At 72.4% G+C, this 115,343-nt stretch carries 102 protein-coding genes, 1 tRNA gene, 1 pseudogene and 1 riboswitch (1 of these 105 running past the window's edge); of the genes and pseudogenes, 74 read left to right on the forward strand and 30 right to left on the reverse strand.

Annotated elements, in window-relative coordinates:
• Positions 1–328: hypothetical protein (locus ACIBQZ_RS18120; protein ID WP_396089827.1), on the forward strand; the 328-nt coding region annotated here is incomplete at its 5' end.
• Positions 329–1,353: 1,025 nt separating this feature from the next.
• On the opposite strand, the gene ACIBQZ_RS18125 is transcribed toward ACIBQZ_RS18120, so the two are convergent.
• The 3 genes from ACIBQZ_RS18125 to ACIBQZ_RS18135 all read right to left on the reverse strand — a co-directional run bounded on the left by ACIBQZ_RS18125 (position 1,354) and on the right by ACIBQZ_RS18135 (position 4,080).
• Positions 1,354–2,013, reverse strand: coding sequence for a TVP38/TMEM64 family protein (locus ACIBQZ_RS18125; protein ID WP_396089828.1), 660 nt, complete (start codon positions 2,011–2,013; stop codon positions 1,354–1,356).
• Positions 2,014–2,153: 140 nt separating this feature from the next.
• A complete protein-coding gene (locus ACIBQZ_RS18130) occupies positions 2,154–2,870 on the reverse strand; it encodes a type 1 glutamine amidotransferase (RefSeq protein WP_396089830.1) in 717 nt (238 codons plus the stop codon).
• Positions 2,860–4,080 carry a MurT ligase domain-containing protein gene (locus ACIBQZ_RS18135; protein ID WP_396090087.1) on the reverse strand — a complete coding sequence of 407 codons (1,221 nt, stop codon included), beginning with the start codon at positions 4,078–4,080 and terminating at the stop codon, positions 2,860–2,862. The genes ACIBQZ_RS18130 and ACIBQZ_RS18135 overlap by 11 nt, the downstream gene beginning before the upstream one ends.
• Before the next feature lie 462 nt (positions 4,081–4,542).
• A riboswitch (cyclic di-AMP (ydaO/yuaA leader) is annotated at positions 4,543–4,720 on the forward strand.
• Between the two features lie 150 nt (positions 4,721–4,870).
• Here ACIBQZ_RS18135 and ACIBQZ_RS18140 point away from each other — a divergent pair.
• From ACIBQZ_RS18140 to ACIBQZ_RS18270, 27 genes and pseudogenes are all read left to right on the forward strand, one after another.
• Positions 4,871–5,539: a C40 family peptidase gene (locus ACIBQZ_RS18140; protein ID WP_396089831.1), complete on the forward strand. Its 669-nt coding sequence runs from the start codon at positions 4,871–4,873 to the stop codon at positions 5,537–5,539.
• Positions 5,540–6,000: 461 nt separating this feature from the next.
• The gene (gene mraZ / locus ACIBQZ_RS18145) at positions 6,001–6,432 is read left to right on the forward strand and encodes a division/cell wall cluster transcriptional repressor MraZ (RefSeq protein WP_396089833.1); all 432 of its coding nucleotides are present in this window, start codon (positions 6,001–6,003) and stop codon (positions 6,430–6,432) included.
• Between the two features lie 240 nt (positions 6,433–6,672).
• Positions 6,673–7,743: a 16S rRNA (cytosine(1402)-N(4))-methyltransferase RsmH gene (rsmH, locus tag ACIBQZ_RS18150; protein WP_396089834.1), complete on the forward strand. Its 1,071-nt coding sequence runs from the start codon at positions 6,673–6,675 to the stop codon at positions 7,741–7,743.
• 8 nt (positions 7,744–7,751) lie between these two features.
• Positions 7,752–8,333, forward strand: coding sequence for a hypothetical protein (locus tag ACIBQZ_RS18155; RefSeq protein ID WP_396089835.1), 582 nt, complete (start codon positions 7,752–7,754; stop codon positions 8,331–8,333).
• Positions 8,334–8,336: 3 nt separating this feature from the next.
• Entirely contained in the window at positions 8,337–10,802 is a 2,466-nt protein-coding gene (locus tag ACIBQZ_RS18160) for a penicillin-binding transpeptidase domain-containing protein (protein ID WP_396089836.1), read from the forward strand.
• A 55-nt stretch (positions 10,803–10,857) separates the two neighbouring features.
• Entirely contained in the window at positions 10,858–12,372 is a 1,515-nt protein-coding gene (locus ACIBQZ_RS18165; protein WP_396089838.1) for a UDP-N-acetylmuramoyl-L-alanyl-D-glutamate--2,6-diaminopimelate ligase, read from the forward strand.
• Positions 12,369–13,766: a UDP-N-acetylmuramoyl-tripeptide--D-alanyl-D-alanine ligase gene (murF, locus tag ACIBQZ_RS18170; RefSeq protein ID WP_396089839.1), complete on the forward strand. Its 1,398-nt coding sequence runs from the start codon at positions 12,369–12,371 to the stop codon at positions 13,764–13,766. Before ACIBQZ_RS18165 ends, murF begins: the two co-directional genes overlap by 4 nt.
• Positions 13,763–14,869 (forward strand): phospho-N-acetylmuramoyl-pentapeptide-transferase, encoded by a 1,107-nt coding sequence (gene mraY / locus ACIBQZ_RS18175; protein WP_396089841.1) that lies wholly within the window; start codon positions 13,763–13,765, stop codon positions 14,867–14,869. The genes murF and mraY overlap by 4 nt, the downstream gene beginning before the upstream one ends.
• A gap of 52 nt (positions 14,870–14,921) precedes the next feature.
• Positions 14,922–16,488: pseudogene (locus tag ACIBQZ_RS18180) on the forward strand (FtsW/RodA/SpoVE family cell cycle protein); the annotation flags it as partial.
• Positions 16,409–17,518, forward strand: coding sequence for an undecaprenyldiphospho-muramoylpentapeptide beta-N-acetylglucosaminyltransferase (gene murG, locus ACIBQZ_RS18185; RefSeq protein WP_396089842.1), 1,110 nt, complete (start codon positions 16,409–16,411; stop codon positions 17,516–17,518). The pseudogene ACIBQZ_RS18180 and the gene murG, both read left to right, overlap by 80 nt.
• A gap of 28 nt (positions 17,519–17,546) precedes the next feature.
• On the forward strand, positions 17,547–18,965 hold the full coding sequence (murC, locus tag ACIBQZ_RS18190) for a UDP-N-acetylmuramate--L-alanine ligase (RefSeq protein ID WP_396089844.1): 1,419 nt from the start codon (positions 17,547–17,549) through the stop codon (positions 18,963–18,965).
• Between the two features lie 18 nt (positions 18,966–18,983).
• On the forward strand, positions 18,984–19,751 hold the full coding sequence (locus ACIBQZ_RS18195) for a cell division protein FtsQ/DivIB (protein ID WP_396089846.1): 768 nt from the start codon (positions 18,984–18,986) through the stop codon (positions 19,749–19,751).
• Between the two features lie 281 nt (positions 19,752–20,032).
• The gene (gene ftsZ, locus ACIBQZ_RS18200) at positions 20,033–21,166 is read left to right on the forward strand and encodes a cell division protein FtsZ (RefSeq protein WP_396089848.1); all 1,134 of its coding nucleotides are present in this window, start codon (positions 20,033–20,035) and stop codon (positions 21,164–21,166) included.
• Between the two features lie 5 nt (positions 21,167–21,171).
• The gene (locus ACIBQZ_RS18205; RefSeq protein WP_396089850.1) at positions 21,172–21,891 is read left to right on the forward strand and encodes a YggS family pyridoxal phosphate-dependent enzyme; all 720 of its coding nucleotides are present in this window, start codon (positions 21,172–21,174) and stop codon (positions 21,889–21,891) included.
• 220 nt (positions 21,892–22,111) lie between these two features.
• Positions 22,112–22,813, forward strand: coding sequence for a cell division protein SepF (locus ACIBQZ_RS18210; RefSeq protein WP_396089851.1), 702 nt, complete (start codon positions 22,112–22,114; stop codon positions 22,811–22,813).
• A gap of 23 nt (positions 22,814–22,836) precedes the next feature.
• Positions 22,837–23,142: a YggT family protein gene (locus tag ACIBQZ_RS18215; protein ID WP_396089853.1), complete on the forward strand. Its 306-nt coding sequence runs from the start codon at positions 22,837–22,839 to the stop codon at positions 23,140–23,142.
• 57 nt (positions 23,143–23,199) lie between these two features.
• Complete coding sequence (locus tag ACIBQZ_RS18220) at positions 23,200–24,021, forward strand: DivIVA domain-containing protein (RefSeq protein WP_396089854.1); 822 nt, start codon at positions 23,200–23,202, stop codon at positions 24,019–24,021.
• Between the two features lie 42 nt (positions 24,022–24,063).
• Positions 24,064–24,927 (forward strand): hypothetical protein, encoded by an 864-nt coding sequence (locus ACIBQZ_RS18225; RefSeq protein WP_396089856.1) that lies wholly within the window; start codon positions 24,064–24,066, stop codon positions 24,925–24,927.
• 464 nt (positions 24,928–25,391) lie between these two features.
• A complete protein-coding gene (locus ACIBQZ_RS18230; protein ID WP_396089858.1) occupies positions 25,392–25,751 on the forward strand; it encodes a DUF167 domain-containing protein in 360 nt (119 codons plus the stop codon).
• A gap of 109 nt (positions 25,752–25,860) precedes the next feature.
• Positions 25,861–27,372: a potassium/proton antiporter gene (locus ACIBQZ_RS18235; RefSeq protein ID WP_396089860.1), complete on the forward strand. Its 1,512-nt coding sequence runs from the start codon at positions 25,861–25,863 to the stop codon at positions 27,370–27,372.
• A 287-nt stretch (positions 27,373–27,659) separates the two neighbouring features.
• The gene (locus ACIBQZ_RS18240; protein ID WP_396090088.1) at positions 27,660–28,082 is read left to right on the forward strand and encodes a TraR/DksA family transcriptional regulator; all 423 of its coding nucleotides are present in this window, start codon (positions 27,660–27,662) and stop codon (positions 28,080–28,082) included.
• Positions 28,079–28,669: a signal peptidase II gene (gene lspA / locus ACIBQZ_RS18245; RefSeq protein ID WP_396090089.1), complete on the forward strand. Its 591-nt coding sequence runs from the start codon at positions 28,079–28,081 to the stop codon at positions 28,667–28,669. Before ACIBQZ_RS18240 ends, lspA begins: the two co-directional genes overlap by 4 nt.
• Positions 28,666–29,592 (forward strand): RluA family pseudouridine synthase, encoded by a 927-nt coding sequence (locus tag ACIBQZ_RS18250; RefSeq protein ID WP_396089862.1) that lies wholly within the window; start codon positions 28,666–28,668, stop codon positions 29,590–29,592. The genes lspA and ACIBQZ_RS18250 overlap by 4 nt, the downstream gene beginning before the upstream one ends.
• A 27-nt stretch (positions 29,593–29,619) precedes the next feature.
• A complete protein-coding gene (locus tag ACIBQZ_RS18255) occupies positions 29,620–30,651 on the forward strand; it encodes a hypothetical protein (RefSeq protein ID WP_396089864.1) in 1,032 nt (343 codons plus the stop codon).
• A 201-nt stretch (positions 30,652–30,852) separates the two neighbouring features.
• Positions 30,853–32,376, forward strand: a complete 1,524-nt coding sequence (locus ACIBQZ_RS18260; RefSeq protein WP_396089866.1) for a MinD/ParA family protein — start codon at positions 30,853–30,855, stop codon at positions 32,374–32,376.
• Positions 32,377–32,459: 83 nt separating this feature from the next.
• Positions 32,460–35,996, forward strand: a complete 3,537-nt coding sequence (gene dnaE / locus ACIBQZ_RS18265; protein WP_396089868.1) for a DNA polymerase III subunit alpha — start codon at positions 32,460–32,462, stop codon at positions 35,994–35,996.
• A 43-nt stretch (positions 35,997–36,039) separates the two neighbouring features.
• Entirely contained in the window at positions 36,040–36,786 is a 747-nt protein-coding gene (locus ACIBQZ_RS18270; RefSeq protein WP_396089870.1) for a DUF2567 domain-containing protein, read from the forward strand.
• Here the strand turns inward: ACIBQZ_RS18270 and ACIBQZ_RS18275 are convergent.
• Complete coding sequence (locus ACIBQZ_RS18275; protein WP_396089872.1) at positions 36,701–37,411, reverse strand: LON peptidase substrate-binding domain-containing protein; 711 nt, start codon at positions 37,409–37,411, stop codon at positions 36,701–36,703. The two genes, ACIBQZ_RS18270 and ACIBQZ_RS18275, sit on opposite strands and share 86 nt — an antisense overlap.
• Before the next feature lie 148 nt (positions 37,412–37,559).
• Here ACIBQZ_RS18275 and hisD point away from each other — a divergent pair, with 148 nt between their 5' ends.
• The 8 genes from hisD to ACIBQZ_RS18315 all read left to right on the forward strand — a co-directional run bounded on the left by hisD (position 37,560) and on the right by ACIBQZ_RS18315 (position 42,993).
• Positions 37,560–38,870: a histidinol dehydrogenase gene (gene hisD / locus ACIBQZ_RS18280; protein WP_396089874.1), complete on the forward strand. Its 1,311-nt coding sequence runs from the start codon at positions 37,560–37,562 to the stop codon at positions 38,868–38,870.
• Between the two features lie 174 nt (positions 38,871–39,044).
• Positions 39,045–40,109 carry a histidinol-phosphate transaminase gene (locus ACIBQZ_RS18285; RefSeq protein ID WP_396089876.1) on the forward strand — a complete coding sequence of 355 codons (1,065 nt, stop codon included), beginning with the start codon at positions 39,045–39,047 and terminating at the stop codon, positions 40,107–40,109.
• Complete coding sequence (hisB, locus tag ACIBQZ_RS18290) at positions 40,106–40,717, forward strand: imidazoleglycerol-phosphate dehydratase HisB (protein ID WP_396089877.1); 612 nt, start codon at positions 40,106–40,108, stop codon at positions 40,715–40,717. Before ACIBQZ_RS18285 ends, hisB begins: the two co-directional genes overlap by 4 nt.
• Positions 40,714–40,884: a hypothetical protein gene (locus tag ACIBQZ_RS18295; protein WP_396089879.1), complete on the forward strand. Its 171-nt coding sequence runs from the start codon at positions 40,714–40,716 to the stop codon at positions 40,882–40,884. Before hisB ends, ACIBQZ_RS18295 begins: the two co-directional genes overlap by 4 nt.
• The gene (gene hisH, locus ACIBQZ_RS18300; RefSeq protein WP_396089881.1) at positions 40,884–41,507 is read left to right on the forward strand and encodes an imidazole glycerol phosphate synthase subunit HisH; all 624 of its coding nucleotides are present in this window, start codon (positions 40,884–40,886) and stop codon (positions 41,505–41,507) included. Before ACIBQZ_RS18295 ends, hisH begins: the two co-directional genes overlap by 1 nt.
• Positions 41,504–41,824: a hypothetical protein gene (locus ACIBQZ_RS18305; RefSeq protein WP_396089883.1), complete on the forward strand. Its 321-nt coding sequence runs from the start codon at positions 41,504–41,506 to the stop codon at positions 41,822–41,824. Before hisH ends, ACIBQZ_RS18305 begins: the two co-directional genes overlap by 4 nt.
• A 30-nt stretch (positions 41,825–41,854) precedes the next feature.
• Positions 41,855–42,580 (forward strand): bifunctional 1-(5-phosphoribosyl)-5-((5-phosphoribosylamino)methylideneamino)imidazole-4-carboxamide isomerase/phosphoribosylanthranilate isomerase PriA, encoded by a 726-nt coding sequence (gene priA / locus ACIBQZ_RS18310; protein ID WP_396089884.1) that lies wholly within the window; start codon positions 41,855–41,857, stop codon positions 42,578–42,580.
• Positions 42,577–42,993, forward strand: coding sequence for a Rid family hydrolase (locus ACIBQZ_RS18315; RefSeq protein WP_396089885.1), 417 nt, complete (start codon positions 42,577–42,579; stop codon positions 42,991–42,993). The genes priA and ACIBQZ_RS18315 overlap by 4 nt, the downstream gene beginning before the upstream one ends.
• Positions 42,994–43,111: 118 nt before the next feature.
• On the opposite strand, the gene ACIBQZ_RS18320 is transcribed toward ACIBQZ_RS18315, so the two are convergent.
• Complete coding sequence (locus tag ACIBQZ_RS18320; RefSeq protein WP_396089886.1) at positions 43,112–44,017, reverse strand: LysR substrate-binding domain-containing protein; 906 nt, start codon at positions 44,015–44,017, stop codon at positions 43,112–43,114.
• Positions 44,018–44,089: 72 nt separating this feature from the next.
• Between ACIBQZ_RS18320 and ACIBQZ_RS18325 the strand changes: the two genes are divergently transcribed.
• Both ACIBQZ_RS18325 and hisF read left to right on the forward strand, forming a co-directional pair.
• Entirely contained in the window at positions 44,090–45,001 is a 912-nt protein-coding gene (locus ACIBQZ_RS18325; RefSeq protein WP_396089887.1) for an EamA family transporter, read from the forward strand.
• Entirely contained in the window at positions 44,998–45,774 is a 777-nt protein-coding gene (hisF, locus tag ACIBQZ_RS18330) for an imidazole glycerol phosphate synthase subunit HisF (protein WP_396089888.1), read from the forward strand. The genes ACIBQZ_RS18325 and hisF overlap by 4 nt, the downstream gene beginning before the upstream one ends.
• 63 nt (positions 45,775–45,837) lie before the next feature.
• Here hisF and ACIBQZ_RS18335 read toward each other — a convergent pair whose 3' ends face one another.
• A complete protein-coding gene (locus ACIBQZ_RS18335; protein WP_396089889.1) occupies positions 45,838–46,266 on the reverse strand; it encodes a hypothetical protein in 429 nt (142 codons plus the stop codon).
• Between the two features lie 270 nt (positions 46,267–46,536).
• Complete coding sequence (locus ACIBQZ_RS18340) at positions 46,537–47,226, reverse strand: YitT family protein (RefSeq protein WP_396089890.1); 690 nt, start codon at positions 47,224–47,226, stop codon at positions 46,537–46,539.
• A 59-nt stretch (positions 47,227–47,285) separates the two neighbouring features.
• Here ACIBQZ_RS18340 and ACIBQZ_RS18345 point away from each other — a divergent pair, with 59 nt between their 5' ends.
• The 3 genes from ACIBQZ_RS18345 (at position 47,286) to ACIBQZ_RS18355 (ending at position 52,495) form a co-directional block, all read left to right on the forward strand.
• A complete protein-coding gene (locus ACIBQZ_RS18345; protein ID WP_396089891.1) occupies positions 47,286–48,740 on the forward strand; it encodes a PLP-dependent aminotransferase family protein in 1,455 nt (484 codons plus the stop codon).
• A 105-nt stretch (positions 48,741–48,845) separates the two neighbouring features.
• A complete protein-coding gene (locus ACIBQZ_RS18350) occupies positions 48,846–49,310 on the forward strand; it encodes a pyridoxamine 5'-phosphate oxidase family protein (RefSeq protein WP_396089892.1) in 465 nt (154 codons plus the stop codon).
• 44 nt (positions 49,311–49,354) lie between these two features.
• Positions 49,355–52,495, forward strand: coding sequence for a BTAD domain-containing putative transcriptional regulator (locus ACIBQZ_RS18355; protein WP_396089893.1), 3,141 nt, complete (start codon positions 49,355–49,357; stop codon positions 52,493–52,495).
• Here the strand turns inward: ACIBQZ_RS18355 and ACIBQZ_RS18360 are convergent.
• The 3 genes from ACIBQZ_RS18360 to ACIBQZ_RS18370 all read right to left on the reverse strand — a co-directional run bounded on the left by ACIBQZ_RS18360 (position 52,479) and on the right by ACIBQZ_RS18370 (position 56,109).
• The gene (locus tag ACIBQZ_RS18360) at positions 52,479–53,240 is read right to left on the reverse strand and encodes an ABC transporter permease (protein ID WP_396089894.1); all 762 of its coding nucleotides are present in this window, start codon (positions 53,238–53,240) and stop codon (positions 52,479–52,481) included. The two genes, ACIBQZ_RS18355 and ACIBQZ_RS18360, sit on opposite strands and share 17 nt — an antisense overlap.
• Complete coding sequence (locus ACIBQZ_RS18365; RefSeq protein WP_396089895.1) at positions 53,237–54,169, reverse strand: ATP-binding cassette domain-containing protein; 933 nt, start codon at positions 54,167–54,169, stop codon at positions 53,237–53,239. The genes ACIBQZ_RS18360 and ACIBQZ_RS18365 overlap by 4 nt, the downstream gene beginning before the upstream one ends.
• Before the next feature lie 116 nt (positions 54,170–54,285).
• Entirely contained in the window at positions 54,286–56,109 is a 1,824-nt protein-coding gene (locus ACIBQZ_RS18370; protein ID WP_396089896.1) for an AMP-dependent synthetase/ligase, read from the reverse strand.
• A gap of 344 nt (positions 56,110–56,453) precedes the next feature.
• Here ACIBQZ_RS18370 and ACIBQZ_RS18375 point away from each other — a divergent pair, with 344 nt between their 5' ends.
• Positions 56,454–57,662, forward strand: a complete 1,209-nt coding sequence (locus ACIBQZ_RS18375) for a S8 family peptidase (RefSeq protein ID WP_396089897.1) — start codon at positions 56,454–56,456, stop codon at positions 57,660–57,662.
• A gap of 67 nt (positions 57,663–57,729) precedes the next feature.
• On the opposite strand, the gene ACIBQZ_RS18380 is transcribed toward ACIBQZ_RS18375, so the two are convergent.
• The 4 genes from ACIBQZ_RS18380 to ACIBQZ_RS18395 all read right to left on the reverse strand — a co-directional run bounded on the left by ACIBQZ_RS18380 (position 57,730) and on the right by ACIBQZ_RS18395 (position 60,970).
• Positions 57,730–58,128 carry a PepSY domain-containing protein gene (locus ACIBQZ_RS18380; protein ID WP_396089898.1) on the reverse strand — a complete coding sequence of 133 codons (399 nt, stop codon included), beginning with the start codon at positions 58,126–58,128 and terminating at the stop codon, positions 57,730–57,732.
• A gap of 75 nt (positions 58,129–58,203) precedes the next feature.
• Positions 58,204–58,956 carry a class I SAM-dependent methyltransferase gene (locus ACIBQZ_RS18385; RefSeq protein ID WP_396089899.1) on the reverse strand — a complete coding sequence of 251 codons (753 nt, stop codon included), beginning with the start codon at positions 58,954–58,956 and terminating at the stop codon, positions 58,204–58,206.
• Between the two features lie 59 nt (positions 58,957–59,015).
• Positions 59,016–60,290 carry a sensor histidine kinase gene (locus ACIBQZ_RS18390; protein WP_396089900.1) on the reverse strand — a complete coding sequence of 425 codons (1,275 nt, stop codon included), beginning with the start codon at positions 60,288–60,290 and terminating at the stop codon, positions 59,016–59,018.
• Positions 60,287–60,970, reverse strand: coding sequence for a response regulator transcription factor (locus ACIBQZ_RS18395; RefSeq protein ID WP_396089901.1), 684 nt, complete (start codon positions 60,968–60,970; stop codon positions 60,287–60,289). The genes ACIBQZ_RS18390 and ACIBQZ_RS18395 overlap by 4 nt, the downstream gene beginning before the upstream one ends.
• Before the next feature lie 101 nt (positions 60,971–61,071).
• Between ACIBQZ_RS18395 and ACIBQZ_RS18400 the strand changes: the two genes are divergently transcribed.
• Positions 61,072–61,536, forward strand: coding sequence for a hypothetical protein (locus tag ACIBQZ_RS18400; protein WP_396089902.1), 465 nt, complete (start codon positions 61,072–61,074; stop codon positions 61,534–61,536).
• A 4-nt stretch (positions 61,537–61,540) separates the two neighbouring features.
• Here the strand turns inward: ACIBQZ_RS18400 and ACIBQZ_RS18405 are convergent, their stop codons facing one another.
• Positions 61,541–62,170, reverse strand: a complete 630-nt coding sequence (locus tag ACIBQZ_RS18405; RefSeq protein WP_396089903.1) for a TIGR03085 family metal-binding protein — start codon at positions 62,168–62,170, stop codon at positions 61,541–61,543.
• 169 nt (positions 62,171–62,339) lie between these two features.
• Here ACIBQZ_RS18405 and ACIBQZ_RS18410 point away from each other — a divergent pair, with 169 nt between their 5' ends.
• On the forward strand, positions 62,340–64,142 hold the full coding sequence (locus tag ACIBQZ_RS18410; RefSeq protein ID WP_396089904.1) for an ABC transporter ATP-binding protein: 1,803 nt from the start codon (positions 62,340–62,342) through the stop codon (positions 64,140–64,142).
• Positions 64,139–65,920, forward strand: a complete 1,782-nt coding sequence (locus ACIBQZ_RS18415; RefSeq protein ID WP_396089905.1) for an ABC transporter ATP-binding protein — start codon at positions 64,139–64,141, stop codon at positions 65,918–65,920. The genes ACIBQZ_RS18410 and ACIBQZ_RS18415 overlap by 4 nt, the downstream gene beginning before the upstream one ends.
• Here the strand turns inward: ACIBQZ_RS18415 and rpsD are convergent.
• Positions 65,917–66,525 (reverse strand): 30S ribosomal protein S4, encoded by a 609-nt coding sequence (rpsD, locus tag ACIBQZ_RS18420; RefSeq protein WP_396089906.1) that lies wholly within the window; start codon positions 66,523–66,525, stop codon positions 65,917–65,919. The two genes, ACIBQZ_RS18415 and rpsD, sit on opposite strands and share 4 nt — an antisense overlap.
• Positions 66,526–66,612: 87 nt before the next feature.
• Here rpsD and ACIBQZ_RS18425 point away from each other — a divergent pair, with 87 nt between their 5' ends.
• A complete protein-coding gene (locus tag ACIBQZ_RS18425; RefSeq protein WP_396089907.1) occupies positions 66,613–67,350 on the forward strand; it encodes a DUF2470 domain-containing protein in 738 nt (245 codons plus the stop codon).
• On the opposite strand, the gene ACIBQZ_RS18430 is transcribed toward ACIBQZ_RS18425, so the two are convergent.
• From ACIBQZ_RS18430 to ACIBQZ_RS18450, 5 genes are all read right to left on the reverse strand, one after another.
• Positions 67,347–67,955, reverse strand: coding sequence for a TetR family transcriptional regulator (locus ACIBQZ_RS18430; RefSeq protein ID WP_396089908.1), 609 nt, complete (start codon positions 67,953–67,955; stop codon positions 67,347–67,349). The two genes, ACIBQZ_RS18425 and ACIBQZ_RS18430, sit on opposite strands and share 4 nt — an antisense overlap.
• Positions 67,956–67,968: 13 nt before the next feature.
• A complete protein-coding gene (locus ACIBQZ_RS18435; protein WP_396089909.1) occupies positions 67,969–68,706 on the reverse strand; it encodes an ABC transporter permease in 738 nt (245 codons plus the stop codon).
• Entirely contained in the window at positions 68,703–69,425 is a 723-nt protein-coding gene (locus tag ACIBQZ_RS18440) for an ABC transporter ATP-binding protein (protein ID WP_396090090.1), read from the reverse strand. Before ACIBQZ_RS18440 ends, ACIBQZ_RS18435 begins: the two co-directional genes overlap by 4 nt.
• A gap of 153 nt (positions 69,426–69,578) precedes the next feature.
• The gene (locus tag ACIBQZ_RS18445) at positions 69,579–70,640 is read right to left on the reverse strand and encodes a hypothetical protein (protein ID WP_396089910.1); all 1,062 of its coding nucleotides are present in this window, start codon (positions 70,638–70,640) and stop codon (positions 69,579–69,581) included.
• On the reverse strand, positions 70,555–71,151 hold the full coding sequence (locus tag ACIBQZ_RS18450; protein WP_396089911.1) for a hypothetical protein: 597 nt from the start codon (positions 71,149–71,151) through the stop codon (positions 70,555–70,557). The genes ACIBQZ_RS18445 and ACIBQZ_RS18450 overlap by 86 nt, the downstream gene beginning before the upstream one ends.
• 221 nt (positions 71,152–71,372) lie before the next feature.
• Here ACIBQZ_RS18450 and hisI point away from each other — a divergent pair, with 221 nt between their 5' ends.
• The 3 genes from hisI to ACIBQZ_RS18465 all read left to right on the forward strand — a co-directional run bounded on the left by hisI (position 71,373) and on the right by ACIBQZ_RS18465 (position 74,032).
• Positions 71,373–71,741: a phosphoribosyl-AMP cyclohydrolase gene (gene hisI, locus ACIBQZ_RS18455; RefSeq protein WP_396089912.1), complete on the forward strand. Its 369-nt coding sequence runs from the start codon at positions 71,373–71,375 to the stop codon at positions 71,739–71,741.
• 198 nt (positions 71,742–71,939) lie between these two features.
• Positions 71,940–73,481, forward strand: coding sequence for an anthranilate synthase component I (locus tag ACIBQZ_RS18460; RefSeq protein WP_396089913.1), 1,542 nt, complete (start codon positions 71,940–71,942; stop codon positions 73,479–73,481).
• Complete coding sequence (locus ACIBQZ_RS18465) at positions 73,481–74,032, forward strand: Trp biosynthesis-associated membrane protein (protein WP_396089914.1); 552 nt, start codon at positions 73,481–73,483, stop codon at positions 74,030–74,032. Before ACIBQZ_RS18460 ends, ACIBQZ_RS18465 begins: the two co-directional genes overlap by 1 nt.
• On the opposite strand, the gene ACIBQZ_RS18470 is transcribed toward ACIBQZ_RS18465, so the two are convergent.
• Positions 73,966–74,268, reverse strand: coding sequence for a hypothetical protein (locus tag ACIBQZ_RS18470; protein WP_396089915.1), 303 nt, complete (start codon positions 74,266–74,268; stop codon positions 73,966–73,968). The two genes, ACIBQZ_RS18465 and ACIBQZ_RS18470, sit on opposite strands and share 67 nt — an antisense overlap.
• 383 nt (positions 74,269–74,651) lie before the next feature.
• Here ACIBQZ_RS18470 and trpC point away from each other — a divergent pair, with 383 nt between their 5' ends.
• The 5 genes from trpC (at position 74,652) to ACIBQZ_RS18495 (ending at position 80,073) form a co-directional block, all read left to right on the forward strand.
• Positions 74,652–75,455 (forward strand): indole-3-glycerol phosphate synthase TrpC, encoded by an 804-nt coding sequence (gene trpC, locus ACIBQZ_RS18475; protein ID WP_396090091.1) that lies wholly within the window; start codon positions 74,652–74,654, stop codon positions 75,453–75,455.
• A gap of 144 nt (positions 75,456–75,599) precedes the next feature.
• Complete coding sequence (gene trpB / locus ACIBQZ_RS18480; protein ID WP_396089916.1) at positions 75,600–76,841, forward strand: tryptophan synthase subunit beta; 1,242 nt, start codon at positions 75,600–75,602, stop codon at positions 76,839–76,841.
• Positions 76,838–77,644 (forward strand): tryptophan synthase subunit alpha, encoded by an 807-nt coding sequence (gene trpA / locus ACIBQZ_RS18485; RefSeq protein ID WP_396089917.1) that lies wholly within the window; start codon positions 76,838–76,840, stop codon positions 77,642–77,644. Before trpB ends, trpA begins: the two co-directional genes overlap by 4 nt.
• Before the next feature lie 34 nt (positions 77,645–77,678).
• Complete coding sequence (gene lgt, locus ACIBQZ_RS18490; protein ID WP_396089918.1) at positions 77,679–78,854, forward strand: prolipoprotein diacylglyceryl transferase; 1,176 nt, start codon at positions 77,679–77,681, stop codon at positions 78,852–78,854.
• Positions 78,855–78,882: 28 nt separating this feature from the next.
• Positions 78,883–80,073, forward strand: coding sequence for an FAD-dependent oxidoreductase (locus ACIBQZ_RS18495; RefSeq protein ID WP_396089919.1), 1,191 nt, complete (start codon positions 78,883–78,885; stop codon positions 80,071–80,073).
• A 14-nt stretch (positions 80,074–80,087) separates the two neighbouring features.
• On the opposite strand, the gene ACIBQZ_RS18500 is transcribed toward ACIBQZ_RS18495, so the two are convergent.
• Entirely contained in the window at positions 80,088–80,957 is an 870-nt protein-coding gene (locus ACIBQZ_RS18500; RefSeq protein ID WP_396089920.1) for a GNAT family N-acetyltransferase, read from the reverse strand.
• Positions 80,958–81,170: 213 nt separating this feature from the next.
• Here ACIBQZ_RS18500 and gltB point away from each other — a divergent pair, with 213 nt between their 5' ends.
• Entirely contained in the window at positions 81,171–85,751 is a 4,581-nt protein-coding gene (gene gltB, locus ACIBQZ_RS18505; RefSeq protein WP_396089921.1) for a glutamate synthase large subunit, read from the forward strand.
• Positions 85,744–87,219 carry a glutamate synthase subunit beta gene (locus ACIBQZ_RS18510; RefSeq protein WP_396089922.1) on the forward strand — a complete coding sequence of 492 codons (1,476 nt, stop codon included), beginning with the start codon at positions 85,744–85,746 and terminating at the stop codon, positions 87,217–87,219. Before gltB ends, ACIBQZ_RS18510 begins: the two co-directional genes overlap by 8 nt.
• A gap of 55 nt (positions 87,220–87,274) precedes the next feature.
• On the opposite strand, the gene ACIBQZ_RS18515 is transcribed toward ACIBQZ_RS18510, so the two are convergent.
• On the reverse strand, positions 87,275–87,418 hold the full coding sequence (locus ACIBQZ_RS18515) for a hypothetical protein (RefSeq protein WP_396089923.1): 144 nt from the start codon (positions 87,416–87,418) through the stop codon (positions 87,275–87,277).
• A gap of 266 nt (positions 87,419–87,684) precedes the next feature.
• Between ACIBQZ_RS18515 and pyk the strand changes: the two genes are divergently transcribed.
• Positions 87,685–89,133 carry a pyruvate kinase gene (gene pyk, locus ACIBQZ_RS18520; RefSeq protein WP_396089924.1) on the forward strand — a complete coding sequence of 483 codons (1,449 nt, stop codon included), beginning with the start codon at positions 87,685–87,687 and terminating at the stop codon, positions 89,131–89,133.
• On the forward strand, positions 89,130–90,008 hold the full coding sequence (locus ACIBQZ_RS18525; protein ID WP_396089925.1) for an acyl-CoA thioesterase: 879 nt from the start codon (positions 89,130–89,132) through the stop codon (positions 90,006–90,008). Before pyk ends, ACIBQZ_RS18525 begins: the two co-directional genes overlap by 4 nt.
• Before the next feature lie 799 nt (positions 90,009–90,807).
• Here ACIBQZ_RS18525 and ACIBQZ_RS18530 read toward each other — a convergent pair.
• The 3 genes from ACIBQZ_RS18530 to ACIBQZ_RS18540 all read right to left on the reverse strand — a co-directional run bounded on the left by ACIBQZ_RS18530 (position 90,808) and on the right by ACIBQZ_RS18540 (position 92,927).
• Positions 90,808–91,938 carry a hypothetical protein gene (locus ACIBQZ_RS18530; RefSeq protein WP_396089926.1) on the reverse strand — a complete coding sequence of 377 codons (1,131 nt, stop codon included), beginning with the start codon at positions 91,936–91,938 and terminating at the stop codon, positions 90,808–90,810.
• A gap of 131 nt (positions 91,939–92,069) precedes the next feature.
• Positions 92,070–92,819 (reverse strand): transcriptional regulator, encoded by a 750-nt coding sequence (locus tag ACIBQZ_RS18535; protein ID WP_396089927.1) that lies wholly within the window; start codon positions 92,817–92,819, stop codon positions 92,070–92,072.
• A 35-nt stretch (positions 92,820–92,854) separates the two neighbouring features.
• Positions 92,855–92,927 (reverse strand) — tRNA-Leu (locus ACIBQZ_RS18540).
• Positions 92,928–93,046: 119 nt separating this feature from the next.
• Here ACIBQZ_RS18540 and ACIBQZ_RS18545 point away from each other — a divergent pair.
• The 11 genes from ACIBQZ_RS18545 to ACIBQZ_RS18595 all read left to right on the forward strand — a co-directional run bounded on the left by ACIBQZ_RS18545 (position 93,047) and on the right by ACIBQZ_RS18595 (position 106,165).
• Positions 93,047–93,664: an ANTAR domain-containing response regulator gene (locus ACIBQZ_RS18545; RefSeq protein WP_396089928.1), complete on the forward strand. Its 618-nt coding sequence runs from the start codon at positions 93,047–93,049 to the stop codon at positions 93,662–93,664.
• 217 nt (positions 93,665–93,881) lie between these two features.
• A complete protein-coding gene (locus ACIBQZ_RS18550; protein WP_396089929.1) occupies positions 93,882–95,045 on the forward strand; it encodes a branched-chain amino acid ABC transporter substrate-binding protein in 1,164 nt (387 codons plus the stop codon).
• 80 nt (positions 95,046–95,125) lie between these two features.
• Positions 95,126–96,076: a branched-chain amino acid ABC transporter permease gene (locus ACIBQZ_RS18555; RefSeq protein ID WP_396089930.1), complete on the forward strand. Its 951-nt coding sequence runs from the start codon at positions 95,126–95,128 to the stop codon at positions 96,074–96,076.
• On the forward strand, positions 96,073–97,215 hold the full coding sequence (locus ACIBQZ_RS18560) for a branched-chain amino acid ABC transporter permease (protein ID WP_396089931.1): 1,143 nt from the start codon (positions 96,073–96,075) through the stop codon (positions 97,213–97,215). Before ACIBQZ_RS18555 ends, ACIBQZ_RS18560 begins: the two co-directional genes overlap by 4 nt.
• 103 nt (positions 97,216–97,318) lie before the next feature.
• A complete protein-coding gene (locus ACIBQZ_RS18565; protein ID WP_396090092.1) occupies positions 97,319–98,083 on the forward strand; it encodes an ABC transporter ATP-binding protein in 765 nt (254 codons plus the stop codon).
• Positions 98,073–98,783 (forward strand): ABC transporter ATP-binding protein, encoded by a 711-nt coding sequence (locus ACIBQZ_RS18570; RefSeq protein ID WP_396089932.1) that lies wholly within the window; start codon positions 98,073–98,075, stop codon positions 98,781–98,783. Before ACIBQZ_RS18565 ends, ACIBQZ_RS18570 begins: the two co-directional genes overlap by 11 nt.
• Before the next feature lie 33 nt (positions 98,784–98,816).
• On the forward strand, positions 98,817–99,728 hold the full coding sequence (locus ACIBQZ_RS18575) for an ABC transporter substrate-binding protein (protein WP_396089933.1): 912 nt from the start codon (positions 98,817–98,819) through the stop codon (positions 99,726–99,728).
• 8 nt (positions 99,729–99,736) lie between these two features.
• Positions 99,737–100,744, forward strand: a complete 1,008-nt coding sequence (locus ACIBQZ_RS18580; RefSeq protein WP_396089934.1) for an amino acid ABC transporter permease — start codon at positions 99,737–99,739, stop codon at positions 100,742–100,744.
• A gap of 299 nt (positions 100,745–101,043) precedes the next feature.
• A complete protein-coding gene (locus ACIBQZ_RS18585) occupies positions 101,044–101,796 on the forward strand; it encodes an amino acid ABC transporter ATP-binding protein (protein ID WP_396090093.1) in 753 nt (250 codons plus the stop codon).
• A gap of 54 nt (positions 101,797–101,850) precedes the next feature.
• Positions 101,851–104,544, forward strand: coding sequence for a DNA polymerase I (gene polA / locus ACIBQZ_RS18590; protein ID WP_396089935.1), 2,694 nt, complete (start codon positions 101,851–101,853; stop codon positions 104,542–104,544).
• 1,255 nt (positions 104,545–105,799) lie between these two features.
• Positions 105,800–106,165: an ArsR/SmtB family transcription factor gene (locus tag ACIBQZ_RS18595; RefSeq protein WP_396089936.1), complete on the forward strand. Its 366-nt coding sequence runs from the start codon at positions 105,800–105,802 to the stop codon at positions 106,163–106,165.
• Between the two features lie 1,172 nt (positions 106,166–107,337).
• Here the strand turns inward: ACIBQZ_RS18595 and ACIBQZ_RS18600 are convergent.
• The 3 genes from ACIBQZ_RS18600 to ACIBQZ_RS18610 are packed head-to-tail and all read right to left on the reverse strand — an operon-like array spanning position 107,338 to position 108,705.
• Positions 107,338–107,652, reverse strand: coding sequence for a DUF3140 domain-containing protein (locus ACIBQZ_RS18600; RefSeq protein ID WP_396090094.1), 315 nt, complete (start codon positions 107,650–107,652; stop codon positions 107,338–107,340).
• 1 nt (position 107,653) lies between these two features.
• The gene (locus tag ACIBQZ_RS18605; protein ID WP_396089937.1) at positions 107,654–107,869 is read right to left on the reverse strand and encodes a DUF2945 domain-containing protein; all 216 of its coding nucleotides are present in this window, start codon (positions 107,867–107,869) and stop codon (positions 107,654–107,656) included.
• Positions 107,870–107,886: 17 nt separating this feature from the next.
• Complete coding sequence (locus tag ACIBQZ_RS18610; protein WP_396089938.1) at positions 107,887–108,705, reverse strand: class I SAM-dependent methyltransferase; 819 nt, start codon at positions 108,703–108,705, stop codon at positions 107,887–107,889.
• Positions 108,706–109,061: 356 nt separating this feature from the next.
• On the opposite strand from ACIBQZ_RS18610, the gene rpsA reads away from it, so the two are divergent.
• The 5 genes from rpsA to ACIBQZ_RS18635 form a co-directional block, all read left to right on the forward strand.
• Complete coding sequence (gene rpsA / locus ACIBQZ_RS18615) at positions 109,062–110,588, forward strand: 30S ribosomal protein S1 (protein ID WP_396089939.1); 1,527 nt, start codon at positions 109,062–109,064, stop codon at positions 110,586–110,588.
• Between the two features lie 81 nt (positions 110,589–110,669).
• Positions 110,670–111,869, forward strand: a complete 1,200-nt coding sequence (gene coaE / locus ACIBQZ_RS18620) for a dephospho-CoA kinase (protein ID WP_396089940.1) — start codon at positions 110,670–110,672, stop codon at positions 111,867–111,869.
• A 377-nt stretch (positions 111,870–112,246) separates the two neighbouring features.
• Positions 112,247–114,370, forward strand: coding sequence for an excinuclease ABC subunit UvrB (uvrB, locus tag ACIBQZ_RS18625; protein ID WP_396089941.1), 2,124 nt, complete (start codon positions 112,247–112,249; stop codon positions 114,368–114,370).
• Positions 114,371–114,374: 4 nt separating this feature from the next.
• A complete protein-coding gene (locus ACIBQZ_RS18630; protein ID WP_396089942.1) occupies positions 114,375–114,767 on the forward strand; it encodes an ester cyclase in 393 nt (130 codons plus the stop codon).
• 206 nt (positions 114,768–114,973) lie between these two features.
• On the forward strand, positions 114,974–115,343 hold the beginning of the coding sequence (locus ACIBQZ_RS18635) for a GNAT family N-acetyltransferase (protein WP_396089943.1). It continues 524 nt past the right edge of the window; only the first 370 of its 894 coding nucleotides appear in the window; the start codon lies at positions 114,974–114,976; its stop codon lies off the right edge, out of view.

The raw sequence follows: 115,343 nt of genomic DNA on the forward strand, positions 1-115,343 counted from the left end.
CCGCCCGCTCGCTGCACGCCTGCCGCCCGCCCGCCCGCTCGCTGCACGCCTGCCGCCCGCCCGCCCGCTCGCTGCACGCCTGCCGCCCGCCCGCCCGCTCGCTGCACGCCTGCCGCCCGCCCGCCCGCTCGCTGCACGCCTGCCGCCCGCCCGCCCGCTCGCTGCACGCCTGCCGCCCGCCCGCCCGCTCGCTGCACGCCTGCCGCCCGCCCGCCCGCTCGCTGCACGCCTGCCGCCCGCCCGCCGTCGGCTGCCGGTGTTGCCGTTGCCGTGGCTGCTGGCCGACTGGCGCCTTGGCGCGCGCCGGTCGCGGTGGACCGGTCACTGACGGGCGACGAATGGCCCATAACGTGCCTTGTTGCGTTCCCGATCGGGCTGCTGCGCTCGATCGCCGCAATCTTGGAGCGGGCGGGTGAGGAGCTGACCAGAAGTCATCAACATCCACACCTGGTGGGCAAGAAATCGCCTATATAGGCATCAAAGTCGCGGTCAGGTTGTGAACAGTCGGAGTGGCGGATGTCGAGCATCCCGGTGTCCACAAGATTCGCCCGCGAGGCGGCTAGCGGATATCCCGCACGACTTGCGCTGACCGGACATATGGCGCGCGCCGAGTAGACCTTGGTAAACGGTGGCCCCTGGAAGGGCCATCCAGTACCAAGATCCCCCTCCCGGGGGAGTTGATGTGCCTGGGTGGTGCGGAGTCGCCGGTCGAGGCGGGGCGCTGAGTGGGCTGTTGGCCGTGAGAGTTGGTAGGCGTACTGAGGTGGCTACCGGAGTGGAGAGTCCGGGGCCGAATGCGTCGACCGGGATGCCAGAGAAGGATCCGGGCTGCCGAAGAAGGGAGAGTCGTCCGGGTGGCCTGGGTGGTCATAGGCCCGAGGGGTCCGGGCGGCCGAGTGCCTCAGCCCCTGAGTCGCCCGCGTGGACTGAGTTGTGCGTGTGGTGGTTCGAGTGATCCGAGTGATCCGAGTGGCCCGAGTGGCCCGAGTGGCCCGAGTGGCCCGAGTGGCCCGAGCGGCCCGAGCGGCCCGAGCGGCCCGAGCGGCCCGAGCGGCCCGAGCGGCCCGAGCGGCCCGAGCGGCCCGAGTGGGTTGAGTGGGTTGAGCGGGTCGAGTGGGTCGAGTGGGTCGAGTGGGTCGAGTGGGTCGAGTGGGTCCAGCGGGTCGAGGGGGTCGAGCGGGCCTGAGTGGACAGTGCCGGTTGGGTCGCTTGGGCGGGCCGAGGGAGCTGAGGGGTTGAGTGGGTCGACGGGGCGAGTGGTCGGGCGGGTCGAGTGGCTGAGGGGGTTGGTGGGGACGCAGAACGGCCCGTCGCAGGTGCGGCGGGCCGTTCGTCGTTTGTCGCTGGGGGGGGTCAGGCCGCGGCCAGTGCCGCCGCAGCGTCGCGGCGGGCGGCCAGGCGCCAGCGCAGCACGATCGTTGTCGTCAGCGCGAACCCGATCGCGGCCGGGGCCAGTGTCAGTGGGTTCATCGAGCCGGGGGAGGCCACCGCGGCGCCGATCACCGCGTACGAGACCGCCGACGGGACCGCGGCCAGCGTGGTGCCCAGCAGGTAGCGCTTGCGGCAGACCGAGGTTGTGCCGTAGGCGTACCCGACCAGGCCGAACGGGGCCAGGGGCAGGAAACGGACCAGGAGCACCGCCGCCAGGCCGCGGCGGTTCAGCCAGCCGTCGAGGCGTTCGAGCTTGCCGGCCCGGGAGCCCAGGGCGCCTCGGCCGGCCCAGCGGCCCGCGTAGTAGGTCGCCACGGCGGCGATCATGGCTGCGGCCAGGGCGGTGGCCGCGCCGGTGGCCGGGCCGAGCAGGGCGCCGCAGGCCAGGGTGATCGCCGTGCGGGGGACCAGCACCGACAGGAGCAGGCCGCCGACCACCGCGATCGCGACCGCGGCGGCCGGGCCGAGGGCGACGACGGAGTCGGCGATGGCCTGCAGCGGCAGGACCGCGGCGGCGACGCCGAGGCCGGCTACCACTGCGCCCAGGATGCCGAAGCGGACGAGGCGGTGGCGCCAACCCATCGGGGGCGCCTGGTGCTGCGTGCTGGCCTGAGGGTCCGTGGCGGGGTTTACGATGCCCCGCGGGGCGATCAGGGTGTCAGTCATGCAGGCGTACCCCTAAATCTCGTCGTTCCAGGTCGGCTGGTCGGGCGCCGGATGGCTCAGGCGGTGCCGGCGGCGGCGAGCCGCTCGCTGCGGAGCCGGTCGGCCCAGGTGTCGTCGAGCGCTGTAAGGCTATCCGCGCCGATCGCCCAACGCAGTAGCAGATCGGCTATAGCTGGGTTGCGAGCGAGTGCCGGGCCGTGCGCGTAGGTGCCGAGGATCTTGCCGTGCCAGGCGCCCTCGGTCTGCCCGTCGTTGCCGATGCCGGCGGTCACCCGGGCCAGTGGGGCCACCCCGGGACCCAGGTGGGTCCGGCCGCCGTGGTTCTCGAAGCCGGTCAACGGGGGCAACCCTAGCCGCGGATCGATGTCGCCGCGAACTTCGCCCACCGCGCGGGTCTCCCCCCGGTCGGAGCTGAGGTCGAGCAGGTCCAGCCCGGCGCACTTGGCTCCCTTGGCGAAGAACGAGCTGCCGAAGAGCTGGTAACCGGCGCACACGGCCAGCACGGCCGCGCCCTGCTGCACGGCGCGGTGCAGGCCGCCGTCGGCGATCAGGCGCTGGGCCGCCAGCGCCTGCGGGCCGTCCTCGCCGCCGCCGATCAGGTAGATGTCGGCCGTGGTCGGCATGGCCTGGTCGGAGCGGACCTCGTAGGTCTCCACCGGGATGCCGCGCAGCGCGGCCCGGCGGCCCAGGATCAGCATGTTGCCCCGGTCGCCGTACGTCGACAGCAGGTCCGGGTAGATCCACACGATCCGGAGGGTGCTCTCAGTTGACACGGTCCAACTCCGCTCGGATGTCCTGGAACGCCGTGTAGTTCGCGATCACTTCGAGGCGTCCCGGTGGGCTGGCTCGTACCGCCTCGTCGAAGGTATGCACGTGCCGGAAGGCCACATCGTTCACTTCGAGCCGGACCGCCAGGTCGAAGGCCCGGTCGCCGGTGATCAGCACCTGCCGTCCGCGCAGCGGGGAGAAGTCGACGTCGTAGAGCCAGGAGGTGTCGAAGCCGTCGGGGTCGCGGGCGTTGATGGACAGCAGCGTGGGTGCCACCTCCGCCATGTCGAACGCCTCGAGCCAGCTCGCCGGGTTCTTCGCCAGCAGCAGCCGGATGTTGCGGCCGTCGCGCTCGACCTGGGCGTAGCGGCCGGCCACCGAGGCGACCCCGGCCAGGCGGGGGACGGCCTCTATCGGCCGTACGCCGAACTCGGCGGCGACGGCCAGCGCGGTCGCCGCGTTGCCGAGGTTGACGTGACCGGGGAGCTGGAGCTTGACCAGGTGCCAGTCGCCGCGGGGGTCGACCACGCCGTCGTCCTCGACGGTCCACTGGGCCTGCGGGCGGCGCAGCGGGCAGCCGGTGCACCGCCAGTCGCCGTTGGCCCGTTCGATCGGCGAGCCGCACTCCGGGCACACGAACGAGTCGTCGTGCCAGCGCTGGCCGGCGCTGAACCAGACCACGTGCGCGGTGTTGATCGCCGCCCAGACCACCATGGGGTCGTCGGCGTTGGCCACCACGTGCACGTCCGGGTGGGCGGCCAGGGCGGTGCGCCACATCTGCGCCATCATGGCGACTTCCTTGGCGCGGTCGAGCTGGTCGCGGGACAGGTTGAGCAGCGCCACCACCCGCGGTGTGGTCTCGTCGATCACCCGGGCCAGGTAGTGCTCGTCGACCTCGAGCACCGCGAACGGGGTGGCGCCGGCCTTGGCCAGGGCCGAGGTGTGCCCGGTGGGCATGTTGGCGCCGAAGGAGTTGGTGGCGACCGGGCCCAGCACGCCGAGGGCGGCCGCGGTGAACCGGGTCGTGGTCGTCTTGCCGTTGGTCCCCGAGACCAGCGCGATCGCGCGGCCGGCGGCCAGGTTCTTCAGCAGGTCAGGATCGATCTTGAGACCGATCCACCCGCCGATCACCGAGCCGTCGCCGCGGCCCGCCGCCCGTGAGAGCGCCGCAGCGGTTCGCGACACGGAGGTCGCGACCTTGGCCCGTAGGGGCATCTTCCCGTCCGTCACGGCGACGAGGGTACCGGAAACGGACACTACGTCGAGTGGTCCCGGGTCCCGCTCACCGGTCCGGGCGGTGGGGCGGGCACCTCCACCGAACGGATGATCTCCCCGGCGCCGTCCGTCGCCGAGTTTGCGCCGCTGGGGGCGTTTACGGCCGCAATCTCCCGACCCGGCCGCCGCCCATGATCACCCCGCCTGGGCTTTTTATGTGTTGTGTTTCACCCGTAACCTTCGACGCACTGTAATTGATCTGCTACCCGTGGTGCTGGCATTTGTCACGGCCCGGTTACAAACCGGACAGTCGTCCATGTGCCAAACACGTTGAGTAGTCGAGCACGGGCCAGCGGCCGACGCCGATTTCGGGTAGCAAGGGTGGTGCCGGCAAGCGTCCGCTCGCCGCTCGCACCACCACGGACCACGCCGAGCCCTGCCCCGGTCCGGGTGGCGCGACCATGATTGCGAACGACAACACAGGCATACGGGGGCAGGGACGGGGGACCCAGATCCGGTCCCGTGGCACGCCGCTCGCGGCGTACCGATGCGGACCTTGGGGTGAAGCCACCAGCGGTGGCCGGGCAACCTTCCCGCCCGAACCCGACAGCTAACCTCGCAGGCGTGCCGGAGGGATATCTCTACCGTGCACGAAAGCACCTCGCACCGGCGCCGTCGCACCATCGGCACCGGTCCCGTCGCTCTGTCACTGGGTCTCTGCCTCTGCGCCGGCCAGCTGGTCGCCACCGCACCGGCATCCGCCGCTCCGGCCCCCGTCACCGCTGCTGCGGTGACGGTAAAGCCCAGCGTGAAGACCTCGTACAACAAGAAGTCGATCGCCTGGGGCACGAAGGTCAAGGTGACCACCAAGCTGATCAACCCGAAGACCGGCAAGGCGGTCACCAGCGGCAAGGTCCGGCTGCAGATCAGGTCCAAGGCCGGCAAGGCCTGGAAGACCTACCAGACCAAGTCGAGCAACTCCAAGGGCACTGTCACCTTCTGGAGCAAGCCCGCGAACTCGGCGTACTACCGCACCGTGTTCGCCGGCACCAAGGGCTTCAAGTCCGTCGCCACCCCGTCGACCCGGATCAAGGTCGGGGTCAGCGGTGCCAAGGTGATCGCCGAGGCGAAGAAGCACAAGGGCGCGCCGTACCGGTTCGGTGCCTCCGGGCCCAAGCGGTTCGACTGCTCCGGCTACACCATGTACGTCTACCGCAAGGCCGCCGGCAAGAAGCTGCCGCACAAGGCCAACTCGCAGCAGAAGTACGGCAAGGCTGTCAGCAAGGGCAACAAGAAGGCCGGCGACCTTCTGGTCTTCCGGTCCGGCTCGTACGGCACGCACGTCGGCATCTACGCCGGCGGCGGCTACATGTGGGCCGCGCCGCACTCGGGCGACAAGGTCAAGAAGCAGAAGGTGTACGGCAAGAACTACGTCGTGCGCCGCCTCGTCTCCGCGTGAGACAGCACTGAGTAGCACAGCGTGAGACAGCACTAAGTAGAGCAGTACGACAGTTCAGTGGGGCGCGACCCGGACGGGGTCGCGCCCCGCTGTCGTGTCCGCACCACTTTTCCCTCCACTTCACTCCCCGGCACGGTGCCGAAGGGCAGCCGGCCCTTCCCCAACGCCCGATTTCGGGGGACTTTCGTGCCCGGGTGGGCGGCATGTCGGAAAGTGGACCATGGTCGCGAGCGCTCCGCCCTCCACTTCCGCCCCACCTGCTCTGACGTGCGGATACATCCGCGAATCCGGTTCGCAGAAGCCGTCATTCTGGTTGCGGGTGGAGGGAAGTGGAGTAGAGTGGAGCGCAGTGGCAGGGTCTTGCGGAGGAACGCCTCCGAGAGGATTTGCCGGCCCAGACGACAGGCGGTCCGCGCAGAGCTGGCTCTGCATCGGTGCCGGGGGGCAGGGGGGTTGGGCCGATGTTTCTCGGCACGCACACCCCGCGCCTGGACGACAAGGGCCGACTGATCCTCCCGGCGAAGTTCCGCGACGAGTTGGCGGGAGGTGTCGTGATCACCAAGGGGCAGGAGCGTTGCCTTTACGTCTTCCCGATGCCGGAGTTCCAGCGGATCGCGGGCCAGCTGCGCGAACAGCCGGTCACCCACAAGGCCGCCCGGGCCTACAGCCGGGTGTTCTTCGCCAGCGCGCACGACGAGATCCCCGACAAGCAGGGCCGGGTCACCATCCCGGCGCACCTGCGGGAGTACGCGGCGCTGGATCGCGAGCTCGTGGTGATCGGGGCGAGCACGCGGGTGGAGATCTGGGACAAGCAGTCCTGGGAGCAGTACCTCTCGGCGAGCGAGGACGACTTCGCCGACATCGAGGAGGGGGTGCTGCCCGGCGGATTGTGAGGCGTGGCACCTGTGGGCTGTGCAACGGCCCGGACGTCGCTGCTGCCGTACTGCGAGATCTCCAGCCGCTCCCGCTCCTGGCGCCTCTTCCCCGGTGCCAGGCGTGTGTCCGGTCGGGCGCGCCCGATGGCAACGGGCACGAGCGGATGGGGATCTGGCGGTACGGACGGACGACCGGGCGGGCCGGCATCGAGGAGTCGATGTGCGGGCCGGACCGGGTGAGCGCGGAAAGAGCTGGCTATGGGGGTCGACATGGGGGAGCTGCGCGGCACGCACGTGCCGGTGCTGCTCGAGCGCTGTCTCGAGCTGCTCGCCCCCGCCCTCGCGCTGCCGGGTGCGGTGCACGTCGACTTCACGCTGGGCCTGGGCGGGCACGCCGAGGCGGTGCTGGAGCGGCACCCGGAGGTGGTCCTGATCGGACTCGACCGGGACACCGAGGCGCTCGCGCACTCCCGGCGGCGGCTGGCCCGGTTCGCGGACCGCACGCACCTGGTGCACGCGGTCTACGACGAGCTGCCCGCGGTGCTCACCGAGCTCGGCCACCGGAGCTTCCACAGTGGCCTGTTCGATCTCGGCGTCTCGTCGTTGCAGCTCGACGAGCCCGACCGCGGGTTCGCCTACGCCCGGGACGCGCCGCTGGACATGCGGATGGACCAGTCGCAGGGGATCACCGCGGAGGACGTCGTCAACGGCTACGAGCCCGGCGAGCTGGTCCGCATCCTGCGGGTGTACGGCGAGGAGAAGTTCGCCACCCGGGTGGTCTCGGCGATCGTCAAGGCCCGCGCGAAGGCCCGGATCGTCTCCACGTCGCTGCTCGCGGACCTGGTCAGGGACGCGATCCCGGCCGCCGCGCGGCGAACGGGTGGAAATCCAGCGAAAAGAACGTTTCAGGCGCTACGTATTGAGGTAAATGCGGAACTCGCCGCGGTTGAGGCCGCGGTTCCGGCGGCGTTGGACCACTTGGCACCGAAGGGGCGCCTTGTGGTGATGTCGTACCAATCGTTGGAGGACCGGATCGTCAAGCGTGCCTTCGCCGCGAGGGCACGCAGCACCGGGCCGATCGACCTGCCGGTCGAGCTGCCCGGGACGGGTCCTTCGGTGCGGCTGCTGACCCGCGGGTCGGAGCTGCCCAGCGCGGCGGAGGTGGCGGAGAACCCGCGGGCGGCTTCGGTGAAGCTGCGCGCGGTGGAACGGATCGACCAGCAGGACCAGACGACCGGGGCCGCCCGCGAACGGCCTCGACTGTCTACAACGCACGGGGGACAAGGGCGGTTACGCCCGGGGGAACACCAGGAGGGGGAGGGACATTGAGCGAGCGCATGACCACTGCGCCGCGGTCGGGGGGCCGGACCACGGAGCAGGTTGGCAAGGGCCGGCGCACGCCGGCCGGGACGACGACCGGTGCCGCGACGGGCGGTGGCGCCCGGGGGGCGCGTCGCTACCCGACCGTCGGTGCCACCCAGGGCAGTGCCGCCCTGAAGCTGACCGCCGAGCAGCAGCGTGACCCGATCACGTCGCCGCGCCTGCGGGTGGCGCCGCCCGCGCCGATCAACGCACCCCGCGCGCCGTTCATCGCGCTCGTGGTGGCGATCGTCGTAGCCGGGGTGCTCGGCATCCTGCTGATCAACACCAAGACGGCGGAGAACTCGTTCCGGATCGACTCGCTGCAGAAGCGGCAGGCCAAGCTGGACTCCCAGCAGCAGGACCTGGAGAACCAGATCGCCGCCAACAACAGCCCGGGCAGCCTGGACGCCGCCGCCCGCCGGCTGGGCCTGGTCAAGGCCGAGAACCCGGCGTACATCCGGCTGCCCGACGGCAAGATCTTCGGGGTGCCGACGCCGGGCCGCGGCGAGGTGGCGGTCACCGCGCAGGACCCCGCCACCTCGGCGACCGGGCGGTAACGCGTGCCGCCCCGCGTCAACGGGACACCGCGCCGGGGCCAGGAGCCCCGGCGCGGCGCTTCTGGCGACCAGCCACCCGCCGAGGCCTCCGGGCGTGAGGACGACCGGACGCGTGGCTTCGGTGGCATCGGCGACGCGCGGGCGTACACACCGCGCGGCCGGACCGTGCGCGAGGGCGACCAGCGCACCCGGTCGCCGCGCACCGGCCGCAACACCGACCCGTTCCGTCCCGCGCTGCAGGTCCTGGACGGCGGCCGGCCGGTCCGCGACCGGGGCCGGGAGACCGACGAGGAGCCGCCCCCGCGCCGCGACCGCGACGGGCGGGGCAAGCCGGACGAGCGCCGCGACCGCGACGGGCGGGGCAAGCCGGACGAGCGCCGCGACCAGGCCCGCGAGCCGCGGCGGGACAAGCGCGACCAGCCGGCCGAGAAGCCGGCGCGGGCGGCGCGGGCGCGCACCCGGGCCGACGAGGACGAGTGGGACGAGACGCCGCGCCGGGGTGGCCGGGCGACCGCCGGCGCCGGGCGTAACCGGGCCACGGCCAACCCGCGGCGGGGCGCGGCTGCCACCCGTACCGATGCAAGCGCCCGGATGGCCCGCGAGCGCAAGGTAGCGGCCCCACCCGGACCCCGGCGTGCCCCGGCGGGCCGGCCGGCCCGGGCGGCGGCACCCGCGCGCCCCGGCACCCGGCGGCCCGCGCCGCTGATCCCGGCCGCGCCGCCCCGGCTCGCCAACGGCACCCGCCGGCTGCGGCTGGGCACCGTGCTCGCGCTGACCCTGTTCGTGGCGATCGGCGTGCGGCTGGTCGTGCTCCAGGTCGGCGGCTCCGCCGCGTCCGCGGAGAGCCTGCTCAAGCAGCGGCAGAACCGGCTCACCGAGGTGGTGCTCCCGGCGCCGCGCGGCAGCATCCTGGACAGCTCCGGTGAGGCCCTGGCGCACAGCGTCGAGGCGCGGTACATCTACGCCGACCCGGAGATGATCAAGGATCCGGTCGCCGCGGCCGCCCAGCTCTCCCCGGAGCTGGGCATCCCGCCGTCGAAGCTGATCCAGCTCATGGCCAAGAAGAAGCGGCCCGGCGGCGGCGCCTCCCGCTTCGAATATCTGGCCCGCGGCGTCGACATCGCGATCGCGGACAAGATCGCCGCGATGAAGATCCGCGGCATCGGCTCCGACCGGGACGAGCGGCGCGACATCCCGGGCGCCGACCTCGCGGCCAACCTGATCGGCTTCACCGGCGACGACCACACCGGCCTGGAGGGCCTGGAGGCCCGCTACGACACGCTGCTGCGCGGCACCGACGGCAAGAAGGTCTTCGAGATCGGCCGGGGCGACCTGGCCAAGGAGATCCCGGGCGGCTACCACCGCGAGACCGGCGCCTCGCCCGGCTCGTCGATCCAGCTGACCATCAACCGCGACCTGCAGTTCGAGGTGCAGCGGGTGCTGAGCCAGCAGGGCGAGAAGAGCAACGCGACGGTGGCCGCGGCCGTGGTGCTCAACGCCCGGACCGGCGAGGTGCTGGCCCAGGCCAGCTACCCGGCGTACAACGCGGCCAAGCCGGCGGACTTTGCGCCCAAGGACCGCGAGGACGTCGCGACCAGCGTCATCGCCGACCCCGGCTCGACGCACAAGGCGTTCACCATCGGCGCGGCCCTGGAGGAGGGGCTGATCAACCGGGACTCGCTGATCACCGTGGGCCCGGGCCTCGAACGGGGCGGCTACGACTTCGTGGACACCCACCGGCTGCCGGCCGGCACCCGGCTCACCATCCCGGGTGTGCTGGCGTACTCGTCGAACGTCGGGACCATCCGCATCGCCGACAAGCTCGGCAAGGAGAAGCTGTACGAGTACCAGCAGAAGTTCGGCCTCGGCCGGGCGACCAACGTCGGCATGCCCGGCGAGGCCACCGGCCGGCTGCTGGCGCCCGACGAGTGGAGCGGCTCCGCCTCCGGCTCGGTGCCGATCGGCATGAGCGTCGACGCCACGCTGATCCAGATGACCGCCGGGTACGGCGCCATCGCCAACGACGGCACGTACATCCAGCCGCACCTGATCAAGGCGACCATCTCCGGCAAGGACGGCTCGGTCCAGCCCGCGCCGGAGCCGGAGACCCACCGGGTGCTGAAGGCGACGACGGCCCGGGAGCTGCGCGAGATGATGGAGTCGGTGGTCGACGCCGAGGGCGGCACGGGCGGCCGGGCCGCGGTGCCCGGTTACCGGGTGGCGGGCAAGACCGGCACCGGCAAGATGCTGGTCGAGGGGCAGTACACCAAGCACAACGCGGGCTCGTTCATCGGCATGGCGCCCGCCGAGGACCCGCAGTTCGTCATCGGGGTCTTCGCGGACGTGCCGGACGGCACCGGCGGCGACGTGGCCGCCCCGGCGTTCAGCAAGATGATGTCCTCCGCTCTCCGCCACTACCGGGTGCCGCCGTCGGGTAACCCGGAGCCGACCTTCAAACTGAGGGGCTAGGGCGTGTGGATGGCGTCCGCAGCCGGACGCCGGGCACCGGGTAGGGTCTGACGCCGTGTCCGGCATTCCCCGTCCCCATACAGTCCGGCCGTCCCGGCTGGCCGACCTCGCGACGCTCGTCGGCGCCCGGTTGACCGGCCCGGATGCCGAGGTCAGCGGCGTCACGCACGCCAGCGGCGAGGTGCACCCCGGTGACCTGTACGCCGCGCTTCCGGGCTCCCGCCGGCACGGCGTGGAGTTCGTCGCGGGCGCCGTCGCGGCGGGCGCGGTCGCCGTGCTGACCGACCCGGCCGGGCTCGACGCCGCGGTCGCCGCCGGGCTGCCGGTGCTGGTCGCCGACGACCCGCGCGCGGTGCTCGGCACGGTCGCGTCCCGGATCTACGGCGACCCCACCGAGCGGCTCACCGTCATCGGGCTCACCGGCACCGCGGGCAAGACCTCCACGGCGTACCTGGTGGAGAGCGGGCTGCAGGCCGCCGGGCTGACCACCGGGCTGCTCGGCACCGTGGAGACCCGCCTCGGTGACCTGGTCGTGCGGAGCGTGCGGACCACTCCCGAGGCCACCGACCTGCACGCGATCCTGGCCGCCGCGGTCGAGCGCGGGGTCACCGCCGTGGTGATGGAGGTGTCCAGCCACGCGCTGGCCATGGGCCGGGTCGGCGGGGTGCGCTTCACCGTCGGCGGCTACACCAACTTCGGCCTCGACCACCTGGACTTCCACGCCGACGCCGACGACTACTTCGCGGCGAAGGCGAAGCTGTTCGACGGCCGGTGCCGCTTCGAGGTGCTCAACGCCGACGAGCCGGCCCTGCGGCCGCTGGCCAAGCCGGCCACCATCAGCTACTCCGCCGCCGGTGACCGCGCGGCCACCTGGTCGGCGAGCGACATCGCCGGCGACGCGTTCGGCCAGCGCTTCACCGCGCACGGGCCGTCCGGCGCGGTCCGCGCGGGCGTGGCGCTGCCCGGGCGGCACAACGTCGCCAACGCGCTGCTCGCCCTCTCCTGCCTGGTGGCGGCCGGGGTGGACGCCCAGGTCGCGGCCGACGGCATCGCCGCCTGCCCGGGCGTGCCGGGCCGGCTGGAACGGGTCGACTCGCCCGGTGATGTGTTCGGGGTGGTCGACTACGCGCACAAGCCGGACGCGATCGTCGCCGCGCTGGCCGCGCTGCGCGAGCTGGCGACGGCCCGCGGCGGGCACCTGGTCTGCGTGATCGGCGCCGGCGGCGACCGGGACCGCGGCAAGCGGCCGCTGATGGGCGCGGCGGCGGCGCGGGGTGCGGACCTGGTGGTCGTCACCGACGACAACCCCCGCAGCGAGGACCCGGCCGGGATCCGGGCGGCGGTGCGGCAGGGCGCCGAGCAGGCCGCCGCGGCTGCGAAGATCATCGAGGTGGCCGGCCGCCGGGCCGCGATCGACGAGGCGGTCCGGCTGGCCGGCCCCGGCGACGTGGTGGCGGTGCTGGGCAAGGGACACGAGCGAGGCCAGGAGGTGGACGGCCAGGTGCTGCCGTTCGACGACCGGATCGAGCTGGCCGCGGCGCTGGCCGCACGCGCGGGCGGTGCCGCTTGATCCGGATGACCCTGGACGAGATCGCCGCGATCACCACCGGCCGGCTCGTCAACGCCGATCCGGCCGCCACCGTCACCGCGGGGGTCGAGTACGACACCCGGGCGCTGCGCCCCGGCGGCCTTTTCGTCGCGTTCGTGGGCGAACGGGTCGACGGCCACGACTTCGCGGCCGCCGCCGTGCGGGCGGGAGCCGTCGGCGTGCTGGGCACCCGGGACACCGGGCAGCCCGGGATCGTGGTGGACGACCCGCTGCGGGCGCTGGCCGCGCTGGCCACCGTCGTCGCGCGGCGGCTGCCGGAGCTGACGATCGTCGGGCTCACCGGCTCGTCCGGCAAGACCACGACCAAGGACTACATCGGCCAGCTGCTGGCCCGCCTGGGCGCGACCGTGGCGCCGGCCGGGTCGCTCAACAACGAGCTGGGCTTCCCGTACACGGTGCTCAAGGCGGACCCGCAGACCCGGTTCCTGGTGCTCGAGATGGGCGCCCGCGGGCCGGGGCACATCCGCTACCTGACCGAGCTGGCCGGGCCGCGGATCGGCGTGGTGCTCAACGTCGGCGCGGCGCACCTGGGTGAGTTCGGCTCCGTCGAGGGCACCGCGCGGGCCAAGGGCGAGCTGGTCGAGGCGCTGGGCGCGGACGGGGTCGCGGTGCTCAACGCCGACGACCCGCTGGTCGCGGCCATGGCGTCGCGGACCGCCGCGCGGGTGGTGCTGGTGGGCGAGTCGGCACAAGCCACCGTACGGGCCGTCGACGTGACCCTGGACGAGCGCGGGCGGGCGGCGTACACGCTGGTCACCCCCGCCGGGCAGGCGCCGGTGCGGCTCGCCGTGACCGGCCGCCACCAGGTCGGCAACACGCTCGCCGCCGCCGCGGTCGCGCTGGAGGCCGGGATGACGCCGGCCGCCGTCGCCGCCGCGCTGGGTGAGGTCGGCATCGTCTCCGGCCGGCGGATGGACGTCTTCGACACGGCGGGGGGCGTGACGGTCATCGACGACTCGTACAACGCCAACCCGTCGTCGACCGCCGCGGCGCTGCGCTCGCTCGCCGCGCTGGGGCAGGGCCGGCGCACCACGGCCGTGCTCGGCTACATGGCCGAGCTGGGCACCTTCGAGACTTCGGGACACGAGGAGGTCGGCCGGCTCGCCGCCGAGCTGGGAGTCGACAGGTTGATAGCGGTCGCGGACAACGCCGCCCCGATCCTCGACGGCGCGGCAACGGTGCCCGCCTGGCAGGGCGCGGCGGTCCTCGCGGCCGATCAGGCGGCGGCCGTCGCGGTGCTGCGGGGCGACCTGCGGCCGGGCGACGTCGTGCTGGTCAAGGGTTCCCGGTACCGGACGTGGGAGGTGGCCGACGCGCTCCGCGCGGATGCGGCCAAGCAGGAGGTAAGCCCGTGAGGGCAGTCATCGTCGCGGCCGCGGTCGCGTTCATCATCTCGCTGTTCGGCACACCGCTGGCGATCCGCGTCTTCACCGCGCTGAAGGCCGGCCAGCCGATCCGAGCCGTCGGTCCGGCCACCCACCAGGGCAAGAAGGGCACGCCGACGATGGGCGGCGTGGCGTTCATCTTCGCCACGGTGCTGGCGTACGTGGCCGGGCACATCGCGCTGACCACGCTGCCGTCGGAGCAGATCGCCCAGGTCCAGCCCACGATGACGGCGCTGGTGCTGCTCGGGCTCTTCGTCTTCTGCGGCGCCGTCGGCTTCCTCGACGACTTCATCAAGGTCCGCCGGCGTCACTCCGGCGGCCTGAGCGCGAAGGGCAAGCTGCTCGGCCAGCTGCTGGTCGGCGGCGGCCTCGGGGTCGCCGCCCTCTACGTGCCGAGCACCAACGGCCAGACCGTGGCGAGCGAGCACATCTCGTTCATCCGCGACATCAGCTTCCTCGACGTCGGCAAGGTCGGCTCGGTGCTGGTCTTCGTCTTCGTCATCATGTCGATGTCCAACGGCGTCAACCTCACCGACGGCCTGGACGGGCTGGCCACCGGCGCGTCGATCCTGGTGCTGGGGGCGTACGCGCTGATCGGCTTCTGGCAGTACCGGCACTGGTGCGGCGACACGACGTACGCGTCGAACCCGAGCAACTACTGCTACGAGGTACGCGACCCGCTGGAGGTGGCGCTGATCGCCGCGGCGGCGGCCGGCGCCTGCGTCGGCTTCCTGTGGTGGAACACCTCGCCGGCGCGGATCTTCATGGGCGACACCGGCGCGCTCGGCCTGGGCGGCCTGATCGGCGGTCTCGCCATGGCGACCCGCACGACGCTGCTGTCGATCATCATCGGCGGCCTGTTCGTCATCATCACGATGTCCGTGGTGATCCAGATCATCTCGTTCAAGACCACCGGCCGGCGGGTCTTCCGGATGTCGCCGCTGCAGCACCACTTCGAGCTGGCCGGCTGGAGCGAGGTCAACATCGTGGTCCGGTTCTGGATCGTGGCCGGCATCTGCGTGGCCATCGGCCTGGGCCTGTTCTACAGCGACTTCCTCGCGGTCATGGGATAGATCTCTCGCGACACGCCCGCTCCGCGTCCCGGGGCTGGCGTGTCGCGCCACCATGATGGTCACCATGGGCGAGGACAAGGTAGACACCCGGCCCGCGGTCACCGTGTCGCCGGCCGCGACCGTGCAGCCCGCCGTCGCCGCCGCCCGGCCCAAGTCGCTGAGCCAGCAGCTGCTGCCCGCGGTGCACGGCCTGCTGGCCCGGCCGCTGTCCTCGTACTACCTGCTGCTCGCCAGCTCGGGTCTGCTGTTGCTGATCGGCCTGACCATGGTGTTCTCGGCGACCAGCGTCAAGGCGTACGCCGAGGACGGCAACGCCTTCTCCGCCATCCGCAACCAGCTGATCTTCGCCGTGCTCGGCCTGATCGGCTTCTGGGTCTGCCAGCGGCTGCCCGCCGGCACCCTGCGTTTCCTCGGCAAGTACGTGCTCGGCTCGGCGATCGTGCTGCTCACGCTGCTGGCCCTGCTGCGGGGCATGCGCGCGGTCGGGCTGGTCGACGTGACGCCCGGCACGGAGAGCGTCAGCCTCGGCCCGCTGCGCGCCGACCTGCTGTGGCTCTACCTCGGCCCGATCGGGCTCCAGCCGTCCGAGATCGCCAAGGTCGGCCTGGTGCTCTGGGGCGCGGACATCATCGCCCGCAAGGGCGCGGCCCTGGGCCACTGGCGCGAGCTGTCCATGCCGCTGTTCCCGATGGTCGGCCTGCTCTTCGTGCTGGTCGGCTACAACGACGTGGGCACCATGCTGGTGCTGCTCTCGCTGGTGGTGGGCCTGCTGTGGGCGGCCGGGGTGCGGATGCGGGTGTTCACCGCGCTCGGCGTGCTCGGGCTCTCCGGCGTCGGCCTGCTGATCGCCGCGGCGTCGCGCGGCGCGGGCTCCGGCGCCGTCGGCGAGGACAACTACCGCCTCGCCCGGATCACCGTGCTGTTCCAGCCGCTGGAGAAGTGCCACTCCGACTTCTGCTACCAGATGCTCCAGGGCCGCTCGGCGATCTACGAGGGCGGCTGGTTCGGCGTCGGCCTGGGCAAGGGCGCGCTGAAGTGGAACTGGCTGCCCGCCGCCGACAACGACTTCATCTTCGCCGTGGTCGCCGAGGAGCTCGGGGTGGTCGGCTGCGCGGTCATCCTGGCGCTGTTCGCGGTGCTGGCATACACCGGTTTCCGGATCGCCCGCCGGGTCGACGACCCGTTCCGCCGGCTGGCCGCGACCGGCATCACCACCTGGCTGGTGGCCCAGGCCGTGATCAACATCGGTGGCGTGGTCGGGCTGCTGCCGATCACCGGGCTGCCCCTGCCGTTCATCTCCACCGGTGGCAGCGCCCTGGTCGTGACGCTGGCCGCGATCGGCATCCTCGCCTCGTTCGCTCGCGCCGAGCCGGACGCCGCCAGGGCCCTGCACGCCCGTCCGCCCGCGCGGTGGGTACGGCTACTCTGGGCCCCGCTGCCGCCGCTCCCCCCGCCGCGGCGGCCGGTCAAGTCGCGCCCGCCCGCCCGGTGACCGGGCACCCGGGAACCCCAACCGGCGGGGGAGAAGAGGAGACGGTGATGGGTCTGCTGCGGTCCGTCGTGCTCGCCGGAGGAGGCACCGGCGGTCACATCTACCCGCTGCTCGCCTTCGCCGACGCCCTGCGCCGCCACTTCCCCGAGGTGCGCATCACCACGCTGGGCAGCCCGAAGGGCATGGAGAACGAGCTGATCCCGCCGGCCGGCTACGACCTGCGGGTCATCCCGGCCTTCCAGCTGCCCCGGGCGATCAACCTGAACCTGCTGCGCACCCCGGACCGGATGTACAAGTCGGCGCACGCGGCCGGCCAGATCCTCGACGAGGTGCAGGCGGACGTCGTGGTCGGGTTCGGCGGTTACGTGTCGGTGCCGGCCTACCTGGCGGCCTGGCGGCGCGAGCTGCCGATCGTGATCCACGAGGTCAACGTGCCGCCGGGCGTGGCGAACCGGATGGGCATGAAGTTCACCAAGAACATCGCGGTGGGATTCCCGACCCAGCCGCAGCAGGCCGAGTCGCTGCGCGACGCCCGGGTGGTCGGCGTGCCGCTGCGCACGGCCATCACCCGGATGGACCGGCCCGCGTTGCGCCCGCAGGCGCTGGCCCACTTCGGGCTGCGGCCGGACCTGCCGGTGCTGTTCGTCTCCGGCGGCTCGTCCGGCGCCCGCACGATCAACCTGGCGGTGGCCGGCGCCGCCAAGAAGCTGGCCCACGCCGGCATCCAGGTGCTGCACGTGCAGGGCGGGCGCAACGACCCGTTCGAGGTGCCCAGCGACCTGCCGGTGCCGTACGTGGTGGTGCCGTACCTGTCGGACATGCAGCTCGGTTACGCCGCGGCCGACCTGATGCTGTGCCGGGGCGGGGCGATCACGGTCGCCGAGACCACCGCGATCGGGATGCCGGCGGTCTACGTGCCGTACCCGTTCAGCAACCAGGAGCAGAAGCGCAACGCGCTGCCGGTGGTCGAGGCGGGCGGCGGCCTGCTGGTCGACAACGCCGAGCTGACCCCGGAGTGGATCGAGCGTACGGTCATCCCGCTGGCCCGGGACCCGCGGCGGCTCGCCACAATGGGTGCCGCGGCTGGCGGTTACGGCCGCCGGGACGGCGACGAGGCGCTGCTGGACTTCGTGTGCGAGGCGGTGGCCGGCCGATGAGCAAGACGACGACTAGGGGAGTGGTCCTGTGAACACCGCGGAGCTGACGCCGGCCGGCGAGCTGACCGCCGAGGAGCTGGGCACCGTCCACCTCATCGGCATCGGCGGCGTGGGCATGGGCGGCCTGGCCCGGCTGCTGCTGACCCGGGGTGTCCCGGTCTCCGGCAGCGAGCTGCGGGACTGGCCCGCCCTGGCCGCGCTGCGCGCGCTCGGCGGCACGGTGCACATGGCGCACGAGGCGGCCAACCTCGACGGGGTCGACACCGTCGTCTACTCGACGGCGATCCCGCAGGACCACGTGGAGATCGTCGAGGCGCGCCGGCGCGGGCTGCGGGTGCTGCACCGCTCCGAGGCGCTGGCGGCCGCGATGACCGGGCGCCGCACCATCACGGTGGCCGGCACCCACGGCAAGACCACCACCACCTCGATCATGACGGTGATCCTGCAGCACGCCGGCGAGGACCCGTCGTTCGTGATCGGCGGCGAGATCTCCGCGGCCGGCTCGAACGGCCACCACGGCTCCGGCAGCTACTTCGTGGCCGAGGCGGACGAGAGCGACAAGTCGTTCCTGATCTACCGCCCGCACGTCGCGATCATCACCAACATCGAGGGCGACCACCTCAACAACTGGGGTGACCTGGCCGGGCTCAAGGCCGGCTTCCTGGAGTTCGCCGAGCTGACCGACGCCGACGGCTTCGTGGTCACCTGCGCCGACGACCCGGGCGTGCGGGACCTGATCGCCGCGCTGCGCGCCGCCGGCCGGACGGTCTACACCTACGGCGAGTCCGAAGGCGCCGACCTGCGGATCACCGATGTCGTCTCGTCCGTGCAGGGGGTGCGTTACCAGGCCACCCTGGACGGCCGGTCGCTCGGCGAGATCACGCTGGCGCTGCCCGGCCGGCACATGGGGCTCAACGCGGCCGCGGCGGTGCTGACCGCGATGCGGCTGGGCATCCCGCTGCAGAAGATCACCGAGGCGCTCGCCTCCTTCCCGGGCGTCCGGCGGCGTTTCGAGCGCAAGGGCACGGTCGCCGGGGTACGGGTCTACGACGAGTACGCGTACCACCCGACCGCGGTGAAGGCGGCCCTGCGCACGCTGCGCGAGGTGGCCGGGGACGGGCGGCTGATCGTCGTGTTCCAGCCGTACCGGGTCTACCGCACCCGGGACCTGCAGGCCGAGCTGGCCGAGGGGCTGGCCCTCGCCGACGAGGTGATCGTCATGGAGGTCTTCGGCCCGGGCGAGCAGCGCGGGCCCGGCGAGGGCGGGGTGGCGCTCACCGCGGCGATCGACCTGCCCGCGTCGCGCAAGATCTTCCTGCCGTCCTGGGAGGACGTGCCCGCCGAGGTGCTGCGGCGCTGCCGGCCCGGCGACGTCGTGGTCACGATGGGCGCGCCGCCGATCTCGATGATGGGCGACGAGCTGCTGTCCGCGCTGGCCGAGGCCTGACGACCGGGGGACGAGCTGATGAGCGGCGGGGGCGGGCGGAGCTGGCGGCTGGTGCGGGCGGACACGGATGCCGTGCCCACCTCGGTCCGGCGGTTCATGGCCCGTGCCCGCCGGCGCCGGCTGCGTGCGGCGCTGCCCTGGGCGGTGACCGCCGGCGCGCTGGTCGTGGTGGGTGCGCTGGTCTGGCTGGTCTACGGCACCTCGGTGCTGGGGGTGCGTCAGGTCCGGGTGGTCGGCACCGATTCGCTCACCCCGCTGCAGGTGGAGCAGGCCGCGGCCGTACGGATGGAGCAGCCGCTGGCCGGCGTCGACCTGGACCGGATCCGCGGCCGGATCGAGGGCCTGCCCGCGGTCGACCGCGCGGTGGTGTCCCGGAGCTGGCCCTCGACGGTGCTGATCGAGGTGGTGGAGCGGACGCCCGTGGCCGCGGTGCCGGCCGGCGAGCAGTTCGCCCTGATCGACGCCGAGGGTGTCGTGTTCCGCACGGTCTCGCGGCGGCCGGCCGGCCTGCCGGTGGCCCATATTCCCGCGCCCGGCCCGGACGACATCAACACCCGGTCGGCCCTGACCGTGCTCTCGTCGCTCACCGCCGAGCTGCGCGAGCAGCTCGTGTCGATCTCGGTGCCGGCACCCGCGCAGGTCTCCCTGGGGCTGCGCCGGGACCGCACGGTGTTCTGGGGTGACGAGTCGCAGAGCGAGACGAAGGCTCAGGTGGCCACCGTGTTGCTGGAGCGCAAGGGCAACACGATCGACGTGAGCGCGCCCAAGGTCGTGACGATCCGCTAACCGGACAAAAATGTCCGAACGGCGCATTCTGTCCGAGGTTACGGCTCAGTCGGATACTCGCCACGTAAGCGGACGCCGACACGCCGCGTCGGTCCTTGGTTGTCGCCTGTCGTCCGCTTACGTTGCCCCGAGAGGTTTGAGTAGTTGACATAACACTAAGCCTCTAGTAGAGGGTGAGGGTTTCCTCGCCCTCCCTTGTACGGCGCGGGTATCGATGGCGGTTCTTGGCCGGACCGCTGGGGCCCTCGACACCCACAACCCTGAAGGGAAGGCTGAGCCCGATGACACCTCCGCACAACTACCTCGCGGTCATCAAGGTCGTCGGCATCGGCGGCGGCGGCGTCAACGCCGTGAACCGCATGATCGAGGTAGGGCTCAAGGGAGTCGAATTCATCGCGATCAACACCGATGCCCAGGCGCTGCTGATGAGCGACGCCGACGTCAAGCTCGACGTCGGCCGTGAGCTCACCCGGGGCCTCGGCGCCGGCGCGCAGCCGGACGTCGGCAAGAACGCCGCCGAGGACCACCGCGACGAGATCGAGGAAGTCCTCAAGGGCGCCGACATGGTCTTCGTGACCTGTGGCGAGGGCGGCGGCACCGGCACCGGTGGCGCGCCCGTGGTCGCCAACATCGCCCGCAAGCTGGGCGCCCTGACCATCGGCGTGGTCACCCGGCCGTTCTCGTTCGAGGGCAAGCGCCGGCAGGTGCAGGCCGAGGCGGGCATCGACGAGCTGCGCAACCAGTGCGACACGCTCATCGTGATCCCGAACGACCGGCTGCTCGCGCTCGGCGACCGCGGCATCAGCATGATGGACGCGTTCCGCCAGGCCGACCAGGTGCTGCTCTCCGGCGTGCAGGGCATCACCGACCTGATCACCACGCCGGGTCTGATCAACCTGGATTTCGCCGACGTGAAGAGCGTGATGAGCGGCGCGGGCAGCGCGCTCATGGGCATCGGCAGCGCGCGCGGCGACAACCGCGCCGTCGAGGCGGCCGAGAAGGCCATCTCCAGCCCGCTGCTGGAGCAGAGCATGGACGGCGCGCGCGGCGTGCTGCTCTCCATCGCCGGCGGTTCCGACCTGGGCCTGTTCGAGATCAACGACGCGGCCCAGCTGGTCACCGACGCGGCTCACCCGGACGCCAACATCATCTTCGGCGCGGTCATCGACGACGCGCTGGGCGACGAGGTGCGGGTCACGGTCATCGCCGCGGGCTTCGACGGGGGCACGCCCTCGTACAAGCCGGCTGAGCCCGCCCGCAAGGTGGTCCAGCAGGCGACGGCGCCGGCCGCGGTGGCGCCGACCTCGCCCGTGCCGGTGACCCCGGCGGCGACCCCCGCCACGACCACCCCGCCGCCGCGCCGGGTGCTCTTCGACGACGTGGACGTGCCGGACTTCCTGAAGAACGGCTCCTGAGCGAGTTGGAGCCAGAGGCGCGCCGTGACGAGCTGGCGGCCTCGCTGGACGAGGTGCGCCGGCGGATCGCGCGCGCCTGCACGGCGGCCGGCCGCGATCCCGGGTCGGTGACCCTGGTCGCGATCACCAAGACGTACCCGGCGAGCGATGTGGAGCTGCTCGCCGGGCTCGGCGTCACCGACGTCGGGGAGAACAAGGACCAGGAGGCCGCCGCCAAGGCTGCGGCCGTGACCGCTGCGCTGCGCTGGCATTTTGTCGGCCAGCTGCAGCGCAACAAGGCCAAGTCGGTCGTGACGTACGCCGACGTGGTGGAGTCGGTGGACTCGACGCGGCTGGCCGGGGCGCTCTCCTCGGCCGCGACCCGGCTCCGGGACCGCCCGCTCGACGTGCTGGTGCAGGTCAGCATCGACGGTGACCCGGACCGGGGCGGCGCGGTGGCGCACGGCGCCGAGCCCGACCGGGACCTGTGGCGGGTGGCGGCGGCGGTGGAACAGGCCGAGGGCCTGCGGCTGGCCGGGGTGATGGCGGTCGCGCCACTTCAGTGGGAACCGGAGCGGGCGTTCGCGACGCTGGCCGAGCTGGCGGGGCGGCTGCGGGCCGATCATCCGCACGCGACAGTGGTCTCGGCGGGCATGAGCGGCGACCTTGAGCAGGCCGTGGGGCACGGCGCGACACACGTACGAATCGGTACTTCTTTGCTCGGGATGCGCAACACGCTGCGGTAGCCTTGCGGCGGGCAGCAAACTACATACGTGTTGTTTACGCGCGACGTGCCTCGGCCGACGCGCCCGACGACGCAGCGTCGCAGCGGGCCGTGGTCATGTTTCAAGATCGCGGAATCCGTGCAAGGGGGGACGCGGCACGCCGAGGGGGCGCGGGCCGCACACTGGACGGAGGTGGGGGCATGGACGAGCGGTTCGGCGCCGAGCAGGGTCGGGTGGGATCATGAGCGCACTGCGTAAGGCCGGCGTGTGGCTCGGCCTGGTGGAAGAGGACGACCAGTACGACGACCGCTACCGCGACGGTGGTGGGTACCGGGAGCGTGACCGGGACCGCGATCGTGACCGGGACCGCGATTCCGGTTACCGCTATGCCGACGAGTTCGCCGACGAGGAGGACGACGTCGAGGAGGCGCCCGCGCTGCCACGGGCCCGTCAGGAACGCAGCGGCCGCCTGGAGCGCGCCGCCGCCCGCCTCGACCTCGAGCGGGACGACCACGACCGGCCGGAGCGCCAGGAGCGGGCGAGCGTCCGCTCGATCACCCGGCCGCCGGCGCCGGTCGCCGAGTCGTCGGGCTACTCCACCCGCGACAACCTCGCCCTGGCGCCGCAGACGCAGGTGCACCAGCGGGTCGTCGAGGAGGACCAGCGGTACCAGATCACCACCCTGCACCCGACCACCTACCGCGAGGCGCGCACGATCGGTGAGCATTTCCGCGACGGCGTACCGGTCATCATCAATCTCACCGAGATGGATGAGGGGGACGCCCGCCGACTGGTTGACTTCGCCGCCGGACTGGCGTTCGGGCTGCGCGGTACGATCGAGCGCGTGACCAACCGGGTATTCCTGCTCTCACCGGCCAACGTCCAGGTCACGGCAGAGGACAAGGCCAAGATCGCTGAGGGCGGTTTCTTCAACCAGAGTTGACCCTAACGAGGGACCCGCCTGACGTGCTGTCGATCGTGTTTCAGATCATCTATCTGCTGCTCTATGTGTTCTTTCTGACCCTGCTGGCCCGGTTCGTCCTGGGTGCGGTGCTGCAGTACGGGCGTCGGTGGCAGCCTGGCCGAGGGGCGTCCGCGGCATTGGAATCGGTGTGGAGCGTCACTGATCCACCCCTCAAGGCGTTGAGGCGTGTGATCCCACCGCTTCGAATTGGTACCGTGAGTTTGGACCTGGCGTCCCTGGTCCTGCTGGTTATCCTGTTCGTGCTTTTGAACTTCGTGTTAGCGCGTCTGATCATGGCGTCGGCGTGAGAGCGCCCGCCTGATCGATTGCGCCCCACGCGGCCGCAACTGACCCGAGGAGTTTCGATGCCGCTGACCCCGGCGGACGTGCACAACGTCGCCTTCAAGAAACCCCCTATCGGCAAGCGGGGGTATGACGAGGAGGAGGTCGACGCCTTCCTGGACGAGGTCGAGCGCGAACTCGCCCGTCTGATCGAGGAGAACAACGAGCTGCGCGCCCAGGTGGAGCGCGGCGGTCGGGGTGGCGCACCAGCCGGCCCGGGCGCCGACCCGCGGATGGCGGCGGAGCTCAACGACATGAAGGCCCAGCTCGACCGGGTGCAGCGCGACAAGTCTGCCGCTGAGCAGGCTGCCCGGCAGATGCAGGCCGAGCTGGAGCAGGTCCGGGCCCAGGGCCCGGTCGGCGCCGGCGCCGGCGCGCCCACGGGCGCCGACGGCGAGCAGCAGGCCCTGCGCGTGCTGATGATGGCCCAGCGCACCGCCGACGACCACGTGTCGGACGCCCGGCGCGAGGCCGACAAGCTTCTCTCCGACGCCCGGTCCAAGGCGGAGGAGGTCACCCGCGAGGCCCGCGCCAAGGCGGACGCCCTGGAGCGCGACGCGCGTCAGCGGCACCAGGAGGCCATGGGCGGCCTGGACGCCAAGCGGTCCGCGCTGCAGAAGCACATCGAGGAGCTGAAGCAGTTCGAGCGGGAGTACCGCACCCGGCTCAAGGCGTACCTCGAGAGCCAGCTGCGTGACCTCGACGGTCGTGGCCAGGGCCTGGAGGCCGAGATGACCCGCGCCGACGCCAACCGTTCGGTCGGCGGCTCGGGTGGCCTCGCGGCCGCGGGCCTCGCCGGCTCGTACGGCGGCAGCCGCGCCAACTCCATCGAGACCGGCCGCTGAGCCTCGGCTTGCGGCGCGGTCCCACTGCGGCGGGGATGAGCCATGATCGTTTTTAGTCTGCTGCTCATCCTCGTCGCGGTCACGCTGCTCGTGCTCGGCCTCGTGGGCGGGTCGAGCTTCCTGTTGATCAGCTCCATCGTCACCAGCCTGCTGGCCGCGGTGGCCCTGGTCATCGGCGCCCGCCAGGCCTCGGCCGCCCGGCGCGCCGCGACGCTCCCGGGCGCCGCGGACGCGGGCCCCGGCCCGATGCGCCGCCCGGCCAACGCGGACGACTCCTACCCGGAGCGGGAGCCCGCCCTGCGCGACGCCCCCCTGGCCGGCGAGGAGGAGTACGCCGAGCCCGACGGTTACGCCGCGGGCCGCCGGGACACGGAGGAATACCTGACGGGTCCGGACGCGACCCAGCGGGTGCAACCCGACGCTGATCTCTACGACGACGCTGCGGCCGGCCGGACTTCCTCGGGTCAGGCGGCCGGCCCAGCCAGCCCGGAATCAGCGGCGGAGGCCGACTACGACCAGGCGGCGACGGTGATCGGCGAGGCCCGTGCGGACGACCAGTCCTGGCGCCGCGAGCCGGTCCCCGCCGAGTCCGCGCCGGTCACCGGCCCGGCCGACGCTGCCGCGGCCGGCGCCGGCGAGGAGTTCGACGAGCCGGACCCGGACGACCCCGACGACGAGCCGCTCCCACAGTCGGTCCGCCCGGCGGACGCGGTCCGGGTGGCCCGCCTCGACGCGGAGGTCCTGGTCGTGGACGGCCGGCCCCGCTACCACCTGGCCGACTGCTCGCACCTGATGGGACGCGTGACCGAGGGACTGCCGGTGGCGGAGGCGGTCGAGCTGGGCTTCAGCCCGTGCGGCCTGTGCCGCCCGGTGGACCGGCTGGTCGCCGCCGCCGCCCGGCACTGACCGACGGCAAAACCCGCGCCGACCTGGGTTGGCCCTGCGCCGACCCGGGGTCGCCTGCGCCGACCCGGGGTCGCCCCGCGCTGACCGTTCTTGGCCCCGCGCTGACCCGCTTTGGCCCCGCGCCGATCCGGTTGCGGGCCGCGTTTACCGCTTCGCCCGGCGCGGCCCGGGGCGCGCGCGGCCGGCTGTCCTCCTCCTCATGGTCCGGTGTGTTGATGCTGGATTGTCCGCGGTGGCGGCGTTCGGCGGTGATAGTCGCTTTGCCTCATCTGGGTATCGGGGATGACCATCCGGCGCCGCTGACGCGGTGTTGCGGCCGGGAGCGCCGGCCGGCGGCCGTCCTGGGCGATGATCGGGGTTCTGAGCTGCGACGACGGCTCGTGACCGGGCGGATCCTCCGATCACTCAGCGTCATTGACAGAACACCCGATTCGATGGCCCGTTGATGATCGGCACAATGAGGCATGGCCAAGCGGCGTGTCCCCTCTCCCGATCCGGCCACCCGACCCGGCGGTTCCGCCGCGCCGGCCGGCGCCGATGACACGGCGCGGTCCGTGGCGGTGCGGGTCCGGCCGGGGGCCGGGCGCACCCGGGTGGGCGGCTGCTACGAGGGGCCGCACGGGCCCGCGCTGATCGTCGCCGTCGGTGCGCCCGCGGTCGACGGCAAGGCCACCGAGGCGGTCCGGCAGGCGCTCGCCGCCGCGCTCGGGGTCAAGGCTCGCGAGGTGGTGCTCAAGGTCGGCGCCACCAGCCGCGACAAGGTCTTCACCGTGCCCGGTGACGTCGAGGAGCGGCTCGCCGCCCTGCGTGACGGCAGGCCATGACCGAGAGCACCGGACCACGCCCGCCGGGCGATGCCGGCGGCCGCGCCGGCAACCCCCACAAGGGCGGGGCGCCGATGGCCGCCGATGGCCGCGAGAGGGTGGCGGGGTCGTGACCGGGGGGCTTGATCTCGGGCTGCTCATCGGCGCCGCCGTGCTGCTGGTCGCCGTGGGTGCGGTTCGGCTCTCCACCAGGCTCGGGCTGCCCAGCCTGCTCGTCTACCTGCTCATCGGCGTGATCATCGGCGAGGGCGGGTTCGGCATCCGCTTCGATGACGCCGAGCTCACCCGTACCCTCGGGTTCTGCGCCCTGATCATGATCATCGCCGAGGGTGGGCTGACCGCCCGCTGGAGCACGTTGCGGCCGGTGCTGGGGTTGTCCGCCACCCTGGCCACCCTCGGGGTGGCGGTGAGCATCGCGGTGGTCGGGGTGGTCGTGCACTACGTGCTCAACGTCGAATGGCGGCTGGCCCTGCTCTACGGCGCGGTGCTCTCCTCCACCGACGCCGCCGCCGTCTTCGCCACCCTGCGGGTGCTGCGGCTGCCACCCCGGCTGGTCGCCACGCTCGAGGCCGAGTCCGGCATGAACGACGCCCCGGTGGTGCTGCTGGTCGTGCTGCTCTCGGCCGCGGGCGGGATGATCCACCCCTGGTGGTACGAGCTGCTGATGGTCGGCTACGAGCTGGCCGCGGGCGCCGCCATCGGGTACGCCGTCGGGGCGATCGGGCGCTGGCTGCTGCGCAACGCCGCGCTGCCGTCGGCCGGTCTGTACCCGATCGCGGCCGTCGGGCTGACCTTCCTGGCGTACGCGGCCGGCGCGGTCACCCACGCGTCCGGCTTCCTCGCGGTCTACGTCGCCGGTGTGGTGATCGGCAACGCCCGGCTGCCGCACCGCCAGGCGATCCTCGGGTTTGCCGACGCGCTCGCCTGGGTCGCGCAGATCGGGCTGTTCGTGCTGCTCGGGCTGCTGGCGTCGCCGGGGCGGCTGGGCGACGCGCTGGTGCCGGCGCTGGTCGTCGGGTTCGCGCTGGTGCTGCTGGCCCGGCCGCTGTCGGTCTGGTTCTCCGCGCTGGCCAGCCGCAGCGCCCGCGAGCTGGGCTGGCCCGGCCGGGCGTTCCTGTCCTGGGCGGGGCTGCGCGGGGCCGTGCCGATCGTGCTGGCCACCATCCCGCTGTCGGCCGGCACGCCCGGCGCCGAGCGGCTCTTCGACGCGGTCTTCGTGCTGGTGATCATCTTCACCCTGGTGCAGGCCGGCACGCTCGCGCCGGTCGCCCGGCTGCTGCGGATCACCGCGCCGGCCGAGGCGGTGGAGATCCACGTGGAGACCGCGCCGCTCGAGCAGATGCACGCCGACCTGCTGCAGCTGGACGTTGCGCCGGGGTCGCGGCTGGCCGGGGTACACATCGACGAGTTGCGGCTGCCGGTCGGCGCGGTGGTCACGCTGGTGGTGCGGGACGGCGCGGGGTTCGTGCCGGGGCCGGACACCCGGCTGCGTACCGGGGACGGGTTGTTGATCGTGACCACCGCGTCCGCCCGGGACGAGGCCGAGCGCCGGCTGCGCGCGGTCAGCCGGCGGGGCCGGCTGGCCCGCTGGTTCGGCGAGGACGGCCGCGACCGGCGCTGAGCCGTCGGAGGTCGGGAATCCGACCGTACGTTCGGGTGGTTCGTCCCGGTTGTGGAGTGACCGGGCCGGTGCGCCGTGTTGTCGCCGCCGTTCACGTTCCGTATCCTTGCCAACCTCCGGAGTGCGCGGCGATCCATGGCCGCGCCGTTTGTGCACGTGGGGGACGGTGCACGAGTCGCGTGGGGGCGCGGCCGGAAGTGCCGACACCGGACGGGTGGCCGACCTTGTTCCGGATGACCGCAGAGACCGCCGATTCGCCGCGTGCAGCGCGGCTCAGGGGAGCGACGATGGCCAAGGCAACCGAGACCAGGTCCACGTCGACCGCGAAGGCCGCGCCCGCCAAGGCGCGCAGCGCGGCGGAGACCGAGAAGATCCGCGTCGCGCTGGTCGAGCGCCGCGACGAACTGCAGGCCGAGTACGACCGGACCCTCAGCGAGATCACCGAGCTGCAGCGGGACCGGCTCACCGACTCCGCCGGCGACGACGAGGGTGACCGCGGCACCAAGACCGGCGAGCGTGAGCAGGAGATCACTCTGGCGAACAATCTGCTCGACCGGATCACACAGGTGGAACGCGCCATCGACCGGCTCGGGACGGGCAACTACGGTTGGTGCGAGCGATGCGGCAACGCCATCCCCGTCGAGCGGCTGGCGGCGTTCCCCGTCGCGACTCTCTGTGTGTCCTGTAAGCAGTTGGAGGAACGACGCTGAACGCCGACGAGGCTCCGGGCGGCAGCACGGCGACAACCGCGTCCGGCCCGGGGCTGTCCCCTGGGTTCGCGCGTCGTGCCGTGGCGGTGCTCGCCGGCACCGCCCTGCTCGCCGTCGTGCTCGACCAGGTCGTCAAGGAGCTCAGCACGAAGGGCCTGACCGAGGGCGAGCCGGTCCGCATCCTGGGCGGCCTGATCTATTTGTCGCTGATGCGCAACAGCGGGGCGGCGTTCAGCCTGGGCAGCGGCTACACCTGGGTCTTCCCGCTGGTCACCCTCGTGGTGATCTGCTGGATCGGGTACCTGGCCCGCAAGCTGCGCTCGGTGCCGTGGGCGATCGCCCTCGGGCTGGTGCTCGGCGGCGCGCTCGGCAACCTGGGTGACCGGTTGTTCCGGGCGCCCGGGCCGCTGCAGGGTCATGTCGTCGACATGATCAGTCTGTTCGGGCCGTACGCCGAGTACTTCGCGGTCTTCAACATCGCCGACAGCTGCCTGTCCGTCGGCGTGGTCCTGGCCGTGCTGCTGGAGCTCACCGGGCGCCAGCGGGACGGCAGCCGGGCCTCGAGGAAAGCTGAGAAGACCGCATGACGACCCGCTCCCTGCCCGTACCGGACGGTCTGGACGGCATGCGTCTGGACCAGGCCGTGTCGCGCATCTTCGGCCTGTCCCGCACCGCGGCCGCGACCCTGGTCGAGTCCGGCGACGCGCTGGTCGACGGCATCCCGCGGCCCAAGTCCGACAAGGTGACCGCCGGCTCCTGGCTGGAGGTCACGCTGCCGCCGCCGGTGTCCGTGCCGACGCTGGAGGCGACCCCGGTGCACGGCATGAAGATCGTCTACAGCGACGACGACATCGTGGTGGTGGACAAGCCGGTCGGGGTGGCCGCCCACCCGAGCCCGGGCTGGACCGGCCCGACGGTGATCGGCGGCCTGGCCGCGATGGGCCAGAACGTGGCGACCAGCGGCGCCGCCGAGCGCCAGGGCGTCGTGCACCGCCTGGACGTGGGCACCACCGGGCTGATGGTGGTGGCCAAGAGCGAGGCGGCCTACAGCGCGCTGAAGCGGGCGTTCAAGGAGCGCGAGGTCGACAAGCGCTACCACGCGGTCGTGCAGGGCCACCTGGACCCGCTGCGCGGCACCATCGACGCGCCGATCGACCGGCACCCGACCGCCGACTACCGGTATGCGGTGATGAACGGCGGCAAGCCGAGTGTCACCCACTACGACACGCTCGAGGCGTTCCGCTCGGCCAGCCTGGTCGACGTGAAGCTGGAGACCGGCCGCACCCACCAGATCCGGGTGCACTTCTCGGCGATGCGGCACCCGTGCGTCGGCGACGTCACCTACGGCGCCGACCCGACCCTGTCCGCCCGGCTCAAGCTGGGCCGGCAGTGGCTGCATGCCCGGGAACTCGGCTTCATCCACCCCCGTACGCAGGACGAGGTCCGGTTCGTCAGCGACTACCCTGACGATCTGGGGCACGCGCTGGACGTGCTCCGCGACGCGAGCTGATGACCGCCGTCTGAGGGGGCGACCTCGATGAGGCCCGGGGACCGGATGATGCCGCCGCTGACCCATGGCGTGTCGCGCATCGGCACGGCCCCGTCCCGTCTGAAGATCATGAGCGGGCTGGTCCTGGCGGCGGCCACCGCGCTGCTGGTCACCGTCGTCTGGTCGGCCGATCACGGCCCCGAGGCGGTGCACCCGGCCGGCGACCTGGTCCGGGTCGGCGTGGTCGAGGGCCAGTCCGTCTCCGGCTACCTGCGGTCCAGCCGCGGCGAGCTCGCCGCGCTGCTGCCCGCCACCGGCTCGCCGACGGCGGGGGAGACCTGGGCGCTGGTCAGCCTCGCCGCCTATCTCGCGCCGGACAGACTCCAGGCCGCGCTCGACGGCGTCGCGGTGGCCGAGGTCTACGCCCGGGCCCCGCTGCCGGGGGTACGCACCCAGGTGGTCAAGTTCCCGATCTACCGGATGCCGCAGGACGTGGTCGCCGGGATGCTCAACGCCGCGCTGGCCCGTGACCAGGAGCAGGCCGACTATCGCAAGCTCGGTAACGAGCTGCGGGGTGACGGCGTCAACGAGATCAGGCTGCGCCGGGCGTACGACAGCGCCGCGCAGATCGCCGCCCAGGAGGCCGCCGCCTACCGGGCGCACTGCGCCTGCGTCTTCGGTGCCGTGGTGCGGGCCGCGCCGGCCGTGCTGGACCAGCTGGCCGACCGGGCCGAGGTCCGGGTGGTCGACCCCGCGCCCGAGGTCCGCAGCCTGGAGCGCACGGAGTTCCGGCCGGTGCTGCCCGAGCAGATCACCACGGTCCCCGAGGACCAGGAGCGCGATGTGCCCGCTGTGCCTTCGCAGTCGCGCAGTGTTGCCCCGGCACGGCTCGCGCCACTACCCTCATCGACCGGGGCGGCTGTGACTTCTGCCTCACCCGACGGTCCCGCAGGGGGACCCGGTCCTTCTGCGCCGGCAGTCCAGGAGAGCGCTGCCGTACCCAGTACCGCACCCGGAAGCCCGGGCTCCGACCTGCCGTCGGCGGCTCCGGGAGCATCTCGCGACGCTCCCGGGCGTTGACTTCACCGGTGGCCGGAATCGGGCATGCGTACGGGTAGGTGCACGTGCACGAGGTTTGTGCCGATGAGTGATCAAGACCGCCGGGCATTTGCGGGCTCCGGGTGTGGCCTGAATAGGGTTGGCGTCCGTAGCCTGTCCAGGACGACGAGGCCCGTGGGGCCCCGGGTCCGGCACATCGAGTAGTCGCTGGGAGGACGAGCCGTGGATGGGACCGAGACCGGCTGGGGCCGGCCTGCGGAACCAGCCCCGCGTTGGCGGGCGCTGCTCGACCGTGCCCGGCACGGCACCCGGGCGGCCGACGAGTCCGCCGACAGCGAGCGCGAGGATCCGGAGGTCGAGGCCCGCCGCACGGCGGGCGGCCCACCGCTGCCCGCCCGTCCCGGCCGGCCGTTCAACCCGCTCGACCCCCGGCAGAGCGACCCCGCCCGGGGCTACGACCGGCCGCCGGAGCGCCGACCGGCCGCCCCGCCGCTGAACCCGCTCGACCGGCGCCCCGGCCGGGCCAGCCTGGGCGAGCGGCTGGGCCAGTCCGAGCCGGCGCCGCCGGAGCCGCGCCCGGCGGACCCGCGGCAGGAGCAGCGCCTGCACGAGCCGCGCCCGCTCGACCCGCGTCCGGTCAACCCGCTCGCCGAGGCCCGCCGGCAGTCCCGGATCGGCGAGGGCTTCCAGGCCCGGCCCGCCGTCGAGGAGCCGCACAGCTTCTTCAACCCGGCCACCCGTTCCGTGCCGTCGTCGATCGGCCGGGTCCCGTCCGACCTGGCGCCGCCGCAGAACCGGGGCGCCGCGTCGGTCGGCTCGGCGTCGGTGCTGCCGCCGCCGGTGGCCCCCGCGCCGCCACCCACCCGGCCCGCGACCAGCGCGCCCGCGCCGACCTCGCCGGCCGCGGCCCGGATCGAATGGCGCCAGGCCCGGCCCGAGCAGGAGGACCGCGCGGTCTCGGTGCTGCGCCGCAAGCTCGGCAAGCCGCGGGTGCTGGCGTTCGCCAACCCCAAGGGCGGCGTGCACAAGACCACCGCGACCGTGCTGGCCGCGGCCACCATCGGCAGCGTGCGCGGCCGGGGCGTGCTGGCCTGGGACGACAACGAGCTGCGCGGCACGCTGGGCCTGCGGGCCGGCAGCGCGCGGCACGCCCGGACGATCCGGCACCTGGTCAGCGAGCTGCTCGAGATCGAGAACATGCACGGCGAGCAGATGCTGTCGCACCTGGACGACTTCCTGCGGCACGCCTCCGACGGCTCGTACGACGTGCTGGCCGGCGAGGAGAACCCGCGCTTCGCCCAGCGGCTCGACCAGGGCACCGTGCGCCGGGTGATGGACCTGCTGCGCCGCACCCACGACGTGATCTGCGTGGACACCGGCAACAACGTCGAGAGCGTCAACTGGCAGACCGTGATGCGCAGCGCCGACCAGCTGGTGATCACCACGGTGCCGCGCGAGGACGCCGCCTTCACCGCGGACTGGATGCTGGACGTGCTCAACGAGACCGGCATGGAGGATCTGGTCGCCAACGCGGTCACGCTGATCTCCTGCCCGTCGCCCGGCAAGCTGCCGTTGCTCGACGACCTCGCCAAGCATTTCGCCACCCGCACCCGGGCCGTCGCGGTGGTGCCGTACGACCCGGCGCTCGAGGTCGGGTCATCGATCGAGTACAGCGTGTTGCAGCCGGAGACGCGGCAGGCGTGGCTGCGCGCCGCGGCTGTGATGATCGAGCCATTCGCCGAATAGGACGGGTGTCAGCGGTGCCGCCGGAGGCCCCTCCGGACTAGGCTCGGCGAGTCCGTAATCGCCGCGGCAAAAGGGGGCCCTGGGTGTCTGACTCGTTCGTGCACCTCCACGTGCACACCGAGTATTCGATGCTCGACGGCGCCGCCCGGGTCAAGGATCTGCTGGCCGAGGCCAACCGGCTCGGCATGCCGGCCGCGGCGATCACCGACCACGGCAACATGCACGGGGCGTACGACTTCTACAAGCAGGCCACGGCCGCCGGCGTCACCCCGGTGATCGGCGTCGAGGCGTACGTGGCACCCGAGTCGCGGCTGACCAAGACCCGGATCAAGTGGGGCCGCCCGGAGCAGAAGAGCGACGACATCGCCGGCAACGGCTCGTACACCCACATGACCCTGTGGGCGGCCAACGCCGTCGGGCTGAAGAACCTCTTCCGGCTCAACTCGCGGGCCTCCATCGAGGGCCAGATGGGCAAGTACCCGCGGATGGACTTCGACATCATCGCGGAGCACGCCGAGGGCATCATGGGCACCACCGGCTGCCCGTCCGGCGCCGTGCAGACCCGGCTGCGGCTGGGCCAGTTCGACGAGGCGCTGAAGTCCGCGGCGGCATACCAGGAGGCGCTCGGCCGGGAGAACTACTTCCTCGAGATCATGGACCACGGCCTGTCGATCGAGAAGCGGGTCCGCGACGGCCTGCTCGAGATCGGCCGCAAGCTCAACATCCCGCCGCTGGTCACCAACGACTCGCACTACACCCACGAGTCGCAGGCCGAGGCGCACGACGTGCTGCTGTGCGTGCAGACCGGCAGCAACGTCGCCGACCCCAACCGGTTCCGCTTCGACGGCGCCGGCTACTTCGTCAAGTCCGCCGACCAGATGCGCGCCGTGGACTCCTCCGAGGCCTGGCTGGAGGGCTGCCGCAACACCCTGCTGGTGGCCGAGCGGGTGGACACCGACGGCATGTTCACCTTCAAGAACCTGATGCCCCGCTTCCCGGTGCCGGACGGGCACACCGAGGAGTCCTGGTTCCGGCACGAGGCGTTCGAGGGCCTGCACGCGCGCTTCCCGGACGGCATCCCGGAGACGCACCTCAAGCAGGCGGAATACGAGCTCGGCATCATCATCCAGATGGGCTTCCCGTCCTACTTCCTGGTGGTCGCCGACTTCATCCAGTGGTCCAAGCGCAACGGCATCGCGGTCGGTCCGGGCCGCGGCTCGGCGGCCGGCTCGCTGATCGCGTACGCGATGGGCATCACCGACCTGGATCCGCTGCCGCACGGGCTGATCTTCGAGCGGTTCCTCAACCCCGAGCGCGTCTCCATGCCCGACGTCGACATCGACTTCGACGAGCGCCGGCGCGGCGAGGTCATCCGCTACGTGACCGACCGCTGGGGCGAGGACAAGGTCGCCCAGATCGCGACCTTCGGCACGATCAAGGCCAAGGCCGCGATCAAGGACTCGGCCCGGGTGCTCGGATATCCGTACGCGGTGGGCGACCGGATCACCAAGGCCATGCCGCCGGCCGTGATGGGCAAGGACATCCCGCTCTCCGGCATCTTCGACAAGGACCACAAGCGGTACGGCGAGGCCGGCGAGATGCGCACGCTGTACGACACCGACCCGGACGTCAAGAAGGTCATCGACACCGCCCGGGGCATCGAGGGCCTGATCCGCCAGACCGGCGTGCACGCGGCCGGCGTGATCATGAGCGCCGAGCCGATCATCGACCACATCCCGCTGATGCGCCGCCCCGCCGACGGCGCGATCATCACGCAGTTCGACTACCCGACCTGCGAGACGCTCGGCCTGCTCAAGATGGACTTCCTGGGCCTGCGCAACCTGACGATCATCGACGACGCGGTCAAGAACATCGAGCTCAACCACGGCAAGAAGATCGACCTGCTGGCGCTGCCGCTGGACGACAAGCCGACCTACGATCTGCTGGCCCGCGGCGACACGCTGGGCGTGTTCCAGCTCGACGGCGGGCCGATGCGCTCGCTGCTGCGGCTGATGAAGCCGGACAACTTCGAGGACATCTCCGCCGTGCTGGCGCTCTACCGGCCCGGCCCGATGGGCGCCGACTCGCACACCAACTACGCGCTGCGCAAGAACAAGCTCCAGGAGATCACCCCGATCCACCCCGAGCTGGAGGAGCCGCTCGAGGAGATCCTCGGCCCGACGTACGGGCTGATCGTCTACCAGGAGCAGGTGCAGCGCGCCGCGCAGAAGCTGGCCGGCTACTCGCTGGGCCAGGCCGACCTGCTGCGCCGGGCCATGGGCAAGAAGAAGAAAGAGGTCCTCGACAAGGAGTACGTGCCGTTCCGCGACGGCATGAAGGAGCGCAACTACTCCGACGCCGCGATCAAGGCCCTCTGGGACGTGCTGGTCCCGTTCGCCGACTACGCCTTCAACAAGGCGCACACCGCCGGCTACGGCCTGGTCTCCTACTGGACCGGCTACCTCAAGGCGAACTACCCGGCCGAGTACATGGCCGGGCTGCTCACCAGCGTCGGCGACGACAAGGACAAGATGGCGATGTACCTGGCGGACTGCCGGCGCATGGGCATCCAGGTGCTGCCGCCGGACGTCAACCAGTCCGCCGGCCCGTTCACCCCGGTCGGCAAGAACATCCGGTTCGGCCTGGCGGCGGTCCGCAACGTCGGCACCAACGTCGTCGAGGCCATCGTGCGCTGCCGCAAGGACAAGGGCGACTACGGCGACTTCTACGAGTTCCTGTCCAAGGTGGACGCGGTCGCCTGCAACAAGAAGACGGTGGAATCGCTGATCAAGGCCGGCGCCTTCGACTCGATGGGGCACACCCGCAAGGGCCTGCTGGCCGTGCACGCCGAGGCGATCGACGCGTACGCGGACGTCAAGAAGAACGAGGCGGCCGGGCAGTTCGACCTGTTCGCGTCGTTCGGCGAGGACTCCGGCGCGGGCAGCGCGGCCACCGTGGCGATGCCCACGATCGGCGACAGCGAGTGGGACAAGCGCGACAAGCTGGCCTTCGAGCGCGAGATGCTCGGCCTCTACGTCTCCGACCACCCGCTGGCCGGCCTGGAGCAGCTGCTGCACAACTCGGCCGACACCACCATCGCCGCGCTCAACGAGGAGGGCTCGGTGCCGGACGGTCAGGTCGTCACGCTGGCCGGCATCCTCACCGGGGTGCAGCGGCGGATCACCAAGCAGGGCCGGGCCTGGGCCTCGGCCACCCTGGAGGACCTGGCCGGCGGGGTCGAGGCGCTGTTCTTCCCGAACACCTACGAGGTGATCGGCCAGTACATCGCCGAGGACGCCATCGTCATCGTCAAGGGCCGGGTGGACCGCCGCGACGACACCCCGCGGATCATGGCGATGGACATGTCGATGCCGGACGTGACCCACAACCCGGACAGCAAACCGATCACCCTGACCATGCCGATCACCCGGTGCACCCCGCCGCTGGTCGACGAGCTCAAGGAGATCCTGGTCAGCCACCCGGGCGACGCCGAGGTGCACGTCCACCTGCAGAACGGCAGCCGCACCACGATCTTCCGGCTGGGCGCGGTGCGGGTCGCGCCGACGCCCGCGCTGCGCGCCGACCTGAAGATGATCCTCGGTCCGTCGGCGGTGCTCTGATGCTCGGCGCCGGGCGCACAGCCGCACCTGGCAGGATCGGGGAGTGAACCCCAGCCAGGAGCCGGGCCCGCCGCAGGCCCCGCTGTACGAGCCGCCGCCGGCCTACCCGTACGGCGAGCCTGCCGAGGTCGTGGACTGGTCGCCGCGGCGCCCGCTGCGCCGGCCGTTGCGCCGCACCGCTCTCGTCACCGCGTTGATCACGGCCGCGCTGGCCGCCGCCGGCGCCCCGCTCGGCCTGCTCTGGACCTGGCTCGCGCCCACGGTCCCGGTGATCAACGCCGGGCAGAACGGCATCGTGGTCAACGACCCGTCGCCGGAGGAGTACATCGCGGCGGACGGCTGGTTCACGCTGATCGGCTTCGTCTTCGGGCTGCTCGCCGCCGTGCTGATCTGGCTGGTGCTGCGCCGCGACCGCGGCCCCGGCCTGCTGCTGGGCGTGGCCCTCGGCGGGCTCGCCTGCGCGGCGGTGATGTGGGAGGTGGGCCGGCTGGTCGGGCTCAGCTCCTGGAACGACTGGCAGGACAGCTCAACCGCGGGGCAGACCTACGACCGGCCGCCGGACCTGCACGCCCACGGCGCGCTGCTGGTGATCGCCTTCGCCGCGGTGATCGTCACCACGCTGCTGGCCGGCTGGTCCAACGACCCCGACCTGGACCTGCCCGGCGCGAAGCCCGGCTACGGCCACGACCTGGACGGCGCCGGCTTCAGTTCGGGCTCACCGGCCGGGCCAGATCCGACAGCGGCACCGGTACCGCCCGCACCTTGGCCAGCAGACCCGCCTCGCGGTTGAGCAGCCGCAGCTCGGTGCGCAGCCGGCTGGCCGTGTCGGGCGACGCCAGCAGCTCCTGCCGTTCCTCGGTGGTGAGCTGCGCGGTCGCCGCCACCAGGTGGGACAGCACGGTCGGGTCGTCGGGCACCTGGTCGAGCACCTCGGAGTCGGGCCGCAGCAGATCCAGGTAGGTGCGGAAGGCGGCCAGCACCCGCGGGGCCAGCAGCGCCGGCACCGGGTCGCCGGCCTCCTCGTCGGGCAGCCACTCCACCTCGGCCGTCACGTACGGCTGGGTGTCGGCCGCGATCGCCAGCACCCGGAAGCGGCGCCGGCCGACCGTGACGATGTCGAAGCGCCCGTCCGGCAGCTCGGTGACCTGCCGCAGCTCGGCGGTGCAGCCGACGCCGTAGAGCTGTTCGACGGTGATCGGCTCCTCGTCGGCGGGGCGTTCGGCGTCGCCGTCCGGGGCAGCCACCTCCCAGCCGTACCGCAGAGTCACCACACCGAACTCGTGCGGCTCGTCGGTCGTCGTGGCGACCAGGTCGCGCACGAGCGTGCGGTAGCGCTCCTCGAAGATGTGCAGGGGCAGGACCAGGCCGGGGAAGAGCACCGTGCCCAGCGGGAAGACCGGGATAATCGCGCCCACGGTGCGAGCGTATCGGCCCGGTCGCTGTCCGCGCGCGCCCCGTCCCGGTGATCTTCATTTACTCGTGGCGTAAAAGCGGCAAAGGCCACCTTCTCAGTGCCTGGAATGGCGGCGGAAGGCTGTCGGGGGCGCCGCCTAGACTTGACCCGTGCTGAACCGGATCGACCTGCGCGGCTCCCGTCGGGACCCCCGCGGTCTGCTGCCCCGTGCCCAGCTCGACGTCTCCGCGGCCGTCGAGAAGATTCGTCCCGTCGTGGCGGCGGTCCGCGAGCATGGTTTCTCCGCGATCAAGGAGGCGACCGAGCGGTTCGACGGCGTGGTGCTCGAGCGCCTGCGGGTGCCCGCGGCGGCGATCACCGCCGCGGCCGAGCAGCTCGACCCGGACGTGCGGGCGGCGCTGCTGGTGGCCATCGAGCGGGCCCGCAAGGTGCACGGCGACCAGCGGCGCACCGACATCACCACCCAGGTGGTGCCCGGCGGCAGCGTCACCGAGCGGCACGTCCCGGTCGAGCGGGTCGGCCTCTACGTCCCCGGCGGCCTGGCGGTCTACCCGTCCACCGTGGTGATGAACGTGGTGCCCGCCCAGGTGGCGGGCGTCGACTCGCTGGTGGTGGCCAGCCCGCCGCAGGCGGAGAACGACGGCCTGCCCGACGCCCGGGTGCTCGCCGCATGCGCGCTGCTCGGCGTGACGGAGGTCTACGGGGTCGGCGGCGCCCAGGCGGTCGCGATGCTGGGCTACGGCAGCGACGGCGTGGAGCCCGGCGACCGGTGCGAGCCGGTCGACGTGATCACCGGCCCGGGCAACATCTGGGTCACCGCCGCCAAGCGCCTGCTGCAGGGCACCGTCGGCATCGACGCCGAGGCCGGCCCCACCGAGATCGCCATCCTGGCCGACGACACCGCGTCGCCCGCGCACGTGGCGGCCGACCTGATCAGCCAGGCCGAGCACGACCCGGTCGCCGCGAGCGTGCTGGTCACCGACTCGCCGGCGCTGGCCGATGCGGTCGAGGCGCAGCTCGCCGTGCAGGTGCCCGCCACCAAGCACGAGGCCCGGGTGCGCGAGGCGCTGGGCGGCCGGCAGTCCGGCATCGTGCTGGTCGACGACCTCGAGCAGGGCCTGCGGGTGGTGGACGCGTACGCGGCCGAGCACCTGGAGATCCAGACCCGGGACGCGCGCGGGTGGGCCATGCGGGTGCGCAACGCGGGCGCGATCTTCGTCGGGCCGTACTCGCCGGTCTCGCTCGGCGACTATGCCGCCGGCTCCAACCACGTGCTGCCGACCGCCGGCTGCGCCCGGCACTCCTCGGGGCTGTCCGTGCAGTCGTTCCTGCGCGGCATCCACGTGGTCGAATACGACGAGGCGGCGCTGCGCGACGTGGCGCCGCACGTGGTGGCGCTGGCCAACGCCGAGGACCTGCCGGCGCACGGTCAGGCCGTGACGGCGAGGTTCACCGCATGACCGCCTGCACCGAAGCTCGCTCGCCGGCGGCCGGAAACGGCCGTGCCGCTGAGGGCCAGAAGGGCATGCGAAAGGTGGGCACCGCATGACCGCCTGCACCGAAGCTCGCTCGCCGGCGGCCGGAAACGGCCGCGCCGCTGAGGGCCAGCAGGGCATGCGAAAGGTGGGCACTACGTGACCACGCTCGACGACCTGCCGATCCGCGACGATCTGCGGGGCAGGACGCCCTATGGCGCGCCGCAGCTGGATGTCGCGGTGCGGTTGAACACCAACGAGAATTCGTACCCCGTGCCCGAGGTCGTGGTCGAGGCGATCGGCAAGGCCGTGCAGGCCGAGCTGCGCGACCTCAACCGCTACCCGGACCGGGACGCGGTCGCGCTGCGCACCGACCTGGCCGGTTATCTCGGCCACGGGCTGCGCATGCCGAACGTGTGGGCGGCCAACGGCTCCAACGAGGTTCAGCAGCAGCTGCTCCAGGCGTTCGCCGGCCCGGGCCGGACGGCGCTGGGCTTCGGGCCGTCGTATTCGATGCACCCGCTGCTCGCGGCCGGCACCGGCACCCGCTGGATCGGCGCGCTGCGCGACCCCGACTTCGGTCTCAGCCCGGAGTCGGCGGTGGCGCAGATCGCCCAGCACGCGCCCGACCTGGTCTTCCTGTGCTCACCCAACAACCCGACCGGCACCGCCCTCGACCCGTCGGTGGTGGCGGCGGTGCTGGCGGCGGCGCCGGGCATGGTCGTCGTCGACGAGGCGTACGCGGAATTCGCCCGCCCGGGCACGCCCAGCGCGCTCGCCTCGCTGCCGCAGCACCCGCGGCTCGTCGTCACCCGCACGATGAGCAAGGCGTTCGGCTTCGCCGGGGGGCGGCTCGGTTACCTCGCCGCCGACCCGGCCGTGGTCGACGCCGTCCAGCTGGTCCGGCTGCCGTACCACCTGTCGGCGCTGACCCAGGCGGCCGCGCGCGCCGCCCTGGCGCACCGCGCGGCGCTGCTCGTCACCGTCGACGCGATCAAGGAGCAGCGCGACCGCATCGTCGGCACGCTGCGCGCCCGGGGCGTCCGGGTCGCCGACAGCGACGCCAACTTCGTGCTGTTCGAGGTCGGCGGCGACCAGCACGCGGCCTGGCAGCGCCTGCTCGACCGCGGTGTGCTCGTGCGCGACGTCGGCCTGGCCGGCTGGCTGCGCGTGACCGCGGGCACGGAATCCGAAACCGACGCTTTCCTGGGAGCACTGTCGTGACTCGCACCGCGCGCATCGAGCGCGTCACCAACGAGACCAAGGTGCTCGTCGAGATCGATCTCGACGGCACCGGCAAGGGCGACCTGGCGACCGGCGTGGGGTTCTACGACCACATGCTCAACCAGCTCGCCAAGCACGGCGGCTTCGACCTGACCGTGCGCACCGAGGGCGACCTCGAGATCGACGCGCACCACACCATGGAGGACACGGCGATCGCGTTGGGCGAGGCGTTCGCGCGGGCGCTCGGCGACAAGGCCGGCATCCGGCGGTACGGCGCCGCGACGATCCCGATGGACGAGGTGCTGGTCCGGGCGGCCGTGGACCTCTCCGGGCGGCCCTATGTCGTGCACGAGGAGCCGGAGCTGGCGCCGTACATCGGGCCGGTCTACCCGACCAGCATGACCCGGCACATCTTCGAGTCGTTCGGTCACGCCGCGAAGGTCACGCTGCACGTCAGCGTGCTGCGCGCGGCCCGCGACGGCGGCAAGGCGGACGCCCACCACGTGGTGGAGACGCAGTTCAAGGCCTTCTCCCGGGCGCTGCGCGAGGCCGTGGAGATCGACCCGCGCAACGCCGGCGCGCTGCCGTCGACCAAGGGCGTGCTGTGAGCAGCGTCGTCCCGATCCTGCTGCTCGGGCTCGGCGGCATGCTGGTCGGCGGGGTGATCTCGCTGTCCCGGCAGGGCGCCACCAGGTTCAGCATCGGGCTGGTCGCCGTGCTGGCCCTGCTCTCGCTGGCCGGCGGCGTGCTCTGGCTGATCCCGGGGGAGAGCTGATGAGCAGCGTGGTGATCCTGGACTACGGCTCCGGCAACCTGCGGTCCGCCGAGCGGGCGGTCGCGCGCACCGGTGCCGACGTGACGGTGACCGACGACCTGGCCGCCGCGGCCGCCGCGGACGGCCTGGTCGTCCCCGGGGTCGGCGCCTACGCGGCGTGCATGGCCGGCATCGAGAAGCTCGGCGCCGGCCCGGTCATCGCGGCCCGGGTCGCGGCCGGCAAGCCGGTGCTGGGCATCTGCGTCGGCATGCAGATCCTCTTCGAATCCGGCGTCGAGCACGGCGTGGAGACCCGCGGCATCGGGCTGCTGCCGGGCGCGGTGACCCGGCTGGCCGCGCGGCGCATCCCGCACATGGGCTGGAACACAGTGTCCGTGCCGGCCGGGTCGGTGCTGCTCGCCGGGCTGGCGCCGGAGACACGGTTCTACTTCGTCCACTCGTACGCGGCGTCCGACCTGGGCGCGCTCGAGGCCGTCGGCGCCCGGGTCACGACCGCCGCGCACGACCAGCCGTTCGCCGCGGTGGTGGAGCACGGCGCGCTCTCGGCCGCCCAGTTCCACCCGGAGAAGTCGTCCGACGCCGGTTTCGCCCTGCTGAGCAACTGGGTGTCGGGTCTGCGGTGAGCAAGGAACGCGCCCAGCGGCGGGCCGAGCGGCTCGCCGTGCTGGAGAAGGAGAAGGCCGCCCGGGCCCGCAGGTCCGCCCGGCGGCAGCGGCGCCGCGCCGTGGTCAACTCGTTGAAACCCAAGCGGCGCCCGAGTTCCGGGGTGTTGTACAAACGCAGCCGCACCCAGCGCACCGGCATCGCGGTCATCCCGCTGATCGTGGCGCTGCTGGTGTGGTTCCTGGTGCCGGACCTCGCCCTGCGCCTGGTGCTGATCGCCATGATCGTCCTGGTGCTGCCGGCCCTCGTGGTCGTTGTGCTCGGCCGCCGTTCCTGACCCGTCCCGCTGTTCCGATCGGAGTACCTCGTGACCCTCACCCTGCTGCCCGCCGTTGACGTCGCCGACGGCCAGGCGGTCCGCCTCGTCCAGGGCGCCGCGGGCTCGGAGACGAGCTACGGCGACCCGCTGGAGGCGGCGCTCGCGTGGCAGAACGACGGCGCGGAGTGGGTCCACCTGGTCGACCTCGACGCCGCGTTCGGCCGGGGCTCGAACGCGCCGCTGCTCGCCGAGGTGGTCAGCCGGCTCGACGTGAAGGTGGAGCTCTCCGGCGGCATCCGCGACGACGCGTCGCTGCGGGCCGCCCTGGCGACCGGCGCGGCCCGGGTCAACATCGGCACGGCGGCGCTGGAGGACCCGGAGTGGTGCGACCGGATCTGCGGCGAGTACGGCGACCGGGTGGCGATCGGGCTCGACGTGCGCGGCCGCACCCTCGCGGCCCGCGGCTGGACCCGGGACGGCGGCGACCTCTTCGAGATCCTGGAGCGCCTCGACAAGGCCGGCGCGGCCCGGTACGTGGTCACCGACATCACCAAGGACGGCACCATGCGCGGGCCGAACCTGGACCTGTTGCGGGAGGTCTGCGCGCGCACCGACAAGCCGGTGATCGCCAGCGGCGGCGTGTCCCAGCTGGACGACCTGCGCGCGCTGGCGGCGCTGGAGCCGATCGGGGTGGAGGGCGTGATCGCCGGCAAGGCGCTCTACGCGGGCGCGTTCACGGTGGCCGAGGCACTCGCGGCGCTGGCCGAGGCATGACCACCCCGGCGGTGCGGCGGTACGGCTCCGGCGGCCCCTGGGAGGCGAAGTACGGCTACTCCCGCGTGGTCCGCGCCGGCGACCTGCTGCTCACCGCCGGCTGCACGGCCACGGTGGACGGCGCGGTGACGGGCATCGGCGATCCCCGGGCGCAGGCGCTGACGGCGTTCGGGATCGCGCTGGACGCGCTCGCGGGGGCGGGCGCGGCGCTCGAGGACGTGATCCGCACCCGGATGTACGTGACGGACGCGGCGTACTCGGACGCGGTGGCGGGGGCGCACGGCACGCTGTTCGCCGCGGTGCGACCGGTGGCGACGCTGGTGGTGGTGGCCGGGCTGCTGGATCCGTTGCACCTGGTGGAGGTCGAGGTCGAGGCTTACCTGGGCGGCCGGCCCCGGATCGTCGAGGTCTGAGGCCCAGCGGTCCGGTCGGTCCGCGACCGGCCCGCGCGAGGTCGCGCCGTGTGCCGCCCGCGCCGGGTCCGGCCGTGTGCCGCCCGCGTCCGGTCGGCCGTGAGCCGGCCGCCCCCGGTCAGCCGGCCGGTGCCACCTCCTGGCGCCGCCACGCCTCGCGCAGCGCCCCGACGGCCGCCGTCACCGCCGGCCGCGCCGCCGACGCCTCCCGCCAGGCCAGCACCACCCGCCGGGTCGGCACCGGCCGCACCGGCACCACGCACACCCCCGCCGGCAGCGGCGGTCGCGCCAGCCGCGGGATGATCGCAATCCCCAGCCCGGCCGCGATCAACGTCAGCTGCGTCTCGAACTCGCCCACGTGGAAGTCCGGCCGGACCCCCGGCAGCACCCGCAGCAGCCACTGGTGGCAGATGTCCCCGGATTTCGCCGAGATCCACCGCTCGTCGCCGGCCTGCGCCAGCCGCACCTCGCGGCCCGTCGCGAAGCGGTGGCCGGTCGGCACGATGAGGTCGGCCACGTCGCGGCCGATCTCCACGTGCGTGATGCCCGGCGGGTAGCGCAGCGCCACCTCCGGCCAGTCGTCCAGCACCGCGAGATCCACATGGCCGCGCCGGAGCACCTCCAGGCCCTCGTGCGGGTTGACCTCCACCAGGCCCGTCGCCAGCTGCGGGTGGTCGGTGGCCAGCCGGTGCAACGCGTACGGCAGCAGCGCCCGGCACGCCGTCGCGAACGCCGCCACGGTCAGCCGGCCGATGACCGTGTCGCGGTGCGCCGCCAGGGCCGCCTCCGCCTCGTCGACCGTCGACAGCACCCGTTCGGCGTGGCCGGCGAGCACCCGGCCCGCCTCGGTCAGCCGCAGCCGGCGGCCGTCCTTCTCGATCAGGGTGGCGCCGGTCTCGCGTTCCAGCTTGGCGAGCTGCTGGGACACCGCGGACGGGGTGCAGTGCAGCGCCTCGCCGGCTGCCAGCACCGTTCCGTAGCTGGCCACGGCGTGCAGGGCGCGGAGCCGGCCCAGATCAATCATGTAGTCACGCTACATCCTCGGTGTAGCACTATTCGCTGGTGCTTCACCGTTGGTGGCGGCGAGGCTGACCGGATGAAACCGCGTGACATCGCGCTCGCCGTGGCCGTGGCCGCCGTGTGGGGCGTCAACTTCGTCGTGATCGACATCGGGCTGGACCACTTCCCGCCGCTGCTCTTCTCGGCGCTGCGGTTCCTGCTGGCGGCGTTCCCCGCGGTGCTGTTCGTGGGTCGGCCGCCGGCCCGGTGGCGGTGGGTGATCGCGGTGGCGCTCGCCCTCGGCGTGACGAAGTTCTCGCTGCTCTTCGCCGGCATGGCCGCCGGGATGCCGGCCGGGCTCAGTTCGCTGGTGCTGCAGAGCCAGGCGGTGTTCACCATGGTCTTCGCGGTGCTGCTGCTGCGCGAACGGCCCGGTCGTCGCCAGCTGGCCGGGCTGGCGGTGGCGGCGCTCGGCATCGGCGTGGTCGCGGTGCGGCTCGGCGGGGGCGGGCTGCCGGCCGGGGCGTTCGGGCTGGTCCTGGGCGCGGCGGTGGCCTGGGGGCTGTCCAATGTGGCTACCCGGCGGGCGGCGCCGACGGACATGCTGCGGTTCATGGTCTGGGTGAGTGCGGTGGCGGCGGCGCCGCTGGCCGTACTCTCGCTGCTTGTCGAGGGACCGGCCGCGGACCTGGCCGCGCTCCGCGCGATCGACCCGGCCGCGGCCGGCGTGCTGATTTTCGTCGCGCTGGTCGCGACGCTGGCCGGCTTCGGCGCGTGGGGCGCGCTGATCCGACGGTACGGCGCCACAACGGTCGCCCCGTTCTCGATGCTGGTGCCGGTCTTCGGCATCGCGTCGGCGGCCCTGGTGCTGGGCGAGCCGGTGCACCTGACGGACGTGGCCGGCGGCGTGCTCGTGGTCGGTGGTGTGCTGCTCGGGGCGCTGCGACCCGGCCGCCCTGTGGATACTCGCGCACCGGCCGCCGGCCCGCTCGATAGGGTTGCGGCATGACGGTGGCGGTGCGGGTGATTCCCTGTCTCGACGTGGACGCGGGGCGGGTGGTCAAGGGAGTCAACTTCGTCGACCTGCGCGACGCGGGCGACCCGGTCGAGCTGGCCGCGGCCTACGACGCCGCCGGGGCCGACGAGCTGACCTTCCTCGACGTCACCGCCTCGTCCGACGACCGCGGCACCATGCTCGACGTGGTCCGGCGCACCGCCGAGTCGGTTTTCATCCCGCTGACCGTGGGCGGCGGAGTCCGCTCGGTCGACAACGTCGACACCCTGCTGCGGGCCGGCGCGGACAAGGTCGGCGTCAACACCGCGGCGATCACCCGCCCGGAGCTGATCGCCGAGATCGCCGACCGCTTCGGCAACCAGGTGCTGGTGCTCTCGCTCGACGTGCGGCGGCTGCCGTCGGGCCCGACGCCGGAGCACCCGAGCGGCTGGGAGGTCACCACCCACGGCGGCCGCAAGAGCGCCGGCCTGGACGCGGTCGAGTGGGCCCGCCGGGTGGCCGAGCTGGGCGCCGGCGAGATCCTGCTCAACTCGATGGACGCGGACGGCACCAAGGCCGGCTTCGACCTGGGCCTGATCGCGGCGGTGCGCGCGGTGGTCACGATCCCGGTGATCGCCAGCGGCGGCGCCGGCGCGGTGGCCCACTTCCCGCCGGCGGTGGCGGCGGGCGCCGACGCGGTGCTGGCGGCGAGCGTGTTCCACTTCGGAGAGCTGACGATCGGCGAGGTCAAGGAAAGCCTGCGAGCGGCGGGCAACCCGGTCCGCTGACCCGATCTTGTCAACCGGCAGCCGGCGGCCGTTGTCCGCGGCGGCCGTTGTCCGCGGCTGCGGTCAGCGGCCGTCGGCGAGGCGCAGGGAGTATTCGCGGACAGCCGCGTTGTAGGTGCGCTCGTCCAGCTTCCAGTCGGACTCGCCCGGGGTGGCCGCGCGGTTCAGCTGGGTCTGCAGGGTCACCACGGCGGAGGACAGGCCGCTGAACGGCCGGGTGCGCCACAGCTGCTCGCCGGCCGGCGCGACCTCGACCAGGTCATCGTCCACCGTGAGCAGACCGGCCCCGGCCAGGCGGCGCACGGAATCCTCCAGCTCGGCCCGGCTGGGCACGCTGTGGTGCAGGAAGTCGGCCGCGGCCAGCACGTCGGCCAGGCTCGCGCCGGTGACCGGAAGCGCCGCGTGCAGGGCCCGGTCGCGCTCCAGGCGTTCGGCGATGACCGCGGACACGAAGATCCAAGCGTCGTTCCAATGCCAATCGCCAGCCCCCATGTCGCCATGATGCCGTGCCCCCGCCGAACCGGAAAGCAAATGTGTCGGGATGATCACCAAGCTGTGTCCGCCCGCCCGGACATTTCGCCCGCTTCGCGAGACCGGCTCCCGGCACCACCCCGCCGGCCGATCACCCGACCCGAGGACCACGTGGCCCTCGCCGCGACGACCGCACGGACCGCCCGGCACCACGGCCCGCCCGGTCTGCGGACCACTCAGCCTGCGGTCCGCGGGCCGTTCGATCCCCGGACCCGAGTTGCATCCGACGGCTCAGCCCGCCGCAGCCGGCGCCAGCTGCTGACTTCCCGCCTGCACCACCGCAGTGCCCGGCTCAGCCGAGCCGTCCTCCGGCACCGCGAACGCCGGCATGAAGAGCTGCACCAGCGGACCGATTCCCAGCGCGTACGCCACCGTCCCGAAGCCGATCGTGCCGCCCAGCAGGAAGCCGATCCCCAACACCAGCACCTCGATGCTCGTCCGGACCAGCCGGATCGACAGCCGCGGCCAGCGGCGCACGATTCCGGTCATCAGGCCGTCCCGGGGGCCCGGGCCGAACCGGGCCCCGATGTACATCGCCGTCGCGACCCCGTTCAGGGCGATCCCCACCACCAGGTAGGTGATCCGCATCGCCATCGACTCGCCCGGGGCGAGCAGGGCCAGCGCGCCGTCGGCCACGAAGCCGATCACCACCAGGTTGGCGATCGTGCCGAAGCCGGGGCGTTGGCGCAGCGGGATCCAGAGCGCCAGCACCGGTACGCCGGTCAGCAGCACCACCCAGCCGAAGCTGATCCCGGTGGCCTTCGACACACCCTGGTGGAAGACGTCCCACGGGTTGAGCCCGAGGCTGCTCTCCACCATGAAGGCCATGCTCAGCCCGTAGAGGACCAGGCCCGCGAAGAGCTGGGTGACCCGGCGGGGGAGCCGGACGCCGGCGGGAACGAGGTTGCTCAGGCGACTCATAGATGCCACTCTGAAGGCCAATTACGCGCGATCAAAGAGCCAATTTGCCGGAGGTGGCCATGACGACGTCGGTTCGCGGGGGCCAATTGGCTCGTCTGCTCGGTCAGTGGCACTCGTTGCCGGGGCGGCACCGCAGTCCGGACTACGCCGCGCTCGCCGGGGCGATCCGCGGGTTGCTGACCGACAGCCGGCTGCCGCTGGGCGTGCGCCTGCCCGCCGAACGCGAGCTCGCCGAGGCGCTGGGCATCAGCCGGACCACCGTCACGGCCGCGTACCGGTCGCTCCGGGAGACCGGGCACCTGACCAGCCGGCGCGGTGCCGGCAGCTGGACCACCCTGCCGAACGGCCACCGGGTCGCCACCTCCGGGCTGTGGACGCCGGGCGACGACATGGACATGATCGACCTGGGTGTGGCCGCCTCGGCCGCGCCCGTCGAGCTCGTGCCCGCCGCCCGTGCCGCCGCCGACGACCTGCCGCGTTTCCTCGGCAGCGCGGGCTACCACCCGACCGGGCTGATGGAGCTGCGGGAGGCGGTCGCGGACGGCTACACCGCCCGGGGCGCGCCGACCAGCGCCGAGCAGATCCTCATCACCAGCGGCGTGCAGCACGCCCTCGACCTGGTGCTGCGGCTGTCGGTCCCGGCCGGCGCCACCGTGCTGGTCGAGTCGCCCACCTATCCGAACGCGCTCGCCGCCCTCGCCGCGCGGCGGGCCCGGATCAACACCCACGGGCTCGACGCGGCCTCCGGCTGGGACGGCGAGATGCTGCTCGGCGCGCTGCGGCAGACCCGGCCCCGGCTGGCGTACGTGATCCCGGAGTTCCAGAACCCGACCGGCCACCTGATGCCCGCCGAGCTGCGCGAACGCCTCGTCGCCGCGGCACACGCCGCCGGCACCGAGCTGGTCGTCGACGAGTCGTTCGTGGACCTGTCGCTGGACGGCACGCCGGTGCCGCCGCCGGTCGCCGTCTTCGACCGGCACTCGCGGGTGGTCTCGATCGGCGGCATGAGCAAGGCCTACTGGGGTGGCCTGCGGATCGGCTGGGTGCGGGCGTCCGCACCGCTGGTGCAGCGGCTCGCGGCCCTGCGGGTGGGCGTCGACATGGCCAGCCCGGTCCTCGAACAGCTGGTCGCGTGCCACCTGCTGCGGGACGCCGAGTCGATCGTCGCGGTTCGCCGCGCGCAGCTGGCGGCCCGGCGGGACGCGCTGGTCGCGGCGCTGGGCGAGTACCTGCCGGAGTGGCGTTTCACCGTGCCGGCCGGCGGGGTGATGCTCTGGGCGGAGCTGGACGGGCCGATCTCCAGCGCGCTGTCCCGGGCGGCCGAGGACGTCGGCGTGCGGCTGGCGCCCGGCCCGCGCTTCGGCCTGGACGGCACCCTGGAACGCTTCATCCGGCTGCCGTTCGCGCTGCCCGCCGACGACCTCACCGAAGCGGTCCGCCGGATCGCCTCGGTCCGCCACGACCTCGACCGCGCGGCCCGCCCGGCATGGCGCACCCCCGCGGTCATCGCCTGACCCGCCCCGACCACACCGCCCCGGCCGACCCCCGGTCCGGCACCCGCGACCTGCCGCGCCGGCAGGCATGGCCGCGTCGCCCGGCGCGGTGCTGTACTGGCACACATGGCCGTGACTCCTCCCGAACCCCGCCCCGCAGCGGTCCGCAAGGCCGATGTCCTGGCGAAGCTGACCGCCCCGGTGGCCGATGCCTGGGTGGCCACCGCCACCCCCGACGGCCCCTACCTGGTGCCGCTGACCCTCGCCTGGCTGCGGGACCACATCGTGCTGGCCACCGACGGCGCCTCCCGCACGGCCGCGGGCCTGACCGCCACCGGCACCGTGCGGCTCGCCCTCGGCACGACCCGCGACGTCGTGATGATCGACGCGCGGCTGGTGGAGACCTTCCCGGTGCGGGACGCGCCGCCGTGGGTGGCGGACGGCTACGCCGACGGTACGGACTGGGACCCGCGCAAGATCGGCGGCAGCTACGTCTATCTGGTGCTGCGGCCCGAGCGCATCCAGGCCTGGCGGGAGGAGAACGAGATCAAGGGCCGGACGCTGATGCGCGACGGCGTCTGGCTCGGGTGAGACAGGGGCGGGCGCCGGCACCCGCGCGTGGCAAGATCTGCCGCGTGCACATCGGGATGCTCGGCCCGTTCGAGGTTCGCACGGAAAACGGCTCCCTCGCCGACGTGCCGGGCGCGCGGCTGCGCGGGCTGCTGATCGCGCTCGCGCTCGAACCCGGCCGGGTGGTCGGCCGGGACACGCTCGTCGACTGGATCTGGGGCGAGCAGCCGCCGGCCGACGCGGCGAACGCGTTGCACCGCCTGGTTTCCCGGCTGCGCAAGGTGCTTCCGGAGGGATCGATCGAGGGGCAGACCGACGGCTACCGGCTGATGGTCGCGCCCGACGCCGTCGACGCCGTGCGGTTCGCCCGCCTCCTCACCGCGGGCCAGGTCCGTGACGACGCCCCCCGGCGGGCACGGCTGCTGCGCGAGGCCCTCGCCCTGTGGCGCGGCGCCGCCATGCAGGACGTCCGGCTGCCGGACAGCGCGGCGTTCGAGGCGGCGGTCACCCGGCTCGAGGGGCTGCGCCTGGCCGCGCTGGAGGACCGCTTCGACGCGGAGACCGGCCTGGGCCACGCCGCCGAGCTGGTCACCGAGCTGACCGACCTGGTGGCCGCGTACCCGCTGCGGGAACGGCTCGTCGCCGCGCTCATGCGGGCCCTCGTGGCGGCCGGGCGCGACAACGAGGCCCTGCTGGCGTACCAGCGCACCCGCGCCGCCCTGGCCGACACCCTGGGCGCCGATCCCTCGCCGGAGCTGTCCGCGTTGCACGTCGCGCTGCTGCGCGGCGAGCTGGGCCGGCCGCAGCACCACCGGCAGACCAACCTGCGGGCCGAGCTGACCAGCTTCGTCGGCAAGGACGCCGATGTCGCCGCGGTCCGGGCGCTGCTCGCCGGTCACCGGCTCACCACGCTGATCGGGCCGGGCGGCTCCGGCAAGACCCGGCTGGCCACCGAGACCGCGCGCACGCTGCTCGGCGACCTGCCGGACGGCGTCTGGCTGGTGGAGCTCGCCACCATCGGCCCGGAGGGTGACGTGGCGCAGTCGACGCTCGCCGGGCTCGGGTTGCGGGACGCGCTGCTCGGCGGGGCCCCGAACGCGGACCTGACGGACCGGCTCATCGCCGCCGTGCGCGAGCGCGAGGCGCTGCTGATCCTGGACAACTGCGAGCACGTGATCGAGCAGGCGGCGATCTTCGCCCATCGGGTGCTGGGCGAGTGCCGGCGGCTGCGGATCCTGGCGACCAGCCGGGAGCCGCTCGGCATCACCGGCGAGGCGGTGTGGCTGGTCGAGCCGCTGGCCCTGCCGCAGCGCGACGCCGGCCCCGGCGAGATCGAGTCCGCGCCCGCCGTCCGGCTGCTGCGGGACCGGGCGGCCGCGGTCCGCAAGGATCTCGCCGTCGATGCCCCCACGTCGGTCACGATGGCGCGCGTCTGCCGGGCGCTGGACGGGATCCCGCTGGCGATCGAGCTGGCCGCGGCCCGGCTGCGCACCATGTCGCTGGACCAGCTCGCGCACCGGCTCGACGACCGGTTCCGCCTGCTCACCGGTGGCAGCCGGACCGCCCTGCCGCGGCACCGGACGCTGCGGGCGGTGGTCGACTGGAGCTGGGAGCTGCTCACCGACGCCGAACGGCTGGTGCTGCGCCGGCTCGCGGTGTTCTCCGGCGGCGCGGGCCTGGAGGCGGCCGAGCGGGTCTGCGCCGGCCACGGGGTCGAGCCGGAGCAGGTGCTCGAGGTGCTCACCTCGCTGGCCGAGAAGTCGCTGCTGCTCACCGAGGGCGACGGCGCGCCGCGCTACCGGATGCTCGAGACGATCAAGCAGTACGCGGCCCTCCGGCTCGCCGAGGCGGGGGAGCCGGACCGGGTGCGGCAGGCGCACCTCGGCTACTTCACCGAACTCGCCGAGGCCGCCGAGCCGCACCTGCGCCGCGCCGAGCAGCTGGCCTGGCTGGCCACGCTGGAGGCCGAGTACGACAACATCGGCACCGCGATGCGCGGTGCGCTGGCGGCCGGCGAGGCGCAGGCGGCGATGCGGCTCACGGCGGGCGCCGGCTGGTACTGGTGGCTGGCCGGGCACAAGGCCGAGGGCCTGGAGCTGACGATGGCGGCCACCGCGGTGCCCGGCACGGTGGCCGACGACGTCCGCGCCATGGTGTACGCGCTGATCGTGCTCTTCCTGACCAGCGGGCGGGGTGACGAACGTGAGGCCGAGGAGTGGATCCACAAGGCGTACCGGCTCACCGGGCAGGCCGGGGGCCGGCACCCGCTGATGGGCTTCGTCCCGCCGATGGAACGGATTCTGCGGGAGCCGGCGGCGTTCCTGCCCGCGTTCGAGCCGCTGCTGGAGGACGCCGACCCCTGGGTACGCGCACAGACCCGGCTGCTGCTCGGCAAGACCCGGGTCCACCTCGGCGAGGGCGGCCGGGACGCGGACGCGTACCTGGAACGGGCGCTCGCCGAGTTCCGGGCGCTCGGCGAACGGCAGGGGATCTCGTTCGCCCTGACCGAGCTGGCCGACCGGATCGCCATGCGCGGCGAGCTGGTCGCCGCCTGCGAGCACTACGAGGAGGCGATCGCGGTCGTCACCGAGGTCGGCGCCACCGAGGACGTGATCAGCCTGCGGGCCCGGCAGGCGCAGCTGTACTGGATGCTGGGCGACCGGGCGGCCGCCGCGGCGGTGATCGCCGAGGGGCAGCGGTTCGCGGCGCGGGTCACCTGGCCGGACGCGCTGGCCGAGCTGGCCCTGTCGCGGGCGGACCTGGCCCGGTGGGCCGGCGACGCCGCGGCGGCCCGCCGGCAGCTCGACCTCGCGACCACCCTGCTGGGCGGCGGCGCCCAACGGCCGCACGTCCGCGCGGTGACCCAGGACCTGCTCGGCTACCTGGCCGAGGAGCTCGACGCGGCGCACCAGCACCACACCGCCGCCTACGAGGCGGCGGCCGAGGCCGGCTACCCGTCCCTGATCGCGCAGGTCATCGTCGGGGTCGCCGACCTGGCCCTGCGCCGCGGGCAGGGCGAGCAGGCCGCACGGCTGCTGGCGGCGAGCGCCGGGGTGCGGGGGCTGCCGCATCGTGCGCACCCGGACGTGGCCCGGATCGAGCAGGAAGCGCGACGCCGCCTCGGCGACACACGGTTCGCCGAGGCGGCGCGGGAGGGCACCCGGACGGGCTGGGATCAGCTGGTCGCGGTCACGCTCGCTTCTTGAACGAGGCGAGCGCCCACAGGTAGCCGACGAGCGCGATCCCGACGCACCAGGCAGTCGCGGTGATCGCGTCGCCGGCCGACGGGGTGCCGGCCAGCAGCCCCCGCAGGGTCTCGATGATCGGTGTGAAGGGCTGGTACTCCGCGAACTGCCGGACGCCCGGCCCCATCTTCTCGGCGGGCACGATCGCGCTGCTGAAGAACGGCAGCATGATCAGCGGCACGGTGGCCATGCCCGCCGTCTCCGGGGTCTTCGCGGCCAGGCCCAGGGCGACCGAGAGCCAGCTGGTCGCGAGCGCGGTGAGCAGCACGAGACCGAGCACCCCGAGCCAGTCGAGGGGATCCGCGGGCGAGCGGAAGCCCAGCAGCAGGGCCGTCGCGACGACGGCGGCGACGGCGATGAGGTTGGTGACGACCGTGGTGGCCACGTACCCGGTCAGCACCGCGCCGCGGGAGACGTCCATGACCTTGAAGCGGTTGATGATGCCCTTGGTCATGTCGGAGTTGACGGCCGTCGAGGTGGCGCTCAACCCGTAACAGATGGCCAGCAGGATCATCCCCGGGGTCGCGTAGTCGACGTACTTCTCGCCGACGTCGAAGGCGCCGCCGAGCAGGTACACGAACATCAGCATGATGACGATCGGGAACAGGATCGCGTTGAACACCGAGGTGGGGTTCCGGACGGTGTGCCGGAAGTTGCGGCGCAACATGATCGCCGAGTCACCCAGCGGGGTCGCAGTGGTGGTCATGACGCCGGCACCTCCGTGCTCGAGTGGCTGGTCAGGGCGAGGAAGACGTCATCGAGGTCCGGCGTGTGCACGGAGAACCCCTCGACCGGGACCGCGTGCTCGTGCAGCCGGTTGAGCAGCGCCCGCACCGACTCCGGCCCGCCGTCGCCGGCCACCCGCAGGCTCAGTCCCTCGTCGTCGCGGGTGGCGCCGGCCACGACCAGCGCGGCCGCGTCGAGGTCGCGGACGCCGGCGAACCGGAACCGGACGTGCCCGCCGGGAATCCGCCGCTTGAGGTCGGCGGAGGTGCCCTCCGCGACCAACCGGCCCCGGTCGAGCACCGCGATCCGGTCGGCCAGCTGATCGGCCTCCTCGAGGTACTGGGTGGTGAGGAAGACGGTCACCCCGTCGGCGACCAGCTCGCGGATGATGCCCCACATCGTGCGGCGGCTGCGCGGGTCCAGCCCGGTGGTCGGCTCGTCCAGGAAGATGATCCGTGGCTTGCCGACCAGCGTCATCGCCAGGTCGAGCTTGCGGCGCATGCCCCCGGAATAGGTGGTCACCCGCTTCGATGACGCCTCCGCGAGGTCGAAGCGGTCCAGCAGCTCCCCGATGATCCGGTTGCCGACCCGGTGAAGATCCACCATCAGCTGCAGGTTCTCCTGCCCGGTGAGCAGCTCGTCCACCGCGGCGAACTGGCCGGTGACCCCGATCGCCGCGCGCACCGCCTTGGCCTCGGTGACGATGTCGTGCCCGGCGACCCGGACCGTCCCGCCGTCGGGCCTCATCAGCGTGGTCAGCACGTTCACCGCGGTCGTCTTGCCCGCACCGTTCGGACCCAGCAGGGACAGGACGGTGCCGGCTTGCACATCCAGGTCGATGCTGTCGAGCACGACCTTGTCCCCGAACGCTTTTCGCAGCCCGGAGACCGTTATCGCTGAGCTTGTCATGCGTCCACGATCGGGGCCGGGACTGTCACGGGCCTGACGCGGCCCTGTCACGGCCCCTGACACGCGAGCGGCGGCCCGTGCCGAGCACGGACCGCCGCCGGAAGAACTCGCAGGACCTACATCTGGACGAGCGACCCCGCGTACATCTTGTCGATCTGGCCGGCGAAGTTGGTCTCCACGCTGCGCCGCTTGATCTTCATCGACGGGGTGATCTCGCCGTGCTCGATGCTCAGGTCACGCGGCAGGATGGCGAACTTCTTGACGGTCTCCCACCGGTTGAGCTTGCCGTTGAGCTCCTCGATGTAGTCCGCGATGAGCTTCTCGGTCTCCGGCGCCGCCAGGATCTCCTGGTAGGACTTGCCGGCAAGCGGGCCGTTCGCCGCCCAGCCACCGATCGCGTCCTCGTCCAGCGAGATCAGCATCGTCACGTAGTTGCGGGCCTGGCCCACGACGACCGCCTGCGAGGTGTACGGGCAGACCGCCTTGAACATGCCCTCGATCGCCGACGGCGCGATGTACTTGCCGCCGGAGGTCTTGACCAGGTCCTTCTTCCGGTCGGTGATCTTCAGGTAGCCGTCGCTGTCCAGCTCGCCGATGTCACCGGTGCGGAAGAAGCCGTCCTCGGTGAACGCCTCCTCCGTCTCTTTCGGCAGATTGTGGTAACCGCGCATGACGGGGGCGCCACGCAGCAGGATCTCGCCGTCGGTGTCGATGCGGCACTCCAGGTCGCCCAGCGGCTGGCCGACCGTACCGATCTTGAGCTTGCCGAGCCGGTTGACGAAGTTCGCCGCGCTCGACTCGGTCAGGCCGTAGCCCTCCATGATCGGCAGGTTCGCCGCGGCGAAGAACTCGCCGATGTCGTGGCTCAGCGGCGCCGAGCCGGAGACCAGCACCCGCAGCCGGCCGCCGAGGCGCTGCTGGAGCTTGCTGAAGACCAGCTTCTCGGCGACCGCGTACTTGGCCTTGAGCACCCCGCCGACCGGCTTGCCGGCCTGCTCCAGGGCGACCTTCTGCTTGCCGACACCGACCGCCCAGCTGAAGATCTTCGCCTTCGCGCCGCCGGCGCCCAGCGCGGTGGTGACGGTCTTGTTGTAGACCTTCTCGAAGATCCGGGGCGCGGCGCACATCAGCGTCGGCTGCACCACGGCGAGCATGTCGACGAGCTTGTCCACCCGGCCGTCGACGTAGGTCGGCACGCCCACGTGCAGGATGCCGCAGAGCAGCGTCTTGCCGAACGAGTGCGACAGCGGGAGCCAGAGGTACTGCAGGTCGGTCGATTCGAACAGGCCGAGCCCGGCCTGCGCCACGCCCTCCCAGGCCCAGCCGCGGTGCAGCAGCTGCACGCCCTTGGGCCGGCCGGTGGTGCCGGAGGTGTAGATCAGGGTCGCGATGTGGTCCGGGCCGACGCCCTCGACGAGCTTGTCGACCAGGTCGGGCTGCTGGGCGAGCGCCGCCCGGCCCCGCTCCTCCAGCTCGGCGAGGGTGAGCTGGGGCGGCGACGCGGCCGCGTCGGCCAGGCCGTCGATCAGCACCACGTGGGTGATCGAGGTTTCCGCGCCGGCCAGCTTGAGCGCCTGCTTGGGGTCCTCGGCGACCAGCACCTTCGAGCCGGAGTCGGCCACGATGTACGCGGCGTCCTCGGGCTCGGTGGTCGGGTACACCGTGGTGGTCGCCGCGCCGGCGCAGTTGATGCCGAGGTCGACCAGGACCCATTCGAGCCGGGTGCCGGAGATGATGGCGACCCGGTCCTCCAGGCCCACGCCGAGCCCGGCCAGTCCGGCGGCGATCGCCTTGGCGCGCTCACCGACCTGCGACCACGTCAGCCACGTGATCGCGGTGTCATCCGCGGTCGGTACGGCGAATGCCTGACCGTCGGGGGTGGCCCGCACACGTTGCAGGAACATGTCCGGGATCGACCGGTAGGGAACCTCGAGAGCCATCGGGCGCCGCCTCTTTGCGTGTCTGGGGGGATTACGTGACAGCTGTGTTACCGCAGAGTATTGCCAGGAGGTCGCCAGGGCCAGAGTGCCTAGCCCTGATCTTCCACGATCGCCGGGCTGACCTGCGCCGCAATCCTATCCGGGGGGTCACCCGGGCCCCCTCGTGCGGCACGGTTGTCAATCGGCCGGACGGCTTTCCGTGCAGGTCAGTGCTCTTTACATATGGCGGTATGGCCCATTCGATATAGAGAACTGTCGACGCCTTGCGCCTAACCTCAGCTCAACGGATCGACGTGGGCCACGAGCCCGGAACCCGAGGTCCGCAGGCGCGAGAGAGGAAAAGAATGGCGATTCGACGCCCCAGCAGCGGCCGGTTCCTGGCCGTGAGTGTGCTCGTGGTGGCAGCGACGACCGTCGCGACGGTGACCCCGGCGACGGCGGCACCGGCCACCGGGCAGATCCGGCTCGCCGGCACCGCCGACGCGGTGGCCGGCAGCTACATCGTGGTTCTCAAGGACAGCGCGGTCGGCACGAAGGCGAACCGCGTCGCGGCCGTCGGCGACAAGTCGGCGAGCCTGGCCCGTGGCTACGGCGCGCAGGTGCGCCGGACGTTCGGCGCCGCCCTCAACGGCTTCGAGGCCGGGATGAGCGAGGCCGCGGCGAAGAAGCTCGCCGCCGACCCGAGCGTCGCGTACGTGGAGCAGAACCAGCGGGTCTCGCTGCTCGCCACGCAGACCGGCGCCACCTGGGGCATCGACCGCATCGACCAGGCGAGCCTGCCGCTGAGCACCACGTACACGTACAACACCACGGCAAGCAACGTGACGGCGTACATCATCGACACCGGCATCAAGTACACGCACAGCGACTTCGGCGGGCGGGCCACCTACGGCTACGACGCGGTCGGCACCGGCGGCGTGGACTGCAACGGCCACGGCACGCACGTCGCGGGCACGGTCGGCGGCGCCACCTGGGGTGTCGCGAAGGCCGTCAAGCTCGTCGGCGTCCGGGTGCTCAACTGCTCGGGCAGCGGCACCAACGCCGGCGTCATCGCGGGCGTCAACTGGGTCACCCAGAACGCCAGGAAGCCGGCCGTGGCGAACATGAGCCTCGGTGGCGGCGTCAGCACCGCGCTGGACAACGCCGTTGCGAGCTCGATCAGCTCCGGGGTCACGTACGCGCTGGCGGCCGGCAACTCGACCGCGAACGCCTGCAACTCCTCGCCGTCGCGGGTCGCCTCGGCCATCACGGTCGGCGCCACCACGAGCACCGACGCCAAGGCCTCCTACTCCAACTACGGCACCTGCCTGGACATCTTCGCGCCGGGCTCGTCCATCAAGTCGGCCTGGTACTCCAGCAACACCGCCACCAACACGATCAGCGGCACGTCGATGGCGTCCCCGCACGTGGCCGGCGCCGCGGCCCTGGTGCTGGCGGCCAACACCTCCTACACCCCGGCCCAGGTGCGCGACTACCTGGTCAACCGGGCCACCCTCAACAAGGTGACCAGCCCGGGCACCGGTTCCCCGAACCGCCTGCTCTTCGTCGGCTGACCGGTAACCCGAGCACGACGGAGCCCCGGACCGGCTGGTCCGGGGCTCCGCTTCTTCCGGTACGGCGTCAGTCGTCCGAACCGTGGTCGTCGGAGTCGTCGTCGGCCTCGCTCCGGTGCCGCAGCACGTCCCCGGTGGCGCGGTCCACGTTGATGTCGTGTTCGACGGCGCCCTGCTGGACCTCGATGTCCCAGACCGCCCGGCCGTGCTCGGTCTCCCGCTCGACGTCGGTCACCCGGCCACCCCCGGCCGCCTGGACCGCGATCGCCTTCGCGTCGTCCACACCGATCGCCTCGGCGGACGACGGCGACGAGGACGACGAGGACGAGGACGAGGACGAGGACGAGGAAGACGGCGACGGTGCCGAACTCGGGTCGTCGCTGCCGGCCGCCATCGCCGTACCGCCGAGGGCGAGCGCGGCCACCGCGCCGGCCGCGAGGGCGGAAGCGGTACGAAGCTTGATCATGAGAACCTCCGGTGTCTGCTGTGCGGAACACCATCAGGTTCGCGCCCGGCGCACTATGGCCGCGCTGCGTGATCGCTAAGGCTGGGTAAAGGCCGGTGCGGCGCGGTAGACCGAGACGTGGTCGGTGCTGGCCGCGGTGAACGGGCTCCGGTGCCAGTCGGCGTAGCGGTCCGCCAGGCGCAGGCCGGCCGCGGCGGCGAGCCGGTCGATCTGCCCCGGCCACAGGTACCGCATCCCGAACGGCTGGAGCCGCACCCCGGTGGCGGTGAAGCCGATCCGCTGCCGGACGAACGTCTGCGCGGCCCGGTCGTAGCGGTGCAGCCGGAACGACGCCTCGTCCTCGGTCAGCGTGCGGACCTGCGGGTGCCGCTCGTCGCGTTCGAAGTCGGCCGGGTTCGGCACGAAGGCCTCGATGACAAACGCGCCGCCGGGGGCCAGCACCCGGGCGACGTTGCGGAAGCAGGCCGCCTGCCGGTCCGCGTCGACCAGGTTGAACAGCGTGTTGAAGACCAGGTACGCGAGCGGGAAACGGCCCTGGACCGCGACGTCGGCCAGGTCGCCGAGGACCACCGGGATGCCGGCGCCGCCGGGCTTCGCGCGCAGTTTCTGCACCATCTCGGGGGAGCCCTCGACCCCTTCGACGCGCAGGCCGCGGGCGGCCAGCGGCACCGCGACCCGGCCGGTGCCGATGGCGAGCTCCAGCACCGGCCCGCCGTCCGCCAGCCCGGCGAGGAAGTCCACCGCCGGCGCCGGGTCGGGGTTGCCCGACTCGTCGTACCCGGCGGCCCACTGGCGCCCGAACAGGCCGGGGTCATCGAACAGTGACATGGAAGTCAGGACAACAGAGGACGAAGCGAATTTCCATGGGTTTTCCGCCGCGGGTGGGCTCAGTCGGGCGGCAAGCGCTTTACCGGGGCCAGCTCCAGGCGGACCCGGGCGCCGCCGCCCGGCGCCGTGCCGACGTGCAGCGTGCCGCCGCCGGCCTCGGCCGCCCGGCGGGCGATGTCCAGCCCCAGCCCGGTCGAGCCGCTGCCGGAGGCGCCCCGGCGCAGCGCCTCGGCCGGGAAGCCCGGTCCCGAGTCCGTGACCGTCAGCACCGCCCCGCCACCCGGGCGCGCCGTCAGCGAGACGGCCAGCCCGGTCCCGTCCGGGGTGTGCGCGAAGACGTTGCCCAGCAGCGCGTCCAGCGCCGCCGCCAGCTCGTCGGCCGGCAGCGCCACGGGTAGCGGCGTGGCCGGGAGCTCCCGGCGTACCTCCCGGTCGGTGTCCTCGGCCAGCACGGTCCAGAACGCCACCCGGTCGGCGACCACCGCGGTGGCGTCGGCGGCCGCCGCGCGGTCGTCGCCGCGCCGCCGGGCCTGCTGGATCACCGCCGTGACCGCGCGCTCGATGCTGTCCGCGGCGGCCGAGACCCGGGCCGCCTCCTCGGCGTCGCGCAGCGACTCCGCCTCCAGCCGCAACGCCGTCAGCGGCGTGCGCAGCCGGTGCGACAGGTCCGCGACCTGCTCCCGTTCGGCGCGGAGCAGGTCCTGGATGCGCCCGGCGAGCTGGTTCAGCGCGGTGGCGACCTCGCGCACCTCGGGCGGCCCGGCCGGGCGGGCCCGGGCGGTCAGCTCGGCGCGGGCCAGCCGGTGCGAGACCGCCGACAGGTCGGCGATCGGCGCCACGATGGTCCGGGCCAGCCGGTCCGCCACCAGCAGCCCGAGCACGACCAGGGCCAGCCCCAGCCCGGCGAGCACCAGCCAGGACCGGGCGACCCCGCTGGTCAGCCGGTCGGCGGGCACGACGGTACGCAGCACGTACGTGTCGTTCCCGCTGCGCACCGGCACCACGATCTCCCGGCCGGCGGCGGTGTCGACGGTGAACGAGCGCGCGTTCAGCTGGGCCAGCCGGACCGCCGGGGTGCGCTCGGCGGCCACGCCCAGCGCCGGCCCGGCCGGCGGGAACACGCTGACCGGCAGCGGCAGCCCCTGCACGGTCAGCGCCAGCGCCGCGGGGTCGCTGGTGCCGATCTGCGGCACGATGGTCTGCAGCACGTCGTCGGCCCGGCCGATCGCCCGGTCCTCGGTGACCTGGCGGACCAGCAGCGCCAGCGGCACCAGGAACGCGATCAGCACCAGGCAGGTCGTGGCCGCGACCAGCAGGATCAGCCGCCGCCTCATGCCGGCCCGCTCAGCCGGACGCCCACCCCGCGGACGGTGTGCAGGTAGCGCGGCTCCTGCGCGGTCTCGCCGAGCTTGCGGCGCAGCCACGACAGGTGCACGTCGACGGTTTTGTCCGCGCCCCCGTACGGGATCTGCCACACCTCGCTGAGCAGCTCCCGCTTGCTCACCACCTGCCCGGCCCGGGTCGCCAGGTGGTGCAGCAGGTCGAACTCGCGGGGCGTCAGGTCCAGGTCGGCGCCGTCCAGGGTGGCCGTCCGCGCGCCCTGGTCGATGCGCAGCCCGCCGACCGTCAGCGCCACCGGGCCGGCGCCGGGCGCCCCGCCGCGCCGCAGCACCGCCCGCACCCGGGCGTCGAGCTGCGCGGCGGTGAACGGCTTGACGATGTAGTCGTCGGCGCCGGCGTCGAGCACCCGGACGATCTCCTGCTCGTCGTCGCGGGCGGTCGCCACGATGACCGGCACCGCGCTCACCGCGCGCAGCATCCGCAGCAGCTCGCGGCCGTCCAGGTCGGGCAGCCCGAGGTCGAGCACGACCAGGTCGGGCCGTTCGGCCAGGGCGGTCTGCAGGCCGTCCATCGCGGTGTGCGAGGCGGCGACGGCATGGCCGCGCTCGCGCAGCGCCCGCAGCAGGGAGGTGCGGATCGCCGCGTCGTCCTCGATCAGCAGAAGGTGGGCCACGCTGCACGGTAACCCGGTGAACGGCCCGGGCCGGCGCTCTTAACCGTCCCTTAGCGTGCGCGCGGGCCCGCCTTAGGGTGCGGCCGGGCATAGTCGATCCCATGAATCGTCGAACCCTGCTGATGACCGGCGGCTGGCTCGGCGCGGCGGTGTTCGCCGTGCTGGTCGGCCTCGGGGCGATCACCGTCATCGGCGACGGCCTCACCGCGCCGGAGACCCGCCCGCTGAGCGCGGCCGAGGTGGCCGACGAGCTGGCCCGGCAGCTCGCGGTCTCGCCGTCGGCCTCGGTGGGCACCGGCGACCGGCCGCCGTCGGCGCCGGCGTCCGCCGCCGCGGTCACCCGGACCTTCCCCACCCGGGCCGGCACGGTCGTCGCCCGGTGCGCCGGCACCCGGCCCGAGGTGGTGAGCATGTCGCCGCGGCAGGGCTTCGAGCTGCACGAGCAGGACCGGGGCCCGCAGGACGACGACGCCGAGGGCGAGTTCCGCGGCCGGCACGACGGCGACGACCGGATCAAGTTCGAGATCGTCTGCCGCGGCGGCGTGCCCGCGCTGATCGAGGACTGATCCGTTACATGCCGAGGCCGGCGGTCCTGAGCTTCTCGACCTCGACCGGCTCGCCGGTGACCGCGACCTCGGCGACGCGCTGCCGGCCGGAGACGAACAGCGCCAGCTCGCCCGGCTCGCCGGTGACGGTGGCCCGCGGCTCGCCGGTGCCGACCCGCACGGTGCCGAAGCCGGGCGCCTCGACCAGCACCGGGAAGCCGACCTTGCGCAGCGCCAGCCGGGCGGTCAGCCGGGTGGCCTGCCAGATCGCCCGCTGCTCGCCGGGCTCCAGCACCCGCCGGGTGCAGCCGGGCGTGGCCCGCCGGACGTCCTCGTGGTGGATGAAGAACTCGACGGTGTTGCTCAGCGCGTCGACCAGCGGGTTGCTGATCGGGCTCCACCACGGCGGGGTGCGCACCTCCTGGACCACCTGGGCGTACGGCTGCGCGGCCTTGGCCAGCCGCACGTGCTCGCCGTGGCCGGCCAGCGGCGGGATCAGCACGCCGATCATCGCGTCCGGCCGGCGGTCCCGGACCACCAGGTGCGCGGCGAGGTCGCGGGTGGTCCAGCCGGTGTTCACCGTCGGCTGGTCCGGGCCGGCCTGCTGGAGCAGGTCGGCGAGCTGCCGGCGTTCCGCGCGCGCATAGTCGGTCATGAGCCGATGGTAGGCGCGCGGTGACCCGCCCGCCCGGCGCGCCGCCGGGGCTGCGCACCGGTGTGGTGGCTGACACAATGCAAATCCTGTGGCGTTTCGCCGGCGGTTCGGCAGGATGGACCGGTAAGGCCGGATCAGCCGGCGAGGACTTACGTCTGGGCGGGGATCCGTGACCACGAGGGCCAGCCGCGACGTGCTCGGGCGCGGCCTGCGCGTGCTGGGCCAGGCGATCCGCACCGAGCCCCGGCTCTTTGTCATCGGCACCGCCGGCAGCAGCCTGTTCGGCCTGCTGGTCATCGCGAACTCGTACGTGGTCGGCTGGGTGATCGGCAACGTGGTGGTGCCGGCGTTCGCCGAGCACCGGGCCGGCGCGGGTGAGCTCGCGCTGATCGCCGCCACCTTCATCGGCATCGCCCTGCTGCGGGTGGCCAGCATCTTCGGCCGCCGCCTCGGCGCCGGCTTCATGCAGTTCCGGCTCCAGGCGCGATACCGGCGTGCGGTCACCCGGCGCTATCTGGCGCTGCCGCCGGCCTGGCACCAGCGGCACGCCACCGGCACGCTGCTGTCGAACGCCAACTCCGACGTCGAGGCCGCGTTCGTGCCGATCGCGCCGCTGCCGTTCGCGGTCGGCACGATCGTGATGATCGCCGCCGCCCTGGTCTCGCTGTTCCTCACCGACTGGGTGCTGGCGCTGGTCGGCGTCTGCCTGTTCCCGACCCTGTTCGGGCTCAACCTGGTCTACTCGCGCCGGATGTCACCCCGGCAGATCCGGGCCCAGCAGCTGCGTGGCCGGGTCAGCGCGGTCGCCCACGAGAGCTTCGACGGCGCGCTGGTGGTCAAGACCATGGGCCGCGAGGCCGACGAGTCGCGGCGCTTCGCGGTGCACGTCGGCGACCTGCGCGACGCGCTGATCTCGGTGGGCCGGCTGCGCGGCCTGTTCGACCCGGTGATGGACAGCCTGCCCAGCGTCGGCACGCTGGCCGTGCTGATGCTCGGCGCGTGGCGGCTGCAGACCGGCGCGCTCACCGTCGGCGAGCTGGTCAGCGTCTCGTTCCTGTTCACCGTGCTGGCCTTCCCGGTGCGGGCGATCGGCTGGGTGGTCGCCGAGCTGCCGCGCAGCGTCGCCGGCTGGGAGCGGGTCCAGGCGGTGCTCGGCGCCGGTGGTGACCTCGCCTACGGCTCGGCCGCGCCGGCCGGCACCGGTGCCGCGCAGCTGCGCTTCGAGCACGTCCATTTCTCGTACGGGGAGGGCCCCGAGGTCCTGCACGACGTCTCCTTCACCGTCCCGGCCGGCCGGACCGTCGCGCTGGTCGGCGCGACCGGCGCCGGCAAGTCGACCATCGCCTCCCTCGCCGTCCGGCTGGTGGACCCGGACAAGGGTGCGGTCAGCCTCGACGGCACCGCGCTGCCGGAGTTCAGCGTGCCGGCGCTGGCGTCCGCGGCGGCGCTCGTGCCGCAGGTGCCGTTCGTCTTCGACGACACCGTGCGCGGCAACGTGACCCTGGAGCGCGACGGCCTCGACGACGAAGCCGCCTGGTCGGCGCTGCGGCAGGCCCAGGCCGAGGGCTTCGTCGCCAAACTGCCCAACGGGCTGGACACCCCCGTCGGCGAGCGCGGCACCTCGCTCTCCGGCGGCCAGCGCCAGCGGCTCACCCTGGCCCGCGCCCTGGCCGGGCGGCCGCGGCTGCTCGTGCTCGACGACGCCACCAGCGCCGTCGACCCGCGGGTGGAGGCGGCCATCCTGGCGTCGCTGCGCGGGCACGACGCCGGCGCGTCGATCCTGGTGGTCGCATACCGGCGGGCCACGATCGCGCTCGCCGACGAGGTCGTCTACGTCGCCGACGGCCGGGTGGTGGCCACCGGCACGCACGCCGACCTGCTCGCCACCGAGCCCGGCTACCTCGACCTGGTCACCGCGTACGAGCAGGCCGAGGCCGCCCGGGCCGAGGAAGACAGCAGGATCGTCGCGTGAGCACCGCCGTACGGGAGAAGCCGGAGGAGGGCACGCTTGCCACCGTCCGGCGCGGCATCGCGCTCTCGCCCGAGCTGCGTCCCGGGTTGCTCGGCACGCTGGCGCTCGCGCTGGTCTCGATGGCCGGCCGGGTCGCCGTGCCGATCGCCATCCAGCAGGGCATCGACCGGGGCATCCGGGTGCCCGGCGGCCCGGACCTGCGCGTGGTCGCGCTGATCGTCGGGCTGACCCTGGCCGCGCTGATCGTCTCCACCGTCTGCGGCTACCTGATGACCCGGCGGCTGTTCACGGTCAGCGAGACCGCGCTGGCCGGGCTGCGCAGCCGCACGTTCCGGCACATCCACGACCTGTCGATGCTGCACCAGCAGTCCGAGCGGCGCGGTTCGCTGGTCTCCCGGGTCACCGGCGACGTCGACCAGATCACCCAGTTCCTGCAGACCGGCGGCGTGCTGCTGCTGCTCACCTCCGGGCAGCTGGTGGCCACCACGATCGTCATGCTGGTCTACTCCTGGCAGCTCACGCTGGTGGTGTTCGCCGCGTTCCTGCCGGCCGCGGTGGTCATCCGGCTGTTCCAGAAGCGGCTGGCCGGCGTCTACCGGGTGGTCCGCGAGCGCACCGGCACGATGCTCGGCGCGGTCGCGGAGAGCGTCGTGGGCGCCACCGTCATCCGCGCGTACGGGGTGGCCGGGCGCACCGGCAAGCGGCTGGACACCTCGATCGAGAGCCTGCGGGTGGCCCAGCAGAAGGCCCTGCGGACGAGCGTGATCAGCTTCTCCACCGGCGAGATCGCGGCCGGCGTGGCGCTGGCCGCGGTGGTGGTCGTGGGCGTGCTGCTCGGCGTCGGCGGCGGCCTGACCGTGGGCAAGCTGACCGCGTTCCTGTTCCTGGTCACGCTGTTCATCCAGCCGGTGCAGATCGCCACCGAGGTGCTCAACGAGGCGCAGAACGCCGTCGCCGGCTGGCGCCGGGTGCTGGACGTGCTCGACATCGCGCCGGACGTGGCCGACCCGGACGCCGCCGGGGTGGACCTGCCGCCCGGCCCGCTGTCGGTGCGCTTCGCCGACGTCTCCTACCGCTATCCCGGCGGTCCGGTGGTGCTGCAGGACGTGGACCTGGAGATCGCGCCGCGGACCCGGGTGGCCGTGGTCGGCGAGACCGGCAGCGGCAAGACCACCTTCGCCAAGCTGCTCACCCGGCTGATGGACCCGGCCGCCGGCGAGGTGCTGCTGTCCGGCACGCCGCTGCGTTCGGTGCGGTTCGCGTCGCTGCGCTCGCGGGTGGTGATGGTGCCGCAGGACGGCTTCCTCTTCGACGCCACGGTCGCCGAGAACATCCGCTTCGCGGCGCCCGCGCTCAGCGACGACGACCTGGAGCTGGCGTTCCTCGAGCTGGGCCTGGCGGACTGGCTGGCCGGGCTGCCGCTGGGGCTGCGCACCCCGGTGGGCGAGCGCGGCGAGGCGCTCAGCGTGGGGGAGCGGCAGCTGGTCGCGCTGGTCCGGGCGTACGTCGCGGACCCGGACCTGCTGGTGCTGGACGAGGCGACCAGCGCGGTCGACCCGGCCACCGAGGTGCGCCTGCAGCGCGCGCTCGACACCGTCACCCGGGGCCGGACCACGGTGGCGATCGCCCACCGGCTGTCCACCGCGCAGTCCGCCGACGAGGTGATCGTGGTGGACGCGGGCCGCGTCGTGCAACGCGGCCCGCACGCCACGCTGCTGGCGGACGAGGACTCCATCTACGCCAAGCTCTATGCCTCCTGGCTGGAGCAGACCCGCTAACGGGCGTAGAACTCGACCACCAGCTGCTCGTCGCAGACCACCGGGACCTCGGCCCGCAGCGCCTTGCGGATCACCGTGGTGCGCAGCTCCTCCACCACCGTGGACAGATACGGCGCGGTCGGCCCGTCCAGGTGCGCGCCGGTCGCGGCGAGCTGGAACGGCGGCTTCTGCCGGCTGCTCTCCCGCACCTCGACGACCTGGCCGGGCTTGAGCCGGTACGACGGGCGGTCGACCTTCTGGCCGTCGACCAGGAAGTGGCCGTGCGCGACGAGCTGACGGGCCTGGTAGATGGTGCGGGCCAGCCCGGCGCGCTGCACGGTGGCGTCCAGCCGGCTCTCCAGCAGCGCGACCAGGGTCTCGCCGGTCTTGCCCTGGCTGCGGTGCGCGTCGTCGTACGCCTTGCGCAGCTGCGCCTCGCTGACGTTGTACTGGTGCCGCAGGCGCTGCTTCTCCAGCAGCCGGACCTGGTAGTCCGACGCCTTGCGCCGGCCCCGGCCGTGCATGCCGGGCGGGAACGGCCGCCGCTCGAAGTACTTCACGCACTTGCGGGTGAGCGGGATGCCGAGAGCCCGCGACAGCCGGGCCTTGGGTCGGGAGTTGTTCACGGGTGATCTCACTTCGGTCCGGAAATGTTGTACGGTTAGCCTAACCTAACTTAGGCAATCCTGACCGGTGCACCGGAGGTACCCGCTATGCAGCCCACGCCCGCCGAGGTGGCCCGAACCCTGGCCGCCGGTCACCTGCCCGCGACCGCGCACATCGCCTGCCGGCAGGGCGCGTACCCGGTCCGGCACGTGACCGACAGCCAGGGCCGGGTGCTGCTTCTGGCCCCGGCGAAGGGCGCGCTCACCACCGCGCTGCGCCCCGGCCCGGGCACCGACGACACCGCGCTGGTGCTCGACATCAGCGACGTGCCGCCGACCGCCGGCGCGCCCTCGCTGGGCCGGGTGTGGGTGGCCGGCTGGGCCGTCGCGCTCACCGGCGAGCAGGCCCGCGAGGCCGCCCTGGACTACGCCGACACCGACCCGGCCGCGGACCTGCTGGACGTGGGCACGACCCAGGTGCTGCACCGGATGGAGGTCGCCGAGGTGCGCTACGAGCGCGACGGCGTGCTGATCGACATCGACCCCGAGGACTACGCGCTGGCCGTGCCGGACCCGCTGCGGGCCATCGAGTTCGACCTGATCGCCGACCTCGCCGACCACCACCTCGACGAGATGGCCGGCTACGTGCGGCGCCGGCTGGGCCCCGCCGCGCGCCCCGGCGACCAGCCGAAGGTGGTCCGCCTGGACCGGTACGGCTTCCTGGTCCGCCTCGGCGACCGGCTGGCCCGGCTGTCCTTCCCGCGCCCGGTCACCGACCGGCACGACCTGGCCCACCTGCTGCACCCGGTGCTCTGCCACCGCTGCACCCGCGAGGCGGCCGGCTAAGCGTCGAAGACCCCAGGCAGGTCGCCGGTCAGGTAGCGCTGCACGGCCGGGCCGATCGCCGCCACCAGCCGCTCGGGCGGCAGGGAGGTGATCGGCTCGACCTTGAGGATGTAGCGGACCATCGCCAGCCCGCCGATCTGGGTGGCGACCAGCGCCGTGCGGGTCGGCGCCTCCGCGGCGTTGATGCCCAGCTCCGCGATCGCCCGCCGGAGCACCTGGGTGACCACGAACTCGCGCATCAGCCGGGCGGTCCACTCGTTGCTGATCGCCGAGCGCATCAGCGCGATCGCGGCGCTGCCGGCGGGGGAGTCCCAGACGCTGAGCACCAGCGCGACCAGCCGCTCGCCGGCCTGCTCCCGGGGCCCGGCCATCGCCCGCGGGATGAGCTCGGCCGGGTCGATCGGCGAGTTCATCGCCGCCAGGAACAGCTTCTCCTTGGTGCCGAAGTAGTGGTGGATCAGCGCCGGGTCGACCTGGGCCGCGGCCGCGATGCCCCGGACCGAGGCCTTGTCGTAGCCGGTCTCGGCGAAGACCGCGCGGGCGGACTCCAGGATGGACTGCTTGGTGTCCTGGTTGCCCGGACGCCGCCCGCTCCGCCGTACCACCGGCAACTCCTCGTCAGGGTGTGCGGCGCCGCAGGGTCGCGGCGGCCAGGACCAGGGCGACCACCGCCGCGCCGGCCACGACCGTCAGGTCGCGCCACATCATGGTGGTGGCGTCCGGGTGCGCGCCGACCTGGGTGAGCGCCTCGACCGCGTACGACAGCGGCATGGCATCCGCGACCGCCTGCAACCAGCCCGCCATCTGCCCGCGCGGCACGAACAGCCCGCACAGCAGCAGCTGAGGGATGACCACCACCGGTAGGAACTGTACGGCCTGGAACTCGGTGCGCGCGAAGGCGCTGCAGAACAGCCCGAGGGCCACCCCGAGCACCGCATCGACCACGGCGATCAGCACCACCAGCGCCGTGCTGCCGAGCGTGTCCAGCCCGAGCAGCCAGTACGCCGCTGCCGCCGCCACGCCGGCCTGCACCGTGGCCGCCAGCCCGAACGCCAGGCCGTAGCCGAAGAGCAGGTCGAGCTTGCCGAGCGGGGTGGTGAGCAGCCGTTCCAGCGTGCCGTTGGTGCGTTCGCGCAGCATCGCGATGCTGGTCACCAGGAACATGATGGTGAACGGGAAGATGCCGAGCATGACCAGCGCGATCCGGTCGAAGGTGCCGCCCGGGTCGTCGTACATGAAATAGAGCAGCACCAGCAGCGCCGACGGCACGACGGCCAGCAGGGCCACCGTGCGCCGGTCGTGCCGCAGCTGCCGCAGGATCCGCGCCGCGGTGGCCAGGGTGATCCGCGCGTTCATGCCGCCACCTGCTCGCTGGCGCGGATCAGCCGCAGGAAGGCCGCGTCCAGGTCGTCGGTGCCGGCCACCGCGCGGATGGCGTCCGGGGTGTCGTCGGCGATCAGCGCGCCGTCACGGATCAGCAGCAGCCGGTCGCAGCGCCCGGCCTCGTCCATCACGTGGCTGGAGACCAGCAGCGTGGTGCCCGCCGCGGCGAGGGTGTGGAACTTCGCCCACAGGTCGGCGCGCAGCACCGGGTCCTGGCCCACGGTGGGCTCGTCGAGCACCAGCAGCCGGGGCGAGCCGACCATCGCGCAGCCCAGCGAGGCCCGGCTGCGCTGGCCGCCGGAGAGGTTGCCGACCAGCTGCCCGGCCGCGCCGGCCAGTCCGACGTCGGCGATCGCCCGGTCCGCCTCGGCCGCGCCCAGGCCGTACAGGGCGGCGAAGTAGCGGGCGTTCTCCCGGACCGACAGGTCGGCGTAGACGCTGGGGGCCTGGGTGACGTAGCCGACCGTGCGCCGCAGCGCGGTCGCCCCGGCGGGCTCGCCGAGCACGGTGACCGTCCCGGACTTCACGATCTGCACGCCGACGACGGCCCGGATCAGGGTGGTCTTGCCGCTGCCGCTGGGGCCGAGCAGGCCCGTGACGCTGCCGGCCGGCACCGTGCAGCTGATCCCGTGCAGCACGCGGCGCCGGCCGCGCTCGACCACGAGGTCGCGGACCTCGATGGCGCTGGTCATGTTGCCTCCCGAAGAACTCATCGTGTGATGATTTCAACGCTAGATGAATTCCATGGCCGGGGCAATCGGCAACCCTGAAGTCGGCACGCGACCATGACAAAAGCCGCGACCCCCGGGGTGGGGATCGCGGCTCTCGGCGGCGCGGAGCGGGGCCTACAGGGCCAGGATGCGGTCCAGGAACTCGCGGTAGCCGCGCATCGCCATGCGCATGCTCTCGGTGTCCGGCTTCGCCGCGCCGCGCAGCGGGTCCAGCTCGTCGCGTTCGCTCAGCATCGACTCGGTGAGCTCGTGCACGGCCTCGGTGAGCAGGTCGTGCGCCCGGGTCAGGGCGGCCTCCGGGTCGTCGACGAACTGCGCCTTGACCTCGTGCCACTCCGCCCGGAACTGCTCGGTCGCCGACTCCGACCAGAACGTGATCGAGACGTCGTGCACGTCGCCCGGGCGCAGCGGGGTCCCGGCGGCCCGGGGCGCGGGCGTCGTCTCACGGGCCTCCTGCCGGGGTGCGGGCGCCGCCTCGCGGGCGTCCTCCGGGCGCCGGGGCGCGGCGGGGACCTGCTCGTCGGTGGCCTCGTCGGCGCGACCGCGCCGGCCGTTGCCGGGCGCGCTGACCGGCACCGTGGCGCTGCCGGTCGCACCGGTCCGCGGGCCGGCGGTGGCCCAGCCGGTCGGCTCGAGCCGGGTGGGTTCGAGCCGGGTGGCCTCGGCGCGGGTGGCCTCGGCGCGGGCCGGGCCGGCGTGGGCGGGATCGGCGTGCGGCGCGACCGCTTCGCTGCTCGGCGCGGCGGCGGGCGGCCCGCTGACCGGGCGGCCACCCAGCGGCACCGGCACCTGGGCGGACCCGGCCGCGGCGGGACCGGCGCTGACCGGCCGGGCGGCCGGCTGCTGCGGCGCGGCGGGCGGGGCGAAGCTCGCGGCCGGCGGGTTGGCCCCGGTCACCGGCGCCGACCCGGCGGCCTGCGGGTTCGTCGCGGTCACCGGCGCCGAACCGGCGGCCTGCGGCGCGAACGGCGACGGCGCGTACGGGCTGCCGGCCGGAGCGTCGTCCTCGGCCGGGGCGAACGGCGACCGCGGGCCGGGCGGGTCGTTGTCGACGGGCGCGAACGGCGACCGTGGCCCGGGCGGGGCGTCGTCACCGGCCACGGGGAACGCCGGCCGGGCCAGCTCCTCGGCGGGCGGGATGAACGCGGACCGCGCCGGCTCGTCGCCGGCGGCCACGAACGGGGGCTCCGGGGCGAACGGCGACCGCGAGCCGGGCAGCCCGGCGTTGCCCACCGGGGGCTGGCCGTTCGCCACCGGGGAGCCGCCGTGCGGCCTCGCCGACCCGGTGCCCGTTGGTCTCGACCGGCGGGAAGCCGCCCTGGTTGGTCCACCGGGCGCCGTTGGAGCCGAGCAGCGCGTCCGCCGGGCGCCGCGAGCCGAGGGCCACCATCTGGGTGTCGCTGGTCAGGGCCGGGTGCGGCCGCGGCGCGAACGGGTTCGGCGACGGCTCCTCCGGCTCCTGCTGGTCGTCGTGCGGCTGGGACTGCTGTTCGCTCACCTGCGGGTGCTCCCCGGTCGGGCCGGCGGCGCCGGCTGGCTGGTCGGACGCGTGCGCCGGGGCGGCGGCCCGGCGCGCGTCCGGATCCTCTTCGGACTGCCGCTGGGCCGGCGTGGGCATCCCGTGCACCGGCCAGAAGCGGGCCAGGCCGCGGGATTGCCGGTTCTCGGGCTCGGACGTCGGCTCCATCGGTCAAAACTCCCGTTCCAGTGGCGGCGCCATCCGCGGGGCGGGCCGGTCGGACGGCGGGCGCAGCACCTCTCCGGCGCGACGCAGGACGACGGTACCGTCCCTGCCCTCCCGGTCACACCCCCAGCGCGGGTCGTGACCGGATCGTGGGCTACGGGTACGGCCTCGTGACGCCGGCACCCCGTGCGGGAGAATGTGACACTGTGCCCGCGACTGACCTTGTGAACGGACCTGTCTCCGCGCTGGACCCGGCGATCGCCGCGCGCCTGCGCCGCACCTCCGACGGCCTGGTGGCCGCGATCGTCCAGGAGGCCGGCACCGGCGACGTGCTCATGCTGGCCTGGATGGATGACGAGGCGCTGCACCGCACGCTGACCAGCGGCCGGGCCACGTACTGGTCGCGCAGCCGCGGCGAGTACTGGGTCAAGGGCGCCACCTCCGGGCACCACCAGTACGTGCGTTCGGTGGCGCTGGACTGCGACGGCGACGCGCTGCTGGTCACCGTCGAGCAGGTCGGCGCGGCGTGCCACACCGGCACCCACACCTGCTTCTCCGACGCGCTGCCGGCGGCACCGGGGGAGGGCGCATGACTGACCGCACCGAACCTCGCCGGGCGGGAGCGGGTGACGGCCGTGACCGTGAGGGCCGTGACGGCCGTGACCGTGAGGGCCGGGAAGGCATGCGAAAGGTGGGCACAGCATGACTGACCGCACCGAACGTCGCCGGGCGGGAGCGGGCGACGGCCGTGACCGTGAGGGCCGGGAAGGCATGCGAAAGGCGGGCACAGCATGACAACCGGATCGGTGACCCCGGACGAGGACGGTTTCCTGGCCCAGGCGGCGCGCCGCCGGGTGGTGCCGGTGGTCCGCCGGCTGCTGGCCGACGGCGAGACCCCGATCGGCGTCTACCGCAAACTCGCCGGCGGTCCGGGCACGTTCCTGCTCGAGTCCGCCGAGCAGGGTGCCGGCTCGGCCGCCTGGTCGCGGTACTCGTTCATCGGCGTGCGCAGCGCCGCCACCCTGGTCGAACGCGACGGCGAGGCGGTCTGGCTCGGGCATCCGCCGGCGGGCGTACCGCTGACCGGGGATCCGGTGGTCGCGCTGCGGGAGACCGTCGCGGCCCTGGCCTCGCCCGAGGAGCCCGGGACCGGCGCCGACCTGCCCCCGCTGACCGGCGGCATGGTCGGTTACCTGAGCTACGACCTGATCCGCCGGTTCGAGCGGCTGCCGGCCACCGCCGTGGACGACGTGCCCCTGCCCGAGCTGGGCATGATGCTCGCCACCGACCTGGTCGTGCTGGACCACTACGACGGCTCGGCCATCCTGGTCGCGAACGCGGTGCTCGACGCGGACGCCACCGCGCCCGCCGCCCGCGCCGCCTACCACCAGGCCGTCGGCCGGCTCGACGCGATGACCACCGCGCTGTCCCGGCCCACCCCGCCGATGATCTCCACGGTCGAGCGGGTGCCGCCCGGCGACGTGGTCAGCCGCACCGCGCCGGGCGACTACCAGAAGGCGGTCGAGACGGCCAAGGAGGCCATCCGGGCCGGCGAGTGCTTCCAGATCGTCGTCGCGCAGCGCTTCGAGCGGGTCACCGACGCCGACCCGCTGGACGTCTACCGGGTGCTGCGGGCGACCAACCCGAGCCCGTACATGTACTTGCTGCGCTTCGACGACTTCGACATCGTCGGCTCGTCGCCGGAGGCGCACCTGAAGGTCAGCGCGGAGCAGGGCGGGGTCCGCCGGGCGCTGCTGCACCCGATCGCCGGCACCCGCTGGCGCGGCGCCACCCCGGAGCAGGACAACGCGCTCGCCGCCGAGCTGCTCGCCGACCCCAAGGAACGCTCCGAGCACGTCATGCTGGTCGACCTGGGCCGCAACGACCTGGGCCGGGTGTGCCGGGCGGGCACGGTGGAGGTGCCGGACTTCGCCCGCATCGAGCGGTACAGCCACGTCATGCACATCGTCTCCACGGTGGTCGGTGAGCTGCGGGCCGACCGCACCGCGTTCGACGCGCTGGCCGCGACGTTCCCGGCCGGCACGCTGTCCGGCGCCCCCAAGGTCCGGGCCATGGAGATCATCGAGAGCCTGGAGCCGACCCGCCGCGGCCTGTACGGCGGCACGGTCGGCTACTTCGGCTTCGCCGGCGACATGGACATGGCGATCGCGATCCGCACGGCGCTGCTGCACAGCGGCAAGGCGTACGTGGGCGCCGGCGCGGGCATCGTGGCCGACTCCGACCCGGCCGCCGAGGAGCAGGAGACCCGGAACAAGGCCGCGGCCGTGCTGGCGGCGATCGCCGCGGCCGAGACGTTGCGCGCGGCGCGCTGATGACCCCCGCCCGCCGGTTGGGGTCCACGGTGCTGCTCTGCGGCGCGGGCGCGGGCCTGGCCGTCTACGCCGTCACCCGCACCTGGTCGGAGATCGTCACCGCCCGGCCGGGGCTGTCGTCGCTGCGGGCCGTCCGGACCGGCGCGGACCTGGCGCCGTGGGTGATCGGCCTGGCCCTGGTCGCGCTGGCCGGGGCGGGGGCGCTGCTGGCCACCCGCGGGCCGGCCCGGCGGCTGCTCGGCGGCGTGCTGGTCCTGGTCGGCCTCGGCGTGGCCGCGGGGGCGATCACCGGCCGGGCCGGGCTGGCGGTGGGTGCGGCCGGCGCCGGTGGCACCGTCTGGCCGGTGGCCTGCGTGCTGGGTGGGCTGTTGATCATGCTGGGCGGCCTGTCGGCGGCCCGGCACGGCCACGAGTGGCCGGCCATGGGCGCCCGTTACGAACGCCGGGGCACCGCCGGCCCGCCGGCCGCCGATGCCGACGTGGATCAGCGGGTGGACACCAGGGCGGCCTGGGACGCCCTGGACCGCGGCGACGACCCGACGGCGCGCTGACGGCGGCGGGCCGGCCGGCGCTGCCCGGTCGCGGCCAGCGCCGCGACCATCGCGTCCATGTCGGCGCGGGCCTGGGCCCGGGCCCGGTCGGCGCAGATCGCCGCCCACGCGTTGCCCTGGGCGGTGCGCACGTTCTCCTCGCCGACCACCCGGCGCTCGACCTCGGCGACGAGATCGGCGGCCGCCGCGACGACGGCCCGGGAGACGGCGACAAAACCCACGTCCGTAGTAGCCATGGTTCTACCTCCGAGACTCGTGCCGGGTCGGCGTTGCCCCACGCCGCCGACCAGTCTGCCGAAATCCGATGATGCCGGAGTCGTATTTCCGATGCGTGACACCACCGTCACCGCTACGGGGGATCAGCCGATCATCCAGGGGGTCGCAGCTAGAGCCCTGCGACGGGCGAGGAGGATGTGACAGATGAGACAGCGCGTCGCCCGGGTGCGCATTATGCCGCAGCCCATCTCGTGAGGCGCGCCATACCCCGGGGGGCTGGACTTGTCGGCGGCCACCTAGCATCGGGCCGAGGACACCCGGAGAGGGGAGTCATTAGGTGACATCCGATCAGGCGGAAGCGGGCAGCGGCGGACCCGCCGAGCGTGGTGCGGGCCCGCAGAACGTGCTCGAGGAGATCCTGGCCGGGGTGCGCGAGGACGTCGCGGCCCGCCAGCAGCAGCTCTCCCTGGAGCAGGTGCGCGACCTCGCCGCGGCAGCGCCGCCGGCGATCGACGCGTACGCGGCCCTGCGCAAGCCCGGCGTGGCGGTGATCGCGGAGGTCAAGCGGTCGTCACCGTCCAAGGGCGCGCTGGCCGACATCCCGGACCCGGCGGAGCTGGCCGGGGAATATGCGGCCGGCGGCGCGCGGTGCATCAGCGTGCTCACCGAGGGCCGCTGGTTCGGCGGCTCACTGGAGGACCTGGCCGCCGTGCGGGCCGCGGTCAACGTGCCGGTGCTGCGCAAGGACTTCGTCGTCTCCAGCTACCAGGTGCACGAGGCCCGGGCGCACGGAGCCGACCTCGTCCTGCTCATCGTGGCGGCGCTGGAGCAGAACGTGCTCACCGGCCTGCTCGAGCGCATCGAGTCGCTGGGCATGACGGCCCTCGTCGAGGTGCACAACGAGGAGGAGGCCGACCGTGCCCTGGACGCCGGCGCCCAGGTCATCGGCGTCAACGCCCGCGACCTGCGGACCCTCGAGGTGGACCGGTCGGTCTTCGAGCGGATCGCGCCCGGCCTGCCGAACAACGTCGTCAAGATCGCCGAGTCCGGCGTGCGCGGGCCGCACGACCTGATCCGGTACGCGTCGGCGGGCGCCGACGCGGTGCTGGTCGGCGAGGGCCTGGTCACCAAGAAGAGCCCCCGGGACGCGGTCGCCGAGCTGGTCAACGCGGGCAACCACCCGGCGACGCCCCGGCCCGTGCGATGAGCGCAGCGGAGCGGCTACGGTCCGGACCACCGCGGTGGACGAGCGCCGATCCGCGGAGCGGAGGCCGGCAATGAGCGCAGCGGAGCGGCTACGGTCCGGACCACCGCGGTGGACGAGCGCCGATCCGCGGAGCGGAGGCCCGCAATGAGCGCCCCGGTGCTGCCGGACCTCGCCGGGCACTTCGGTCGTTACGGCGGCCGGTTCGTGCCCGAGGCGCTGGTCCGGGCGCTCGACGAGCTGGACGCGGCGTACCGGTCGGCGAAGGTCGACCCGGTCTTCCAGGAGCGGTTCACCGGCCTGCTGCGCGACTACGCGGGCACGCCGTCGCTGCTGTACCGGGCCGAGCGCTTCTCCGCCGCGATCGGCGCCGAGGTGCTGCTCAAGCGCGAGGACCTGAACCACACCGGCGCGCACAAGGTGCGCAACGTGCTGGGCCAGGCCCTGCTCGCCAAGCGGATGGGCAAGCCGCGGGTGATCGCGGAGACCGGCGCCGGCCAGCACGGCGTGGCCAGCGCCACCGCGGCGGCGCTGCTCGACCTCGAGTGTGTCGTCTACATGGGCGAGATGGACACCGAGCGGCAGGCGCTCAACGTGGCCCGGATGCGCATGCTCGGCGCCACCGTGGTGCCGGTGACCAACGGCTCGCGCACCCTCAAGGACGCGCTCAACGAGGCCCTGCGCGACTGGGTCTCCAGCGTCGACACCACCCACTACCTGCTGGGCACCGCGGCCGGCCCGCACCCGTTCCCGGAGATCGTCCGGGATTTCGTGAGCGGCATCGGCATCGAGGCCCGCGCGCAGTGCCTGGAGAAGCTGGGCCGGCTGCCCGACGCGATCGCGGCCTGCGTCGGCGGCGGCTCGAACGCGATCGGCATCTTCCACGCGTTCGTCCCCGACGAGCAGGTCCGCCTGTACGGCTTCGAGGCCGGCGGCGACGGCGTGGAGACCGGCCGGCACGCCGCCTCGATCACCGGCGGCTCGGCGGGCGTGCTGCACGGCGCCCGCACGTACGTGTTGCAGGACGCCGACGGCCAGACGGTCGAGTCGCACTCCATCTCGGCGGGGCTGGACTACCCGGGCGTCGGCCCCGAGCACGCCTGGCTGCACGACACCGGCCGGGCCCGCTACGAGCCGGTCACCGACGCCGAGGCGATGGCGGCGTTCCAGCTGCTCTGCCGCACCGAGGGCATCATCCCGGCGATCGAGAGCGCGCACGCGCTGGCCGGCGCCGCCCGGATCGTGCCGGCGCTGACCGCCGAACTCGGCCGCACGCCGACGATCGTGATCAACCTGTCCGGCCGCGGCGACAAGGACGTGCACACCGCGGGCGCGTACTTCGGCATCCTGGACCAGGTCGAGACCATCGTCCCGGGGGAGAACTCGTGAGCATCGCGGAGACCTTCGGCAAGGCCCGGGCCGAGGGGCGGGCGGTGCTCGTCGGCTGCATGCCGGCCGGGTTCCCGACCGTCGACGACAGCATCGCCTCGATGGTCGCGATGGCCGGGTCCGGCTGCGACGTCATCGAGGTCGAGCTGCCGTACTCCGACCCGGTGATGGACGGCCCGGTGATCCAGAAGGCCAGCGACATCGCGCTGGCCGGCGGCGTCCGCACCCGGGACACGCTGCGGATCATCGAGGCGGTCGCGAACACCGGGGCCACGGTGGTGCTGATGACCTACTGGAACCCGGTGGAGCGGTACGGCGTGGACGCGTTCGCCCGCGACCTGGCCGCCGCCGGGGCCACCGGGATGATCACCCCGGACCTGATCCCGGACGAGGCCGGCGAGTGGATCGCCGCCGCCGACCGGTACGCGATCGACCGCACGTTCCTGGTCTCGCCGTCGTCGACCGACGAGCGGCTGGCGATGACCGTGGCCCAGTGCCGCGGCTTCGTCTACGCGACCGCGCTGATGGGCGTCACCGGCGCCCGCACCGCGGTCTCGTCGCAGGCCCCCGAGCTGGTCGCGCGGATCCGCAAGGCCGACCCGGAGCTGGCCGTGGGTGTCGGGCTGGGCGTCGGCACCGGGGCGCAGGCCGCCGAGGTGGCCGCGTTCGCCGACGGTGTCATCGTCGGCAGCGCGCTGATCCGGTGCGTGCTGGACGCCCCCGACCGGGGCACCGGCCTGGACCGGCTGCGCGCGCTCAGCGGCGAGCTCGCCGAGGGTGTGCGCACCCGCAAACCCTCTTGATGGCGGATCGGCGGATCGACGGTAAGGTGCGCGCGTGAACTTAGCCGCTATCCCGAGCCCCACGACATCGGTCTGGCACGTCCTCGGGCTGCCGATCCGGGCCTACGCACTCTGCATCGTCGCCGGCATCATCGTGGCCGTCCTGGTCATGGAGCACCGGTTGCGCCGCCGTGGTGTCGCACCGTGGGCGTCGCTGGACATGGCGGTGTGGGCCGTGCCGTTCGGCATCGTCGGCGCGCGGATCTACCACGTCATCACGTCGCCGGCCGACTACTTCGGCGCCGGCGGCGACCCGATCCGGATCTTCCAGATCTGGGAGGGCGGCCTGGGCATCTGGGGCGCCGTCGCCGGTGGCGCGGTCGGCGCCTGGCTGGCCGCCCGCCAGCTCGGCCTGCCGCTGAGCGTCTTCGCCGACGCGCTGGCCCCGGCCCTGCCGCTGGCCCAGGCCGTCGGCCGGCTCGGCAACTGGTTCAACAACGAGCTGTACGGCAGCGTCACGACCCTGCCGTGGGGCCTGCGGGTGCACGACATGGACCGGGCCGATCCGGGCCACGCGACCGTGATCGACGGCAAGGCGGTGACCCTGCCCGACCTGTATCACCCCACCTTCCTCTACGAGCTGCTCTGGAACCTCGGGGTCGCGGGCCTGGTGTTCCTGCTGGACCGGAAGTTCAAGTTCGGCCGTGGCCGGGCCTTCGCGGTCTACGTGATGGGCTACTGCGCGGGGCGCTTCTGGATCGAGCTGATGCGGGTCGACGAGGCCAACCGCATCCTCGGCGTCCGGCTCAACGTCTTCACCTCGGTGCTGGTCCTCCTCGGCGCGCTGATCTACTTCCTGCTGGTCAAGGGCCCCCGCGAGTACGTGGTGCCGATCGACGCCCCGGACACCGCGCCGGAGCCGGCCGGCGCCGGCGGTGACGTCTCGCAGGTCGACGTCGGCGGGCAGCCGGCCTCGGCGAAGCCGCCCACGGCGTACCGGGTGGTCAGCGAGGAACGCTTCCAGGCCTACCAGCGCACCGGCGTGCTGCCACCGGCCGGGCCCGACCCGGCCGGCGCAGCCGACAGCGACCCGGTCCCGGCCGGCGCTCCCGACAGCGACCCGGTCCCGGCCGGCGCTCCCGACAGCGACCCGGTCCCGGCCGGCGCCACCACCGAGCCCGCGGAGCCCGAGGGCAAACCGTCCTCCTCCGCCTCTGCCGACGAACACTGACGGCCCGGCCCCGGCGGAAGGCGGCGGCGTGCGCACGGCCGTGGTGGTGGGCGCGGGCATAGCCGGGCTGGCGGCGGCCGGCGCGCTGGCCCGCGACGGCTGGCAGGTGACCCTGCTGGAGTCCGGGGAACGGATCGCCGCGTCCCCGACCGCCCTGGTGCTCTGGCCCAACGGCCGGCGCGCCCTGGAGGCCCTCGACCCCGACGGCGGCTGGTCGGCGATCGCGGCGCCACTGCCGGACGGTGGCGTACGCCGCCCGGACGGTCAGTGGATCGTCGCGCCGCGCGGCCGGCCCGGCGCCGCTCCCGCCCCCGCGGTCGTGCACCTCGAGGACCTCTACGACGCGCTGGTGGCCGGGCTCGGTGACCGGGTGGACATCCGTACCGGGGTGGCCGTCTCCGGGGTGCGCACCGGCGGCGCCCAGCGTCCGTCGGTCACCGACGGCCGCACCCGGTTCGAGGCCGACCTGCTGATCGCCGCCGACGGCATCGACAGCCGGGTCCGCCGGGCGCTGGCGCCGGAGGCCGTCGCCGTCGGCTCGGGCTTCGCCGCCTGGCAGGCGGTCATCCCCGGCTACCGCGTCCCGGACCTGCCCGCCGAGCAGGCCACCGGCGGCGAGACCCTGGGCGCCGGCTACCGCTTCGTCTCCATGCCGCTGGGTGGCCGCGCGGCCGGCCACGGCGGCGTCTACTGGGTGGCCACGGCCGCCGGCGCACCCCGCCCGGAGCCGGCCGCGACCCAGCTGGCCCTGCTGCGCCGCTGGTTCGCCGGCTGGCCGGAGCCGGTCGGCGCGCTGCTGGCGGCGACCCGCCCCGAGGACCTGGTCCCGCAGGAGGTCCGCGAGCTGCGCCCGCTGCCCCGCGCGTACGGCTTCCGGGCCGGCCCCGGCGGCGTGGTCCTGCTCGGCGACGCCGCCCACGCGATGCCGCACCACCTGGGCCAGGGCGCCTGCCTGGCCTTCGAGGACGCGGCCACGCTGCGGGCCCTGGTCGCCGACGCCCGCCCGGGCCCGGCCCTGGTCGCGGCGGTGCAGGAGTACGACCGGGCCCGCCGGCCCCGCACGGTCAGCGTGGTCCGGCAGACCCGCCGGATGTCGGCGGTGGTGCAGGCCCGCGGCCGGCTGGCCCTGCGGGCCCGGAACGCGGCGCTGGGCTCGCTGCGCCCCCGGATCCTGGGCCACGCCCACGACCGCACGGCCGAGTGGCAGCCGCCGGACTGACCGCGCCGCGACCGCTACAGCGCGGGGGCGGCCGGTTCGGCGATGCAGGCGGTGCCGACGCGGCGGAAGCCGACCTTGGAGTACAGCCGGGCCACGTCGTCGTCGCCGGCGGACAGGAAGATCAGGTCGCTGCCGTCCAGCAGGGTGCGCCGGGCCAGGCTGGCCGTCAGTTGCGACGCGAAGCCGCGGCGGCGGGCCGCCGGCAGCGTCGCCACGCCGACCACCTCGGCGACCGCGCCGACCCGCTGGACCGAGCCGCACGCCAGGATGCCGTCGCGGGGTGACTCGACCACCGCGCTCATCATCCGGCCGGACAGGTGGCGGCGGGTCAGCTCCGCCACGGCCTCGTCGTTCAGCGGCGGCACCGCGTCGCGTTCCTTCGGGCCGGCCACCTCCACCACCAGCGAGCCGGTCTGCACCGTGGTCGCGTTCGCCGGGGCGCCGAAGCCGAGCCGGCCGACCGCGCGGCTGGTGCTGATGTCGGCGCCGAAGGCGGGCGAGGCCGGTTCCAGGAAGCGGATGTCGGCGCCGGGCAGCGGCAGGTCCGGCACCAGGGCGGCGCTCTCCAGCACCATCAGCGGCGCGAGCAGCACGTCGAGGCCGGCCGAGCGGGCCACCGCCAGCAGGTCGGGGGTGGTCTCGTGCACCCATTCGAACGCTTCCGGCACGCCGAGGTCTCGTTGCCGCTGCCGGACGGCGGTAACATCGGCGGCGGACGGGGCGCCCCCACCGCCCAGCCGCGGTCGGGCATAGTAGGGCCAGCCCTTGCCGTCGTTGACGAAGAGCACAAAACCACCGATCTCCTCCGCGACGGCGGCGTCGCGGGGCACGGCATCGTAGAAACGTTCCAGCCGGGTGAAGACGTCGGTATCCTCTAGCGCCACCGCGCGAGACTACCCGTTGGGCCACCGGCCGCTCTCGCCCGGCGGTGACAAACCGCCCCCGGATTCGTCAGTGCCGACAAATCCGGTGGGGCAAAAGTGTGATCCATCCGCACCTGGCGGAGAGCGGCCACGACTAACGTAGACTCTAGAGACTTTTGCAGGGCCGACGTCGTCCCGACCTTGAACGGAACACCAGTGACGATCGGAGGCCCGGTGGCTCTTCCGCACCCCCAGGGGCTAGACGTTCCCGCCGCGGAAAACCGTGGTTTGTACGACCCTGCCCAGGAGCACGACGCCTGCGGGGTGGCCTTCGTGGCCGATCTGCACGGCCGGCGCTCCCACGATGTGGTAGCCAACGGCCTCTCCGCGTTGATCCGGCTCGACCACCGCGGCGCCCGGGGCGCCGAGCACAACACCGGTGACGGCGCCGGCATCATGATCCAGGTCCCGGACGCGTTCCTGCGCGCCACGGTCGACTTCGAGCTGCCGCCCGCCGGTTCGTACGCCACCGGTCTGGTCTTCCTGCCCAACGACCCGGAGGAGGCCGCCCGGTCGGTGGCGGTCTTCGAGAAGTACGCGCTGGTCGAGGGCGGCGACATCCTGGGCTGGCGGGACGTGCCGGTGGACCCGTCCGGGCTGGGCGAGACCGCCGAGGCCGCCCGGCCGAAGATCCGCCAGGTCTTCCTCGCCGCGCACCGGCTCACCGGCGCCGCGTCCGGCCCGGCCGGCGCGCCGCTGTCCGGCATCGAGCTGGACCGGGTCGCGTTCTGCATCCGCAAGCAGGCCGAGCGGGAGAGCATGCAGCGCGGCGTCGCGGCGTACTTCCCGTCGCTGTCGGCGCGCACCATCACCTACAAGGGCATGCTGACGCCCGACCAGCTGCCGGCGTTCTTCCCGGACCTGACCGACGAGCGGGTGGAGAGCGCGATCGCGCTGGTGCACTCGCGGTTCTCCACCAACACGTTCCCGTCCTGGCCGCTGGCCCACCCGTACCGGTTCATCGCGCACAACGGTGAGATCAACACCATCCGCGGCAACCGGAACTGGATGGCCGCCCGCGAGGCGCTGCTGGCCTCGCCGACCGTGCCCGGCAACATCAAGCGGCTGTTCCCGGTCTGCACGCCCGAGGCGTCCGACTCGGCGAACTTCGACGCCGTGCTGGAGCTGCTGCACCTGTCCGGGCGCAGCCTGCCGCACGCGGTGCTGATGATGATCCCGGAGGCCTGGGAGAACGACCCGGGCATGGACCCGGCCCGGCGCGCCTTCTACCGCTTCCACGCCAGCCTGATGGAGCCGTGGGACGGCCCGGCCAGCGTGGCGTTCACCGACGGCAGCATCATCGGCGCCGTGCTGGACCGCAACGGCCTGCGCCCCGGCCGCTGGTGGCACACCAGCGACGGGCTGGTCGTGCTGGGCAGCGAGGCGGGCGTGCTCGACCTCGACCCGGCCACCGTGGTCGCCAAGGGCCGGCTGCAGCCGGGCCGGATGTTCCTGGTCGACACCGAGGCCGGCCGGATCGTGCACGACGACGAGATCAAGGCCGAGCTGGCCGCCGCGCAGCCGTACGACGAGTGGCTGCACGCCGGGCTGATCGACCTGCAGGACCTCCCGCCGCGCGAGCACGTCATCTACACCCACGACTCGGTGATGCGCCGCCAGCAGGTCTTCGGCTACTCCGAGGAGGAGCTGAAGATCCTGGTCGCGCCGATGGCCCGGACCGGCGCCGAGCCGCTCGGCTCGATGGGCACCGACACCCCGATCTCGCCGCTGTCGACCCGCCCGCGGCTGCTGTTCGACTACTTCCACCAGCTGTTCGCCCAGGTCACCAACCCGCCGCTGGACGCCATCCGCGAGGAGCTGGTGACCAGCCTGGCGATGACCATCGGGCCGGAGGGCAACCTGCTGGACCCGGGGCCGGCGAGCTGCCGGCAGATCGTGCTGCCGTACCCGATCCTCGACAACGACGACCTGGCCAAGCTGCTCTCCATCGACGAGGACGGCGACCTGCCCGGCTTCAAGGCGGTCCGGGTCTCCGGCCTCTACCCGCTGCGTGACGGCGCCGCCGGCATCAAGGCCCGGCTGACCCAGATCTGCCGGCACGTGTCGGAGGCGATCGAGGACGGCGTGCGCATCCTGGTGCTCTCCGACCGCGACTCCAACGTCGACCTCGCGCCGATCCCGTCGCTGCTGCTCACCGCCGCGGTGCACCAGCACCTGGTGCGGGAGCAGACCCGCACGCAGGTGGCGCTCGTCGTGGAGAGCGGCGACTGCCGGGAGGTGCACCACGCGGCCGTGCTGATCGGGTACGGCGCCGCGGCGGTCAACCCGTACCTGGCGTTCGAGACGGTCGACGACCTCATCGCCACCGGCCCGCTCGCGGGCATGGAGTCGAAGAAGGCGGTCAGCAACTACGTCAAGGCGCTCGGCAAGGGCGTCCTGAAGATCATGTCCAAGATGGGCATCTCGACCGTGTCGTCGTACTGCGGCGCGCAGGTGTTCGAGGCGGTCGGCCTGGACAACAAGCTGCTGCAGCGCTACTTCGCCGGCACCTCCGGGCGGATCGGCGGCTCCGGCCTGCCCGAGATCCACGCCGAGGTCGCGGCGCGGCACGCGAAGGCGTACCCGAAGAACCCGGCCGAGCGCAGCCACCGCCGGCTGGAGGTCGGCGGCGAGTACCAGTGGCGCCGCGAGGGCGAGGTCCACCTGTTCAACCCGGAGACCGTCTTCCTGCTCCAGCACGCCACCCGCAGCAAGCAGTACGACGTCTTCAAGCAGTACACGGCCAAGGTGGACGGTCTGGCCCAGGCCGCCGGCTCGCTGCGCGGGCTGTTCCGCTTCAAGGACCGCGAGGCCGTCCCGCTGGAGGAGGTCGAGCCGGCGTCGGAGATCGTCAAGCGGTTCGCCACCGGCGCGATGAGCTACGGCTCCATCTCGGCGGAGTCGCACGAGACGCTGGCGATCGCGATGAACCGGCTCGGCGGCAAGTCCAACACCGGTGAGGGCGGTGAGGACGTCGAGCGCCTGTACGACCCCGAGCGCCGCTCGTCGGTCAAGCAGATCGCCTCCGGCCGCTTCGGCGTCACCACCGAGTACCTGGTCAACGCCGACGACCTGCAGATCAAGATGGCGCAGGGCGCGAAGCCGGGCGAGGGTGGACAGCTGCCCGGCAACAAGGTGTGGCCGTGGATCGCCAAGACCCGGCACGCCACCCCGGGCGTCGGGCTGATCTCACCGCCGCCGCACCACGACATCTACTCCATCGAGGACCTGGCGCAGCTCGTCCACGACCTCAAGAACGTCAACCCGGCTGCGCGCGTACACGTGAAGCTGGTCTCCGAGATCGGGGTCGGCACCGTCGCGGCGGGCGTGGCCAAGCTCAAGGCCGATGTGATCCTGATCTCCGGTCACGACGGCGGCACCGGCGCCTCGCCGCTGAATTCCCTCAAGCACGCCGGCTCCCCGTGGGAGCTCGGCCTGGCCGAGGCCCAGCAGACGCTGCTGCTCAACAAGCTGCGCGACCGGGTCACCGTGCAGGTCGACGGCCAGCTCAAGACCGGCCGCGACGTGATCATCGCGGCGCTGCTGGGCGCCGAGGAGTTCGGCTTCGCGACCGCGCCGCTGATCGTCTCGGGCTGCATCATGATGCGGGTCTGCCACCTGGACACCTGCCCGGTCGGCATCGCCACGCAGAACCCGGTGCTGCGCGAGCGGTTCACCGGCAAGCCCGAGTTCGTGGAGAACTTCTTCCTGTTCCTCGCCGAGGAGGTCCGCGGCTACCTGGCCGAGCTGGGCTTCCGCACCATCGACGAGGCGATCGGGCACGCCGAGGTGCTCGACGTGGCCCCGGCGGTGACGCACTGGAAGGCCAAGGGCCTGGACCTGGCCCCGGTGCTGTTCGTGCCGGAGCTGCCCGCGGGCGCCGCCCGCCGCGGCGTGGTCGCCCAGGACCACGGGCTGGAGAAGGCGCTGGACAACGAGCTGATCGCGCTCGCCGCCCCGGCCCTGGCCGAGGGCGCCGAGGTGCGCGCCGAGCTGGCCGTGCGCAACGACCACCGCAGCGTCGGCGCGATGCTCGGCGGCGAGGTCACCCGCCGCTACGGCGGCAACGGCCTGCCCGACGACACCATCGCGTTCACCCTGCGCGGCACCGGCGGGCAGTCGTTCGGCGCGTTCCTGCCGCGCGGGGTGACCCTGCGGCTGATCGGCGACACCAACGACTACGTCGCCAAGGGCCTCTCCGGCGGCCGGGTGATCGTGCGCCCGGCCGAGACCGCGCCGTTCGTCGCGGAGGAGAACATCATCGCCGGCAACACCATCCTGTACGGCGCCACCGGCGGCGAGGTGTTCCTGCGCGGCCGTGCGGGCGAGCGTTTCGCGGTCCGCAACTCCGGCGCCGCGGCGGTCGTCGAGGGCGTCGGCGACCACGGCTGCGAGTACATGACCGGCGGCACCGTGGTGGTGCTCGGCACGGTCGGGCGCAACTTCGCCGCCGGCATGAGCGGCGGCACCGCGTTCATCCACCACCTGGACGCCGGCCGGATCAACCCGGAGCTGGTCGACCTGACCCCGCTCAACACCGACGAGCAGGAGCAGCTGCTCACCCTGGTGCGCAAGCACTTCGCCGAGACGGGCTCCGCCGTGGCGGAGCGCCTGCTGGCCGACTGGCCGGCCGCGGTGACCGAGTTCACCGCGGTGGTGCCGCGCGACTACAAGCGCGTGATGGAACTGATCAAGACCGCCGAAGCCGCCGGTCGGAACATCGACGAGGCGGTTATGGGGGTTACCCGTGCCTGATCCGAACGGCTTCCTGCGGTACGAGCGGCAGCTGCCCAAGCGCCGGCCGGTGCCGGTGCGCATCCGCGACTGGCACGAGGTCTACCCGCCGGCGGGCGAGGAGCTCATCCGCGACCAGGCGACCCGGTGCATGGACTGCGGCATCCCGTTCTGTCACGAGGGCTGCCCGCTGGGCAACCGCATCCCGGACTGGAACGACCTGGTCCGCACCGACGCCTGGGACGCGGCGTCGGAGAGCCTGCACGCCACCAACAACTTCCCGGAGTTCACCGGCCGGCTCTGCCCGGCGCCGTGCGAGGCGGCCTGCGTGCTGGGCATCTCGGACGACCCGGTGACCATCAAGCAGGTCGAGGTGGAGATCGCCAACCACGCGTTCGCCACCGGCCTGCGCCCGCAGCCGCCGGTGGGCCGGTCCGGGCGCAGCGTGGCCGTCGTCGGGTCCGGCCCGGCCGGGCTCGCCGCCGCCCAGCAGCTGGCCCGGGCCGGTCACGCGGTCACGGTCTACGAGCGCGACGACAAGATCGGCGGGCTGCTGCGGTACGGCATCCCCGACTTCAAGCTGGAGAAGGACCGGATCGACGAGCGGCTGGCCCAGATGGCGGCCGAGGGTGTGGTCTTCGAGACCGGCGTCGACGTGGGCGCCGACATCACCGCCGACGACCTGCGGGAACGCTTCGACGCGGTGCTGCTCACCTGTGGCGCGCTGGCCGGCCGGGACGCGACCGACACCCCCGGGCGGCAGCTCAACGGCGTGCACCTGGCCATGGAGCACCTGGTGCCGGCCAACCGCGTGGTGGCGGGCCAGCAGGAGAGCACCCCGATCGACGCCGCGGGCAAGCACGTGGTGATCATCGGCGGCGGCGACACCGGCGCGGACTGCCTCGGCGTCGCGCACCGGCAGGGCGCGGCGGGCGTGATCCAGCTCGACCAGTACCCGCTGCCGCCCGAGACCCGGGTCGGCGAGCTGCACCCGTGGCCCACCTGGCCGGTCGTGCTGCGTAACTACCCGGCCCACGAGGAGGGCGGCGAACGCGTCTTCGGCGTCGCGGTCCAGGAGTTCGTCGACGACGGTACGGGCAGCGTCACCGCCGTACGCGTCGCCGACGTGGTCGTGGAACGGGTGAACGGGCGCCGCACCGTCACCGTCCAGCAGGGATCGGAGCGCGATCTGCCCGCCCAGCTGGTGCTGCTGGCGATCGGCTTCGACGGCACCGAGCAGCAGCCGCTGCTGGAGCAGTTCGGGGTGAACCGCAACAGCCGCGGCGCGGTCGACGCCGGCGACGACTGGCAGACCGGCGTCGAGGGCGTGTTCGTCGCGGGCGACATGCACCGCGGCGCCTCGCTGATCGTGTGGGCGATCGCCGAGGGCCGGGCCGCCGCCGCCGCGATCCACACCTACCTGGGCGGCTTCGGCGAGCTGCCGGCCCCGGTACGCCCGTCGTCGCAGCCGCTGGCCGTGCTGCGCTGAGCCACCCGAGGTACGGGCGGGGCGGCCCCGTGGTCCGCTCCGCCCGTGTCCTCGGTCAGCTCGGCGCCGCCGCGTGCTGCAGCAGCCGCTGCCGGGCCGCCTCGCACTCGCGGGCCTGTTCCCGCGCGGCGCCTTCGAGCACCCGCCGCCGCTTGGTCGCCGACCACCGGAGCCGTTCCAGCCATTCCTGGATCGCCATCGTCACACCCCCATGACCACCGAGCTGACTCACTGCTGTCAACACGTGACGATGGGTGAATGGGTTCAGCTGCTTCTAGCACGGGGGCGGGGCTGCGCCGTACCCCGTCTGCCCGCGACCGCACGACGGCGACCGATAAGCTGAAGCCGATCGCGGTCGCTGAAGCCCGCCGACGCCGACCGGAACCTCACGGGGCGTCGCCACTAGCAGTTCATCCTCATGACGGGGGTCGGCCAGCGGGCCGACCCGAAAGAGAGACTAGCCTGATGGCTGTGACACGCCGCGCAAAGATCGTCTGCACCATGGGTCCCGCCACCGCCTCCCCCGAGCGCATGCTCGGACTGGTCGAGGCCGGCATGGACGTCGCCCGGCTGAACTTCAGCCACGGCAGCCACGAGGACCACCGCCAGATCTACGACATGGTCCGCACCGCGGCCCGCGAGACCGGCCGCGCCGTCGCGGTCCTCGCCGACCTGCAGGGCCCCAAGATCCGGCTGGGCCGGTTCGCCAACGGCCCGCACACCTGGGCCACCGGCGACACCGTCGTCATCACCAGCGACGACATCCTGGGCACCCCCGACCGGGTCAGCTGCACCTACAAGAAGCTGCCCGAGGAGGTCAAGGTCGGCGACCGGCTGCTGATCGACGACGGCAAGGTCGCCGTCGAGGTCTCCGCCGTCGACGGCAACGACATCCGCTGCCTGGTCACCGAGGGCGGCCCGGTCAGCAACAACAAGGGCGTCTCGCTGCCCAACGTCGCCGTCAGCGTGCCCGCGATGAGCGACAAGGACGAGGAGGACCTGCGCTTCGCGCTCGGCCTCGGCGTCGACCTGATCGCGCTGTCGTTCGTCCGCTCGCCCGACGACATCAAGCTCGTCCACCAGATCATGGCCGAGGAGGGCACCACGCTCCCGGTCATCGCCAAGGTCGAGAAGCCCGAGGCGGTCACCCACCTCGAGGCCATCGTGCTGGCCTTCGACGGCGTCATGGTGGCCCGCGGCGACCTCGGCGTCGAGCTGCCGCTGGACCAGGTCCCGCTGGTGCAGAAGCGCGCCGTGCAGCTGTGCCGGGAGAACGCCAAGCCGGTCATCGTCGCCACCCAGATGCTCGACTCGATGATCGAGAATTCCCGCCCGACCCGCGCCGAGGCCTCCGACGTCGCCAACGCCGTGCTCGACGGCGCCGACGCGGTGATGCTCTCCGGCGAGACCTCGGTCGGCAAGTACCCGGTCCTCACCGTCAGCACCATGGCCAAGATCGTCACCACCACCGAGAGCGGCGACTTCGGCGTCCCGGTGCTGCAGCACGACCCGCGCACCCACAGCGGCGCGCTGACCGTGGCCGCCAGCCGGATCGCCCGCAACATCGGCGCCAAGGCCCTGGTCGCGTTCTCGCAGACCGGCGACACCGTGCGCCGGCTCTCCCGGCTGCACTGCGAGCTCCCGCTGCTCGCGTTCACGCCGGTCGCCGAGGTCCGCGACCAGCTCGCGCTCTCCTGGGGCGTCGAGACGTTCCTGACCGACTTCGTCCAGCACACCGACGACATGTTCCGCCAGGTCGACCAGAGCATGCTCGGCCTCGGCCTGGCCAAGCCCGGCGAATACGTCGTGGTCGTGGCCGGCAGCCCGCCGAACGCGCCCGGCTCCACCAACACCCTGCGCGTGCACCAGCTCGGCTCGCTCGTCGACCCGGCCACGGTGACCGGGGCGAAGTGAGCACGCCGCTGTCCGGACAGGCCGCCGTCGATCAGCTCCTCGAGGTCCTCGACCTCAAGAAGATCGACGCGGCCACGTTCCGGGGCGAGAGCCCCCAGGTCGGCGCCCAGCGGGTGTTCGGCGGCCAGGTCGCGGGCCAGGCCCTGGTCGCGGCCGGCCGCACCGTCGACCCGGAACGCACCGTGCACTCCCTGCACGGCTACTTCGTGCGCCCCGGCGACCCCACGGTCCCGATCGAGTTCACCGTCGAGACGATCCGCGACGGCCGGTCCTTCTCGGTGCGCCGCTCCACCGCCCAGCAGCACGGCCGCACGATCTTCTTCATGTCGGCCTCGTTCCAGGTCACCGAGCAGGGCCTGGACCACCACACGCCGCCCCCCGAGGGAGTGCCGGGCCCGGACGACACCCGCACGATGCGCGACTGGCTGGCCGTCTACCCGGAACGCGCGGCCGCGTTCCGGGCGGCGCCCCAGGCGATCGACGTCCGCTACGTGGGCACCCCCGGCTGGGTCGCCCCGGGCGACCGCGCCGCGGCGGACGAGCAACGCGTCTGGATGCGCATCAACGGCAAGCTGCCGGACGACCCGCTGATCCACGCCTGCGCCCTGACGTACGCCTCGGACCTGTCCCTGCTCGACTCGGTCCTGTCGATGCACGGCGAGGTGTGGGGCCCGGGCGGCGTGATCGGCGCAAGCCTGGACCACGCGCTGTGGCTGCACCGCCCGTTCCGCGCGGACGAATGGTTCCTGTACGACAGCACAAGCCCGTCGGCGAGCGGGAGCAGAGGGCTGGCGAGCGGCCGGATGTTCACCGAGGACGGGCGGCACATCGCGAGCGCGGTCCAGGAAGGCCTGCTCCGCCGCGTCGGCGCCTGACCACCGCCGGGCTTGGTGATCCGCGTCGGCCGCGAGGGTGGTAATTCCCTTCCCGGCTGCGGTGGGTGCTGGCGCGGTGAGTCTGGTCCCGGCCGGGGTGGTTGCTGGGCCTGGTGATTCGCGTCGGCCGCGGTGACTGCCGGGGTGTGGTGATGCGCTTTCCGGCTGCGGTGGTTGCTGGGCTTGGTGGTTCTGTTCCCGGCCGATGGGGCTGCTGGGCCCGGGTGGTTCGCGTCGGCCGCGGTGACTGCCGGGCATGGTGGTTCTGTTCCCGGCCGGGGTGGTTGCTGGGCCTGGTGATTCGCGTCGGCCGCGGTGACTGCCGGGGCGTGGTGATGCGCTTTCCGGCTCCGGTGGTTGCAGGGCTTGGTGATTCCGTTCCGGGCAGCGGTGGTTGCTGGGCCCGTTGTTCGCGTCGGCTGCCGCGTCGCCGGGCTGCGCGCCCTGGCCGCCGCGTTCGCCCTGGCTGCCCTGGCCGCCGCGTCCGGTCTGGCCAGCCGGCGGGCGGGAGTGCCGGGAGGAGCCGGGCTCCTGGCGGGCGGGGAGGAGCCGGGCCCTTGGCGGGCGGGGAGGAGCCGGGCCCTTGGCGGGCTGGGAGGAGCCGGGCCCCTGGTGGGCGGGAAGAACCTGCTCCCCGCCGGGCGGGAAGAGCAAGGCCCCGCCGGGGCGGGACCCCGGCCCGGCGACTGGCCGTTTCTCCGGGTCCCGCCACCGACGGGGCAGGGGACAGCTCTCGTGCACCGGCCGGCAGTGCACCGGCCGGCAGTGCACCGGCCGGCAGTGCACCGGCCGGCCGGGGTCAGTCCACCAAGCGGCTGCGCGTGATGATCGACGTGTCGTCCAGGCTGGTCCCGGTCGCCTCCGACACCCTCGCCGTCGGGTCCAGCAACGGCAGCCCTTCGCTGTGTGCCTGGCCGGCGGCCGGGCGGCGCGCGCCGGCCTCCGTGGCCTGCTGCCGGCCGGAGTCCGCACCTGTCTCGGCGGCGCCCTGCTGGCGGGTGGCCGAGGCAGCCTCCTGCAGCTCCGCACCCTCGGCGGTGTCCGGCACCTCGACCTGCTCCTCGAACGCGGCCGGCGTGCCCGCGCCCGGCACCGCGGCGCCGGTCACCCCGGCCAGCGCCAGCATCGCGTCGAGGTCGGCCGTGGTCCGCAGCACCTCGTCGTGGAAGCTGCCGGACTGCTCCTGGGACAGCTGCGCCCGTACCGGTGCGGGCGCCGGCGCCGACAGATCCGACATCGCCGTCGCCGTGGCCCGGGGCACCGCCCGGTGCCGCGGCCCCGTCGCGCGCGGCCGCGACCCGGTCTCAAAGTCGGTCAGCCCGGCCGAATACCCGGCCACGCCGACGGCCCGCTCCGGGGGCAGCTCCAGCAGCCGCCCGGCCCGGTCGGCGGCCGAGGCCTCCCGCAGCCGCAACGACGCGACCAGGTCGGCGATCCCGCGGGACAGCGCGGCCCCGCCGAGCACCACGACCACCAGTTCCGGAGTACGCACGAACGAGCTGGCCGAGAAGAACCCCAGCCCGGTCTCCACCAGGCCGACCACCATGAGCAGACCCCAGATCCGGTCCGACTCCCGCGTCATCATCGAGATGGCGATGTCCGCCGCGCCCCGCACCAGCAGATACCAGCCGATCAGCGCGGCCGGCGTGGTCCACGAGCTGCCGCCGTCCCGCAGCATGATCACACCGGTGGCGGCGAACAGCACGGCCATGCCGGCGTTCAGCCACCAGGTGCGGGTGCCGGCCAGCGCGCGCACGACCTCGGTCACGGCCCCGAACAGGATCACCGGCCCGGCGACGGCCACCAGGTCGGCGGGCTCGAGCCGCAGCACGCTCCAGGCGATCGCCAGCCACGTCACGCCCGCGAACAGCAGAAACCCCCACATCCCGGCGCGGACGACGGTCAGGGGCGACGAGCCGGACCACAACATGGAGCCTCCTGGCAGTGCTGGTACTGCCATGACAACACCCGGCGAGACCGGCAAACCGGTCTTTCCCGGAATTGCCCCGGGGTGGCCGGGTGCCCGCTTGGACCGTCACCCTGAGGGCTACCGGTCATCCGTCAGTGCTTCGGTCCCACGTATTGGTCGAGTGCGCGGACGTCGTCGCGGCGCGCGACCGACAGTTGGTTTCGCCGGCACATCCGCCATCGCACCCCCACGTCGTCCAGAGCCTGCTGGCAGATGCCCATGATGTCGGCGGATTCGTTGACGAAAAGATAGCGCGGATAGCGGTAGGTCCGCCCGGCCCGCACTATTCGATTGTCGGTGCGGCAGCCGTCGGAATGGAAAAGCCCGCGGAGCAGCCGGCCCGGCCACGCGCCGACCACCTGCCGTTGCCAATCGGTGAGCCGAATGGCGCGCTCGTGTTTCTTTCCGGGCCCGTGCTGCGGCAGCAGGCAGGGCCAGTGCATCCACGAGGAGCGTACGTCGTCGCGGCCGTCCCGGATCTGATGCCCGACCACCCGGGCCCCGCAGGCCAGCATCGCCCGTCCGGCCTCGGTGATCAGCCCTGGGTAGCGCAGGTCGCATGCCACCTTCAACAGGGGCACCCGGCAGGTCGTCAGCAGGTGCCCGTCGCCGAGGTAGATGCCCAGCAGATAGGCGTAGTCCGCCGGGCGGTCGATCGGGCGCGCCGGATCCGAGCAGAACGGGCAGCGCCGGTCCGGCAAAGAATTGATCTTGTATCGCGCCCCGTAGAGCCAGCCGGCCACCGTGTTGCGGGACAATCCGAGCGTCCGGTAGATCTCCGTGAACGGCACGCCCGCGGATTTCAGGGAGATTGCGCGCTCGCGCAGATGTGGTGGATGCACGATGGAATCATCGACTGGGGGTACGACAGGTTTTGTGTCCTCGGTGGGATTCGAACCCACACTGTGTGGTGTTTGAGACCACTCTCTCTGCCGTTGGAGTACGAGGACAAGAAGATCACGTTGGTCACGCCAGGCTGAGCAGAAGACAGCCTACCCACTACGCTGAGGGCGGTGGCACCCAGATACCCGGGTGTCGCGACTTCGCCGAGCGTTGGGGGTAAGGGTTCGTGGCCGACACGCAGGCGGGTGCCGTGCGCAGGCGGGTGCTGATCGCCGAGGACGAGGCGCTCATCCGGCTGGACCTGGCCGAGATGCTCGTGGAGGAGGGCTACGACGTCGTCGGTGAGGCCGGTGACGGCGAGACCGCCGTCCGGCTGGCCGAGGATCTCACGCCGGACCTCGTCATCCTCGACATCAAGATGCCGATCATGGATGGCCTGGCGGCCGCCGAGCGGATCGCCGGCGGGCGGATCGCGCCGGTGGTCATCCTGACCGCGTTCAGCCAGCGCGATCTGGTCGAGCGGGCCCGCGCGGCCGGCGCGATGGCCTACCTGGTGAAGCCGTTCCAGAAGTCGGACCTGGTGCCGGCGATCGAGATCGCGCTCTCCCGGTATTCGGAGATCTCCGCGCTGGAGTCCGAGGTGGCCGGGCTGACCGACCGGCTGGAGACGCGCAAGTCGGTGGAGCGCGCCAAGGGCGAGCTGATGACGAAGTACGCGATGACCGAGCCGCAGGCGTTCAAGTGGATCCAGCGCACCGCGATGGATCACCGGATGACGATGCGTGAGGTCGCCGACCGGATTCTCGCGGAGGGTGAGGAGACCCCCGGCGCGCCCGCGCCGTGACCGTTGACCTCTGCGAACTGCCTGTTTGTTACACCTTCTCCTGCGGGGGATCACCGGACGTAACGGTTCGGTGAATGCCCGTGCGAACACTTACTTCGGTGCCGGATCGTGGGATAGCGTCCCGCCCCATGACGGGCGCAGTTGTGTCGTGCCGGTGCGCAAGTGCCAATCGACCGGCCGTGGCTCGGTGGGTTCGGTATGGAGGAGGGTTCCAACCTTGAGGCAGGTTCTCGCACGTGCCATCGGCGGGTTGGCCGTTATCGGCCTCATCGCCGGTGCTGCTGCTTGCAACAGCGACAGCGGCAGTGATGACACGGCCAGTGGCAACTGCGGCTACAAGCTCGCGTACTTTGGCGCCCTGACGGGGTCTTCGGCGAACCTCGGTGTGAACATCGAGCAGGGCTTCGAGCTCGCGATCAACCAGTTCAACGAGAAGAAGGGCTCCGACTGCATCACGGTCGCGAAGTTCGACTCTCAGGGCGAGCCGGGTGTGGCGCCCGGTGTGGCCCGTAACCTGGTCGCCGACAAGAAGATCCTGGGCATCGTCGGCCCGCCGTTCTCGGGTGAGTCCGAGGCTGCCGTGCCGATCTTCGAGGCTGCGGGCATCCCGTCCGTCACCCCGTCGGCGACGCGGGTCTCGCTGACGGCCAACGGCTGGAAGACGTTCCACCGCGCGGTCGCGAACGACGACGCGCAGGGCCCGGCCGCGGGCAACTACATCAAGGACGTCATGAAGGCCGAGAAGGTCTTCGTGGCGAACGACCAGTCCGCGTACGGCGCCGGCCTGGCCGAGGTGGTCGAGAAGACCCTCGGCACCGCGGTGGTCGCCAAGGACAAGACCGAGGCCGACGGCAAGCAGACCGACTTCTCGGCGCTGGTCCAGAAGGTCGTCTCCTCGCAGGCGACCGTGCTGTTCTACGGCGGCTACTACCAGAACGCCGGCCTGATCCGGAAGGCGCTCACCACGGCCGGCTGGAAGGGCACGCTGGTCGGCGGCGACGGCATGAAGGACGGTGGCCTGGCCAAGGCCGCGGGTAACGCTGCCGCGACCGGCACCATCGTCACCTGCCCGTGCTCCCCGCCGGAGAAGGCCGGTGGCACGTTCGTCACCGACTACAAGGCGAAGTGGAACGTCGACGCCGGCACCTACAGCGACGTCGCGTTCGACGCCGCCAACCTGCTGCTGCAGGGCATCGACGCCGGCAACAACACCCCGGAGAAGCTCAACACCTACCTGAAGACGGTGGAGTACAAGGGCATCGCCAACACCTACAAGTTCACCGACAAGGGTGAGCTCGACCCGAGCTTCATCAAGGTTTGGACGTTCAAGTTCGACGCGACGGGCAACCAGCTCGCGGACCAAGAGGTTCCGACCGCCTGATCGACTGAGCAACTTCTCGTAGGGCCGGTGCGGCCGGATGATCTCCGGCCGCACCGACCTTCTCGTTTCAGGAGCCCCTTGTGAACTTCTCCGGTCTGATCCAGGACTTCGGGCCGCTCACGATCACGGGCCTGGCCCAGGGTGCGATCATCGCGCTCTTCGCCCTGGGTTACACCCTGGTCTACGGCGTCCTCCGCCTGATCAACTTCGCGCACTCCGAGGTCTTCCTGCTCGGCTCGTACGCCTGCCTCGTCGTCTGGGGCTTCTTCGGGCTCGACCAGAACTCGGCAACCCCCTCCGTCGCCGGCGTCATCGGCCTGCTGTTGCTGGGACTGGTGGCGGCGATCGTCGTCTCCGGTATCACCGCACTGGGTGTGGAACTGGTGGCCTACCGGCCGCTGCGGAAGCGCAACGCGCCGCCGCTCGCGTTCCTCATCACCGCCATCGGCGCGTCCCTGTTCATCTCCGAGACCGTCGGCGTCATGACCCAGCGCAACATCAAGGGTGTGCCGCCGCTGATCCAGCCACGCGACGTCTTCGTGATCGGCAACATGCATGTGACGAATCTGCAGATTCTGATCATCGTGCTGGCGCTCGTGATGATGTTCGTGCTCGACCGCTTCATCAACCGTTCCCGGCTGGGCCGTGGCATCCGTGCCGTGGCGCAGAACCCGGACAGCGCGGCGCTGATGGGCGTGAACAAGAGCCGCGTGATCTCCCTGGTCTTCCTGCTGGGCGGCCTGATGGCCGGTATCGCGGCGGTCATGTACGACCTGAAGATCGGTGTCACCCGGTTCGACGCCGGCTTCCTGCTGGGCATCGAGGCGTTCACGGCCGCGGTGCTCGGTGGTATCGGCAACCTGCGCGGCGCGCTGCTCGGCGGCCTGCTGCTGGGTGTGCTGCAGAACTACGCGGCATCGCTGTTCGGCACCGAGTGGCTGCACGCCGCGTCGTTCGTGCTGCTCGTGTTGATCCTGCTGGTCCGTCCGACGGGCCTGCTGGGCGAGTCTCTCGGAAGGGCGAGGGCATGACCGAGGCGACTGGAGCAACGTCGGCGGCGCAGCCGCCGAAGAAGGTGAGCCGGGGCGAGGCGGTACGCGGCTGGTACGGCCGTCAGCCCAAGGCGGTCCGGATCGTGCTGGGCGTGGTCTTCGCCGCGCTGGCGTTCCTGCTGCCGTACGTGGGCGAGATCCCGCTGATCGGCCCGCAGATCGTCACGCAGGGCATCGACTGGCCGAGCGCGCTGTTCAACATGTCCTACTACGTGCTGCTGGCCCTGGGCCTGAACGTGGTGGTCGGTTTCGCCGGCCTGCTCGACCTGGGTTACGTCGGCTTCTTCGCCGTCGGCGCCTACACGGTCGCGCTGCTGGCCTCGCCGGACAGCGTGCTGCGCACCGAGTGGGGCTGGCTGGCCGCGGTGCCGATCGGCCTCGCGGTGGCGATGCTGTCGGGTCTGGTGCTGGGTTATCCGACCCTGCGGTTGCGCGGTGACTATCTGGCCATCGTGACGCTGGGCTTCGCGGAGATCATCCGGATCGTGGCGACGAGCACCGAGACGCTGCGTGGTGACCGGGGCTTCTCGGACATCCCGCACCCGCCGGGTGAGTTCTCCGACGGCAAGCCGATCTTCGGCGTGGCCGACGCGATCCCGTACTACTGGCTGGGCCTCGCGGTGATCATCCTGGTCATCTTCGGGGTGCGTAACCTGGACAACAGCCGGGTCGGCCGGTCCTGGCTGGCGATCCGCGAGGACCAGGAAGCCGCCGAGATCATGGGTGTGCGGACGGTCAAGTACAAGCTGTGGGCGTTCGCGATCGGCGCGTTCATCGGCGGCCTGGGCGGCGTGATGTTCGCCGGCCAGCAGGGTTTCATGAACTCGCAGACGTTCGTGCTGCAGTTCTCGATCCTGGTGCTCGCCGGCGTGGTCATGGGTGGTTCCGGCAACATCGCCGGTGCGATCCTGGGTGGCGCGCTCATCTCGTACATCCCGGACCGGCTGCGCGGCATCGAGGACCCGATCTGGCACACCGACCTGTTCGGTTTCCGGTTCGCCATCTTCGGCGCGGTGATCATCGCGATCATGATCTTCCGCCCGCAGGGCCTGATCCCCAGCCGGCGCCGGGCGATGGAGCTCAAGGACCGCGAGAAGGAGGTGGCTCCCATTGAGTGAGCCGCATATCGAGACTCCGCAGGAGGCCGACGCGGCCAATGCGGGTCCCGTCGACCAGGCCGGGCCCAAGGACAGGACCCCGGCCAAGCCCGCCGGCGACGTCCTGCTCGAGGTCGACAACGTCACGCTGCGTTTCGGCGGCGTCGTGGCGCTCAACGAGGTCAGTTTCAGCCTGCGCAAGGGCGAGATCTTCGGTCTGATCGGCCCGAACGGCGCCGGCAAGACCACCTGCTTCAACGCGATGACCGGCGTCTACCGGCCGACCAGCGGCGCCATCCGGTTCCAGGGTGAGTCGATCGTCGGCAAGAAGAAGCACGAGATCACCCGCGGCGGGATCGCCCGCACGTTCCAGAACGTGCGGCTGTTCCCGGAGATGACCGCTCTGGAGAACGTGATGGTGGGCGCGGACGCCCACCACAAGACCAGCGTCATCGCCGCGTTGTTCCGGCTGCCCCGGCACCGCAACGAGGAGCGCACCGGCCGCGACCGGTCGTACCAGCTGCTCCGCTTCGTCGGCATCGAGCAGCGCGCGGGCGAGGTCGCCCGCAACCTGTCGTACGGCGAGCAGCGGCGCCTCGAGATCGCCCGGGCGCTGGCGACCAACCCGACGCTGTTGTGCCTGGACGAGCCGGCCGCCGGCTTCAACCCGGCGGAGAAGGCGGACCTGCTCGCGCTGATCCGCAAGATCCGCGACAGCGGGGTGACGGTGCTGCTGATCGAGCACGACATGCGCCTGGTGATGGGCGTGACCGACCGGATCGTGGTGCTGGAGTTCGGCAAGAAGATCGCCGAGGGTACGCCCGCCGAGGTGCGGGACAACCCGGCCGTGATCGCCGCTTACCTGGGGGTGCCAGCCGATGCTTCTTGAGCTGAAGGACGTCACGCTGCTGTACGGGCGCATCCAGGCCCTGCACGGCATCAGCCTGACCGTCGGCGAGGGCGAGATCGTCGCCCTGATCGGCGCGAACGGCGCGGGCAAGTCCACGACCATGCGGGCCATCTCCGGGCTGCGCCCGGTGGCCCAGGGGACGATCACGTTCAACGGCGAGGACATCACCAAGCTGCGCGCCGACCTGCGGGTCGTCCGCGGTGTCTCGCAGTCGCCGGAGGGCCGGGGCATCTTCCCGGGCATGTCGGTGCGCGAGAATCTGGAGATGGGCGCCTACACGCGGCGCAACCGGGCCGAGATCAACGAGGATCTGGACCGGGTCTTCACGCTGTTCCCGCGGCTCAAGGAGCGCGAGAAGCAGGTCGGCGGCACCATGTCCGGCGGCGAGCAGCAGATGCTCGCGGTCGGCCGGGCGCTGATGAGCCGGCCCAAGCTGCTGCTGCTCGACGAGCCGTCGATGGGTCTGGCGCCGATGTTGATCCAGCAGATCTTCGACATCGTCGTCGAGATCAACCAGCAGGGCACGACCGTGCTGCTGGTTGAACAGAACGCCCAGCAGGCACTGTCCCGGGCACACCGGGCGTACGTGCTGGAGACCGGCGAGATCGTCAAGTCCGGTACCGGCGCCGAACTGCTCACCGACCCCTCGGTCAAGGACGCCTACCTCGGCGTCGCCTGAGGCACTTGAACACCTTTTGAGGAGTTGACGACGATGTTCCGCACCACCCCTTTGCGGCGCGCGATCGTGGGCCTGACCGCCGCGTTCGCCATGACCGTCTCCCTGACCGCCTGCGGTGAGGAGTCGGACGGCACCGGCACCGGCTCTGGCGCTCCGGTGCCGTCGGCCTCCGCCGACACCTCGCTGGCCGACAAGGTGCCGGCCGAGATCAAGGCGGCCGGCAAGCTCATCATCGGTACGGACTCCACGTACGCGCCGAACGAGTACCTCGACGCCGACGGCAAGACCGTCATCGGCTTCGACGTCGACCTCTTCAACGCCGTCGCGCAGAAGCTCGGCCTGACCACCGAGTGGCAGTCGGCGAAGTTCGACGCGATCATCCCGGGCGTGACCTCGGGCAAGTACAACGTCGGCGTCTCGTCGTTCACCATCAACGCCGAGCGGGAGAAGGAGGCCACCATGGTCTCCTACTTCTCCGCGGGCACCCAGTGGGCGGCCAAGGCCGGCGCGACGATCAACCCGGACGACGCCTGCGGCAAGAAGGTCGCCGTGCAGGTCGGCACCGTGCAGCTCGACGACGTCACCGCACGGTCGAAGAAGTGCACGGACGCCGGCAAGCCGAAGATCACGATCGACCAGTACCAGTCCCAGGCGGACGCCACCAACGCGGTCGTCTCGGGCAAGGACGAGGCCATGCTGGCGGACTCGCCGGTCGGCGCGTACGCGGTGAAGCAGACCAACGGCCAGCTGGCCCTGGTCGGCGACATCTACGACTCGGCACCGTACGGCTACGTCCTGCCGAAGGCGCAGGCCGACTTCGGCGGCGCGCTCGAGCTGGCGCTGGAGGCGCTGATCGCCGACGGCACGTACAAGACGATCCTCACCAAGTGGGGCGTCGAGGCCGGCGGCATCACCGACCCGGCTGTCAACCCGCAGGTCTCCTGACCGCGGCAATGACGACGGAGACACAGTCCGGACGGGCACGACCCGAGGCCATCAAGGCCGTGCCCGTCCGGCACCCCGGGCGTTGGGTGGCGATCGCGGTCCTGGCCGTGCTCACCGCCATGTTCCTCCACCTGATCTTCACGAACGAACGGTTCAACTGGTCCTTCATCTTCGTCAGCATGGGCGAGGGCAAGCGCGGCGCGATGTTCACCGGCCCGGTGCTCGAGGGCCTGCGCGGCACGCTGCTGCTGACGGTGCTGGCGATGCTCATCGGTGTCGGGCTCGGCATCGTGGTGGCGATCATGCGGCTGTCCACGAACCCGATCCTGTCCAGCGTCGCGTTCATCTACACCTGGGTGTTCCGGGCGGTGCCCCGGCTGGTGCTGGCCATCCTCTTCGGCAACCTGGGCATCCTCTGGGAGCGGATCGGCTTCGGCCTGCCGTTCGACCAGCAGATCGGCAACCTGTTCGGGATCAACGACCTGAACGCGCAGTTCTACAGCATCAAGGCCACCGACCTGCTCTCCGGCTTCCTGGCCGGCGTGCTGGCGCTGGGCCTGTCCGAGGCCGCCTACATGGCCGAGATCGTCCGGGCCGGCATCCAGTCCGTGGACGAGGGCCAGTCCGAGGCGGCCGCGGCGCTGGGCCTGTCGCGCGGGCAGGTGCTGCGCCGCATCGTGCTGCCGCAGGCGATGCGGGTGATCGTCCCGCCGACCGGCAACGAGACCATCGCGATGGTCAAGGACACGTCGCTGGTGGCGTTCGTGCCGGTGACCTTCGAGCTGTTCTTCCAGCTGCAGGCGATCAGCTCGCGCACGTTCATCGTGCTGCCCGTGCTGATCGCGGCCTGCCTCTGGTATCTGATCATCTGCAGCGTGCTGATGGTCGTGCAGTTCTTCGTGGAGCGGTACTTCAGCCGCGGCTACGGCGCGGCCGGGCGGGCCCGGATGCGGCTCAGCGGCCTGACGGCCGAGCAGGGCGGCGCGCTGCCCACGGCGGAAGGGGGCAAGCTATGACAAAACCCGACGGTACGACCGCAGCAGACGCATCGCCGCCCGACCAGCCCTCGGCTCTGAACCCGAACCCGACAGTCCCGCCGCCGGATCCCATGCCTGCGGCGGACGCCCCTGCTGAGCCCGGTGCCACAGCGGCTGGCGACGGCACGCCGGCGCCTGATGCGCCGGTTGCCGGGGAGCCGGGCGGGGCGGCTTCGGCCACTGGCGGATCTCGTGTGCCGGTGGGGGACGGTGTTGCTTCTGGCCGGGCTGCCGACGCCGTACCGGAAAAGGATTTTGATCTTTCGGATGCCGTCGAGATGGTGCGGGCCGAGAACGTGCACAAGTCGTTCGGTTCGCTCGAGGTGCTCAAGGGCATCGATCTGGTGGTGCGGTCCGGCGAGGTCTGCTGCGTGCTCGGGCCCTCCGGCTCGGGCAAGTCGACGTTCCTGCGCTGCATCAACCACCTGGAGAAGATCAACGCCGGCCGGATCTTCGTGGACGGCGACCTGATCGGTTACACCGAGCGCGGCGGCAAGCTGCACGAGCTCAAGGAGAAGGAGGTCGCCGCGCAGCGCCGGGCCATCGGCATGGTGTTCCAGCGGTTCAACCTCTTCCCGCACATGACCGTGCTGCAGAACGTCATGGAGGCGCCCTGCCGGGTCAAGCGGGAGAACAAGGGTGAGGTCCGGGACCGGGCCGTGGCCCTGCTCGACCGGGTCGGCCTGGGGGAGAAGCGGGACAACTACCCCAGCCAGCTCTCCGGCGGGCAGCAGCAGCGGGTCGCGATCGCCCGGGCGCTGGCCATGCGGCCCAAGCTGATGCTCTTCGACGAGCCCACCAGCGCGCTCGACCCCGAGCTGGTCGGCGAGGTCCTGGACGTGATGAAGGACCTGGCCCGGGACGGCATGACCATGGTCGTGGTGACCCACGAGATCGGCTTCGCCCGCGAGGTGGGCGACTCGCTGATCTTCATGGACGGCGGCGTCGTGGTCGAGCAGGGGCCCCCGCGCGAGGTCATCGGCAATCCGCAGCAAGAACGAACCAAGGCATTCCTCAGCAAGGTGCTGTAAAGCAGGCGGGGCGGTCCCGGTTCTTGTCGTACGTCGGGACTAGAGTTCAGCGACGTGAGTGACGACGCCCAGACCCCCCGCTTGCTGCTGCTCGACGGGCACTCGCTGGCCTACCGCGCTTTCTTCGCGCTGCCGGCGGAGAATTTCTCGACGCAGACGGGCCAGCACACCAATGCCGTGTTCGGCTTCACCTCGATGCTGATCAACATGTTGCGGGATGAGAAGCCCACGCACATCGTGGTCGCCTTCGACGTCTCCCGGGTGTCGTTCCGCACCGAGAAGTACGCCGACTACAAGGCCGGCCGCGCCGAGACGCCGAAACCCTTCCTGGGCCAGGTCAGCCTGGTCAAGGAGGTGCTCGAGGCGCTGCGCATCCCGGTGGTGGAGAAACCCGGCTACGAGGCCGACGACGTGATCGCCACGCTCTCCACCCAGGCCCGCGCAGCCGGCATGGAGGTGATCATCTCCACCGGCGACCGCGACGCGTTCCAGCTGGCCGGCGAGCACACCACGATCCTCTACCCGGTCCGCGGCGTGTCCGAGGTCTGGCGGATGACCCCCGAGGCCATCGAGACCAAGTACGGCGTGCCGCCGCACCTCTACCGCGACAAGGCCGCGCTGGTCGGCGAGTCCAGCGACAACCTGTCCGGCGTGCCCGGCGTCGGCGACAAGACCGCCGCCAAGTGGATCCTCCAGTACGGCGGCCTGGACGGGATCATCGCGCACGTCGACGAGATCAAGGGCAAGGCCGGCGAGAGCCTGCGCGCGCACCTGGCCGAGGTCATGCGCAACTACGACCTCAACGCCCTGGTCTGCGACCTCGAGCTGCCGCTGCGCCCCGAGGACGTCAGGTGGCAGGGCTGGGACCGCGAGGCCGTGCACCAGGTCTTCGACGCGCTCGAGTTCCGGGTGCTGCGCGAGCGGCTGTATTCGTACCTGGACGCCGTCGAGCCCGAGGCCGAGTCCGGCTTCGACCTGGAGGGCACGATCCTGGGCGCCGGCCAGGTCGCCGGCTGGCTGGCCACCCACGCCGGCGCGGCGCCGGTCGGCGTCGCGGTGACCGGCCGCTTCGGCCGCGGCACCGGCGAGCTGACCGGCATCGCGGTCGCCACCGGTGACGGCCCGGCCGCCTGGTTCGACCCCAGCACGCTGGAGGAGGCCGACGACCGCGCGGTCGCCGCGTGGCTGGCCGACCCGCAGCGGCCCAAGGTGATCCACGAGGCCAAGCCGGCCATGCTCGCCTTCCGCGCGCACGGCTGGAGCCTGTCCGGCGTCCGCGTCGACACCGCCCTGGCGGCCTACCTGGCCAAGCCCGACCAGCGTGCCTACGACCTGACCGACCTGGCGCTGCGCTACCTCAAGCGCGAGCTGCGCGTCGATGCCCCGGAGACCGGCCAGCTCACCCTGGACGGCCTCGGCGAAAACGAGGGCGGGGTGGAGCAGAACGTCATGCTCCGCGCCCGTGCCACCCTCGACCTGGCCGACACCATCACCGAGGAGCTGTCCCGCGACGACGGCGCCTCGCAGCGCCTGCTCGCCGAGGTGGAGCAGCCGCTGGCGATCGTGCTCGGCGAGATGGAGCACGTGGGCATCGCCGCCGACACGGAATACCTGTCGGAGCTGGAGGCGCATTTCGCCGCGGAGGTCAAGGCGGCCCAGCAGGCGGCGCACGAGGTGGTCGGCCGCGAGTTCAACCTGGGCTCACCCAAGCAGCTCCAGGAGATCCTCTTCAACGAGCGCAACCTGCCCAAGACCAAGAAGATCAAGTCCGGCTGGACCACGGACGCCGACGCGCTGCAGAGCCTGTTCGCCCAGACCGGCGACCCGGTCCTGGAGCACCTGCTGCGGCACCGCGACGTGGCCAAGCTCAAGTCGACAGTGGACGGCCTGCTCAAGTCGGTCTCCGACGACGGCCGCATCCACACGACGTTCAACCAGACGGTCGCGGCGACCGGCCGGCTGTCCTCGACGGACCCGAACCTGCAGAACATCCCGATCCGCACCGCCGAGGGCCGCCGCATCCGCCGCGCGTTCGTGGTCGGCGCGGGCTTCGAGTCGCTGATGACGGCCGACTACAGCCAGATCGAGATGCGCATCATGGCGCACCTGTCCGGCGACGAGGCCCTGATCGCGGCCTTCAACTCCGGCGCCGACTTCCACGCGGCCACCGCCTCGTCGGTCTTCCACGTCCCGGTCGAGGAGGTCGTCCCCGACCAGCGCCGCAAGATCAAAGCGATGAACTACGGCCTCGCCTACGGCCTGAGCGCCTTCGGCCTGTCGAACCAGCTCACCATCTCGACGGACGAAGCCCGCACGCTGATGGACGAATACTTCGAACGCTTCGGCGGCGTCCGCGACTACCTGCAGGCCGTGGTCCGCCGAGCGGTCCAGGACGGCTACACGGCCACGATCCTGGGCCGCCGCCGCTACCTGCCGGACCTGAGCAGCGACAACCGCCAGCGCCGCGAGATGGCCGAACGCATGGCCCTGAACGCCCCGATCCAGGGCTCAGCGGCAGACATCATCAAGGTCGCCATGCTCCGCGTCGACGCAGCCCTGCGCACGGCCGGCCTGACCTCCCGCATGCTGCTCCAGGTGCACGACGAGCTGGTGTTCGACGTGGCCCCGGGAGAGCGGGAAGCGTTGGAGGCGCTGGTGCGACAGGAGATGGGCGGGGCTTATCCGCTGTCGGTACCGCTGGAGGTGTCCGTCGGGGTCGGCCAGGACTGGAACGGGGCCGATCACTGAGGTCCTGGATCGCTCTGGTAACGCTGATTGCATGAGGGGCTTGGGGGCGGGGGTGACCCACTCCGGGCGATCAGGCTTGGTCCCTGCGTGGGCCACCCCCGCCCCCAAGCCTGACTTTGGTCGCGGCCCGGTGCTCCGGCCCGGCCCGGCCCGGTTCGGGCCTGGTAGCCGTTGCCCGCCCCTCAGGTGACCTTGCCGGCCTCCGGTCGCGTGAGATGGGCTGGCTGGGGTTCCGCAGCCCGGATCCTGCGGGCGTTCCTCGGCTTCGGGGGAGCCGGCGGTGGGTGGGTGGCTGGTTCTGTCGGCGATGATCGTTTCCTGGGTCCAGGCGCATCGTCCGATGGGGACGTTGCCGTCGCCGCTCTGCTCGACGACCTTCCGGTAGGTCGTCCGCTGATGCTTCCTGCCGGGGTGCGGTCTGCCGCGGTCTGGCCTGCCGCGGTCTGCCGCGGTCTGGTCTGGCTCGGTCTGCCGCGTCTGGTCTGCCGCGGTCTGGTCTGGCTCGGTCTGGTCTGGCTCGGTCAGCCGCGGTCTGGTCTGGCTCGGTCCGGTGCGGCTCACCGTGCTCGGCAACGTCAGACTGCCGGTTACTGTGCCTGGTCTGGCGCGGTCTGGTCGGGCGCGGCTCACCGTGCTCGGCAACGTCAGACTGCGGGTTACTGTGCCTGATCTTGCGCGGTGTGGCGCGGCCTGATCTTGCGCGGTGTGGCGCGGCCCGATGTTGCGGTGTGGCGCGGCCTGGCCGGGGTGCGGTGGTCTGGTCCGGCGCGTTTGGTTGGGGTTGCGGTTTGGCGTTCTCTGCCGGGTCGCAGCCTGGCGCTTTGCCGGGGTTTGCAGGTTTGTCGGCGGTCCGGTTGGTGTGAGCGGCCCGAGGCCTGCGGTGGTTCGGTTGTCGGGTCGCTCGCGGCGGCGGGTCGAGAGATTCTGCGGGTGCGGGCCTGCCCCCTGGATGGCTTCGGACACTCGGCGAGTGACTCAGGCCACGTTCTTGCTCGGGTGCCGTCCTGGCCGCATGGTTGCCCCTTCGGGCGGTTCCGGGGGAGCAAGAGGCCGTCCTCGATGTCTTTGGTGGCGCCAGCTGCACCGTCCACCTCGGAATCCGCAGCTGTCCGGAGCGCGCCGGTTGTCGAGGCGATGTCCCGGATTCCGTTGCTGGGTAATGCATTCTGGCTGTGCGCTACCGGCGGCTGGCCCTGCGGAGTCGCCAGCGGGATGGCCGAAGCCGAGACTTGCTTCGATTTGCAAGGGTGGGCTGATGCCGAGTTCTGCGACAGAGACGACATCGTCGTCAAGCGCCTGGGCGCCCGTTGTCCGCCGGTCGCTCGACGCCGACCAGGCACATGCCTTCGCGCCGATGTTCAAGGCGCTGGGCGATCCGGTGCGGCTCCGGCTGCTGTCGATGATCGCCTCGGCGGGCGGAGGCGAGGTATGCGTCTGCGACCTCACCGGCTCGTTCAAGCTGACCGGTCCGACCATCTCCCACCACCTCAAGGTGCTCCGCGAAGCAGGCCTGGTCGACAGCGACCGCCGCGGCACCTGGGTCTACTACCGGCTGGTGCCGGCGGCGCTGGCCCTGCTCGCCGGCCTGCTCGACGTCAGCACCGTCTCCGCCGGAGTCTGACCAGCCGCCGGATCGGCAGGTCGTCGTCGCTGCTCAGGGGAACGCGCCGGCCGGGCGGTGCCACGGCGGGCGGCCGGGCGGTGCCACGGCGGGCGGCCGACGGATGCCAGGGCAAGTAACGGGCTCCAACGGCCAGTGAACAGATGCCATTCGGCCACCGATGAAGTGCTTGAGGCCACCGACGAGGTGCCGCTGGCCTGCCACGGGCGACCGGCGAAGTGCATGGGCCGCTGATCGGGTGCCGTCGGCTATCGGCGAGGTGCGTGGGCCGTCGATCGGATGCCGTCGGCTATCGGCGAGGTGGATGGGCCGTCGATCAGGTGCCGTCGGTTACCGGCGTGGTCAGGGTCACTGCCCTGGTGCAACCGGCCGTCCGTCAGGGTGTCTAGGCCGCTGACCGGGCGCCGTCGGCTACCGGCGAGGTCAGCGTCACCGCCCGGGTGCAATCGGCCGTCCGTAAGCCACTGACCGGGCGCCGCTGGCCGTCGGTCCGGTATCAGGGCGTCGGATCCGGTGCCACCGCGTGACGGTGAGGTGCGAGGGCTACTTGCCGGAGTCTCCAGCCGTCGGTGAGGTGTCAGGGCCTCGGATCAGGTGCCGCTGCAGGCCATGGGCTGCCGGCGAGGTGCCAGGGTCACCGCCAGGCGCCGCCGGCCACCAGCGAGGGACCAGCGGGCAGTGCCGAGGCTCCCCGGCCAGTGACGAGGCGTCCCAGACCAGGCGATGTCACGTCCCGGGTGCCCCTCGACCAGCCATGGGCGGCGACGAGGCGCCACCGCCAACCCGATGAGGCGTTGGCGGGCCGATGGCGACGCCCACGGACCCGCGACGAGAGCCCGACCGGTCAGCGGGCCGGCAAGGAAGTGCTGCGCACACGCGGGGGAATGCCCGGTCGGTTAGTGAACGCCCCGGGCCAGCGATAACGTGCCACAGGCCCCTCCACGCTCCAAGGGGCAGCGAGAGCGACCGGGCGGCAACGATGGCGCTGAGGTACTCAGCCACCGCCGTGCCCGGGGCCTTGAGAACACCAAGTCCCATACCGAGCGCGCACAGCTTGACGGCCGAGCCCGGATGCCCGGCGGGCCGGGCCGACATCAACAGCCGCCGCTGCCCAAGCCGCCGAGGCCACCAGAGCCGGGACTCAACCCCGAACCGCAGCAGCAAGCCCGGCTTCACTTCCTCAGCGGGTCGTGACCCCAGTTCATCAGCGAATACCGCCACTTCGTCTCCGTGACGTCCCCCGGCGGGCGCTGGGCCAGATGCCGGTGGACATAGCCGGTCACCTTGCGCATGTGGGCCTCGTCCGCCTCCGTCAAGTCACCCTTTCGAGTGTGCAGGAGCTTGATGATCTTCCGGCCCGAGTCGTGGCCGACGGATTCCGCGCCTTGCGACTTCTTCTGGCCGACCTCGCGGGACTCCTGCGACTTCAGCCACTTCTCCAGCTCGCCCGCCGTCATGTTCACCGCCGTGCGGAATTCCTCGTACATCTCAGTCACGGTGCAGCGCCTCCGGCTTGTGCACTGCCTCGCGGCCGGTTTTCGCGCTCTTGACCTTGTATTGCGGGTCGTCCGGCGAGGCGTCGACCGTGCGGCCCGCCGCCTCCGTGCGCTTGGTGAGCTTCTGCTCCACCGTGCCCTCAACCGTGTGGCCGTGGCTGCTCCAGGACACCCCGGTGCCCTTGCTGAGGTCCTTGTCATGTGCCATGAGCTGCGATTACCCGGCTAGGAGGGCAAGTAACTCACGAAGATCGCGGTGCCCGGGAACAGCCTGCCGCGCAGGGGGCTCCACTGGCCCCAGATCTGCTCGTGGCCGGCCGGCCATTCCGGCTCGATCAGGTCGGTCAGCACAAAACCCGCGGCGACCAGCTCGCGGATCCGGTCGCCGAGGGTGCGGTGCTGCTCGACGTAGCTCGGCTTGCCGGTCTCGTCCTGCTCCACGTAGGGCCGGCGGTCGAAGTAGGGGTGCACCGCCAGCAGGCCGTCCTCGCCCGGCTCGTCGAGGAAGATCCAGCGCATCGGGTGGGTGAGCGAGAACACCCATTTGCCGCCGGGCTTGAGCACCCGGGCCACCTCGCGCATCACCGCGGCCGAGTCCGCCACGAACGGGATCGCGCCGAACGCCGTGCAGACCACGTCGAACGAGGACGTCGCGAACGGCAGGGCCAGCGCGTCCGCCTGGACCAGCGGCACCCGTACCCCGGAACGCTCGGCTGCCGCGCGCGCGTGCCGCAGCATGCCCGCCGAGAGGTCCAGCGCGACCGGGTCGGCGCCCTGTCCGTCCAGCCAGCGGGCCCCGGCCGCGGCTCCCGCGCCCAGCTCCAGGATCCGTTTGCCGCGGACCTCGCCGAGCAGCCTGGCCTCCGCCTCGCGCACGCCCTCGGGGCACCAGACGAAGTCGACGTCGCCCAGGAACGACCCGTGCTCGTCCTGGTAGTCGTCGGCGTCCAGGTCCCACCAGTGCCGGCTCGCGACCCGGCTCTCGTCGTCGGTCACCGCCCGGCGCAGGGTGCCGGCCGAGGGGGATGGTTGCGCTTCGATCACCCTTCAAACGGTACGGGGACCGTACGACACTTTCCCCCGGCGGCTCCCCGGCGGCTCGCTGAACTCACAAAACGGCACAAAACGACCGCCAGAAGGGGTTCCGCGGGAACAATGTGCCTCGGTCATCAGGAGGCCTTGCAACCTGTGGTAATGCGCACGGTAAGCTAGTCGATGCACTCGCGGATCGTGTGCCTCGGCAGGGAGCAGGTTCCGCAAGTCGTCGGTCCCAGCATGATTCTGCTCGCTTGATCTGACCTTAGTTGTCGTGATCACCGGATGTTCGTGCTGTGTCCGCCGTCGGTTCCGCGGGGCGCGTAGAGACACCACGACACCATCCGTTCGGAGCAACAGTCCACATGACGAGCAGCATCGAGGCCACCTCGAGCGCCAACAGGGTCACCGTCGACGATCTCGGCTCGGAGGAAGCATTCCTCGCAGCCATCGACGAGACCATCAAGTACTTCAACGACGGCGACATTGTCGAAGGCACCGTCGTCAAGGTCGATCGGGACGAGGTCCTGCTCGACATCGGCTACAAGACCGAGGGCGTCATCCCCTCGCGCGAGTTGTCGATCAAGCACGACGTGGACCCCGCGGAAGTGGTGTCGGTCGGTGACCACATCGAAGCCCTCGTCCTCACCAAGGAGGACAAGGAAGGTCGCCTGATCCTCTCGAAGAAGCGCGCGCAGTACGAGCGCGCTTGGGGCACCATCGAGAAGATCAAGGAGGACGACGGCGTCGTGCGCGGCTCCGTCATCGAGGTCGTCAAGGGCGGCCTCATCCTCGACATCGGCCTCCGTGGCTTCCTCCCCGCGTCCCTGGTCGAGATGCGCCGCGTGCGCGATCTCCAGCCGTACGTGGGCCGTGAGCTCGAAGCCAAGATCATCGAGCTGGACAAGAACCGCAACAACGTGGTCCTGTCCCGCCGCGCCTGGCTCGAGCAGACCCAGTCCGAGGTTCGCACCGAGTTCCTCAACAAGCTGCAGAAGGGCCAGGTCCGCAAGGGCGTCGTGTCCTCCATCGTCAACTTCGGTGCCTTCGTGGACCTGGGTGGCGTGGACGGCCTGGTGCACGTCTCCGAGCTCTCCTGGAAGCACATCGACCACCCGTCCGAGGTTGTCGAGGTCGGCCAGGAGGTCGAGGTCGAGGTGCTCGACGTCGACCTGGACCGCGAGCGCGTCTCGCTGTCGCTGAAGGCGACCCAGGAAGACCCGTGGCGCCAGTTCGCCCGGACCCACGCGATCAACCAGATCGTGCCGGGCAAGGTCACCAAGCTGGTTCCGTTCGGTGCGTTCGTCCGCGTGGACGACGGCATCGAGGGCCTGGTGCACATCTCCGAGCTGGCCGAGCGGCACGTCGAGCTGCCCGAGCAGGTCGTCCAGGTGGGCTCCGACGTCATGGTCAAGGTCATCGACATCGACCTCGAGCGTCGCCGGATCTCGCTGTCGCTCAAGCAGGCCAACGAGAACTTCGTCGAGGGCGAGGAGCACTTCGACCCGACCCTCTACGGCATGGCGGCGACGTACGACAACGAGGGCAACTACATCTACCCGGAGGGCTTCGACCCCGAGACGGGTGAGTGGCTCGACGGCTTCGACAAGCAGCGCGAGACGTGGGAGAAGCAGTACGCCGACGCCCGCGAGCGCTGGGAGGCCCACACCAAGCAGGTGCAGGCGTCCCGCGAAGCCGACGCCGAGGCCGCGCTCAACCCGGCTCCGGCAGGTGGCGTGACCACCTCGTCGTCCACCTCCACCGCCACCTCGTCGTCGTCCTCGAGCACGTCCTCGGGTCCGGCGCGCGCGGCGGAGGAGCCGGCCGGCACCCTGGCCACCGACGAGGCGCTCGCCGCTCTGCGCGAGAAGCTCGCCGGCGGCAAGAGCTGAGTCCAGCTCGTAGCTAGCTGATCCGGTCCGAGGGGCCGTCCGCGATTTCGATCGTGGGCGGCCCTTCGGCATACTTGCCGCGTGTTGAAGGTGGGTCTCACCGGAGGAATCGGCGCGGGCAAGAGCGCGGTCGCCCAGCGCCTGGCCGCCCGCGGCGCCGTGCTCATCGACGCGGACGTGCTGGCCCGCGAGGTGGTCGCGGCCGGCACCGACGGCCTGGCGGCGGTCGTCGCGGCGTTCGGCGCCGAGGTGGTGGGCCCCGGCGGTGAGCTCGACCGCCCCGCGCTGGGCGCGCGGGTCTTCGGCGACGAGACGGCCCGGCGCCGGCTCGAGGGGATCATCCATCCCCGGGTCCGAGCCCGTACGGCGGAACTGACCGCGGCCGCCGCCCCGGACGCGATCGTGGTCAACGACGTCCCGCTGCTGGTCGAGACCGGGCTGGCGGCGTCGTACCACCTGGTCGTCGTGGTCGACGCGGACCCGGCGGTGCGCACCCGGCGGCTGATGACCACCCGTGGCATGAGCGAGGAGCAGGCGGCCGCCCGGATCGCCGCCCAGGCCGATGACGCGGTCCGGCGGGACGCGGCGGACGTGGTGCTGCGCAACGACGCGGGCCTCGACGAGCTGGATGCCCGGGTCGAACGGCTGTGGCAGGACCGGCTCCGCCCGTACGAGAAAAATCTGCGACTCGGCCGGCACGCCCCCGCGGAGAGCGCGCTGCACCTCGTACCCCCGGATCCGACCTGGCCGCGGCAGGCGGCCCGGGTGATCGACCGGATCCGGCACGCGCTGCGGCCGCAGCTCGGCGGCGAGGCCGACGTCACCCACATCGGATCGACGGCCGTGCCCGGCCTGCCGGCCAAGGACCTGCTGGATCTGATGCTGGCGGTGCCCACGCTCGCGGAGGCCGACCGGCTCGCGGAGGCACTCCGGTACGCGGGCCTGCCGCGTCGCGCGGGGGAGTGGTACGACAACGCGCGTGGCATGCCGGGCAAGACCTGGCCGAAGCGGCTGCACGGCAACGCGGACCCGGGCCGCAGCGTCAACCTGCACGTCCGGGTGGCCGGCTCGCCGGGCTGGCGCTTCGCGCTGCTCATGCGCGACCACCTGCGCGCGGTGCCGGCGGCTCGCGACGAGTATGCGGCGGCCAAGCTGCGATGGGCGGCGGAGCACCCGGACGTGGCGGGCTACGCGGAGGCGAAGGAACCGTGGTTCGACGCGGAGGCGGAGGCCGCACACGCGTGGGCACGGGAGACGGGCTGGCAGCCGCCCGAGGGGTAGGCGTTGCGCGGATCGGCGGCCGCGTGCGGCGCGGGCTCGCCCGTGCGGAAGCCGGCGTCGTCGGCGAGGCCGCCGGCGCCGGTTTGTTCGGGCGCATTAAGGGGCGCTCGCGGCGGCCGGTTCGCGCGGTGCGCGACCTTGCACGGATGCGCGCGCCGGACGGAGCCGGGGCAGCTATCCGCAGGCCGACTCGGCCGCACCGTTTTGGTGGTGTCGGACCGGGCCGGACGGCCGCCGCGAGCGGCCTACCGGCCAACCGTAACGCCGCAGGTGAACGGCGGACAATGCCGTTCACCGGGGCGGAATGTGCACCCTGCGAACAGGGGTCACCCGCCGCTCGCGGAAACTTGTCACACCCCCGACGTACGGTGGTCTGCATGGCGCTCGACATCCCACGACTCGACGGCCGCTTCGAGGTCATCAGCGACTACCAGCCGGCCGGTGACCAGCCCACGGCCATCGCCGAGCTGGAGCGCCGGGTGCGCCGCGGCGATCGCAACACCGTGCTGCTCGGCGCGACCGGCACCGGCAAGAGCGCCACGACCGCCTGGCTCATCGAGAAGCTGCAGCGGCCGGCGCTCGTGATCGCGCCCAACAAGACCCTGTGCGCCCAGCTCGCCAAGGAGTTCCGCGAGCTGATGCCCAACAACGCGGTCGAATACTTCGTCAGCTACTACGACTACTACCAGCCCGAGGCGTATATCGCCCAGACCGACACCTACATCGAGAAGGACTCGTCGGTCAACGAGGAGGTCGAGCGGCTGCGGCACTCGGCCACCATGTCGCTGCTCACCCGCCGCGACGTGATCGTGGTGGCGACGGTCAGCGCGATCTACGGCCTGGGCACCCCGCAGGAATACCTGGAGCAGGCGGTCAAGGTCAAGGTCGGCGAGGAATGGGACCGCGACAAGCTGCTGCGCCGCCTGGTCGACATCCGGTACGCCCGCAACGACATGGCGTTCCAGCGGGGCACGTTCCGGGTCCGCGGGGACACGCTGGAGATCATCCCGGCGTACGAGGAACTCGCGGTCCGCGTCGAGCTGTTCGGCGACGAGATCGAGAAGCTGTACTACCTGCACCCGCTGACCGGTGAGATCGTCCGCGAGGTCAACGAGCTGGTCATCTTCCCGGCGACGCATTACGCGGCCGGCCCGGAGCGGATGGAGCGGGCGATCCGCGACATCGAGGCCGAGCTGGCCGAACGGCTCGCCGAGCTGGAGCGCCAGGGCAAGCTGCTCGAGGCGCAGCGGCTGCGCATGCGCACGACCTACGACATCGAGATGATGCGTCAGGTCGGCTTCTGCAACGGCATCGAGAACTACTCCATGCACATGGACGGCCGGTCGTACGGCGACCCGTCGCACACCCTGCTGGACTACTTCCCGGACGACTACCTCACCGTCATCGACGAGTCGCACGTGACGATCCCGCAGATCGGCGGCATGTACGAGGGCGACGCCTCCCGCAAGCGCATCCTGATCGAGCACGGTTTCCGGCTGCCCAGCGCGGCCGACAACCGCCCGCTGCGGTTCGACGAGTTCCTCGAGCGGGTCGGGCAGATGGTGTTCCTGTCCGCGACGCCGGGCCCGTGGGAGATGGGCGAGGCCCAGGGCGAGTTCGTCGAGCAGATCATCCGCCCGACCGGCCTGGTCGACCCGAAGGTGGTGGTGAAGCCGACCAAGGGCCAGATCGACGACCTGATGCACGAGATCAAGCTGCGCACGGACAAGGACGAACGCGTCCTGGTCACCACGCTGACCAAGAAGATGTCCGAGGATCTCACCGACTACCTGCTGGAGAACGGCATCCGGGTGCGTTACCTGCACTCCGAGGTCGACACGCTGCGCCGGGTCGAGCTGCTCAAGGAGCTGCGCAAGGGCGACTACGACGTGCTGGTCGGCATCAACCTGCTCCGGGAGGGCCTCGACCTGCCCGAGGTGTCGCTGGTGGCGATCCTCGACGCGGACAAGGAGGGCTTCCTGCGCAGTGGCCGCTCGCTGATCCAGACGATCGGCCGCGCGGCCCGCAACGTCTCCGGCGAGGTCCACATGTACGCGGACAAGATGACCCCGTCCATGCGTCAGGCGATCGAGGAGACCGACCGCCGCCGGGCCAAGCAGATCGCCCACAACGAGGCGAACGGCATCAGCCCCGAGCCGCTGCGGAAGAAGATCCACGACATCCTCGACGACATCTATCGCGAGGCCGAGGACACCGACAACGCGATCGGCTCCGGCGGCGCGATGGTCGGCGGCGGCGGCCGGCAGATGTCGCGCGGCAAGGGCCCGGTGCCGGAGACCCGTTCCAAGGCCCGCGCCAGTTCGGCGCCGGCCCGCGAGGGCATGGCCCGCGCCGAGCTGGCCCAGCTGATCCAGGACCTCAACGACCAGATGCTGGCCGCGGCCCGCGAGCTGCAGTTCGAGCTGGCGGCCCGGATCCGCGACGAGGTCCAGGAGCTGAAGAAGGAGCTCAGGGGCATGGACATGACCGGCGTCCGCTGATGCCATGCGGCGGCGCTCGGAGACGGCAGCGTTCTACCGCCACTACCTGGCGGCCTGCAACGCCCACGCCTTCGATCGCCTCGCCGAGTTCGTGGCCGAGGACGTGTGGGTCAACGACCGCCCCGTGGGCCTGACGGCGTACGTGGCCGGCCTGCGGGAGGTGGTCGGTGCGTTTCCGGACTACCACTGGGAGCTGCGCAGCCTGCTGATCGAGGGGGACAGCATCGCGGTGCACTTCACCGACACCGGCACGCACCTGGGTCCGTTCCTGGGGGTGGCGCCGACCGGGCGCTGGATCACGACGTCGGAGTTCGCGGTCTACCGGCTGCGGGAGGACCGCATCGGGCAGGTGTGGGTGGCCACGGACCGCCTCGCGCTCCTCGAACAGCTCCGCTGAGCGGGGACCGCCTCGCGCTCCTCGAGCAGTTCCGCTGAGCGGGGACCGCCTCGCGCTCCTCGAACAGCTCCGCTGAGCGGGGTTGACCGACGGGCCGGACGGGCCGGCCGGGCCGCGTGTCGGCGTCGCGGTGGTGCGTGGCCGAGGGCCTCGGGGCGGCGGAAAGTCGGTGGGACGTGGGCGGGTGAATCTCTAGGCTGGCGCGTGTGTCACTGACCGACTCCGTCGCCTGGGCGCTGCTGCCGTTCGACGACGAGGGTGAGCTCGTCTCGCTGGCCGCGCGGTGCCTTGGCGCCGACGGCGGGTTGCCGCTCGCCGCCGACCCCGCGTTCCTCCGGCGCCGCTGGCGGGCCCCCGGCATCGCCGCCATCCAGGGCCGCGACCACGACGGCCGGCTCGTCGCCGCCGGTGCCGCCCGCCCCACCACGGCTGTCGGCGGCGTGACTTTCTGCGGGCTGGTCGACCCCGCTGTGCGCGCTCGCGGCGTCGGCGTTCACCTGCTCACCTGGGGCCTGGCCGAGGCGGCCCGCCGGCACGAGCCGGTCACCGTCGAGACCGAGTCGCTGACCGCGGCGG

This window comes from Actinoplanes sp. NPDC049599, assembly GCF_044465625.1.
Taxonomy (GTDB): domain Bacteria; phylum Actinomycetota; class Actinomycetes; order Mycobacteriales; family Micromonosporaceae; genus Actinoplanes.

Bases quoted from the DNA above. Each gene is read 5' to 3' on its own strand.
- ACIBQZ_RS18125 (WP_396089828.1), bottom strand. From the start codon at position 2,013: ATGGGTTGGCGCCACCGCCTCGTCCGCTTCGGCATCCTGGGCGCAGTG.
- ACIBQZ_RS18135 (WP_396090087.1), bottom strand. From the start codon at position 4,080: ATGCCCCTACGGGCCAAGGTCGCGACCTCCGTGTCGCGAACCGCTGCG.
- mraZ (WP_396089833.1), top strand. From the start codon at position 6,001: ATGTTTCTCGGCACGCACACCCCGCGCCTGGACGACAAGGGCCGACTG.
- rsmH (WP_396089834.1), top strand. From the start codon at position 6,673: ATGGGGGTCGACATGGGGGAGCTGCGCGGCACGCACGTGCCGGTGCTG.
- ACIBQZ_RS18155 (WP_396089835.1), top strand. From the start codon at position 7,752: ATGACCACTGCGCCGCGGTCGGGGGGCCGGACCACGGAGCAGGTTGGC.
- murG (WP_396089842.1), top strand. From the start codon at position 16,409: ATGGGTCTGCTGCGGTCCGTCGTGCTCGCCGGAGGAGGCACCGGCGGT.
- ACIBQZ_RS18195 (WP_396089846.1), top strand. From the start codon at position 18,984: ATGAGCGGCGGGGGCGGGCGGAGCTGGCGGCTGGTGCGGGCGGACACG.
- ftsZ (WP_396089848.1), top strand. From the start codon at position 20,033: ATGACACCTCCGCACAACTACCTCGCGGTCATCAAGGTCGTCGGCATC.
- ACIBQZ_RS18210 (WP_396089851.1), top strand. From the start codon at position 22,112: ATGAGCGCACTGCGTAAGGCCGGCGTGTGGCTCGGCCTGGTGGAAGAG.
- ACIBQZ_RS18220 (WP_396089854.1), top strand. From the start codon at position 23,200: ATGCCGCTGACCCCGGCGGACGTGCACAACGTCGCCTTCAAGAAACCC.
- ACIBQZ_RS18225 (WP_396089856.1), top strand. From the start codon at position 24,064: ATGATCGTTTTTAGTCTGCTGCTCATCCTCGTCGCGGTCACGCTGCTC.
- ACIBQZ_RS18230 (WP_396089858.1), top strand. From the start codon at position 25,392: ATGGCCAAGCGGCGTGTCCCCTCTCCCGATCCGGCCACCCGACCCGGC.
- ACIBQZ_RS18240 (WP_396090088.1), top strand. From the start codon at position 27,660: ATGGCCAAGGCAACCGAGACCAGGTCCACGTCGACCGCGAAGGCCGCG.
- ACIBQZ_RS18250 (WP_396089862.1), top strand. From the start codon at position 28,666: ATGACGACCCGCTCCCTGCCCGTACCGGACGGTCTGGACGGCATGCGT.
- ACIBQZ_RS18255 (WP_396089864.1), top strand. From the start codon at position 29,620: ATGAGGCCCGGGGACCGGATGATGCCGCCGCTGACCCATGGCGTGTCG.
- hisH (WP_396089881.1), top strand. From the start codon at position 40,884: ATGAGCAGCGTGGTGATCCTGGACTACGGCTCCGGCAACCTGCGGTCC.
- ACIBQZ_RS18315 (WP_396089885.1), top strand. From the start codon at position 42,577: ATGACCACCCCGGCGGTGCGGCGGTACGGCTCCGGCGGCCCCTGGGAG.
- ACIBQZ_RS18320 (WP_396089886.1), bottom strand. From the start codon at position 44,017: ATGATTGATCTGGGCCGGCTCCGCGCCCTGCACGCCGTGGCCAGCTAC.
- ACIBQZ_RS18325 (WP_396089887.1), top strand. From the start codon at position 44,090: ATGAAACCGCGTGACATCGCGCTCGCCGTGGCCGTGGCCGCCGTGTGG.
- hisF (WP_396089888.1), top strand. From the start codon at position 44,998: ATGACGGTGGCGGTGCGGGTGATTCCCTGTCTCGACGTGGACGCGGGG.
- ACIBQZ_RS18335 (WP_396089889.1), bottom strand. From the start codon at position 46,266: ATGGGGGCTGGCGATTGGCATTGGAACGACGCTTGGATCTTCGTGTCC.
- ACIBQZ_RS18340 (WP_396089890.1), bottom strand. From the start codon at position 47,226: ATGAGTCGCCTGAGCAACCTCGTTCCCGCCGGCGTCCGGCTCCCCCGC.
- ACIBQZ_RS18345 (WP_396089891.1), top strand. From the start codon at position 47,286: ATGACGACGTCGGTTCGCGGGGGCCAATTGGCTCGTCTGCTCGGTCAG.
- ACIBQZ_RS18350 (WP_396089892.1), top strand. From the start codon at position 48,846: ATGGCCGTGACTCCTCCCGAACCCCGCCCCGCAGCGGTCCGCAAGGCC.
- ACIBQZ_RS18360 (WP_396089894.1), bottom strand. From the start codon at position 53,240: ATGACCACCACTGCGACCCCGCTGGGTGACTCGGCGATCATGTTGCGC.
- ACIBQZ_RS18365 (WP_396089895.1), bottom strand. From the start codon at position 54,169: ATGACAAGCTCAGCGATAACGGTCTCCGGGCTGCGAAAAGCGTTCGGG.
- ACIBQZ_RS18370 (WP_396089896.1), bottom strand. From the start codon at position 56,109: ATGGCTCTCGAGGTTCCCTACCGGTCGATCCCGGACATGTTCCTGCAA.
- ACIBQZ_RS18375 (WP_396089897.1), top strand. From the start codon at position 56,454: ATGGCGATTCGACGCCCCAGCAGCGGCCGGTTCCTGGCCGTGAGTGTG.
- ACIBQZ_RS18380 (WP_396089898.1), bottom strand. From the start codon at position 58,128: ATGATCAAGCTTCGTACCGCTTCCGCCCTCGCGGCCGGCGCGGTGGCC.
- ACIBQZ_RS18385 (WP_396089899.1), bottom strand. From the start codon at position 58,956: ATGTCACTGTTCGATGACCCCGGCCTGTTCGGGCGCCAGTGGGCCGCC.
- ACIBQZ_RS18390 (WP_396089900.1), bottom strand. From the start codon at position 60,290: ATGAGGCGGCGGCTGATCCTGCTGGTCGCGGCCACGACCTGCCTGGTG.
- ACIBQZ_RS18400 (WP_396089902.1), top strand. From the start codon at position 61,072: ATGAATCGTCGAACCCTGCTGATGACCGGCGGCTGGCTCGGCGCGGCG.
- ACIBQZ_RS18405 (WP_396089903.1), bottom strand. From the start codon at position 62,170: ATGACCGACTATGCGCGCGCGGAACGCCGGCAGCTCGCCGACCTGCTC.
- ACIBQZ_RS18425 (WP_396089907.1), top strand. From the start codon at position 66,613: ATGCAGCCCACGCCCGCCGAGGTGGCCCGAACCCTGGCCGCCGGTCAC.
- ACIBQZ_RS18435 (WP_396089909.1), bottom strand. From the start codon at position 68,706: ATGAACGCGCGGATCACCCTGGCCACCGCGGCGCGGATCCTGCGGCAG.
- ACIBQZ_RS18440 (WP_396090090.1), bottom strand. From the start codon at position 69,425: ATGACCAGCGCCATCGAGGTCCGCGACCTCGTGGTCGAGCGCGGCCGG.
- ACIBQZ_RS18450 (WP_396089911.1), bottom strand. From the start codon at position 71,151: ATGGAGCCGACGTCCGAGCCCGAGAACCGGCAATCCCGCGGCCTGGCC.
- ACIBQZ_RS18460 (WP_396089913.1), top strand. From the start codon at position 71,940: ATGACAACCGGATCGGTGACCCCGGACGAGGACGGTTTCCTGGCCCAG.
- ACIBQZ_RS18465 (WP_396089914.1), top strand. From the start codon at position 73,481: ATGACCCCCGCCCGCCGGTTGGGGTCCACGGTGCTGCTCTGCGGCGCG.
- ACIBQZ_RS18470 (WP_396089915.1), bottom strand. From the start codon at position 74,268: ATGGCTACTACGGACGTGGGTTTTGTCGCCGTCTCCCGGGCCGTCGTC.
- trpB (WP_396089916.1), top strand. From the start codon at position 75,600: ATGAGCGCCCCGGTGCTGCCGGACCTCGCCGGGCACTTCGGTCGTTAC.
- ACIBQZ_RS18515 (WP_396089923.1), bottom strand. From the start codon at position 87,418: ATGGCGATCCAGGAATGGCTGGAACGGCTCCGGTGGTCGGCGACCAAG.
- pyk (WP_396089924.1), top strand. From the start codon at position 87,685: ATGGCTGTGACACGCCGCGCAAAGATCGTCTGCACCATGGGTCCCGCC.
- ACIBQZ_RS18530 (WP_396089926.1), bottom strand. From the start codon at position 91,938: ATGTTGTGGTCCGGCTCGTCGCCCCTGACCGTCGTCCGCGCCGGGATG.
- ACIBQZ_RS18560 (WP_396089931.1), top strand. From the start codon at position 96,073: ATGACCGAGGCGACTGGAGCAACGTCGGCGGCGCAGCCGCCGAAGAAG.
- ACIBQZ_RS18570 (WP_396089932.1), top strand. From the start codon at position 98,073: ATGCTTCTTGAGCTGAAGGACGTCACGCTGCTGTACGGGCGCATCCAG.
- ACIBQZ_RS18575 (WP_396089933.1), top strand. From the start codon at position 98,817: ATGTTCCGCACCACCCCTTTGCGGCGCGCGATCGTGGGCCTGACCGCC.
- ACIBQZ_RS18580 (WP_396089934.1), top strand. From the start codon at position 99,737: ATGACGACGGAGACACAGTCCGGACGGGCACGACCCGAGGCCATCAAG.
- ACIBQZ_RS18585 (WP_396090093.1), top strand. From the start codon at position 101,044: ATGGTGCGGGCCGAGAACGTGCACAAGTCGTTCGGTTCGCTCGAGGTG.
- ACIBQZ_RS18595 (WP_396089936.1), top strand. From the start codon at position 105,800: ATGCCGAGTTCTGCGACAGAGACGACATCGTCGTCAAGCGCCTGGGCG.
- ACIBQZ_RS18600 (WP_396090094.1), bottom strand. From the start codon at position 107,652: ATGTACGAGGAATTCCGCACGGCGGTGAACATGACGGCGGGCGAGCTG.
- ACIBQZ_RS18605 (WP_396089937.1), bottom strand. From the start codon at position 107,869: ATGGCACATGACAAGGACCTCAGCAAGGGCACCGGGGTGTCCTGGAGC.
- rpsA (WP_396089939.1), top strand. From the start codon at position 109,062: ATGACGAGCAGCATCGAGGCCACCTCGAGCGCCAACAGGGTCACCGTC.
- uvrB (WP_396089941.1), top strand. From the start codon at position 112,247: ATGGCGCTCGACATCCCACGACTCGACGGCCGCTTCGAGGTCATCAGC.
- ACIBQZ_RS18630 (WP_396089942.1), top strand. From the start codon at position 114,375: ATGCGGCGGCGCTCGGAGACGGCAGCGTTCTACCGCCACTACCTGGCG.